The sequence below is a fragment of the Clostridioides sp. GD02367 genome, from assembly GCF_045900275.1.
GTDB lineage: Bacteria > Bacillota > Clostridia > Peptostreptococcales > Peptostreptococcaceae > Clostridioides > Clostridioides difficile_A.
In genome coordinates, this window is record NZ_JBJODK010000015.1 from 1 (window position 1) to 111,101 (window position 111,101).

Genomic DNA, 111,101 nt, shown 5'->3' on the forward strand with positions numbered 1-111,101 from the left:
AACCAATTTTTTCTACTTTCGTAACTTTCACACTTAGGTTTATTTCAGCCTTATGTTTTAGTTTGGTTAGCTTTAGGGGTTTCCAGCAATTCAGGTAGTATTGGATAGGTTCTATCCTATCTCTACATATAAGTTTCCCTATATGCTGACTATTTTAGCTATTAACTCACGACTAAAGTTACAAGTGTGCGTAGCTATTTTTTAATCAATTAGATTTCCTGCTTTAATATATTTTTTGTTCATTTTAAAGTGCTCCCCCTTTTTAAGTATAATGTATTATTTATTTATTATTTTTAATATTCTAATAATTAATTTTACCACTATACTCATCCTATTTCAAATCTAAGTGAATTAAATACAAGTTAAATGATGATGTACAATATAAAAAAATATTAAAAAGCTCCTTTATATTAAATTTAAAAATAAGACGAAATAATCAAAGATTATCCCATCTTATTTCTATTTAATATATAGCAAATATATATCAATCTAAAGAAATGCAATTAATAATATCATCTAATTTGCAACAAAAAATAACTTATCGTGTATATTTACATCTCCATTTATTAGCTCAGCTTCATATAATGTCTTTTTAAGTTTCTTATCGAATACCTGAAATTTTACTGGTTTCGTTCCAATTACATCAAAAACCTCTTTACTTCCCTTTCTTCCTCCTGATAGAGTATCTTTTATGCTTGAAATAGAATATATCTTATCATCTAATAACTTAACTTTCCTAATTCCAGATGATGTATCACTATAATCTACTTTAAAATCAAGTATCTCATAATCCTCTAGCTTAATATCATTTGAGTTGATATCATAAACAAGATTGATTACAAAATTACTCCTATCTGTAGCTATAAGATTTAACTTATTGTTCTTAACAATATAATCTAACTTCGTTTTGCTTAATAAACCCATTTCTTTTGAATTGGCATTTTTTTCTTGATTTAGATTATCCATAAATTTATTACTAATATTAAAAGTATCATCTTCTATATCATATATAATAAGGTTAGAATAATTATCATGCCCTTCAATATCTCCGTTTGTACTCTTATTACTTACCATTTCCAAATAGATTTTGCTTCCTATAGAAAATTTAATTTCATGTATATTTTGTTTATAGTTATTATGTAAGTTTAAATCAAATCTATTTAATAATTTATAAGACTTATCTTTTATATCTATCTTTAATATGCAAATATTATTGACTTTAGAGCCTGAAAGATTAGTTTCACTAACTACCATATATAAGTTTCCTTTATATATTTTATTAAACACAGTTTGCCAACTATTTTTTTTAAAATCAGATTGTTTTAAACTAATATCAAAACTTTCTTCTACACCATTTTTTAAATTTTTATTTGAAATCTTTATACAATCATTTAAATTATTATTCTCTTGTCCCAAAGTAGGCTTAATATAGGTATATGCTTCTCCTATATTTAAATCATCTTTATATACAAATTCATATCCTTTATTATTAATAAAATCACTGTATTTTTTATCGATATTCAAATAATCATTTCCAATTCTTGATTTAGGACTTGTATCATTTTTTATTCCATTCTTACTTACAATTACCTCTTCATAAGAAAATTTATTTATATTAGGTGTATATACTAAACTTACTTTTCCTATATCTTTTATATTACCATTTAAAGTATTTACAGATAGTTTGTCCTTATTAAAATAACTCAATATTGAAGTCATTATAATCATCAATAAACACACTATTATAAGACATATTGTATATTTTCCTATATTTTTTTCTTTCATAATACACCCCCTAAAAATCAATCTTCTGTTTCAAAAGTTTATTGGATATAAAACTACATATAAATATGTTTATACTTGAATACAGGATAATAAATATATTACTATATTCATAAGGTATAACAAATTCCACAGAGATTATAAATACTAAAATCTCCAAAACTAAAAACATGAAACTTATTAAAGTTCTTAGTTTATAAATAGATTTATTTATAAGAATTGATGTAAACACTACAGACACAAATCCTATCAGTAAAAATATATACTCCACAAATAGTATTTTAAAACTATATGGAAGTAACATTTTTAACTTATATATTGTATCTTGCACAAAACCGTAGCTTGCAATATTTCCAAGCATATAATTAGGTAATAATTTATTTAAAACAAATAAAATTATTGTAAATATTATTGTGTAACTATACACTAGAAATAATATATTTAATAACTTAGATGTATAAATATTAATTCTATTTTTGGGAAGCATTATAAGTGTATATATAGATTTACTTTTACCATCAAAATCCCTATACCAAATAAAAAAAGCATAGCAAATACATGCAATTATACCAAACATAAACCATGCTTCTGTAGAACTCATTATATTTCTAAAGCTTGAGAAACCTGTAAAATTTATTGTTTCTATTGTATTTCCTACTTTCGTTAATTGCTCATCTTTAACTGCATTTTCTATTATATAATTATAGTCATTTAAATTCTTTACTATATTTAAAATTACAAAAGAACAGCAACAAATAATTATAAGTATATAATTTTTTATATTTCTTTTTAATTCAAATTCGAATAATTTCATTAAATCTTTCATTAATTCACCTACTTTATTTCAAATTCTAAATTACTATTTGAAGTGTTAAACTGTAATTTTCCTTCGTATACTATTTCCTTAGAGTTTTTATTTATTATATACAACATAAATTTATCATCCCAAGGTAACACAGGGTCTAGTTTTGATGTATATACAATGATTTTATTTGAGTCAATTTCAACATTTTTAATACCTCTTTTTTCTTTGTCCTCTAAAACATACTTATCTTCATCCATGCTGTTATCAAGCACATTATAGGTAAATAAACTTAACTTTGTGCCTGGACTGTCATCATAATCATTTGACATTACCATATATAATTTATTATCTTTTAGACTTGCTTTTACTAAATTATTCATTCTATCATCAGTTTTTAATTCTATTATTTTATCTTTATTTTCTTCAACATTATACTCAAGTAAATGCTCAAGTAAAGTAATTTCAGAGTTACTATTACCATCCATATCTGCCTTTAATACTTCTATTAAAATATACATTTTATCTTGTCCTTTACTAGCATAACCTACACGAATAGTATCAACATCTGAGTATTTTTCAAAAAAATAATTACTTAAATTTATACTTTTTACCGTCTGTATTTTTTTATTTTTTGGGTTAATTTTTATTATATCTATGGTGCTTAAGCCTTTTTTATTGATTTCTGACGAATCGCCTATCGCACCATAAAATACAGACACATATAAGTCTTTTTTATATCTTTTTGATGATAGTACCTTTGTATAATAATCATCAGTACTTTTATCTACCTTATATTTTGTTCTTTTAAAATTATTCATATCTAATTTTTCATATTCAATGTCTTTATCACTTCCTTCAGATGCAAATACTCCTTTATCCAAATCTTCTTTTTTCTCATCTATAACAAAATTTATATCTTTTGAATTATCATTCATTTCAAAACCAACATGAGTAATTAAATCGGAACCACTAGATACATCAATTAAATTATTTATATTCTCACTCTCTTTTTGTGGTTTTACTAATTCAGTCTTTTTAATTTTATTACCTCCATTTATTGTATAATATGAATTTATATATCCATTAAAATCATATCCAAACTTTATGTTTATATAGTCTAATTCATCTGGGTCACCTTTTATAGTTTTTATCTTCAAATTGTCTTCATTATTTAATAAACCTATACTAAAATATATTACTAAGGTCAAAAATATAATAAGTATAGGTGCTTTAGATTTTAATTTCATACCGCCCCTCCTAAAGAGATACTTTCTTTTTAATTAGTAAATAAGATATTCCATTTAGAATAAACATTATAATTAAAAAACTTAGCACACCAGCTACTAAAGTATTAAATTGTGTTCCAATGAACACATAATATTTCCTAAATAAATTGATTATATTTATATATACTGTTGAAAAATATAGACCTATTAGAACTACAAAAGTAACTAAAAGCACATAAAACTTATTTATATAAGAAAATATAAATAATATGCAACAATTTACAAGAGAAATGGCTATAAGTAATAAAAATACATAAATCACCATGAAAGATATAAAATCAACAGGTATACTCCTCAAAGTTGAATAATATAAATCTTGCGCAAAAGGCACCTTTATTATTGGCACATTTTTAAAGATAAAATTAAATATACACTTACATACAAACAATGTCGCTATCTGACTTATCAAAAAACCATATATCATTGTTATCAAAGCAATTGACTTAGATATGCAAATCTTAAACTTATTCTGAGGTAGCATCATAAGAGTGTAAATACTTTGATTTTTGGAAAAAAACTCTCTTTTCCACATAAAAACATAGTATACAAACATTCCCAACATCCCAAAGAGTAGAATATGTTGGATAAATCTAATATTACTAAGTATCCCTATTCCATAAAATATACCACCAAAATTCTCTACTGCTAAGTTTAGAATAAATTTAGAATTCTTAAGTTTATTCATTTCATATAAATTTAAACTAAGCGTAATTAATGAAAAAAATGATATATAAGCTATGTAAAATTTATTACTTCTTCTTAAATCTACATTTATTAGATATAGAAGTTTATTCATTCTTATATACCTCCCTCATCTTATCTAATATAGATTTACCTTCTATTTCTCTTAATTCCTCTGCATTAAATGAAGTTATAACATTACCTTCATCAAGAATTACAACCTCATCAACTAAACTTTCTATTTCTACTATTTCATGAGTAGTAATGATAATAGCCTGATTTTCCTCCATATATTGTGCTATTACTCCTATAAATTCTTCCCTCTTAAATAAATCAATTCCTGTAAATGGTTCATCAAGTAGTATATATTCTGGGTCTTGGCAAAATCCAAGAATTAATTTTACTCTTGCAATATTTCCTTTTGATAAATTATCTATTATTTCATCTTCATCTAATTTGAATATGTTCATCATTTCTTTTGACTTCTCTTTATTCCATTTTGGATAAAAAATCTCCATAAATTCAAAGGTTTCTTTTATTGTCGTATTACTAAAGTGAGATTCTACATCTGGAACAAATGCTAATTTATTATATATCTTTTCATTTATTTTTTCTCCATCTATACGAATCTCTCCACTATCAATATTTATAAGACCTGCTATTGCTTTTAACATTGTTGATTTACCAACACCATTTATCCCAAGTAATGCAGTTATTTTACCTTTTTCTATATTGAAACTTACATTCTTTAAAGCATCTATCTTTCTTATTTTAAGACCTTGCATCCTTTTATATGTTTTACTGACATTTTTTACTTCTATCATAATTAGTACCCTCCATATTTAATATGCTTGTACAATAAATTTTTTTAATTAAGTTTTATAATTGTTAAAAGACTAGTATTCTTCTTCTATTATCTTTAAAACTTCCTCTTTAGTAACCTTTATTGCTTTCATATTTTCTATAAAAATAGATAAAGATTCATTTATCAACTCTAATTTTAAGTTTTTTAGTATATCTTCATCAACTGTTACACTACTTTGATAGTTTTTAAAAGTATTTATTATATTCATATCACCCATCTCCTTATATGCTCTTTGAACAGTATTTAGATTTACTTTTAGATTAAGTGCCATTTCTCTTCTCGATGGTATCGTCTCTCCTGGTCTCAAAGCTCCAATTACTATTTGTCTTTTTATATATTTTATTATCTGCAAATAAATGGGTGTTGTATTATCTAGTTCAAAATTCATGCTTCCTCCTATTCTAGTGTATTAATACGTTAGTACACTTGCTTTAAAAAAATACACCTTTAGCTCGTATTTTATTTAATATTCTATTAAGTGTATTATACGATTAATACACTTAGTTTGTAAACACCTTTTTATAATTTACATTTTATTTTAATTTATTAAGACATTAAAAGTAAAGCTTGAATTATAACTTTACAAAATGGAGCATCAAATGAGAGGATATATATTTTATGTTATGTTAGACTTGAAAACAAGTGAATGAGATAAGATTATATGTTATCAATCATTTAAAAGTTTTATATGTATTAACAATTAAAAATCTAATAAGAATATTGGTATATATTAGGAGGTAAACAAATGAGTTATAAAATTGAAATTAAAAATATTGAACCAGTCACAGTAGCTACTATGCGTTATAATGGCCCTATGACTGAAGCAACAAAATACTTTCCAAATGTATTTAAATCTATAAAAGGAAAATCTAATGGAGCTCCTTTCTTTTGCTACTATAATGTTGACCAAAAAACTGGTATTGGAGAAATGGAACTATGTGTTCCGACTTCAGAAACTCCAAATCGTATTGGTGTAACCATAAAAGAATTTCCTAAAACAAAAGCTTTGTTTTTTACTCACATAGGAGCCTATAGTAATTTGCCAAAAACGTATGAAATGATATTTAAATATATTCATGAAAATAATATAGAAATACAAACTCCTTGGAGAGAAGTATTCATTAAAGGACCAGGTATGCTGATAAAAGGAAATCCAGATAAATATATTACAGAAATCATATTTCCACTTAAAGAGGAGGAATAACATATGCTAGCGATTAAAATAGACAATTTAGTAAAAGAGTATAAAAATGGTGTAAAAGCTTTAAATGGTCTAAGTTTTAATGTAAATGCTGGAGAGATTTTTTCTTTACTTGGTCCTAATGGAGCTGGTAAATCTTCTCTTATCAACATTTTGACCACCTTTTATAAACCTACATCTGGAAATGTAACAGTCTTTGGAAAAGATTTAGTAGATAATCCTTCTTGGATACGTACTCAAATTGCTTGTGTAGCACAACAAGTCTCTATTGATGAACACCTGTCTCTTATGGAAAATATGGTATTTCAAAGCAAGATGTATAAAGTAGAACCACAAATTGCAAAACAAAGAATAGAATCTTTAATTGATAAATTTGAGTTATCTAACTACTTAAAATATCCCACTTCATCATATTCTGGTGGAGTAAAGCGTAGATTAGATATAGCTATGAATATGGTATCATCTCCTAAGATTCTATTTCTGGATGAACCAACTGTTGGTATGGATGTAGACTCAAGAAAAGCTATGTGGGATATGTTATTAAAAATTAGAGATGAATATGGCACAACTATATTTCTAACTACTCATTATCTTGAAGAAGCTGAACAATTGAGTGATAGCATTTGTATTATGAAAAATGGAAAAGATTTGGCACATGGAACGCCATCCAGTTTACGTAGTTACATTAGACAAAATATACTGCGTATAGTTTTTCATGATATAAAAGATATAAAAAAATATAAAGATGAAATTAAAAATACTGGATTGGTCAAGTTTATGAGTATAAGAGAAAATTCTATTTTTATAAGTGTACAGGATAGTAGAGTTGCTTTTACTTCAATAAATAAGTGGCTTTTAGAACATGACATAAAATTTGATGCAATAGAAATTGTAGAACCAAGTCTTGAAGATGTTTTTTTAGCATTAACAAGTTCTAAAAAAGGCTTAAAGGAGGAATGGAAATGTTAAATATCTTATGGCGTAGTATGAAATGGCGTTTTAAAAATCCAATATCATTTATAGTTACTATATTACAACCTTTTCTTTGGCTTGTACTTTATAGCTCTATTGCAAATCAAACTATGAATAATATGAATATTAGTAATTATACCGCTTTTATACTACCAGGTATTATTATACTAGTTGTATTTTCCTCATGTAGTAGTGGTGGTATCATCAACTTCATAATGAAGAACAGTGGAAGTTTCTATAGGGTTTTGATTGCACCGATTAGTAGATATTCAATTGTTTTTGGTCAATTACTAGAAGCTATCTTAGTTTCTTTCTTAGAAGTGACTATTTTATGTGTAGTAAGTATATTCTTCTCAGTAAAGATAGAATCTGGTATTGGAGGAATTATGCTTATGATAGTACTAATATTTATGACTGCATTTTTTTTATCAAGTCTAGCATATTCTATAAGTCTATTGTTACCAAATGAAATAATTTATGAAACAATTATGACTGCAATTGTACTTCCTATTTTCTTTTTAAGCTCAGCTCTTTTCCCTATAGAAAACTTATCTGGAGGATTAAAAATAGCCGTTATGCTCAATCCATTTACTCATGTTATTAATGCTTTACGTAGTTTAATATTTGGTCAGAATATTCTTATTGGAGATATATTACCTGTTATTCTACTATTCTTAATATTATGCTGTGCAAGTTTCTCACTTGCTATGTGGAGGCTAAAAAAGGAAATGGTAAGTTAATTTACTAATCTATAATAAAAAGTGAACTCTATTATATAGAGTTCACTTTAGATGCTTTATTTTAATATTTCTAAAACTGAATTTAACACAGCGTGTCCATTACAAGTTCCATAGTTCACCATATCTATTACAGATACTGGAGCTCTATCTCCTACTATAGATTTTACATCATCAAATATAAATCTAAGCTGTGGTCCAAGAAGTAAAATATCAAAATTATCAAGTTCTGATTTTATATTTCCCTCTCCAATTGCCCATATTCTACAATCTATATTTCTTTTTTTTGCATCTTTCTCCATTTTATTTACCAATAGAGTAGAAGACATACCTCCAACACATACTAACAATATCCTAATCATTCATAACTCCTTTTAATCAAATCTACATATATCTTGATTAAAAAGTATATGTAGAAAAGTTTATCATTTATAACTTTTTAAATTTCACTCTTAAATTATATCAAATTTTTCCATTTTTTACACTATTAGAACTAATTTTATATTTTTAATGTCCATTTTTCCACTTCTTTAGATATATCCTTAGCCTTTAATATTGCAGAGATTATAGCATATCCATCACTGTCTAAGCTCTTAAGTTTATCTACATTGTCTAGTTTTATGCCTCCAATTAGTACAAATGGTATATCTACCTTTTCTTTAATTTCTTTGACAGTTTCAAATGAAGCTGATTTTGCATCCAATTTAGTAGATGTTGTAAATATAGACCCTATACCTAAATAATCCGCTCCATCATTTTTTGCACATATAGCTTCTTCTAAAGTTCTTGCTGATACTCCTAGTATCTTATCATCTCCTATAAGCTTTCTAACTTCTCTCGCATCAATATCACTTTGACCTACATGTACTCCATCTGCATCACAGATAAGTGCTATGTCAACTCTGTCATTTATTATAAACTTAACTCCATATCTTTTAGTTATTTCTCTAAGTTTCATAGCTTTTTTTAAAAACTCTCTCCCAGGAGTATTTTTTTCTCTAAGTTGTACGGTTGTGATTCCAGAAGCTATTGCATCTTCGATACACTTATAGAAATCTCTACCTTCAAGCATTTCAGAATCAGTTACTAAATATAATTTTAAGTCTTTTTTTAAGTTTTCTTTATCTATCATTTTAAGTCTCCTCTTAAAGCCTTATTCGTTTAAAAATTCAATATTAGAATTTTTGCTTAAAGTATCTATATTCATTTTATAAATAGTGTTCATAAGATTTTCTTTAAATGTTCCTATTGGTGGATTGTCTAAATTTGCCAACTCTCCACTTAAAGACATCGTAAGAACACCCATTGTAGCTGCTTCTAATGTATTCTCAGTAACAGCCATAAAACTCGCAATTAAACTAGCAGTCATACATCCCGTTCCTGTAATGCCTTTTAATTTATCAGTTCCATTGTTTATTTTATATGTACATTTACCATTTGTTATTATATCTATTTTTCCAGTTGCTACTACGATACATTCAAGTTTTTCAGAAACTTTTCTTATTATATCAGTGGAGTCTTCTTCTTCATCAAATGAATCTACACCTTTTCCCCTTACATCAAAACCACCTATAAACTTTATTTCTGCCATATTACCCTTAACTACATTAAATTTGACTTCATTCAAGAGTTTGCTTGTAAGTTCTGCCCTAGCTTTACTTGCAAATACTCCAACTGGGTCTAATATAACAGGTTTATTGTACTTATTTGCCGCTTTTCCTGCTAATAAAAATAAATCTAACATATTTGAATTCATTGTTCCTATATTTATTACTACAGAGTTCGCTATACTCACCATTTCTTCTACTTCTTCATATGAAAAACTCATAAGAGGACTTGCTCCTATGGCTAAGGTTACATTAGCACAATCATTTATGGTTACATTATTAGTGTAATGAATTACCAGTGGATTTGATTCTTTTACATCTTCAATTAAATTATACATAGTCTACCTCCAACAATTTTTTATTATTCAAATTTATAAAAATGATGCACTGGCCCTACTCCATGACCTATATCAAAACTATTTTTTATTGCCTCTGTTATATAGATTTTGCCTAAATTTACTGCTTCTGTTATTTCATAACCTAAAGCTAAATAAGAGGTTATTGCAGAAGATAATGTACATCCTGTTCCATGTGTATTTTTTTTATCAATTCTTTCACTTTTATAAACTTTAAACATATTTTTACCAACTAAAATATCAACTGCTTCTCCATCTAAATGTCCTCCTTTCATAAGGACAAACTTAGGACCAAGCTTTAGTATTTCTTTTCCTACTCTATTCATATCATCTATATTATTTATTTTTATTCCTGTGATTTCTTCTGCCTCTGGGATGTTTGGTGTAATTATGTATGCAAGTGGCATCAAGTATTTAATTAAATTTTCTTTTGCTTCTGGCTTTAATAAATAATATCCACTTTTAGATATCATTACTGGGTCTACTACCAAATATTTTGGATTGTATTTCTTTATATTTTCAACTATTTCAAGTATAATCTCAGGACTTGAAACCATTCCTATTTTTACAGCTTTTGGAGGTATATCTTCAAATACTGCCTCTATCTGTTTTTTTATTATGTCCTTACTTAAATCTTCTACTGCAAGAACCCCTTGAGTGTTTTGTGCTGTTATAGCTGTTATTACACTCATACCATAAGTACCAATTGCACTAAAAGTCTTCAAATCAGCTTGAATTCCAGCTCCTCCAGATGAATCTGACCCAGCTATTGTAAGTGTTGGTATTTTATAATTACTCATTTATTCCCTCCTAAAGTTTAATTTAAATAACTTAATTAAAAAAGCTATACCTACAATAGGTATAGCTTAGAAATCGCATATATAGTAAATAATATACACTTAAGTTTTATACTAAGCTTTCCTACGCTGGTATTATCCAGATCAGGTGTAAGGGTCGGTATACCTCTCAGCTCTTGGCTCCCCTAGCTACTTTAATTTATTATATTTATAACTTCATTATAGTACAATAGTATTTATTGTCAAGTTTTTACATAATATACACTTATTATAATATTAATGTTTACATTAATTGTTCTATTTCTTTTCCAACAAGATAAGCATCTTTATTATTAATTGAATCTATAAACGTTTCTGGATTTTTTATTATATATAATTTTTTATTTCTAGTTAATTTCTTTATATAACATTCCAATTTCATTGCATTACTTTTCGTGTTGGTTACAAAATAAACTTCTAGTTTTTTAAATCCTTTTGCTCTTGTATATTTTGAATTAATTCCCGACTTATGTTCATTCATTCTTCTGATTATATTACTGGTATATCCAGTATATAGAGAGTCATCTTTACATCTTATAATATATGTAAAATACATTTCAAATCACATCCTTATTAAATATATAAACATTATATTATAAAATTGATGAAATGGCATGTATTTTGCATATGCAATCTTCTTAGGACTAATTTTATCTAATACATGTGTATAAAATCTATTCTATATAAGTCTAACGCTAAATTTTGACATAATAATAACGTATTTATTTTTGTAACAAAAAATTCACAAATTATAAAAAATAAAATTTTCAAAAAAATTATAATTTTCAAAAAAATAAATTGACACATATAAAAAAATTATGATACCCTAATAAAAAGGGGGCAATGATTATGGAAAACAATTTAATTATAGCTAAAAGCAATAATACTAAATTAACTCAAAAGGAATTAATTAAAGTTAATCTACAGATAGGTGTAGATTTTACACTTTTGTCAAAATCACTTAAAGCCTTTTACAAAAAAGAAAAAGATTTTTATTGCATTGCTCTTGCGCCATGCAATGTATCTAATGAAAAAGCAAATAGAAAAATAAGTATCTCTGATATGATAAAAGAAATTAACACTTTAATCGAAAGTATAACTGATAAAAATGAACTTTTAAGTGAAGAACTCTTCAGCAAAAATTTATCAGAATTTTATGACGAATCTTTAGATGACATTTATATAGAATTAAAACAAGCATATTTATACATTAAAAAGAATACAGATGTTCTTAGTATAGAAGACTGTATTGAATATGTATTTGATGTTGATATAAGTAATGAGACAAAACTAAAAGAAAATCCTTTGATTGATTTTAATTCACTTTCTTTAGTATTTTGGAGTGGTGAAACAAAAAATATTTTACATCAAATGAATATTTTAGATTTAGAAAATATCCACTCTTATACTATAGAAAACAGTACAAACATAACTATATATGAAAATGATACTCTTCAATCTGAATTTGGTGAAAAAGATGAAGATATAAAAGAAAATAACCTAGGTATAATTGAACAAATGCTTATACTTCCAAACGATTTAGACTATGATAAAGATGAAGTCGAAAATATGAAAAATAGGCTTGCAAATATAAATATTAAGTATTTGCAAACACTTAAAGAAAAGGATATAAAAATAAAATTGATAAATTCAAACTTAACTGATGAGCCAGAATTTAAAGATTTAAAACATCAATTACCACCATGCTGGGTAAGATCAGGTAAAACTTGGAAAGATGTGCCTGGTATATATAGAAACAATTCTATAGTAGTTAAAATAGGCTACAGTAATCCTAGTTATGCAAATGTACATTCAGCTAAAAATTTAGAATTACATGAGACTGCACATGCTATAGATAAAAATGTTTTAAACAAAAAATCGAGTTCAGAGGAATTTATGGAAATATTTGCTCAAGAAAGATATAAACTTTACGACCCAAAACAAGTTGCACATGCCTACATTAGTAAGTTTATAGAAGAATTTTTTGCAGAATCATTTGTACACTACTATCTCGATGATGTTTCAAGAAATACTTTAAAAGAAAATTGTCCTTTAACATATGATTTTCTTGAACAGCTTGAATTAGAATATTAAATACTCTAACTTCCAATAATACATTTAACTATATTCTCTTTATCAATAATAACACAATGATACAATTTATATTTTTAATAAAGTGCTATCATTAAAAGATTCTTATTATTTATGTTATAATATTTATGGTGGCTATGTTTTAAAATAGTTTATGTGACTCATAATTTAAATAAATAATAGAAAAAGGATGAAGAGCTATGAAGTTGAATAGAAATGATAGTTGTTGGTGTGGAAGTACTAAAAAATATAAAAAATGCCATATGGATATGGATAATAAAATAGATTCATTTGCAAGGTTAGGTCATATTGTGCCAACCCATGACATTATAAAAAATCCAACGCAAATTGAAGAAATAAAAAAAAGTGCAGTAATAAATACAAAAATTTTAGATTATATTTCAGATAAAATTGAAATTGGAATGTCTACAGAAGATATAAATAAATTAGTCCATGACTTTACACTACAAAATGGAGCTATCCCTGCTCCTTTAGACTATAATGGATTTCCTAAGAGTGTATGTACATCTATAAACAATGAAGTTTGTCATGGTATTCCTAGTAAAGATATTATTTTAAAAGATGGAGATATTATCAATGTAGATGTTTCTACTATTTTTAATGGATACTACTCAGATGCTTCAAGAATGTTTATGATAGGAAATGTTAAAGAAAATGCAAGAAAATTAGTAGAGGTCACTAAAGAATGTGTTCAAAAAGGTCTTGAGGCTACTAAACCCTGGGGATTCTTGGGTGATATAGGTGATGCTATTAACTCCTATGCTCAAGAAAATGGATACTCTGTTGTCAGAGAAATTGGTGGCCATGGAGTTGGATTAAGCTTCCATGAAGACCCATTTGTAAGTTATGTATCTAAAAAAGGAACTGAAATGTTATTAGTTCCTGGAATGATATTTACAATAGAGCCAATGGTAAATGAGGGTACTCATGAAATTTTTGTTGATGAAGAAAATAATTGGACTATCTATACAGAAGATGGTAAATTATCTGCTCAATGGGAATGTATGATTTTAATTACAGAAACAGGATTTGAAATTTTAACCCAATAAAAGAAAAATGCCTATAAAAATCGAAAATTCAATTTTTATAGGCATTTATTTTATTAATGCACATCTATTGCATCAACTGGACAGCTTTCTCTAGCTTCTTTTGCTGATTCTTCAGCATCACTTGGTATTTCATCAACTATAACATGTGATTTACCATCATCATTCATATCAAATACTTCTGGACATATTGATGGACATAATCCACAACCTATACAAGTATCTTGATTAACATCTGCTTTCATAATAAAATCCTCCTAAACGCTACAAATTTAAAATCTTATTTGTCAAAGATTTATGAACCAAAACTTTAACATTTAGTTCTTTTTTATTATGTCCTCAGATTTGAAAAAAATACCTTTTAAAATAATTTTCATAAAATTTATTTTATAGTCATATCAAATCTATATATAATACACATTATCTAACTCATCATACTCATAGGACACTTCTTTTTTATTCTTTTTTACAGGTTCTAAATTTCTTATTTTTACTATTTTTGCAGGTATTCCAACAACGGTTGCTCCATTAGGTACATCCTTGACAACAACTGAATTTGCGCCAATTTTTGAATTAGAACCAACATTTAAAGGTCCTAGTATTTTTGTTCCAGCTCCAATCAATACATCATCACCAACAGTTGGATGTCTCTTTCCAGTATCCTTTCCTGTGCCTCCTAAAGTAGCTCCTTGATATATTGTTACTCTGTTACCTACTTCTGCTGTTTCTCCAATTACAACACCCATTCCATGGTCTATTAATATACCTTCTCCCATTTTAGCTCCAGGATGTATTTCTATACCAGTCATAAATCTGGATATCTGAGATATTAATCTTGCTGTAAAAAGCATCTTTTTCTTATAAAGAGCATGAGCCATCCTATGCATTATCATTGCATGTACTGATGGATAAAGTAAAAAGACTTCTACTTTAGATCTAGCTGCTGGGTCATTTTTCATTATATATTCAATATCTTTATTTATTTTCTTAAACAAAGTATTCACTCCCTAAAATAAAATTTTTAAAATAGTCCCATGGACATATACTTATCTACTCCATCTGGAGCTACTGTTACTATCTTTTTATCTGGATATTTTTTCGCCATTTCCATAGCACCAAATATATTAGCTCCAGAAGATATACCTACCAGAATTCCCTCTTTTGCTGCAAGTAATTTAACTGTGTCAAATGCATCTTCATCATCTACTAATATTACTTCATCAACTACACTGGAATCATAATTTTCAGGAACAAAATTAGCTCCTATTCCTTGTATTTTATGAGGTCCAGTTTTGTTTTCTGATATAGCTGGAGATTTTTTTGGTTCAAGCGCGATTATTTTTATATTTGGATTTTGCTCCTTTAAATATCTCGCAGTTCCTATTAAAGTACCCCCAGTTCCAACTCCACATACAAATATATCTAAATATTTAACATCATTCATAATTTCAACTGCTGTTGTTTTATAATGTGCGTTTGGATTATCTTTATTTTCAAATTGCTTTAAACTCTTATAGTTTGGATTTTCTCTTAAAAGCTCATTTGCTTTTTCTATGGAACCTGCCATACCAGCTTTTCCATCTGTAAGTACCAAGTTTGCTCCATAAGCCTTCATCAAATCTCGTCTCTCAACACTCATAGTCTCAGGCATTACTATTACTACTTCATATCCTTTTAATTTTCCTATCATAGATAATGCAATACCAGTATTTCCACTAGTTGCTTCTACTAATACATCTCCTTTTTTTAATTCTCCTCTTTTCTCTAATCCTTCTAGCATTTCATACACTGCTCTATCTTTTATACTTCCTGCTGGATTTACTTTTTCTAATTTTACATATATGTTAGAACACCCGTTAGTACATCCTAAATTGTTCAACCTTACTACAGGTGTGTTTCCTATCAACTCTAATGCGTTATTATATAACATACTACTTCCTCCTATATGTCTAAATCTATTATCAAATTGATAACGATAAATATATTATAGTATTATCATTTTGATAATGCAACCTTTTTTTGGATTTTATACTTACAATCGTTTTATTCCAAATATTAGTAATGTTCAAACAAAAAAAGTGAAAATCATTATCGATTTTCACCTTTTAAATATAAAGCTTTAAACTAAGCCATACGCAGTACTTTGCTATAGAACCTCTACAAAATACTATATAAGACCTAATATCTTTGCAATCTCTACATTAACCTTTAACACATTTACCCTATCTTCACCTAATACTCCAAAAAGTTTTTTAGAAGTATTATCATCTACAATTTTTTGTAATTTACTCTCTGATATTCCTGATGCTTTTGCTACAGCAGGTATCTGAACTTTTGCAGAAGCTGGACTTACATTAGGGTCAAGTCCTGAACCTGATGCTGTAAGCAAGTCTGTTGGTATATCCTCTTTTTTAATAGTTGGATTATCCTTTAAAAATTTTTCTATATCTTTTTGTACTCTATCATGAAGTTCTGGATTTGTTGCTCCATAGTTAAAAGAACCTGATGAAACACCTCCATAAGATGTATTTCCATCTTTATCTGGTATTAAATCTTCTTTTGTATAAGTATTATAGTTTATTGATGATACTCTTCCCTTAAAGAACCTTGCATCTGTAAAGTTTTGACCAATAAGTTCTGAACCTACTTTTACACCATTTACTTCTATCATACTTCCATTAGCTTTATCTCTAAATGCAACTTGACTTACACCTGTTAAAGCAAGTGGATATACAAGTCCACAAACAACTAACAATACAAGACTTACAAGCAATGCTGGTTTTAATGTTTTCATTTTTATATCCTCCATTTATTAACCTAAATTAAGAACCATTACTAAAGGTGTAATTAATAAATCAATTAATTTTATTCCTAAAAATGGTACTATAACCCCACCAAGACCAAATATAATCATGTTTCTCATTAACATAGCTTGTGACTTCATAGGTCTATATTTTACACCTTTCATTGCAAGAGGTATTAAACAAGGGATTATTATAGCATTAAATATTAAAGCTGATAATATCGCACTAAATGATGTAGAAAGTTTCATTATATTTAATATCTCCATCTGAGGTATCGCAAGAGTAAATATAGCTGGTATAATTGCAAAATATTTTGCAACATCATTTGCTATACTAAAAGTTGTCAAAGCTCCACGAGTTATCAAAAGTTGTTTTCCTATTTCAACAACTTCTAATATCTTAGTTGGGTCTGAATCTAAATCTACCATATTTGCTGCTTCTTTTGCAGATGTTGTACCACTGTTCATAGCAAGACCTACATCCGCCTGAGCAAGTGCAGGAGCATCATTTGTTCCATCACCTGTCATAGCTACTATTTTACCTTCTAATTGTTCTTTCTTTATAGCATCTATTTTATCTTCTGGTTTACATTCTGCAATAAATCCATCTACTCCAGCTTCTCTTGCAATTGTAGCTGCTGTCAAGGGATTATCCCCTGTGCACATTATTGTCTTTATTCCTATCTCACGAAGTCTAGCAAACCTTTCTACAAGCCCTGATTTTACAGTATCCTTTAAGTAGATAATCCCATATATCTCATTATCCACACACACTACTAAAGGTGTTCCTCCTAATTTAGCCACTCTGTTTACATTTTCTTCTAAATCTTCTGGTACTACCCCACCAGATTCTTTTACTCGTTTTATTATACTATCATAAGCACCTTTTCTTATAGCTCTACCATCAGCTAAATTAATTCCACTCATTCTAGTCTGTGCAGAAAACTCTATGAATTCAGCTTCAGCTGCCTCTTTTGTTTTACCTGTTGAACCTAATTTCACACCTAAATCAACTATAGACTTTCCTTCTGGTGTATCATCTTTTAATGAACACATAACAGAATAATTTATTAAATCTTTTGAATCTGCATTTCCAACTACTATAAATTCTGACGCAAGTCTATTTCCATAAGTAATGGTACCTGTCTTATCTAAAATCATAGTATCAACATCACCACAAGCTTCTACTGCTTTTCCTGACATTGCAATTACATTGAATCTAGTTACTCTATCCATACCTGCAATACCAATGGCTGACAATAGGCCCCCTATAGTAGTTGGTATTAAGCAAACCAAAAGTGCTACCATAGTAGAAATTGGAATCTTTACACCTGCATAATTTGCCATTGGATAAAGAGAGATTAAAACAACCATAAATATAAGTGTTAACCCTACTAACAAGGTATTTAAGGCAATCTCATTTGGTGTTTTTTGTCTTGAAGCACCTTCCACAAGAGCTATCATTTTATCTAAGAACGATTCTCCTGGTTTTGTTGTTATTTTTATTTTTAACCAGTCACTTACAACTGTAGTACCTCCTGTAACAGAAGCAAAATCTCCACCAGATTCCCTCATAACAGGTGCGGATTCTCCAGTTATTGCTGATTCATCCACAGAAGCTATTCCTTCTATAACTTCTCCATCATTTGGAATAACTTCTCCTGCATTTACCAAAACAATATCGCCAAGTTTTAATTCACTTGCACTTATCATTTTTTCATTTCCTAGCTTATCGAAAACCCTTGCTACTGTGTCTTTTCTAGTTTTCTTCAATGTATCTGCTTGGGCTTTTCCTCTACCTTCAGCTACAGCTTCAGCAAAATTCGCAAAAAGAACTGTTATAAATAATATTATTGTTACAATCCCATTATATGCTCTTAAATTATTACCTTCATCACCAAACAAGCTAGGTATTATTGTAAGTATCAATGTTACTATAAATCCAATCTCTACAACAAACATAACTGGATTTTTCATCATATATTTAGGATTTAACTTTTTAAAAGCTTCTATAATGGAAGTTTTGAATATATCTTTTGTAATAAACTTTGTTTTTTTAGTTTCCATAAAACTTTACTCCCTCCCAATTTTTTAGTGCCATAACACTAGATGCTCTGAAATAGGTCCAAGCGCTAAGGCTGGGAAAAATGTTAAAGCACCAACAATTAAAACAACCAGTACTAAAATTATTGTAAATGTGAAATTATCTGTTCTAAGTGTTCCTATACTTTCACTTACAGCTTTTTTAGATGCCAATAAACTTGATATCGCAAGTAGTATTATAATAGATACATATCTTCCAAAGAACATAACTATGCCTGTTGTTATATTCCAAAACATAGTATTATCTCCTAGACCTTCAAATCCTGAACCATTATTAGCTGCTGAAGATGCAAATTCATATAATACTTGTGATAATCCATGGAATCCAGGATTTGAAATTCCTTCAAGCCCTGCTGGTACTGCAACTGAAAGACCAGAAAACATAAGTATCAAAAGTGGATGTAGTATAATAAGTAAAGCAATAAGCTTCATTTCTTTTCCTTCTATTTTCTTAGTCAAAAATTCTGGAGTTCTTCCTACCATCAATCCACATAAAAATACTGCTATTATAGCGTACATCAACATATTCATAAGACCTACACCTTTACCACCAAACACGACATTTAACATCATATTCAAAAGTGGTACTAAACCTCCTAAAGGAGTTAAGGTATCATGCATATTATTAACTGTACCTGTTGTAAACGAAGTAGTTACTGTTGTAAATAATGCAGACTGTGCTATACCAAATCTAACTTCCTTACCTTCCATACTTCCCATACTTTGACTAAGTCCTAATTGTGATAAAATAGGATTTCCTGCACTCTCTGCTTTAAAACAAACTACTAGACCTATTAAAAATATGATTGACATTGCACCAAACACAACCCAACCTTGTTTTTTATTCTTTATCATATGCCCAAATGCAACAACACAAGCTCCTGGTAATATCATCATAGACAACATTTCCACTATATTTGATATAATAGTTGGATTTTCAAATGGGTGTGATGAATTTGAACCAAAGAATCCACCACCATTTGTTCCTAAATGTTTGATTGATTCAAGAGCTGCTACAGGCCCTCTAGCTATATCTTGAAGCTTTCCTTCTATAGTAGTCACTGTTTCTGTTCCAGCAAAAGTTTGTGGTACTCCTTGTGTAACTAATATAATTCCAACAATTAAAGCTCCTGGTAAAAGTACTCTTGTTGTTATTCTAATTAAATCTACATAAAAATTTCCCAATGTTTTCTTTTTGCCAACCAAACCTCTTACAAATGCCATAGCTGCTGAATATCCTGTTGCTGCTGATGTAAACATCATGTATATTATCACTGTCATCTGACTAAAATATGAAAGACCTGATTCACCTGAATAATGTTGAAGGTTTGTATTTGTCATAAAACTTATTATTGTATTAAATGATAAACCTTGTTCCATACCTTTAATTCCACTTGGATTAAAGATGTGCATACTTTGAGTTCTAAGTATGATATATCCTATAAATACCATAGCTGCATTTGTAAATACTAAAGCTAAGGCATACTGTTTCCAGTTCATTTCTTTTTTCTTATCTATACTACATACCTTATATATACAATTGTCTACTTTATCAAATAGTCTATCTCCAAATGTTTTTTGATTAGTAGCTATATGGTATAAATACTTGCCCATAGGTATTACTAAAATCATAAAAATCGCTAACACTATTACTATCTGCACCATAAAAATTGTTCCCCCCAATTCAGCTTACTTATTAGCCTTATACTGTTTAAAATTTTTCAGGATTAATAAGCGCATACACCAAATATATTATTAACATTATAATTACAACTGCCAGAAACCACATAGGTAATCCCTCCATACATTACATTATTTTTTTTCTGTTTGTTTCCCACACCAGTCAGCAAGCAACTTCATGGAAATAAATCCTATGAGTAACAATGCTATCATAACTATATCCAACATTTTAACTCCTCCATTTACTTTAATTTCTTTTACAAATTTTAGTTTTGTATTGCTACTTCATTTATCTTATCATTTTAGGTATAAAGATAGGATTAAGAAACATCTGTTACTGATTAGTATTTCATAAATATAAAATTGAGTTTTTAAAATATGCATCTAGCAACCGTATTCCTAGCAATTTCAATACAATTTCTTATCCTAAATTTATAAAAATCTCGATTAAGAAATACCTACTACAAATATATAAACGCAAAAAAAGATGGCAAATTTGCCATCTTTAATAAAAGCTAATGTTATTTAATTTATATTAACATTCTGGAACTATGTCATTACTTATATCCATATCTAAACTTTTGCCATGATAATAAATAAAATCAATTACTTTACCACTAATTGTAACAGCAATCAAAGAATAAAATATATCAAATGCTGATAGATAAAATAATGATAACAACAATACAATAACATCTGTTGCTAAATAAACTTGCCCTATGTTCAAAGATGTAGTCTTAGAAATTACTAATGCTAAAGCATCGTCTCCTCCTGATGCACAACCTGCTTTTACTACTATCCCTACACCAGTTCCAACAGTTACACCTGCCAAAACAGTTGATAAAAGCATATTTTGTGATTGTGGTACCAGAGGTCCTATAGCTTCAAATAAATCATATAACACTGAAAAAGTTATAGAAGCTACTATTGAATATATAAGGAATTTTTTACCGAAAAATTTATATCCTACTAAAAGTAGTAAACCATCTATTACAACATTTGCTATTGCTGGCTGTATATTGAATAAATTTTTTAGCAGTAGTAAAATACCTAACACTCCACCTTCTGTTATGTTGTTTAAATAATAAAAATTGTAAACTCCAAATGCCAATATTGCTGAACCTAAAAATATAAGTCCAATCCTTTCTAAAAATAACCGCCTGGCCATACATATCCCTTCCTTTTTCTTAATTTATATATATTATATACAAAAGAAATGGCTTTGTATACCGCACTTTTCGAATCTTTAATTATACAAAATTTTTATGTTTTTTTCAACAATTTTTTTATGTTTTTTTATGTTTTTTTCAACCCATCTATATAACACAGTCATTCCAACACCTCAGACGTTTTCCTTTTTTACAAAAGTTTATATTAATTTGACTTATAATTTAGTATAATTAAGTCTTTGTTTATATTAATTTTTTATTTGTTTAGAAATACTATCCAACAATCTATAACTAAGTCCACAAAAAAAGAGTTACTTTAGAAACTATATAAAGTAACTCTACAAATTTTATTTACTATCTTTTACCACTCACCTTTAAATTCTGAAATGTTATCCTTGTTAACTTCAACTTGCTTAATTTGTGTAACAGGTTCTACTTTTTCACCTTTTAAAATCTTAGATGCTTTTTCTACAACTAATGCTCCTTCTTCCACTGCAGACATATATGTTGTTCCATCTATTAATCCATCAGTTATAGCTTTTAATCCATCTTTACTTCCACCCAAACCTATAACTTTAACTTTATCTTTAAGACCAGCATCCTTTAAGGCTTGTCCTGCTCCTGTAGCAGAGTTATCGTCTTGGCATATTATAACATTAAAATCAGTTTTCTTTTGAATTAAGTCTTCTGTTACTTTTAAAGCTTGTTCTTTTTCCCAATTTGAAGTTTGATTATAAATTATTTGTATATTGCTATCTTTTAATTCTTTTTCAAGACCTTTTTTTCTTAATACTTGTGGAGTAGTCCCTGGAACACCTTCTATTAACACAGCTTTTCCACCAGCTTCTCCTAACAAGTTTTTAGCAATTTTACCTGTTAAAGCTCCTGTCTCTTCCTCATTTTGTCCTATATATGTAACTAAACCTTTGAATTCTCCTGTTGGGTTACTTCCTATAGAATTTGTAAATGCTATTATAGGAACCTCTGAATCATTAGCAGCTTTAACTATTCTCTCGCTCACAGCAGAATCAACTCCACACAATGCAATCATATCTACACCTTTAGCCATAAAATCTTCAGCTTGTGACAATTGTTTACTAGCATCCCATTGAGCATCTGCATATTCTACATTTACACCTAATTCTTTAGATTTTGCATCTATACCTTGTTTAGTTGCTACAAAGTAACCCGTTGAACCTGGTAGTAATACTGCTATTTTCTTTTCTCCATTTTTTTCTTTGTCACCACCATTTGAACAACCAACCAAACCAAATATCATAACAAGTGATAGCAACAATGCTAAATGTTTCATTAATTTTTTCATAAAAAAATCCCTCCTTATTTTTTATCTTGAAGCAAGCTTCTTCTTGCTATAAGAATCAAATCCAACTGCTGCTAAAATTATTAATCCTTTAAATATGTATTGGAAATATACATCTATTCCAAGAAGGTTAAAACTGTTGTTTATAACACTCATAAGTAACACACCTATAACAGTTTTAAGTACAGAGCCAGAGCCTCCTGCTACTGACGTACCTCCTATTACTACAGATGCAATTGCATCCATATCATACCCTTCGCCTGCAATTGCAGTTGCAGTCCCAAGTCTTCCAGTTAGTACAATACCAGCTATCCCTGCAAGTATAGCATTAATAATAAATACTTTTATCTTATGAGAGTCTACATTTATACCATTAAGTTTACTTGCTTCTTGATTTCCCCCTACAGAATAAACATATCTACCAAACTTAGTTTTATTAAGTACAATAAATGAAACTAACACTACTATAAAGAAAATTACTACTGGTATTGGTATATTAAACAAGTATCCATTTCCAATGTAATCAAGTATTGGTATATTTTCAGTAATTGGATATCCTCCTGTAAGCATCAATAGTAATCCTCTTACAATAGTGACCATAGCCATAGTGGCTATTAACGATGGTACATTTATCTTGGCAACTACTATCCCATTGATTAATCCTATTACTGCACAAATTGCTATACCTAAAAACATAGATACAAGCAAGTTAGTTCCACCAGTTGCAAATTTCATTGTTATAGCACCTGCAAGAGCTGCTACTGCTCCAACTGATATATCAAAGTTGCCAGATATTATAACAAAAGTCATACCTGCTGAAATTATTCCAATTATAGAAGATTGTCGTAAAAGATTAAGTATATTTTGCTTACCTAAAAATGATGGAGTTGCAATGCTTATGGCTATACATAAAGCAAAAAAACCTAGCAATACTCCATAATCTCTTAAATTCAATTTCTCAAAAGTCTTTTTCATCTCAGTCCTCCATTTTAATTTTTTATACATTAAATATACTGTTCATTATGTCTTGAACCTTTATATTTTCATTTTTTAAATCATCTACAATAGAACCTTCTCTAGTTACTAAAATTCTATCACTTACTCTTATTACTTCTTCTAAATCAGAAGATATAAATATTACTCCTATTCCTTTACTTGAAAATTCCTTTATTGTATTAAAAATATCTTCTTTCGCAGCAATATCTATTCCTTTTGTCGGTTCATCATATATTATTAAATCTAAATCTTTGTCTAGCCATTTAGAAACTACTACTTTTTGTTGGTTTCCACCACTAAGTTCCTTTACCTCTTGTTTTACATCACTAATTTTTATTCCTAGTTCTTTAACTCCTTTTTTAGAAAATTCAATTTCTCTATTTCTATCTATAAACAATAGTTTCTTAAATTTATCAATTTGTACTGATGCTGAATTAGTATATATAGCCTGCTCTAAAATTAACCCCAGATTTTTTCTATCTTCAGGAATCAATCCTATTTTATTCTTTATAGCAATTTTAGGAGATGTTATATCTACTTTTTTACCATTAATAAATATATCTCCACTATCTTTATTCTCTATCCCAAATATCAAATTTATTATTTCAGTTCTTCTTGAACCTACAAGACCTGCAAGACCTACAACTTCACCTCTATAAACTTTAAATGAAACATCTTTTATTTTATTAGACCAACTTATATTCTCAACTTCTAGTACTGGGGGTTCTTCATACTTTGCAAATGTATAATCCTTTTTCTCAATAAGTTTGTGATTATCATCACCTGTCATAAGTTGAGTTATTTTTAATTTATTTAAATCTTTTACATCATAAGTTCCAATCATAACTCCATTTTTCATTATACTTGTACTATCACATACCTTAAACACTTCCTCTAATATATGAGAAATATAAACTATAGTTTTACCTTTAGATTTTAATCTGTTTATTATTTTAAACAATCCTTCTTTTTCATTATTAGTAAGTGATGTTGTTGGCTCATCCATTATGATAATTTCAGAATTACATGAAACTGCTTTCATTATCTCAACCATTTGTTGATTTGCTATGCTCAAATTGGACACTACTATATGTGGGTCTATATTAAAATCAAAATCTTCACAAATCTTCATATATTCTTCTAGCATATCTTTCTTATTTAAAAACACAATTCCCTTTAAAGTTTCTCTACCAAGAAAAACGTTTTCTATAACTGTAAGTGTTGGTATTAAACTTAATTCTTGATAAATTATACTAATACCATTTTCTTTAGAATGATGTGGATTTTTAAACATAATTTCTTTACCCTTTAGGATTACTTTACCTTTAGTTTGAGCATGAACTCCTCCTAAAATTTTAATAAGTGTAGATTTTCCTGCACCATTAGCTCCCAAAAGAGCTCTTACTTCTCCCTTTTCTAATTCGAAATCTATACCATTTAAAACATCTACTTTTCCAAAACTTTTAAATATTTGTTGCATTTCCAATATTTTACTCACTATATCACCCCACTAATTCCTAAACCATTTTATAATTTCATCAATATTTTCTTTTGGTGCTGATAACAAGTCCCAAGATAAAACATATCCTTTTACTGCTGTCTTATTTATATTTAAAATATTTTCACTTATACATTTAGGTGTAACAGGAGCTATAATTTCTTTTTTATTAATTTCAATGCCTACATATATATCTTTAGTAAGATTTTTTGTCATAAAATTTATTTCTTCTAGTACAAATTTTATGGGATATACATCCCCTTCATACTCTGTAATCCCTAAAATATCTAAGAATTTTTGTTTTACAATCTCTTTATTTTCCTGTACAGATTCATCAATAAGTTTTTCAAATTCAAATGGTAAACCTGCTGGAGCTTTTGTAATTCTATACATCATCGGTTTTATAAAATCAGCTACCTCTTGTAGCCTTTCTAAATCTTGACCTGTAAAGTAAGAAATAAAGGGAGAAAAAGTATCTATGCCTATTTTCAATCCTTTATCTTTAAAATAACTACTTATATCTACTAATGCATTGTATATACTTTGATTTTTTATTTCGAAAAAATTTTCCCATATTTTATTTTTAAATTTGTATTTTCCATTAATGTATTCTGTTATGCCAAATGGAGTATCTTTATTACTTATCACTTTGTTAGATACATTATTCATTTCTATTATTAATGACTTTTTATCTATATTATTTTTTTCATATATATTTAAACAATCTTTACAAAAACAATTAAAAACACCATTTAACTTATTCGAAAAAGAAGCATACCTTATCTTATCTAGAAAAATTCCATCAAATTCAATTTCACTAAAATAAGTACTATATATTTTCTTTACATTTTCTATATTTTCCTTATTATTTGGACAATAAAATTCAAAGTTCTCATCTTCTTGTAAAGTATATCCCTTAACTTCTTTTCCAGTATAATCAATTAGTAAATTACTTTTTTCAAGCAATCCTATTTCCGAAAAGCATGGTAACCAAAGATATAATTCAACACTATATTTATTTAACAATTTTTTAGTTTTTATATATAACTCTTTATCTACATTCCAACCCATGATAACCTTTTCTATATCAATATATTCCATCAATTCTAATAGCTTACATTTTATATCATTAAATTTTATTTCTTTATTTTTAAATCCACCTGTAAAAATTTGTACTATCACTTTTTTTCTATCCATGTTTGACCCTCCTATCAGCTAATGCCATAGCAAGTCTTATACCTCCATATACAGGCTGATTTTCTTGAAGTATAAAGTTTAATTTTTTATCTATGTTTTCTGCTTTTAAATTATTCATTAACATTTGAGCATATATAGTTCTGTTTAATGTTCCACCAGACAAGACTATATTTATTTCATTTTTATCCTTTTTCATTGAATTATAGATTTTACTTAATATTACTTGAGCTAATTTAGATAATTCAATTGATGACTCTCTTAATATTTCAATAGCTAATTTATCTCCTTGTTCAGCGCAATCAATCACTAATGAAGCTAAATTTGCTATTTCAACATTGTTATTTATTTCAGTAATCATATATGTAAGTTTTTCAAAGCTATCTGCATTAAAGAAATATAAGACACAATTAAATAAATCACTATACTCATGACACTCATCACAATAAAGTAAGACCTTCTTTAATAATTTTCTTCCTATATCATATCCAGAGCCCAAATCACTAAAATTATATCCCCATCCACCAACTCTATATATTTCTCCATCTTCTCTAATTCCTAATACAATCGAACCTGTCCCAGCTACAATTACTAAACCAGGAGTATCAGTTTGTGCATAAAAGGCTAACACTGCATCATTTACTAGATACATTTTTTCTTTATTAAGTCCAATTTTTAATATTTCATCCATTATAATTTTATAATCATTAGGAGAATCACATCCTGATATCCCAAATACAGTGTACTCAATATCATCATAATTAATATGCAAATCTTTTAATATTTTCTCAAACCCATTATTAATATTTTCATATGTTTTTTGTATTCCAACTGACTTGTAATTAGTTGAACCAGTAGTGTACTCTTTAAGTATGTTTCCATCTAAATCACTTACACAAAATTTTGTCTTTGTTCCTCCTCCATCTATTGAAATCAAATATCTCACATTAATATCCTCCTTTTTTATTAGACAAGGAATATTGATAGTCAGTTTCTTTTAAACACATACTAATTACTCCATTTATACTTCCTTCTCTCAGTGACTCTACTTTTATTAATTTAGGGAAATTTTCTTCTCCCACACTCTTACTTACATCTTTCTCTATAAATTCCATATCAGCCTCAGTTAATATACTGCATTGTATAATCATAGCTTGTGGATTTAAGACACATACAAGAGTTCTTACAAAATTTGATATTATTGATAAGACTTCTTTTTTAAAATTATTATCCTTGCTCTCCAAATATCTTTTTCTTAAACTTAAAATATAATCTTCAATATTTAAGTTTTCATAATTATACTTATTAAACTCCATATTTAAATAACTTAATTCTCCAGCAAAATTTGTGGAACCTAAATATAACTCGCCATTTATAACTATCCCTGAACCAATACCATCTTCTAAATACATAAGAGCCATATTTTTATATTCATCTTTATACTGTTTTTGGTAAATTCCAATAGTAGTAATATTTGTATCATTTTCTATAAATACTTTAGTATTGTATTTACTCTTTATTAAAGTCTCTAGGTTTATACCTTCCCAACTTTTTATAGTTGGTATATTCTTAACCACACCATTTTTTACAACTCCTGGAACTCCAATCCCAATAGCTCTTATACTGTTTTCTCTTACCTTTTCTATTAAAGTATCTATAACAAAAAAAGTATCTTGGTTAACGTTTTCATAGGTATCCATTCTTATGTCAAATTCCTCTTGATAAGTTATATCCCCTAATAAATTTGCAACTACTCCTATACAGCTATTTCTATAATAATATAAAGCTATTATGTGTTCCAAATTTGCATTTATTTCAAATAATTGTGCTCTTCTTCCTCCAGTAGACTCACTTAATCCACTTACTTTTACCTCATTTTTTAAGGCTAATTGTTCTACAATTTTATTAACTGTAGCTAAACTCAATTCAGTAATACTTGAAATTTCTGGCTTCGTTATAGGACCTTCATTTTTTATAATGTTTTTTATTAAATCTTCATTTACTTTTTTTATCGTTTGTGGCTTTCCAACTATATTTTTCATAAACAACACCTTACTTTATAAACTTTATTTATTAAGTTTAGTATAATATCTTCAATACAAATTTGTCAATAAATTTTCAATAAAAAAGCCATTTCAATATAATCTAAAATTATTATGAAATGACGTTTCTATTGAAATAGCTGATTTAAAAACAAGTCTTTTAAAATCTATTTTTTAAACCTAACTTCAGCTGCCTTTGCATGAGCATACAGTCCCTCTTCTTTTGCTAACTTTTCTGCAACAGGAGCTAACGCTTTTATAGCCTTTTCATTCAATATCTGCTTTGTACAAGTTTTTATAAATGTACCAACCCAAACACCACCTGTGTATCTTGATGCTTTAAGTGTTGGTAATGTATGATTTGTACCTGAAACATAGTCACCAAATACTTCTGCAGAAAGATTTCCAATAAATAGAGAACCATAGTTAATTAATTTATCACAAATCTCATCATACTTCTCTACTGCAACTTCTAAATGTTCTGGTGCATAAAAATTACTTATTTTAATAGCTTCCTCAATATCATCAACTAAAATTATCTCTCCATTATTCTCCCATGAACTAGATGCTATATCTTTTGTTGGCAAATCTTCTAACATAATTTTTATATTTTTCTCAACTTCATTTGCTATTTCTAAGCTATTTGTCAATAATATACCTCTTGCATTTAAATCATGCTCACATTGTGCTAATAAATCAGCTGCAATATAAACTGGATTTGAAGTTTCATCAGCTATTATAAGAACTTCACTTGGACCAGCTACAAAATCAATTCCCACTTGACCATAACACTGTCTTTTAGCTTCAGTTACAAATTTATTTCCTGGTCCTACAATTATGTCAACTGGATTAATCTTTTCTGTACCATATGTAAATGCTGCTATAGCTTGGACACCTCCAGTTGCATATATTTCATCAGCCCCTGCTATGTCCATAGCTACCAACGTTTTAGGATTTATATCTTCAGTATTTTTCATAGTTGGCGAACATGCTACTATTCTTTTTACACCTGCAACTTTTGCAGGTATTATAAGCATAAGTGCTGTTGAAAATAATGGATATTGCCCACCTGGAACATATGCAAGGCATGATTCTATTGGAATATTAGTTTGACCTAAGATTACACCTGGATAAATTTCTTTTTCAAAAGAATTTTCAAAACTTGATTTTTGAGCTTTAGCAAATTCTCTTATATTTTCAGCAGCAATCTTCAGATTATTTATAAATTCATTATCTACATGTTTATAAGCTTCTTTTATCTCTTCTTTAGTAATTCTAAATTCATATCTTGTATTTTTATCAAACTTATCATTGTATTTTCTAAGTGCAACATCCTTATTTCTTCTTATATCTTCTATTATAGAACTTACTTGCTCTCTTAAAACCTTTTCATCTACCTTTTCTTTTGTGCTTGATGTTTTGATGCTTTTCATTTTTTACCTCCTAGTTTTACAATATTATTCTCATTTAAGATACATCAATAAATAAAAACTCCCACCCTCTATTAAAAGCTAGAGGATAGGAGTCTAATCATATTGTACTCACCTCACTAACTGAGCACTATTTGTCTAATAACTATACTTATATTTCTTCTAATCATTAATTTTTTTCTGAATTTTCTCTTTATTATACATAATATGATATATTTTAACTATTGATTTGTCAATGAAATTCTTTTATTTTCTACCACAGTTACAGTTAGGTTTATGGCATTTATGGCAACAATTGTTGTTTCCACCATTATTTCCATTTCTTCTAGCTTCACATTCCATACCTTTATCAAATAATCTAGCAGCTTCTGCTAAATATTCTATTCCTCTATAATTGAACTCAGAATATTCATCCCAGTATTTTTCTGCTTTTTCCCATAATTTTCTAGCTTCACATTCATATGCTAATGCTTCTTTTTTTCTTTCTGCAGATTCGCAGAATGCTTCTCTAGCTTCTCTTTCTCTTATTTCAGCTTCTCTTCTAAATCTTTCACAGTTTCTAGGTCTATTTTCTTCTTGATTTGAACATCCACAGTTTGAACCTCTTCTTTCTCTATCTTCATCGTATGCTGCTCTTTCATATTCTTCTCCATCATTTTGGAACCATTTAGCTGTAGCTTCTCCTCTTTCATACCAATCTTCTGGATAACCACCATTTGCATATTTTTTATTTTCCATATAACATATCTCTCCTTTTAATTTTAATTTTTTATGAGATGTTTTGTTTTATCTCATAGTATATAGTATTAAAATTATCAAAATATGTTACATATAAACTTATTTTTTCCCTTTTTTAACTTATTTTCAACATTTTATTCATTTTTTCGCAATATCCCTTATCTTTTATTAGACATAAACTGTTATTTATTTCATACTCAGAATCAGCATAAACCATAATAGCAAGCTCATCATCATCATTTAAAACATCATAATTTACTAAGCAATTCTCAACTATATTCAATATTTCATCTTTATTACATTTTTTAAATCTAAGAAGTGCTCCACATTTTTCTCTAACTATCTTATTAACCTGTATTTTATCTTTAGTAAAAGAATCTATACTTGAAACTCTATTATCTATTATATCAATCACATCTGAATAAACTGCACTTCCTGTTGCTAGACTTCCAGCTCCCTTACCTACAAAAGAAACTTCTCCTACTGAATCGCCATTTACTATAACAGCATTAAATTCATTGTCTATTCTAGCGAGTATATTATCTTTTTCTACTAGGACAGGTCTAACAAAAGCACTTACTTTATCATTTTCATACTTACTTTGACCAATTAATTTTATCTTACAATTTAATTTTTTTGCATATTCAATATCTTTTTCATCTATATCTGTAATTCCCTCTAAATATACATCTTTCCAATACACTCTATTATCATAAGCTAGAGTTGATAATATTGATAGTTTTCTAGCAGCATCATATCCTAATACATCTGACTCTGGATTGGCTTCAGCAAAACCTAATTCCTGAGCTTGCTTTAACGCCATATCATAAGATAAATTCTCGTCATACATTTTAGATAATATAAAGTTAGTAGTTCCATTTAAAATAGCATTTATACTATCTATGTTATTTCCTTCTAATGACTCTATTATTGGTTTTAATACTGGTATCCCTCCAGCAACTGAAGCTTCAAATTTTATACTTACCTTATTTTCACTTGCTAATTTTGCAAGCTCATCTCCACATTCAGCTAGCAAATCTTTATTTGCTGTAACAACATGAATTTTATTATTTAAAGCTTTTTTAATATAAGATAATGTTGGTTCTAAACCACCCATAACTTCTACAAGTATATCTATATCTTTTTCAAATATATCATCTATATTATTAGTTATTATATTAGAGTATTTTTTACCTTTATGTTTTTCTAGATTGTTAACTAAAATTCCAACTATTTCTATATTTCTTTTTTCTTTATTATTATCTATTATATCTATAAGTCCACTTCCTACAGTTCCATATCCTAGTACTCCAATTTTCACTTTATTCTCCATTTTATTATCCTCCTAAAATTTATAATTTTCCGATTTTTTTTTATTTTCAATCTTTTATTGCAATAAAAATAGACTCATCCCTAGATAAAGGGACGAGTCTATGCTCGCGGTTCCACCCAATTTGATTTCATCATTTATTGATAAAATCCACTTTATACTTTAACGCAGTTAACGGTTAATCTTACTAAAACCTTTCAAGGTAACTTCAGACCACAGCTCCTAGGTAGTTTTCAATTTTTCAAACTTAGAAAGTCTTTCAGCCTTTGAACTTTCCTCTCTGATAGTCGAACTAAATCTACTCTTCCTATTCATCGCTTTTATATTTTTTATGATTATTATAATTACTATTTATATTTTTAAATAACAAAAAACTCCCATCCTTATAACATAAGGACGAGAGTATTATTCCCGCGGTTCCACCTAACTTAATTTTCATATATTATGAAAACTCACTTTACACTTTAACGCAGTTAACGACTATTCTTACTAAAATCTATTAATATAGATAACTTCAGAAAGTAGCTCCTAGGTAGTTTTCAATCTCTCTAATTTAAAAAGTCTTTCAGCCGATGGACTCTTCTCTCTGGCAATCGAATTAGATTTACTCTTCCTATTCATCGCTTTTTATTTATTATGTTGTAATTTATTTTAAACCCTTCTAAAACAATTGTCAATAGTTTTTTAAAATTTTATCTATTTACACTTAAATTATAAATCCGAAAATTCTATTTCTAATTTTTTACTTAGTTCATCGCTAACTTCTCTTTTATAATTGCATTTTTCAGTATTATTTTCTCTTCTAATTGGCAATGAAACAATAAATTCACTTCCAATCCCAAGTTGACTCTTTAAACATATACTTCCATCATGTAATTCAACTAAAGATTTCACTAATGAAAGGCCAATTCCACTTCCTTTAACCCTATAAGAAAGTTCATTATCAATTTGTTCAAATCTATTAAATATCTTATCTATTTTTTCTTTTGGTATACCTATTCCACTGTCAGATATTTTCATTTTAAACATATCATCTTTCACACATAGAAATATATTTATCTCTCCATTTTCTTTATTATACTTAATTCCATTAGAAAGCAAATTTAATATTATTCTTTCCAATTTTTCTGAATCAAATAACATAGTAAATTCTTCTATTTCTGTATCAAATGTAAGTTGTATGTTATTTTGACTTGCGAAATCAGCTACAGACATACATATATCCTCTATAAATGAAATTATATCGGATTCTTCTGGTTTGAAATCTAAATATCCTGACTGCATTTTTGTAAAGTCTATAAAATTATTAACCAATCTTAATATTCTATTTCCATTCTGTTTTATCATACCTAGATTTCTTTTTAAAGTATCATTTGATTCTATTAAATCTGCTTCTTTTCTTTCTATTAATTGTAATGAAGACGAGATTAAATTTATGGGGGTTCTAAGTTCATGAGACAAATTTGCAAAGAACTCCATTTTGTTTTTATCCATTTCTTCTTCTAATTTTTTTCTTCTGCTTATATCTCTTGCTGTTCCAATTATTCCAATAACACTTCCATAACTATCAAAAAATGGTCTTTTTGTAATCTCAATACACTTATTTTCATTGTTCATACTTATATTTGATTCGAATGTAACCACCTTTTTATTTTCAACTACATCTTTATCACTTTTAAGTATCATATCTATTAAAGATTCTTCTGTTGATATTTTATAACTATTCTTTCCTAATAATTCTTCTTTATTCATACAAGCTAAATTTAAAAAACCTGAATTAAATCCAATGTAATTTCCATACACATCTTTATAAAACATATTCTCTGGAATTGAATGTTCAATCATCTTCATTAAGTTTTTTGAATTATAGTTTTTGTTACTATTTCCACTATATATTATATTATCTATTATTCCTATAGTTCCCAAAAGTTCATCTTCATCATACAAAAAATATTTTTCAACCATGAAGAATGTTTCTTTGTATTCAAATAGATTTTGTAAAAATCTTTTTTTACTCGATACACCTTCTATATAATCATTCCTAAATAATTTTCCGGTGCTTTCTCCCCATACTTCTACATCATTCTTCCCAAATATATCTTTTGTTGTTTTAATATTATTATTTAATATTGGAACTAAATTTTCGCTACAATCTATGTATATGCCTTCTTCATCTTTTATATAGGCTATTTTTTCTTTTTTATTAAAAGAATCGATTACTTGTCTGTAATCAAATACAATCTTGCAAAAATACAAAATTATATGTGATTCTCCTATTATTTGTTTTTTTATGTTTATCCAATTTTTGAGTGTTGGTATATATCTTTTTACACAGTTTACATTATCTGAAAATAACTCATTAAAATATTTCTTGGCTTTAAATACAGGTAATAAATCTAATATATTTTCGTCACAAAGTCCTTCTTCTAATTTTAATATTTTCCCCATACCTTTACTTATATATTCTACTCGATACTCTATATTTTCTTGTTCCTTTATAACTTTACAATATAAAAAAGGAACAGGTATATTTTTTATAAAATTTACATATTTATTATGGGTATCCATATCCTAACCACTACCTCTCAATGTTATTTACAATAGTACTCTTTAAGTAATTATATGACAATTTTCTATTAATTATAACATATTTTATAAGATTTTCTTGTAAATAAATTTAATTTTATGTAATTTATTATTTGTTTATAATTATTTGTGTCGCTTTTTTCTCATCAGTTATTATGTGTGTTATGTATCCAGTCTTCAATGCACCTGTTATTGCACTTACACTAGAATCTGAACATATGGCTATAACCTTTTTTGCTTTTTTTAATTTTTCAAGAGGTATTTGTATAACATAGTCATTATCACTTTTAATTATTTCCCCATACTTATTAAAATAATAAGATAAAAATGAACCTACTGCCTTCTCTTTTGTAAGCTTTTTCCCAAATCTAATTGCAGTAGCTTGGTCTGGTACCTGTGGGTAATTATCTATGGATAAAATTATTGTGTCAATATTATCCCATTTTTTCTCCATACTTTGATAATTTTCAGTTTTCAAATATATATCTCTTTCTTCACTACTAGTTGGGAATGCAGGCGCATATAAAAATACAGGACTAAATCCTGTACTATTTGAAAATACAGATATTAACTCATTAGGATGATATCCTTTGTTTGGTATATTTGCCATCCCAACTAATGGATATACCTCTCCTTTAAAAATACAATTATCATCACTCTTTTGCATTTCTTCCATTATATTACCTATAATATAACCCCACCCTATTCCTACATTACTGACCTTATTTAATTCTTCTTTTATATACTTTATTCCATGACTTAGTATAGTTTGTTGAGTTATATATTCAGTTTTAGCTTCTGGAACTATTAACCCGCCTTTAATACTAAAAATATCTTTTATTTGATTCATCAATAAATCATTACTAGAAAACAATTCTCTAATTTCTATTTTTACTATTCCAATCTCTTTTGCTCTATTTAACATCTTACTTACTAAGGGTCTTGATACACCTAAGATTTTTGCAATTTCTGCTTGAGTTTTATTTTCTTCATAATACATTTTTGATACTTCTACCAATTTCAACATTTCATTATCAATAGTCATATTTTCATCCTTTCAAAGTTGATTATAAATTAAAATTATATCATTAAATAAATTTTGTCAAGTTGTATTAATAATAAAAAAAGTCTAGAAAAATCCTAGACTTTTTAGCTTAAATATCAACATTCTTGCATTAATTCAATTATAAAACCACCATTAATTATAAATGCACATTTCAAGTTATCTCCTACATTAAAAGGTTCTACAATTACTTCATTCTCACTCAAGTATTTATCCATATTTTTTACTTTATATGCAACATGAGGATTCTTTTGCATTATTTCTGGAAGTGGACTTCCTTCAACAAATCTCAAGTATTCATATTTAAACTCTGTATATTTTGGGTCTGTTATATAAACCTTTAATTCTTCATTAAATTCCTCATGTTCTTGTGGTTTGTCTGTTATAACACCTATATGTACAAATTCCATAAATTTACCTCCAATATATTGAAATTTATGTATTATATTGATATTTATATACTTAACTTAGTATATATTACTTATACTCCTTCTTTAATTCTTCAAATAACTTATATGCTTGTTCTGGTGTATTGTTCTCGTGAACAATAGCTTTTATTGCTTTTATCATTGCTTTTGGACTTTCTGATTGGAATACATTTCTTCCCATATCAACACCTGCTGCACCTTCGTTTATAGCTCTATAAGCCATCTCTAATGCTTCTTTTTCTGGGACTTTTTTTCCTCCTGCTATAACTATAGGTACTGGACAAGCAGCTGTTATTTTCTCAAAATCTTCACAATAATAACTCTTTACTATACTTGCTCCAAACTCAGCTAGCATTCTAGTAGCTAATAAGAAATATTTTGCTGTTCTTTCCATTTCTTTACCTACTGCAACAACACCCAAAACAGGTATAGAATATCTATTTCCCATATCTATTGTTTTAACTAAATTTTCTATAGCTTTACATTCGCCTTCAGCACCCATAAATGTCTGTATAGCTAGACAAGATGCATTCATTCTTATAGCATCTTCTATATCAACTCCAATTACTTCCCTACTCATATCTTCTCTAAGAACTGAACTTCCTGCTGAACATCTAAGTGCTATAGCCTTATCCTGAATTGGACTTATACATGTTCTCAAAGCTCCTCTTGTAGCCATAAGACAGTCTGCATCTTCTATAAGGTCAGGTATTGAAAGGTCTAATCTCTCTAACCCTTGAGTAGGACCCATGATATACCCATGGTCAAAGGCTAACATAAGTGATTTTCCTGTTTTAGGATTGAATATTTTTGACAATCTATTTTTCATTCCCCAATCCACATTATCCATTCCTTTTAAATAAAAGCTTTGTTCTGGAGGTTTTATACCTACTCCGTAATCTTTTGGTAGTATTATTCCATCTTTATCTGCCATTTTTTATCTCCCTTTAATTCAATCTAATTTTTTTTAAAGTAAGGTGTATTACATGGTGAATTGAAATATCTTAACAATTCCTCATTCATTCTAGCTATAAATAGTTGGAATCCAGCTGTTTCTTGAGTAGTTAAAAGCTCTCCAACATGATTTGAAAGTACTTCTATATTTTTTTCTTGCAATATTTTATGACATTTTCTATACACTATTAGCATTTCCATCAAAGTAGTAGCTCCTGAGCCATTAACTATTAACATTACTTTTTCCCCATCTTTAATGTCTAAATCTTTAATCAAAGCTTGTGTCATTATTTCAGCAGTTTCATCAGCAGACTTCATTTCCATACGTCCACCTCCACCTTCTCCATGTTGCCCCATTCCTATTTCCATCTCATTTTCTCCAAGCTCAGAAATAACCATTCCTGTAGAAGGATGAGTAGCTCCCTTACATGCAACAGCTATAGTCGCCATATTATCAGCAAATTTTTGTGCTATTTCTGCAACTTCATCTAAAGATTTTCCTTCTTTAGCAGCTCCTGCAGCTATTTTATATAAAGGTATACAACCAACCAAACCTCTTCTATCATCACTATTTTCTCTTGGTGCATTTGCTATATCTTCTTGAGTAACAACTTTTTTAACATTAAGTCCTTCTTTTTTAACTTGTTTCATAACAAGATTTCCTGTCAACATATCTCCTGCATGATTAAGGACTACAAACAGTACACCTTTGCCTCTGTCAGCCATTTTTATAGCTTCTAAACAAGAATTTGGACCTGGGGCTGCAAATACATCTCCAACTACAGCTATATCGACCATTCCATCACCAACAAATCCACTCAATGCTGGTTCATGACCTGCTCCACCTAGAGTGACTATTGTTACTCTTTCTGCTTCTTCTAATTTTTTATTTATTACTAAATTGGAATCTGTAACTCTCAGTAGGTCTGAATTTGCAAGTTCTAAACCTTCTAAAACTTCTCTAGTTAAATCTTCTGACTGGTTAATAAATTTTTTCATTGGCATGATAAATTCCCCCTATTAAACTTGTTATATTTATTATTTAATTTGTTAATCTAATTTATAATGCGTTATATAAACCTTTAAACATCAGTGATATAGAAACAGCACCTGGGTCCATATGTCCTAGACTTCTTTCTCCTATACTTTTTGCTCGTCCAAATTTTGCTATGTAAGTTTTAGTATTCTCAGCACCTTCTACTGCTTTTTCATAAGCTAATCTAAAGATATCTACTATGTCATTACTCTGTACATTATAAATAGCATCTATGGCTGGATATAATGCATCTACCAAAGTTTTTTGACCTATTTTAGCAGTAGAAATAAGAGATAAATTTTCTCTTGCTTCATTAAACATACCTTTTATTTCTTCTATTTCAAGTTCATCTTTATCATCTATTCCTTCAGCCATTCCCTCAAATATAGTCCCCCATAAAGGTCCTGCTGAACCACCATTTACATTCATACATAAAGTACTTAAATCTTCATTGATTGATTTTATGCTATCATTTTTATTTTCTTCTAATGCTCTTTTTTTCATACAATCTGCTATTCTATCTATAGTAACCCCATGGTCACCATCTCCAACTACACTATCTAATTCACATAAATATATCTTATTTTCTTTTAATATTTCCGCCGCACTTATCAACATTTTTTTCCATGTAGTAGTTGATAACATTGAACCATCTCCTTATTAATATCTTGATTCAATATTATCATATGTAATAACAAATGTAAATTATTTTTAGAAAACGTTTTTACAAAATTTACATTTGTTATATTAAATAATGTTTCTTTTTTTAAAGTTTACTTTAAACTTTCATTTCTTATCTTTCTAAAATACAGTCTTGAATTTACTTCATAGCCTATAACAATAGACCAACTGCTAAAATACATCCATGTCATAAGTACAATTATTTCAGCTATACTTCCATAGATTACTTCATAGTTAGCATAATAATTTGTATAATAAGAGTACAAAAATGACACTAAGAACCAAGAAAATGTAGCAAAAATAGCACCTGGTGCAGATTCTTTAAGAGTCAACTTTTTATTTGGTGTATATTTATACAAAGCTGTAAATATAACTATTATTGTTAAAATACCTACAGAGTATCTTAAAATATCCCATATCCTTATAAATATCTTATCTAATCCTATAAAATTAAAAATAAAATAACCTATTTTCTCTCCATAAACCAGAAATATCATAGATAAAAAAATTAACACTAAAAGCATAATTGTAAATAAAAATGATATAGATAGGATTTTAAAAAAAGACCTAGTTTCTTTAACTTTATACGCTCTATTCATCCCTTTAATAAGAGCTTTTACTGCTCTTGAAAATGTCCACATAGTAAGTCCAAAACTAACAGCTAAAAAATTTAAACTTCTATTATCTATTGCAGAAACTATAATTGAAGATAATACATCAAAAGCACTTTCTGGCATCATATTTCTAAAAAGTTCTATATATTTATTTAAATGAAGAACTGGTATATATGCTATAGAACTTATAGTAAATATTAAAAAAGGAAATATAGACAGCATCAAGAAAAAAGATACTTCTGCTGACTTTGAACTTAATTCACTGTAATTAGATTTTGCAACTATATATTCAATCAATTTTTTATCTATCCCAAACATAAATATCCCCTTTTCTCTCAAATTAATTTCATTATACAATATTAATTATACTCAGATTCATACCATAATATAATTATTTAAGTAAAAATAACATAAATAAAAGCTGAAAATAACAATTCTACTAACATTTCTATATTCTAATCAATGAAAGTAAATTATAATTTTCAGCTAAATAAATATTATCATAAAACTATCTTATAAGATAGTTAAACATCTTTTATTTTAATTTTTCAACCATAATATCTATATATTCTTTTAGACCACTTAGTTTTTCATCTGCTTCAACCTCACTAGCTCCTTTTACAGCTATGTAGAATTTAAGTTTTGGCTCTGTTCCAGATGGTCGTATTGCTACCCAAGATTCATCTTCCAAGAAGTATTTTAAAACGTCAGACTTAGGAAGATTATCTATACCTTTTTTATAATCTTTTTTATCCACTACTTTGATATCATTTATATAATCAATTTGATTTTCTCTAAAGTAAGATATTATTTCTTTTATCTTTTCTACTCCTTCTATACCCTTTAAAGTCAAAGATATAGTCTGCTCTTTAAAAAATCCATATTTCTTATAAAGTTCTATTAGACCCTCATATAAACTCATACCTTTTGAATAGTAAAATGCTGCCATTTCAGATATTAATAATGAAGAAACTACTCCATCTTTATCTCTCGCATGAGTACCAACTAAATAACCATAACTTTCTTCATATCCAAATACATAATTTCTGTCTTTATTTTGTTCAAATAGTTTTATTTTCTCACCAATAAACTTAAAACCTGTAAGAACATTTAACACATCAACATTATTGGCTTTGGCTATATCTGCTCCAAACTCTGATGTAACTATAGTTTTTATCATTGTAGAATTTTCTTTTAATTTATTATTTTCTTTTAAACCTTCTATTATATAATGTGTCAACATACCACCGATTTGATTACCTGTAAGTAGAGCATACTCTCCTGTGGTAGTTTTTACAGCTACACCCACTCTATCGCAGTCTGGGTCAGTTGCTATTACAAGGTCTGCTCCTTTTTCTTTTGCAAGTAATATTCCTCTATTTAAAGCTTTTTTCTCTTCTGGATTTGGATAATCAAGACCTGCAAAATTTGGGTCTGGATTTTCTTCTTCTGGAACTACAATTATATTTTCAAATCCAACTTCTTTTAATGCTCTTCTTATTGGTATATTACCTGTTCCACAAAGAGGTGTATAAACTATTTTAAAAGTTTTACCTACATTTTTAACTAGGTCTGTTCTTATAATTTGACTCTTTACTGCTTCTATAAATTCAGTATCCTGTGATTCATCCAATAAAATAACTAAATGTTTATTATCTTCACTTAAAGTTGGTATTATACTGTAATCATGTATACTATTTACTTTCTCAGTTATTGCATTTGCTATATCTGGCATAACTTGTGCCCCATCTTCCCAGTATACCTTATATCCATTATATTCAGGAGGATTATGACTGGCTGTTATAACTATACCCGCTATTGCATTTAGATTTCTAACTGCAAAAGATAATTCTGGAGTGGTTCTTAAACTATCAAATATATATGCTTTTATACCACATGCTGCCAAAGTATTTGCAGACTCTATACAGAATTCTCTAGACTTGTGTCTATTATCATGAGCTATCACTACTCCTCTATTTTTTTCTTCAGCTGTCGTATTTTCTAATATATAGTTAGCCAATCCAAAAGTAGCTCTTCTAACTGTATATTTGTTTATTCTATTTGTACCTGCTTCGATTATACCCCTAAGACCAGCAGTACCAAATTCTAAGTCCTTATAAAATCTATCTTCTATTTCTTTTTCATTACCTTTTATCTTATCTAATTCTATCTTTGTATCTTCATCAAAATATGAACTTTTTACCCACTCTTCATAAGTTTTCCTATAATCCATAATAAAATCCTCCCTATCTTATGTATTTATTATAATTGTATAAACAAATATCTTTTATATAATTATACTTCTTCTGTATATTTATTAACTGAGCTAATAAATATATCTGCCATTATTCTATGACCTTCTTTTGTTGGATGTAATCCATCAAAATACAAGTTTTTATATCCTTTTTGTTCCATGCACTTATTATATCTCGAATAAAAATCTACAAACTCAGTATTAAATGTTACACTAAACTTTTTTACCCAACAATTATATAATTCTAACTTTTTGGATACTAGATTAAAATCAGTAAAACGACTCCAATCTTCTCTAACATTTGGAATATCTGGTTTCAATGGTATACCTATTATAGGTATGATATTTTTTGAATATGCTTGATGCACCATAGCCATTATATTAGAATTAATAACTTCATTTCCTGCTCCAACAATCAAATCATTGGTACCACCCATTATAAAAACTATATCAGGAGAATTTTTTACAACATCTTCATTAAATCTAACTAACATACCACTTGTTGTATCACCATTTATACCCTTATTTATTATTTCTAATCGAGTCTCTTTATTCACAATGTTTGTCCATGAATTACTTCGTGATACTCCAAACCCATATGTTAAACTGTCTCCTAAGCAGACTATTTTCATCTTATCCCCCCTTAGATATATTTTTATGTTTCAAGAATAATCTAACAGTTTAGTTAATTCATATTTTATACTTTTTTATCTTTCAAGTAAAGTTATTATAGTTACTAATTTAATGTAGATATATATCTATACTCTTTCTTCCCCAATTTGATGCACTTCCTTCACTATTCATAAAAATATCTATTCTGTTACCTTTAATTGCACCTCCACAATCTTCTGCTACAAAAGTCATACCCAATTTAGGTATATATACTTTTGTTCCATATGGTATTATACTAGGGTCGACTGCAATAACACCCCATCTTGGAGTCGTTCCAGTCGATGTTATTGTATCTCCTGCATATGCAGTAGCAACCACTTTCATATGTTTTCCACCTCTTATATTTGCTCCTCTTGATGCAATCAATACTTTTTCTTTAGTTCCATATTTTATAATTTTTGTAGTTGGCTCCTTAGATATTAATTCTTTTGATAAGATTTTTTTGACTAACTTTCCATCATGGTAAGTTAATTTATAGACTAGTTTTTTTTCTCCTTCTTTTCCTTCTTGATAGACCTTAGATTTTCCTTTTAATAAATTACTATCATTCACATGCTTTGTCTCAAATGGAATCTTTTCAATTTCTTCTTTTTGATTATTAGTTACTTTTACAACTTTTATTTGCATATCATCTTTTAATTCTGTATCTAAACTTGGATTAATTTTATCTTCAGAATTACACTTAATACCCTGTTCATCCAAGAGTTCTTCAACTGTTTTTTTAAATGAAGAGACTTTTTGCTCTTGACCTTTAACTATTAAACTTATATCTTCTTTATTTAATATAGAATAAATACTTACCAAACTCAGCAAAATTGATACACTCAATAAAGATGATATTATTATCCTCTTTTCTCTTTTCTCCATAATAATCTCCTTCCCTATTCAAACTTCAAATTAGTATTATTCATTACAGATTTAATCTTATATTATATATGTATATTATAGCTTTCAAAATTTATGTAACTTTTTTGTAACTTCTAAAATCATTAAAATCATTTTTAGACAGTTTAAAAGCCATCACACATACTATTTTTAAATAATCAGTGATTAATATAATAATTTGAAATAATATCATAAACAATTTATCTTTCATCCTAAAAAAGATGGACATAGAGGAAACAAAACGGAAAGATGATACACAGATTAAAACACATTGTATACCAATATTGACTATGATAAAATGAATTCATATGCAGATTAGAAATTTTTATGATTGGGAGGAACAAAATGAAATTTGAACGTTTAAGAACCAGTAAAGATAGATTATACTATAAAGCTATGGAATTATATAAAACTAGTTTCCCATTTCATGAGCAGAGAAAGTCTTCTTTGCAATCAGAAATTATGGGAAATGAAGAATATCAATTCAATTTAATTTATGATAAAGACAAGTTTGTTGGCATAATTTTGTGTTGGGAAACAGAAAGCTTTATTTATGTAGAGCATTTTTGTATTTTTCCAGAAATGCGTAATAATATGTATGGGCAAAGAACATTGGAACTTCTAAATAAAAGAGGAAAAACTGTTATTCTAGAAATTGACCCTCCTATTGATGATATTTCAATCAAACGTAAGGCTTTCTATGAGAGAGTAAAATATAAGGCAAATGATTATGAACATATTCATCCACCATACCAAGATAAATTTAGTGGTCATAATCTAGTTGTAATGTCTTATCCAGAAATTCTATCTAAAATAGAATATGATAAGTTTAATCAATACTTAGGGAACCATGTAATGAATTTCTAGATACAGTCCCTCTCTATTGAACTTTGCAAAATATCATAATAATTATATAAAGCAGTTGATTCACTATAATTAGCTGCTTTTTTAATATTAATTAATGTTATAAAATAAAAGATTCCTTTTTCTTGAACAAAAGAATTATTCCATAAATTGGACTATACTATGAAATTCTTTTCTATTTTCGCACAATAAAGGAGATAATTCAAATTTTTATGTTGAAACATCTCCCTTTAACTTAAGTAATCTTTAAGTCTTATATTAAATTTTTATTTATTATTTATCTTTTAACAATTTCTCTAATTCCAAAAGATTTTCAATTACAGACTCAAAAATTGGCTCGTCTCTAAGTTCATTATAACTATCATCACTAAACACAATTAACAGATTCGTATATACATTAAAAGTATAGGAATTTTTAGATTTTACTTTATCAAAAAATCTCATTTGGCTAACATCCAAATTTTCATGTATGGGATATTTCTCTAATATTTCTTTTAAACTATATAAAGCTTCTTTAGCCTCTTCTTTCATATTAAAAAATAAAAACGTTAAAGATAATTCCATATAATCCATATATATATTAAAAAATGCACCTTTATCTTCACTAAGTATTTTTTTTATTTCTAAAGAAAAGTTTGCATACCCTAGTAACTTATCTTTTATATATTCCATTTCTTTCTCTATTACTTTTTTATTAGAATCTCCATCCTCCAATTTTTGCTTTAATTCCTTATATTGATATTTGTATATATTAATTATTCCTTTACAATCCATACTTACATTGAATACATTAGTGAACAATTTATTTTGAAGCAATATTTCTGCTTCTTCCAACCTATTTTGATTTAAATATATCATAGCTAAATTGACACTTGTATCTCCTATTGGTTCATGTATCATACTTAAGTACAACTCTGCCTTTTTATAATCTTCCAACATATAATATGCATTTGATAATATAATGAGTGCTGTTTCTTTAATTTGAATATCATCTGTATTTCTTACTATATCTTCAAGAATATTTGTTGTTTCTTTTACTTTGTTGTTCAACTCATTCTTACCAAATTTATATGAATACATCTGGTACAGTGAGCATATCTTTAATTTTAATAAATAACATTTAGGATACTTATCTATGTACATATTAGAAAGTTTTTTCACAGATTCTAAGTCTTCTTTACATTCTTCTTTTGGTTCTTCTGTTGATAAATCAATTTCAATCCCAGCAAAAATTGCTTCTAATTCTTGATAAATTTTCATTACTTCTTCTTCACTTAAATCAATCTTATAATTCATAAGCTTATCAATAGATACATTAAAAAAATCTGCTAATAGTGGTAATAATTCTATATCAGGATAAGAATTTCCACTTTCCCATTTTGATACTGCTGGTGTTGAAACCCCTATAAATTTTGCCAATTGCTCTTGAGTCAGATTTCTTTCTTTCCTAAGAGTTTGTATGACTTTACCTATTTTAATTTGCATATATACCTCCCTAGTACATCTGTTGTAATTTAAGTATATAAAAAAAGTATTTACTAGTAAATCGAGGCAAAGTTAATAAAATGTTCATAATTTAACCATTGGTTATATTTTAGTCTAAAATTTTCTTTCATTGACTTAAAGTAGATTCCACATCTAATGATAATAATACATGCTATTAATAATCTATTTGTAATCACACTTATTTATACTATAAGTGACATTATCATAAAGAGCACATTTAATATAAATAAATCATTTATAGAGCTAATACTATAAGACTAATATTACATTATATACATTTCTTTATTACAATCTGTCTATTTTATTATTTAGCCAACAGATTATGTCCTCAAATACTTCTTCCTTATTTATCTCATTTAATAATTCATGTCTTCCATCTTTGTAAAGCTTACAAGATACATCTTTTACCCCTAAATTTATATATCTGTCCCTCAGTCTTAATACTCCCTTTCCATTTTTTCCTATAGGGTCTTTATCACCAGATATTATATAAATAGGAATATCAAGAGGTATTTTTTTTAGATTTTGCTTATCCTCAATTTCTTTTAATCCTTGAATCAAATCATAAAAAAAACCACAACTACACACTACTCCACAAAATGGGTCATTTATATATTTCTCAACTTGTTCTCTATCTCTACTCAGCCAATCAAATTTAGAGTTTTTATTTCTTTTTATGATTTCTCCACCAAATATCAAATCATTTATTTTATTACTTCTTGAATTTCTTCCATGTTTTTTAATTTCATGATTAATTATCATATGGGCAAAATTTAAGATAATCCCTTGTTTTCCATTTGAACCGCATAGTATAAGACCAGACAAATTATCATGGTAATCCATTATGTATCTTTGACTTGCAAACGAACCCATACTATGTCCAAATAAATAAATTGGTAAATTCCCATTTTCCTTTTTTATAATATTTGTTAAAGTGTGCATATCTTCTACAAGACATCTAAATCCTTCTTTTTCAGCTAAATGACCAACATTTTCTATTGTCTTAGCAGTCTTTCCATGACCTCTATGGTCGTTAATATATACTATATAGCCATTTTTAGTAAGTCCTTTAGCAAAAGGCTCATACCTTTGTGCTGTTTCAGCCATTCCATGTGAAATTTGGATAACAGCTTTTGGATTGTTTATATTTTTATCTTCCCATTTGTATGTATATATATCTAAATCTTCCTCTCCTTTGAAAGTAAAGTTTGTACACTTCATAATTATCCCTCCAGATTGATTTTATTCAGTATATTAACTTATATATTATATTACAAGTATTTTCAAGTCAAAATCTTTCTATATACTTTATGATTTACTAACCATTGATACAAATGACTATACAAAGTTATATAATAATTTAACAACTTAAATCTTAATATAAAAAATAATACCTAGATATACTTGGACATCATATTGACATTAGAATCAATTCATGATATTCTGTTTTCGTTAAAATACAATCCAAAGATAAAGGAGATATTTCATGGATTATTCAAATGAATTAAAAGAACTCTTTCTAATGAATCAAACTTATGCTACTCTCTTTACCCTTACAAACAAAATACAAATAGAAGGAGATAAATATTTTGGTATACTTACTTCAAGACAGTATATGACTATTTTATCTATTCTCCATTTACCAGAAGAAGAAACAACATTAAATAATATCGCAAGAAAAATGGGTACAAGTAAACAAAACATAAACAGACTAGTTTCTAATCTTGAAAAAAGTGGATATGTTAAAGTAGTTCCAAGTCCTCATGATAAAAGAGCTATTAATGTTAAAATTACAGACTTAGGAAGAGAAGTTATGATAACATGTAGTAAAATTGGAATAAATTTTATGGCTGATGTGTTTCATGAATTTAGTAAAGATGAACTGGAAACTTTATGGAGTTTACTAAAAAAAATGTACCGTTTTAATGGTGAAGAACAAGATGGATTTGAAGAAGATGCTAATTTTATGGAAGATGAAGAACTAGATAAAATCAAAGCTGAACTACTTGAAGAGTTTTCAAGAAGAAGAAATGAGATAAACAAAACTTACTAATATTATAATATTTATAAAGGTATATAAATTTAAAATTAATTTTTAAAAAATAAAAATTTTAATTTCTCAATACTACTAACAAAATGATTAAAGTGATATTTGTTAGTTATAAGAAAAGAACTCTATATTAAGTATAAATATAGAGTTCTTTTCTTGTAGTTATTGTACTCTTAAAAGCATATCATTTAGTTTTTGTAAATCATTAAATGGTTGGCTACAGCTATTGTTTTGACACACATAATAAGTAGTCTTATTATTCTTTAATTTATAATCCTTTAAAAAATCTATCTTGGCATTTTCTTCATTGTATTTCTTTACTAAAAAAGTTGCATTTGGTATAAAATTTTTACTTATTAATTCTTTAAATCCAATCAAATCAGAGTCTTCTTTTAAAATACATATAATTTCTTTGGTAGGATAAAGTTCATACATCAATGAAAGCATATAGAAACTATACCCAGTTGGAGAATTTTTTACATTATCTACATATAGTTTTAATTGTTTATATGATAGTTCTTCAAGTTTATTATCACCAGTAGTCTTTGCAAGTCTTATAAGATTGTATAATTGAACAGAATTTCCTGATGGAATAGCACCATCATACAAATCTTTTGGTCTTGCTATTAAATTTTCACTATCCTTACCATATATATAGAATCCACTTTTTTCATAATCCCAGAAAAGATCAATACAGCTTTCATTTAAATTCAACGCCTTTTCTAAATATCTCATGTCAAATGTTGAATCATAAAGCTCTATATATGCCCATATTAAAAAAGCATAATCATCTAAATAAGCTAAATAAGCAGAACTTCCTTCTCTATATCTAGCTAACAATCTACCTGACTCATTTACAAGATTGTCATTTATAAAATCAAGGCATTTATTTGAATACTCTAAGTACACATCATTTTTTAGTGTATTATAAGCCTTTGCCAAAGCTACTATCATCAATGCATTCCATGAAGTAAGTATCTTATCATCTTTATGCAAAGATGTTCTTTCTTTTCTATATTCAAATACCTTTTTACTAAGATTAGCTATTTTTTCATTATATCTATCATATTCTTTGTTTTTTATAAGATTTGGGATATTTTTACCCTCAAAATTTCCACCATTAGTTATATCAAAATAATCATTAAAAAACTTTCCATCTTCTTCACCCAGTACATCAATTATTTCAAGAGGATTAAATGTATAAAATTTTCCTTCTTCACCTTCACTATCAGCATCCTGTGCTGAATAAAAACCCCCTTCTTTATCTTGCATCTCTTTAATTACATAATCTATAGTCTTTATAGCAATTTCTTTATATAATTCTCTTTTTGTTATTTTATATGCATCTAAATACGCTATTGTAAGCATGGCATTGTCATATAACATTTTCTCAAAATGAGGTGCTAACCATTTTTTATCAGTTGAATATCTTGAAAAACCAAATCCAATATGGTCAAACAAACCTCCTCTATACATTCCATCTAAAGTTTTTTCCACCATTTTTAATACATCTTCATCTTTTTCTATACTATAGTATTTCATCAAAAACATAAGGTTTTGAGGACTTGGAAATTTAGGTGCATTTCCAAAACCACCATACTTTTCATCATAGATAGCCTTAAATATCCTAACAGATGACTTTAACATCTCTTTTGATAACTCGCCATCTGTATTTTTCACTCCAAAATCATCTTTAAGAGCTTCTATTATTTCATCTCCAGATTTTATAAGTATATCTTTGTTTGTATTCCATTTATCAGATACACTTTCTAATAAATCTATAACACCAGGTCTATTATATCTTGAATACTTTGGGAAATATGTTCCTGCAAAAAAAGGTTTCTTATCTGGTGTCATTATTATAGTCATTGGCCATCCGCCACTGCCTGTCATAGCTTGACAAACTGTCATATATACACTATCTATATCAGGTCTTTCTTCTTTATCTACTTTTATTGCTATAAAGTTTTTGTTCATTATTTCAGCAACTTCTTTATCTTCAAAAGATTCTTTTTCCATAACATGACACCAATGACATGTTGAATACCCTACACTTAAAAATATTGGTTTATCTTCTTCTTTTGCTTTTCTAAAAGCTTCATCATTCCAACTATACCAATTTATAGGATTGTACGCATGCTGTAAAAGATATGGAGATTTTTCATTTATTAGATTATTAGGTTTTTTATTATTTTCCACAATACCACCTCATTATTGTTTTATTATATGTTTTGCAATAAAAAAATAGATATACACTTATATTAAGTGTATACCCATCTTAACTACATATATTTAGATTTTTATCTACTTAATTCTTCTAGGCAAATAATTTTTTATATATTTACTAAAACAAAACAACATGAAAAATATCAAATTATTTTTTTAAAGGTTTTTCAAAAGAAGGAGGATTAATATCTATTTTAGTATCATGATTTGGTCCTGGAGTTGATAAGTCAAAATATAACTTTGAATCTTCTGTAACCCCAAAATCTCTGTTTGAACCTGTATCTTTGACTTTATTTAAAGCATCTCTAAATAAAGCATTATGTGCTTCTTCTCTGTTAAGTAAAAAATCTATTGTTTCTTTTACATGTTTATCATCAATCTGTCTATATAAGTGTTCATAAACTACCTTGGCTCTTTGTTCTGAAGCTATATTTGAAAGTAAATCAGCTACTAAATCACCTGTAACTGTAACATAATCAGCAGTCCATGGAGCTCCTGATGAGTTTATTAATACTGGTGATAATCCAGTTAATACATGAGTCTCTATTTCACCTGTATCAACTGCATTATAATCAACATCATGACCATTTAATAAATTTATAGTTTGAGCAACCATTTCCATATGACTAAGCTCTTCTGCTGCTATATCAAGAAATAAATCTTTTATTTGAGGGTCTTTTATTCTAAAACTTTGAGCCAAATATTGCATTGCTGCCTTTAATTCTCCATTTCCTCCTCCTAATTGTTCTTGCATCAAAACAGCATATTGAGGATTTGGTCTTTCTACTTTTACTTCTTTTAATAACGCTTTATCATGTTTAAACATATGAATACCTCCGTAAATTATTATTCAAATTTATTATTTGCTTAAAATACAATCTTATTCTAAGTTCTATAATTAAGATTTAATAAATACTTAGTTATACATTGAGTAATTTATTTACAAAGACAAAAAATCTACACCTAAATAAAAAACTGAACATCAATAAAGTTTCAATAAAAAACTTTATCAATATTCAGTATAAATCTTAGTTACATATTAAATTTTCTAATGCATCATTAGGAGCTACAATAGGATAAACATCATAATCCTTATCTATATCACATTGCAAAAACACAGGTTTATTAAAATCTATCATATCTAAAACTTTCTCTAACCCTTCCATATCAGATACCTTATATCCATCAATATTATAGGCATTTACAAGCTTAACATAGTCTACATTTTCATCAATATCAGTTTGAGAGTATCTTTGATTAGAAAATAATTTCTGCCATTGTCTTACCATCCCTAGTGTTCTATTATTAAGCAATAAAATAAGTATAGGTACATTATAGTTTGAAACTGTAGCTAGTTCATTACAATTCATTCTAAAACTTCCATCACCAGTAACCAAAACTACATTTTTATCTACATTACCAACTTTAGTTCCTATAGCTGCACCTAAACCAAAGCCCATTGTTCCTAGTCCTGCTGATGTTATAAAGCTTTTATTACCTTTAAAATCCCAGTATTTAGCAGCCCACATTTGATGCTGACCAACATCAGTTACCACTACAGTAGGATTATCTAATTTTTCATACTTCTCATTTATTTTTCTAAGTATATTTTGTGGATGAAATTCACCTTCTTGTACACCCTCACTCTTTCTAAAAGTCTTTATTTCTTCTTTCCAGTGACTATTATTCTTACTATCCACTTTCTCTAGTAGTAAGCTAAGAATAAATTTCACATCTCCAACTAGAGATACATTTGATTTTATGTTTTTACTTATTTCAGATGGGTCTATGTCTATGTGTATTACTTTTGCATTTTTAGCAAATTCAGAACTTTTACTTATTACTCTATCACTAAATCTTGCACCTATAGCTATAACCAAATCTGAATTAGAAAGAGCTAAATTACTTTCTCTACTTCCATGCATTCCAACCATACCAAGAGATAACTCATTTTTTCTATCTATATTACCAAGTCCCATAAGTGTATTTAATACAGGTGTATCTATTTTGGATGCAAATCTTTCAAGAATTTCCTCACTATCTGAAGACTTAACACCTCCACCAGCATATATTATAGGTCTTTTAGAATCTTTTATTATATCTATTGCATCACTTAAAAGTTTAATATTTATTTCATCCTCTAAATCAAAATCATTCTTATAATCCATATAATCATCTATTTGGCATGAATCATAATCCTCATCGTTAAAATCCATTTCTGCCAAAAATAAATCCTTTGGTACATCTACAAGTACAGGCCCTTTTCTTCCTGAATTTGCAACCTTAAAAGCTTCCTTTATTGTAGGAATCAATTCTTTGGTACTTCTAACTAGATAATTATGTTTTGTCATAGACAAGGTCGCTCCTGTTATATCAATTTCTTGAAAAGAATCTTTACCTAATAAACTTGTTGGTACTTGCCCTGAAATCACAACCATAGGAGACGAATCCATAAAAGCTGTTGCTATTCCAGTTATAGCATTTGTTGCCCCTGGACCAGATGTTGTAAAGCAAACCCCCACTGTGTTAGTACTTCTTGCATACCCATCTGATGCATGAACTAAACCTTGTTCATGAGATGTCCTTATATGTTTGAAATCATCTTGATAATCATATAGAGCATCATAAAGAGGTATCACTGCTCCACCAGGATATCCAAATACTGTGTCAACTCCCTCTTTCTTCAAGCATTCTAAAATTACTTTTGCTCCATTCATACGCACTACCATGCACCACTCTTTCCCTCAAACTAATCCATTTAATATATTTATTTTAAGAATGACATCATACTTCTTAGATTTCTTCCAACTTCTGCTATTTCTGTAGCATATTCTGCTTCTCTAGTTTTAAGGAAGTTTTCACGACCTTCTTCATTCTCTTTAATCCATGCCTTCGCAAATTTTCCATTTTGTATATCTTCTAAAACTTCTTGCATACCTTGCTTTGCTACATCAGTTATTACTCTTTTACCAGATACATAATCTCCATATTCTGCTGTATCACTTATGCTATATCTCATTCTTTCAAATCCACCTTCATATATAAGGTCAACTATTAGTTTCATTTCATGTAGACATTCAAAATATGCTACTTCTTTTTGATATCCTGCATCTACAAGTGTTTTATATCCTAATTTTATAAGTTCACTTATTCCACCACAAAGTACTGACTGTTCTCCAAATAAATCTGTTTCTGTTTCTTCTTTAAAAGTAGTTTCTAAAACTCCTGCTCTTGTTGCTCCAATACCTTTTGCATATGCTAAAACTGTCTCTGTAGCTTTTTTAGTGTAGTCCTGATATACCGCAAATAGTGCAGGAACTCCACTTCCTTTTGTAAATACATTTCTAACTAGGTGACCAGGTCCTTTAGGAGCTACCATTACAACATCAACAAATTCTGGTGGTTGTACTTGGTTATAATGTATATTGAATCCATGTGCAAATGCTAATGTCTGACCTTCTTTTAAGTTATCCCTTACACTCTCTTCATAAACTTTCTTTTGCTTTTCATCTGGCATTAGTAACATTGTCAAATCACTTTCTCTTGTCGCTTCTGCTACACTTTTAACTTCAAATCCATCTTCTCTTGCTTTTTGTGCTGATTTACTTCCATCATAAAGTCCTACTACTACATCTACACCATTATCTCTAAGATTTTGTGCATGTGCATGTCCTTGGCTCCCATAACCTAAAACTGCAACCTTTTTATTTTTTAAAACCTCTAAATTTACATCATTTTCATAATACATCTTTGCCATCTTTATTTCCTCCCAATACTTTCTCTCATTTTTATGATATTTATTTTTATTAGAAATTTATACTCATTATCATTGATTTTATGCTACTTAACAGATTATATTTCTAAATTTAAATGATTTCAAAATTATATTTTTAGAATTTTCAGTTTTTATAAATTGCGGAAAACTAATAAATTCAATGATATTTGTATTTTCATTCTAAGATTTTTCTAATTTAATATTTATCTTTAGTTTTTCATTTTAACATAAATAGATTTATCATTAGCTTCTATTTTTATAAAACACATTTAATTAATGTCTTACTTTCTCAACAGTTATTTCTCTTATATCATGTAGCTTCTTCATATGATTTAAAACACAATCTAGAGATGTTTTTTCTTCATTTACTATTAGTTTTATTCCTGAATTATTCATGTTATCTACAGTCATACTTATTGATTGTATATCAACTTCTCTCCTTCTAAGAGTCATAGCCACTCTTAAAAAAGAATCTATCCCTTGGTTTAATTTAGCATATACAGTATTTTCCATAAAAATTCCTCCTTATTTTTATTATTTTTTATTAATTTTATATGGATTGAACTTTTTATATTGCTTAAAATAAAAAAACTTTCATCTTTATAAGCAATATAAATATTACTTATAAGGACGAAAGTTATATTCCGCGGTACCACCTTATTTGTAGATATAAAAATACATCTACCCCTCTTTTTTCAGGTCGGGTAATTGATTACCTTAACCTTAGCCATGTAACGTTGGCAGACGTTTGTACTTACTAAAAATATTCAGTACAAAAGCTCCAGAGTGATAATTATACTACTGTTAACACCAATTCTCAGCAACATTGGTTCTCTGTGGATAACACCATTAGCATCATTGTCTCTGTCATCGCTTTTAATTTTTTTAATTTTATATTTTCTATCTGTTTTGTTGTTAATATAGATTATATTCTCTATCTTTTATAATGTCAACGACTTTTTTTAAAATTTTCAGATTATTTATTTTTTTCACAATAATATGTTTTCTATATTCTAAATACAACTTTTGGAATAAGCGTTTTCATATTATTATTTTATATCCATTTATTTTTAGCCAATTTTCTTTTTCTCTATAATCTGGCATAATAGATTTTACCAAATCATAAAATTTTTTAGAATGATTCATATGTATTAAATGACTAAATTCATGTATTATTATATAATCAATTACATCTAATCTTGCCATAGATATTTTTGAATTTATATAAATATTTTTTTGAGATGTGCAACTTCCCCATCTCTTTTTTTGCTCTTTTACCTTAACACTTTTTGGAATCAATTGCTTCATTATTTCACAAGTTGATTTAAGAAAATCTATTCTCTCTAAAACTATTCTTTGGCTTTCTATTTTATACCATTCCTTCAAAGATGTTCTAATGAAGTCTTTACTGGTATCATTTGTTTGAATAATTATTTGAGATTCATCAAGATTTATTGTACAGTTACTTTTTGAGACACAATCATCTAACATTTCTTTTATAACTAAATAGTATTCTTTACCTAAATAAAGAAATTTCTCGCCATTTATAAACATTCTTTGTCTGTATGATTCTTCTCTGTTCTTATATTTTTCAGACTTTTTAAGTATCCAGTCTCCCTTTTCAATTATTATGTCTTTTATTATTTTTTTAGAGATTTTAGGAGGACTTGTTACAATTATTTTACCAAATGAGTCTATTTTTATAGAAATATTTTTTCTATCTTTATATAACAAAATCACCTTTATCTCATTACCTCTAAAAGTTACATTTAAAATGTCAGTGTCTTTACTTACTGTATTCATCAGTTTCTTTTTTCCTTATTTGCTCTACAATTTATAAGTTCAGCAGCTATACATACAGCTATTTCAGCTGGTGTCTGAGCATCCAATTTTATACCTATTGGAGCATGAACTTTTTCAAGTTCTTCCTTTTTGAAACCTTTTTTCATAAGTTTTTCATATGTTAGCCCAATCTTGGTTCTACTTCCAATCATACCAATATACCCAGAATTTCTTTTAAGAGCCCATTCTAAAGCACTTGAATCATATAAGTGCCCCCTTGTTAAAATAATTATATAACTATTTTCATCAATTGAAAAATCTGGTATATCTTCAAAAGAATCTAAAACTACTACTTCTGAATCTGGAAATCTTTCAGAGTTGGCAAATTCTTCTCTATCATCTATTACTACTGTTCTAAATTCTAAAAGGGATAATATTACAGCCACATTTCTTGAGATATGACCTGCCCCAAATATATACGCTTTACTTGTATTCTCTTTTAAACTTCTATTAAATCTTTCTATATTACTCTCTAATTCACTGTCAATAAAATCTATTTGTATCTCTCCATTGCCACCACATATCATTCCAAGTTTTGCTACATCAGATTTATTTAAAGTAAATTTATACAACATTGATTTTCTATCTCTTATGACATTAAGTGCATGTTTTATACATGTAGCTTCTACACTTCCTCCACCTACTGAACCAAATATTTTACCATCATTTTTTACAATCATCATGGCTCCAGTTTCACGTGGTGTTGAACCTGAGTGAGAGGTTATAGTAGCAAATGCAAAATCCTCCTTATTTTCTATTAACTGTATAGCTTGTTCATATATATTCATATAATTCTCCTTACCAAGTCTATCTAAAAATCTTCTATATATCTATCTTAGGTTTTTTATCACCTTATTTGGCATTACAAACTCCACTGCTCCCATATAACCAGGTGCTACTTCATATTCATCAAAACTAATTACAAGGTTTCCACTTTTATTAATATAAAAATCTTGATACTTATTTATAGATTCGAAATCCTTTACTGGTGAATCTTTTCCTTGGTCAATAAAATAGGATTTTGTATTATCCTTTTTAATCTGATTTCTCATCTGCTCTTTTATATTATCACTTATAGCTCTTATATATCTACTATCTTTAAAAAATATTGGCAAATTTAATAGTATTTCTCTATTTTTATCAATAGTATAGTGCTTTTTAGTTACAGTTGAAGAAGCTTCTATCTCTTCTTTTTTCATTTCTATGGATAAAAAGTCCTTAGAATTGTTTTTAACATTATAACTTGCATTTAAATATCTATGACCTTTATTATTTTCTTTTTTCATTTCATTTTTAAATTGATTGTAAAGTTTTTTCCCATCTTGCAAAAACTCATTATTTAATTTATTCTCTAAATCTTTATCTTTTAAACCCTCTATTTTGGGAATACTAATTTTCACTTCATAATTACCTTGCTTAAAATTGAGATTCTTAGCATTTACAACCTTTATTGTATTATTGTTTAGAGTCTCATTAGAAGAACTTGCAAATATAGGTTTTATATTTACTAATGATATTAATAAACATATTGAAACTATAGCAATTTTAAATATAGATTTTTTAAGTTTTTTACATGTATTCATGTTGACCTCCTTAATGTATTTATATATAAACTACTATTCAATTTACAAATCTTTTATTACTTTATATGGTATTACAAATTCTACTGCTCCCATATAACCAGGTGCTACTTCATATTCATCAAAACTGATTACAAGATTTCCATCTTTATTAATATAAAAATCTTGATATTTGTTGATAGTTTTAAAATCTTCAGCAGATAAATCTTTTTCTTGGTCTATAAAATATGATTTTGTATTGTCCTTTTTCATCTTCTCTCTCATCTGTTCTTTTATATTGTCACTAATAACTTTTATATATTTATCATCCTTAAAAAGCATAGGTAAAGTCAAAACTATTTGTCTTTTCTTATCAACATTATAATGTATTTTACTAACATAAGATGATGCTTCTATCTCATTTTTTGTCATTTCTATTGAGAGGAAATCTTTAGAATTATTTTTAACACTATAACTCAAACTTAAAGACTTATGTCCTTTATTCTTTGATAATTCTATCTTTTCCATTCTCTGTTGAAATTCATCATAAAGCCTTTTTCCATCTTCCATAAAGCTACTGTTTAAACGCTTTTCTAAGTTTTTATCTTTTAAACCTTGTATCTTAGGAATATCAATCTTAGCTTCATAATTTTCACTCTTTAAGCTATAATTTTTTATAGTTATTACTTCTACTATTCCTCCAATTATAGGTATCTTAGAGAAATTATCTGCAAATACAGGACTTATATTTACTAATACTGTAAACATACAAGCAAAAGCTATTGCAACTTTAAATCTTAATCTATTTACTTTCTTATTTTTCTCATAATATATATTTTCTATTTTCTCATGATTTATTATAGTATCTAGTTTCTTTGGTATTGGAATTTTATGATACTCCTCTTTTAACTTATCTAACCTTTCTTTGCTCGTCATTCTTTTTATCCCTACTCTTCAATTTTTAATTTTAGTTTTTTTAAAGCAGTATATAGCCTAGTTTTAACAGTATTCACATTTTCATCCAATATTATTGCCACTTCTTCAATCTTTAAATCTTCAAAAAATCTTAATATTATAATAGATTTATACTCAATAGGTAATTCTTCTAAAGCTCTTTTTAAATCTAAATCAGTATATTTATCACATTCTCCAGTTTCATCTATATGGTCAATATCTGTCATGTTATTATATTTACGGTTTTTCCTAATAAAATCTATACTAGTTCTAACTAAAATTTTATAAAACCATGTCTTTATATAATTTACTTCTTTAATATTTTCCACTGAATATAGAGCCTTATACATGGCTTCTTGAACCACATCTAAGGCATCTTCTTCATTCTTTGTATAACTATATGCAATTCTATAAAAAGAGTCTTTATTATCGATAATGTATTTCTCAACCTTCGTTCTCTTTAAACTCTTAAACATTCCTGTAAAATCTCCCTCCGATTACAGGCTAGGATTGAGTCTTTAGAGATTCTATCTGTCTATTTTTGCATCTTCATTCAATTTCTTTATATGCTCAATATACTTTTCATTTAAAATAGATTCTCTTATTAAACTCTGACACTCATTAAAACTTTTTTGTCTTTCTCTTTTATCAGTAACTTTGACTATATGATATCCATAACTAGTTTCAAATACATTTGAAACTTCATTTTTCTTTAATTTGAACACTTCTTTTGTAAACTCAGCATTTTTATCTTCTTTTGTGAAATATCCTAGCTGTCCTCCGTTTTTTCCAGTTGCTTTGTCATCTGAATATTTTTTAGCCAATTCTTCAAAACTTTCTCCATTTTTGATTTTAGTTAATATGTTATCTGCCTTTTTCTTTAAAGCTTCTTTCTTATCTTTGCTTACTTCCTTTTTGTTTTTATCTAAAGTTGATATAAGTATCTGAGAAGCATTTACTTCTTCTACATTAAAATCTTTTTTATGTTTCGTATAATAGGATTCCATATCCACATCACTTACATTTATTCTATCTTCAAAGGCTTTCTTATTTTTATCTATGGCTAAATCTTTAGATATTTCTTGTTTTAAGTATGCTTTATCAACACCTGCTTTGTCCATTTTTTCTTTGTAACTCGTATTCAAATTCATATTATCTTCTAGTTCTTGATACTTTGAGTCTACTTCGCTTTTAGTTGGAGTTAATCCTTTATCCTTAGCCTCTTGATATAAAAGTTCATTATCCACCATAAACGATATTATAACATTTTCTAATTTATTTCTACCTTTTTTATCCAAAGTTTTTTCCAATTCATCTAAAGATTGCCCATTTATATAACTATTAGTAGCAGATAAAACTGCTTTTGTTTTTTGATATTGCTCTTTTGTAATTTCCACATCATTTACTTTTGCCAAACTTTTGTTGCAACCAACCATCATTAAAGATAGTATTCCGACCATTCCTATATAAAGTTTTTTATTCAATATATCTACACCTCACTCATTTTTATTCTCAATTTCTAAAATATCAATTAATGCTCTTATATTTTAACTACTCTAAATTACGCAACCAATAATTTTTTGGTATCTGATTTTGATCCACTGCTGCAAATTCATAACCTTCATCTGATAAGAATTTTAAAACTGAATCTAAAGCTTCTGCACTTTGTTTTTTCTCATGCATTAAAACTACAAGTTGGTCTTTATCCTCACCTTTTCTATTCTTAACATGATTTTTCACATTTTGTAAGATTTGAGCAGAATTAGATCTCCAGTCCTCTGTATCCAAATCCCAGTCCCAAATCTTGTATCCAGCATCAACTAAAGCTTGATAAGAAGCTTGTGGTGTATATGGTTTACTTCCATAAGGTATTCTTATTACTTTTGAATGTTTACCAGTTATTTTGTAAAAAGTTTGGTCATTTGTATCAAATTCCTCTTTTGCTGATGTACTAGTAACATAAAGCTTATGAATATCATGTGATACACTATGGAAACCTCCTGTGTTCCCACTTTTAATTATATTTTTAACTTGTTGTGGATATTCCTTCATATTGCCATCTATCATAAAAAAAGTTGCTTTAACATTATATTTATTTAGAGTTTTTATCATCTGGTCGGTAAATTTAGATGGACCATCATCTATAGTTATGTATGCTACTTTTCCAGAACTCTTACTTGGCCCTTTGCTAATTTCCGTTGTTGTATTAGATACTATATCTGTAATAGTAGAACTTGACAATTTTGTATTTCTACTAATTTCGTCTTCTTTAACATTTAAAGAGCTAACTCGTATACCAACTATTATAAAAGCTAGACATACTACAATAGCACTTAAAAGTACATATAATTTCTTTCTATTTATTTTTTTCTTTTTATTTCTCATCGTTCGACCTCCAATATTGCTATATTTTTACATTTATATTTTTGTAGTATTTTATACCCAAAATTTACACTACATATATATAGACGTTGAACTTCGACAAAAAGTTTTGCTTAATTTTTAAAATTTGTTATTTTGATGATTATTATGCTGTATAATTTATGTATAATTGTATAGAATGTTGAAAATTGAGTATTATATAGTGTTTTTTACAATTAATTCTAGTTAAAATGTCATTTCTAATTTTTAAAATTTATAAATTGTTTTTTATAAATTAGAAATATTAAACAAGAAATAAGTACTAAAACAATGATATTGCACATTTTTCATGTATACATTATGTATTTATGTTAACTAATATTTTTATCAAATAAAAATTACTAACTTTATTCATAAATCATTATATTAATTAGGTAATTTTTTCTTATTAACACAATATTATGTTATTTATAATAGAAAGATTTAATTTTCAAAATGTTATATATATCTTCTACTATACAGATATACTTTAATTTGATTATTTTAAAAAAATACTTATAAACAAAATACATCAGAATAAACAATTATTTAGATTTTCAATTTTATTTCCAAAAAATCAAAAATAAAATCCCAATCTATCTATAAATAGATTGGGATTTTATTTTTAACATAATTATAAAGTATTTATAAGCTACTTAGATTCTCTTTTTGTCCCTCTAGTCATATAAGCATACACTGGTAAGCCTATAGCTGTTATTATAAGGCCTCCTATAGATATCATAGTAGTTTTCATACCTGCAAAACATAATTGATTAACTACAACAAATATACCACTTGCTATAGCTATTATTGGAACTATTGGATATAATGGCACTTTATACTCTCTTGGCATATCTGGATGAGTTTTTCTAAGTTTCATTACTCCTATAAATGTTAATACATAAAATATCCAAGTCGCAAATACTGCTAAATCAGTTAATAAGTTAAATTGACCTGATAAAGCATATATAGATGCAATAACAGATACTAATGTTATAGCATTTGCTGGAACTTGAGCAGAATTTAATTTAGAAAAAGTACCATACTTTGGTAAAGTCTTATCTGTAGCTAAAGTATATGCAACTCTTGAACCAGTTAATAAGAATCCATTTAATGCTCCGAATACTGAAATTAATATACCTACAGATATTATTTTCCCACCAATTGAACCAAATATAACTTCAGCAACTGCTGATGCAGGAGAAGCATAATTTGCTAATTCATTAGCTGGTAATACCCAAAGGTATGCTAAGTTTATTATAAAGTAAACAGCCATAACGACTGATAATCCACCTATTATAGCTTTTGGAAGGTCTTTTCCAGGATTTTTCATTTCTCCAGCTAAAGTACCAACATTCATCCAACCATCAAATGCAAATAGTATAGCAATTAAAACCTGACCTAATACACTACCTAGACTTAATCCCTCACCAACCATAGGTGTAAGTATTGGATTATCTCCACCACCTTTAATAAATCCAACAATCATTATCAAAATAAGTGGTATTAATTTACATATTGTAGAAACTGTCTGTATAGCTCCTCCAGTTTTTGAACCAAGCATATTCAATCCTGCAACTATTACTATAATTCCAATAGCTATTGGAAGTAATAATGATGGGCTACCAATTAAAGCTGAAGCTTGCTCTCCAAATATAACACCCAACGCAGCCATCATACCAGGATAGAATAGTACAATTTGCATCCATCCAGTTAAAAATCCTAATTTCTCTCCATAAATTTCTTTTATATATACCATCATTCCACCAGTTTTTGGTATCGCTACTGATACCTCTGCAGCTGTAAGACCAGCTGTTATAGTTATGATTCCAGCTATTAACCATGCTAATATACCAAGACCTGGAGCTCCTCCAGTCAATGTATAAACTGCTTGTGGTTTAAAGAATACACCAGCTCCTATAACGGAACCAACAACAGTAGATAATGCTGCTGACACGCCAAGTGTCTTTTTTAGTTCGTTACTTCCCATTTTCTTCCTCCTACTTAAACTTATTTAATTTCATAGTTATATAAGCATATATTATGCCAATATTATAGAAAAATAGTTTTTATTATTTATTAAAATAAAATAATCTCTACTAAACGTTTGTAATCTTTTACTTTTATGATAGCTTAAAGCTTTAAAAAAATTATAAAAATTAAAAATCCAAATCTAATAATATTTCTTAAAAGTACATGTATTTTTTATATTGTATAATATACATTGTATATTTATAACAAGTAAAATAGATTATACTTATTAAGTTGAAATCGTTTTAAATTTCTTGCAATAAAATTTCACCATTTCTCAAAAACATTTTATTTGTATTTCTGTAATTTCCTATTTTATATGTCTTTTATAAATAGTATGACTTTTACTTGTTTTATAGTCTATTTTATAATAATAAATAATTTGACAATTTATTATAACCCAACTTAAACCAGAAATCAAAACTAATATTTTATTTTTTAATAAAAAAATGAAATATTAGTTTTGAAAACGTTTTTTAATTGTTTATATTTAACTCTATTTTTTTATAAAACCACTATTTTTATTACTATTTTTTAATATAAAATTTATTTTCATATTATTTCACTTAAATATAATTAGATGATTTTATTTTTTCTAAAATAAGTAATGAAATATAATTATTTTATTAAGAAATTATATATATAATAAATTGCACCAAGAAATTTACAGACTATTCTACAAATTAAAAATAAAGAATAAGAAAATATACCGCTTTTTATAAAAAGCGGTATATTTTCTTATTCTTTATCAATCTATCTTATTTTATTTTCTTCTGTTAAGTAACTCTTTCTTTATTTCATCAATTTTAACGTCCTTTTCTATCATTAAGACTAATGTATGATATACTAAATCGCTAATTTCATAAATAAGTTCACTCTTATCTGTATTCTTTGACGCTATAATTACCTCACTACTTTCTTCACCAACTTTTTTAAGAATTTTATCTATACCTTTATCAAAAAGATAATTAGTATATGAGCCTTCAATAGGATTATTTTTTCTTTCATTTATTAAATCATATAGTTCTTTCAATATACTTTTTTCTACTTCAAATCCCATTTTATCAGTATCATCAAACAAATCTCTATAAAAACAAGAATAGTTTCCTGTATGACAAGCTACACCAGTTTGCTCAACTAAAAGTAATATAGTATCTACATCACAATCATAAGACATCTTAACAACTTTCTGAGTATTTCCAGACATCTCACCTTTAATCCAAAGTTCTTGTCTACTTCTGCTAAAATAACAAGCTACTTTATCTTTTAATGTTTTCTTTATAGCCTCCTCATTCATATATGCCAACATTAGCACATCTTTACTCACTACATCTTGAGCAACAACAGGAACTAGACCCTTATCATCAAATTTTACACCTTTTATAAAGTCTTCTGTTTCCTCACTGTATACATTGCTACATTTATTTTCCATCTTTTCAACCCCCTATTAGATATCTTGCTTATAATCTTACTTCTACACCCATGTTTTTTAAATATTTCTTCAAATCATTTATTTTTATTTCTCCAAAATGAAATACAGATGCTGCTAAAATTCCATCCACATTAGATTCTTTTACAGCCTCATAGAAATCTTCCATTTTACCAGCACCACCTGATGCTATAACAGGTACATTCACTAAAGAAGTTATTTTTGATAACAATTCTATGTCATATCCATTTTTCATTCCATCTTCATCCATACTATTTACAACGATTTCCCCTGCTCCAAGCTCTACACCCTTAACAGCCCACTCAATTGCATCAAGACTAGTCTTTTCTCTACCACCTTTTACATATACACTCCATGAACCTTCTTCATTTTTCTTTGCATCTATTGATAAAACAACACATTGCGCTCCAAATTTTAATGATGCTTCCCTTATTAATTCAGGATTTTTGACTGCTGATGAATTTATAGAAACTTTATCAGCACCTTTTCTTAAAATATCAGTAAAATCTTCTAACTTATTTACGCCTCCACCAACACAGAATGGTATATTTATATTTTCTGCAACCTTTGTTACAAATTCTAAGGATGTCTTTCTGTCTTCGTTTGATGCAGTTATGTCATAAAATACAAGTTCATCTGCTCCACAATCACTATAAAACTTCCCAAGTACCTCTGGACTGTCAACATCCACTATGTCTTTGAATTTCTTACCTTTTACAACTCTTCCATTCCTTACATCTAGACATGGTATTATTCTTCTAGTAAGCATATTTGTTGTGCCTCCTTAAAGTCTATCTTTTTGTCATATAGTGCCTTACCTATTATAGCACCATATAGATTCATATCTTTCAATCTTCTAACATCATCTATAGAGGTTACTCCTCCTGAAGCAATGACATTTAGTGATGTTTCATTTGATATTTTTTCATATATATCAAAATTTGGACCTTGTAACATTCCATCTTTTGATATATCTGTATAAACAATGGTTTGCACACCTATTTTTCCAAGTTGTTTACACAATGTTAGAGAATCCACATTACTTACAACTTCCCAACCTCTAACTGCTACCTTTCCATCTTTAGCATCTATAGAGACTACTATTTTATCTTTATATTCGTTGACTAATTCTTCAACCAAATTTAAATTTTCAATAGCTATACTACCTAGGATTACTCTAGTAACACCAGCTTTTATTAAACTTTGGACTTTTTCCTTATCTCTAACTCCTCCGCCTACTTGAATAGGTATATCTATATTGTTTGCTATCTTTTCAATTGTTTCTGTATTTACACCAAATTCACTTCTAGCTCCGTTTAAATCTACTATATGTATATATTCTGCGCCTTCATCTTTCCATTTGTTTGCTACTTCTAATGGATTATCATAATATACATTTACTTTATCAAAATCTCCTTGAGTAAGTCTGACACACTTGTTATCCTTTACATCTATTGCTGGAAATATTATCATTTTATCATCTCCCCATATGCTTTTAATATATTTAAACCTACTTCTCCACTTTTTTCCGGATGAAATTGTATACCATATACATTATTTTTTCTAACGATAGCAGGAATTTTCTTTTCATACTCTGAAAATGCAATAAGTTCTTCATTTGATGAATTTGCATAATATGAGTGAACAAAGTATACATAGTCATCTTCCTTAATATATTTAAGTATATCATCTTCTTTATTAAATTTTAGATTATTCCATCCCATATGTGGCACTTTTAAACTTATATCTAATTTATCAATACTGCCTTTTATAAGTCCTAATCCTTCATATTCTCCATACTCATAACTTTTCTCATAAAGTAATTGCATACCTAAACATATACCTATCAGAAATTTTCCTTTTGAAGCATGTTCTCTTAATATTGGTATCAATCCTAGTTCATCTAAAGCATTTATAGAATCTCTAAAAGCCCCAACACCTGGAAGTATAAGCGAATTTGCTTTCTTAATTTCATTTATATCACTAGAAATTTTAGTTTCTATTCCAGCTTTTTTAAAACCTCTAGATACAGAATCTATATTTCCAAGACCATAGTCTACTATTATATTCATTCTACAAAACCCCCTTTGAAGATGCTATCTCATTGGAAATTATTTCACTTCCTTCTTTTAAAGCTCTTGCAAAAGCTTTAAATATGCTTTCTATTTTATGATGGTCATTTTCTCCATATAAAAGATTAATATGTAATGTTACTCTAGATTCATTTACAAAAGCTCTGAAAAATTCTTTAAAACACTGCGTACTCATATTACCAAGCATTTGAGTATCAAATTTAGCATTAAATACAAGATATGGTCTATTACTTATATCTATTGCTACCATTGATAGAGATTCGTCCATAGGTATATAGATAGTAGAATATCTTCTTATTCCTTTTTTATCACCTAAAGCATTTTTAAATGCTTCCCCTATAGCTATACCAATATCTTCAACACTATGATGGTCATCTACATATATATCACCTTTACAAAGCACCTTTAAATCAAACTTGCCATGAAATGCCATCAATGTAAGCATATGGTCTAAAAATCCTATTCCAGTATCTATTTCAGCTTTACCAGAACCATCAATATTTAGTTCTACTGAAATTTGTGTTTCAAAAGTATTTCTTTCTATACTCCAAATTCTCATACCTATTTCTCCTTTTTCAAAATATCTCTTATAGCATCCATAAATATGGTATTCTCTTCTTTATCACCAATCGTAACTCTATAATAATTTTTTAACTTACCACTAAATTCCCTTATTAGCACCCCTCTATCAATAAGTTTTTGTGATAGATTTTCAATTTCAGAATAGAACAATATAAAATTTGCTTGTGATTTATATGCCTTAATTCCTATATCAATCATTTCTTTATATAAAACTTCTCTTTCTTCTTTTACTTCATTTATATAAGCTTTCACTATATCTTTATTTCTAAGAGCTCTTGTAGCAATAAAATCTGATAATGAATTTAAATTATATGGAGGTCTTACCTTTTCAACAGAGTCTATTAAACTACTATTAGATAACATATATCCTGTTCTTATTCCAGCCAATCCAAATGCCTTTGATAAAGTTCTAAGAACTATTAGATTTTCATACTTAAAAACATCACTCAACATACTTTCTTCTCCAAAATCCATGTATGCTTCATCCAAAACTACTAAACTGTCAGTTGAATCTAAGAGTTTTATTACATCTTCCCTCTTTAGTATTGTTCCAGTTGGATTATTTGGATTACATACAATTACTATTTTAGGATTGTTTTCTTTTACTTTTTCAATTACATTATCTATGTTTATAACTAAATTTTCGTCACTTTCAACACCTATAAACTTAGAGCCATTTATTTGACTATATATAGAATACATGCTGAAACTTGGAGAGAAACTTAATATCACTTCATCTTTATCTACAAAAGTATGTATTATCAAATCAATTATTTCACTTGAACCATTTCCTACTAAAAGATTTTTCTTACTTACTCCAGAAATATTTATATAATCTATTATAGACTCTTTCAATTCACTATAAGAATCTTCAGGATATAAATTTAAGTCTATATCACTATCAGAAATCTCTTTAATAAGATGCTTAAACAACTTCTTACTTCCTTCATTTGCATCAAGTTTTACTTTGCAATTCACATGGTTTGGTTCATATCCCTTTAATTCTCTTATACTTTCTTTTTCTCTCAATTTAAACTCCCCCTTCTTAATTGTATTTTAGTTATCTAGTTCTTCAAATAAACGAATTATATTTTGAATTTGTTCATATTTAAATCTATAACTAGCTCTATTTGATATAATTCTAGCACTTATATCACATATATCTTCCAATATTTCAAGACCATTTGCTTTAAGTGTATTACCTGTCTCAACTATGTCTACAATTACATCTGATAATCCTACTATTGGAGCTAATTCTACAGAACCATTTAATTTTATTATTTCAATTTTTTGACCTTTCTCCTTAAAATATTTTTTAGCTATATTTGGATACTTTGTAGCTACTTTTAAATATTCATCTTCTCTATATATACTGTCGCCCTTTAATCCTGCTACAGCAAATTTACACTTCCCAAAACCTAAATCATATATTTCATATACATCTGTTTCATTCTCTAAAATAGTATCTTTTCCTGCTATACCAAGGTCTGCTACTCCTTTTTCAACATATGTAACTACATCTGATGGCTTGACATGTATATATATTATTTTATTTTCTTCATCTTTAAAGATTAACTTTCTTGTATCTGTGTCTATACTGTCCCCTAGACCCATTTTTTTAAATTTTTTAAACGATTCTCCTTCTATTCTTCCTTTTGCTAGTGCTATAGTCAAATAATCCAAAATAACCCCTCCTTTTAAATCCTATTTATATACATATTTCATTAACTCATCAACACTTAATGTAAACCCAATAGCGGGTATTTCTTTTCCATATTCTTTAGTTAGAGAATCATATCTTCCACCACTCAAAATCTCTTTATACGAGTTTGGATAATAACCTCTAAACATAACACCTTCATAATAATCAAGCATTGTAATCATTGATAAATCAAATCTAGCCTTATCTAAGAAATTACACTCTTCAATTAAGTTATTTATTTGCTTTAATTCTTCAAGTGCTTGTTTCATCTTATCATTACAATAGAAATTTTTTGACTTTTCAATAACATCACATAAATTTCCTTGTAAACTTAAAATATTTGATAATAATTCCTTTACTTCATTTTTAATTTTTAACTCTTCAATATATAGTTTTAATTCATGAGTATTTTTCGTATACAATAAATTTTTAATTTGATTTTCACAATTCTTATTTAAATTTAATTCTTCTAGTAGACCATTAATATACTTGCTACTTCCAACTTCTAATATAAACTTATTGTTATATTTCTCAAGTATCTTAAGAGCTAGTTTTACTACTTCTCTATCTGCTTCTACAGAAGATTCTCCTAGACATTCACAACCTATCTGTCTTATCTCTTTTATTCCAACTGTATTTTTATTTTTATATATTGATGAATTATAAAAAAGTTTAAGCTTTAAACCATCTTCCCATCTTGGAACAAGACTTTTTATTATACTTGTAGTTATATCAGCTCTAAGTACCATTACTTTTCCATTTACAACCTTTACCATCGATTCTTCTGGAATTTTATTATTAATACTCGTAAACTCATCGTATTCTTCAAATAATTGTGGCTCTATTTGAAAATATTCTTCATCTAAAAAAAGTTTATCTATTTCTCTTTTTAATTTATATCTTTTTTTAGAATAAATAACTTCATCTTCAATCCTTAAAAACTTCATATTATCACCCTTTTCATTAAAATTGCTCTTCCCTTTGTAAATTTAAAATAATAAAAAGCCATATAGGCTTTATACCTATATGGCTATAATTTTCTCTTAAAATTACTTCCCATCATAGATACAAGACCAATTGCACTAAAAACAGGGCTTGTGTCTATGAATTAATTTCATATTACAATCCCTTTAATCTATGATGATGGTGATGATTTAATTTTGTATTTAATTTTACTATATCTAATCTCACCATGATAATTTCCTCCCAAGTAATTTTTATTAATATTCTAAATTTACAGTTTTTTGTTACTATTAATAATAATATACTTTTCAAAAATTGGCAATAGTTATTTGTAAAATTGAATAAAATATTTTATATAGACTTTTTATTTGTACAATTATAAATTTAATCTTTACCTAATTTGGAAATTTTATGTATAAAAAATGAAATTTCGGGAAAAATTGTAATAATTTAAAAAAACTTATTAAAATATAGTATAATAAGTATATCTTAATGTAAAGGGATGATTTTATGTATAAATATGATGACTATGTGAATTTAACAAATGATTTAGATTTACCTGTAGAAATTAGAAATAAATGTGTTAGAATTGTTAGTGTTTCAGAGAATTTAGAGGACATAATTATAGTACATAAATTCAAACTATATGTCGTAAATGAGAAGTACATTAAAGGAATTATGGAATAGGCATTTTGAATGTACTATTTTTATCAAAATTTATTATAAATAAAATTTAATATTTATAATAAGGAACTGTCTTATTGTAGAAAATACAATATATATAAGACAGTTCCATTTTATTTATTGTAGAATTTTAGTATCAATCAAACCTTTTAAATTATAAAACATACAACAAAACAGCTAAAAAATGAAATAAAGAACCTATCATAATAAAAATATGAAAGATTTCATGAAAACCAAATTCAGGACTTATATTAGGCTTTTTAATAATATAAATAATCGCACCTATAGAATAAGATATTCCCTCCATAATCAATAACTTGAGGCAATCTTTAGGTATTGAATTGAATGCATTTATATCAAAGACAATTGCCCAACCCATAAGTAAGTATATACTTGTAGACAACCATCTAGGAGCATCCATCCAAAAGATTTTTATTATTATACCAATAAAGGCTACTATCCATATTGCTGTAACAAATATTATGCCTTCCTTTTTTTCCATAAAACTTAGACATATTGGTGTATAGGAACCAGCAATTAATACATAAATCATTGCATGGTCAACTTTTCTAAAAAACAATTCTTGCTCTGGTGTTCCTTTTAAAAAATGATAATATGAGCTTGCACTATATAGAGCAATTAGTGACAACCCAAATATCGATACAGATACTATCATCAAAAGAGAGGTCTCTTGCAATGATACAGATTGAAAAACTAAAATTATAGTTGCTAAAAGAGATAAACAAGCTCCTATAAAGTGAGTTAAGCTACTTATCGGGTCTCTACCCTTCAAAAAAAATTGATACATTTTGTCCTCCTACAATTATGTATTTTAAAAATCAAATTTATCGATATAGTTTTCATTACTATATTATATATTTAATTATACCACTTTATATTCTTTTTACAAGACTCAATATTGTTTTATTTTCTAATTTATTGTATTATATATATTATGGAGGTAGCATATGATGAATAATGAACTTAATACTATAATACTAGAAACGCTAGATAATGCTGATATAACTTCAAATGATATTCCCTCTATTGATTTATACATGGACCAAATTATTTCTTTAATTGACAATAAGCTTTCTGCTAATAAGAGATTTGAGAGTGACAAAATTCTTACTAAAACTATGATAAACAATTACAGTAAAGAGGGATTAATCAAACCTATTAAGGGGAAAAAGTATACTAAAGAACAAATTTTACAAATGATAATTATTTATTCTATGAAAAATACACTTACAATACAAGAAATTAAAAGAATCTTACATGGTGTGTATGAAAAAGATGATTTCAATGAAGATGACTTAGTTAGTTGTTATGAAAAATTTATGTCTATAAAAGAAAATCAAAGAAAGAATATACCAAACTTTATAGATTCTAATTTTGAAGATGTAACAATAACTCCAGAAAATAAAGATGATTTACTGATAGCCTTATTGAGTTTGACTTCAATGGCTGACCAATTAAAAAATATTTCCGAAAAATTAGTAGATACCTATTTCCCAGATATTTCTAAAAAATAATTTCAATAAAGTAAGACTGAAAATAAATATTAAAATACAATATTACTTAAATCGCTCTTAATTGTATACAATATAATTTTCAGTCTAAATATTAATACTTTCTATTTTTAATTCTTTCTAATAATCTCCATGTTAAGGTTCTACAAATTTAATTTTATCCTATTTAAGTTTTGACAATGTGAACAATTTAAATTAACTTGGATTTGTTTATACCCTATGAAAACGGCTTGTTTTAATATACCAGTGCCATCATCTATCATAACTACATTGTCTTTTATCTCTACACAGAAATTATTTTCTTGATTACACCAATAACAATCATACTTTTCATTACTTTTTTCTTCTCGCATGATTTTCGCCTCCTTCAATATAAGTTTCTACATTAAAAGAGGTTTTTCCTTTATATTTTTAATAAAATATTATAATTAGAACTTCATAGAATCTATTATACCTTCTATCTTTTCAGATGCTTTCTCTATTGCACTTTGTCTTTCTTCTTCACTAGTTCCAGTTCCATCTACTAATAATTCATCAAATTTCTTAATTCCTATAAATTTCATTATACTTTCCACATAATTTAATCCTTTATTCATAACTGGTTTCAATACCCATGGTATGTGTCCACCTGAAGATTGTATATATACCATACTTCTATCAATATCGTTTAAAATTCCTTGTGGCTTATCATTACCTTCAAATGATATAGTTTTTCCATCTTGAATTATACAGTCTATATATTCTTTAAGTGGTGCTGGAAAAGATAAGCTCCACATAGGTGCCGCTATTACGTATACACTTGCACTCACAAATTGGTCACAAAGGCTTCTAATCTTTGTAATCTCTTTTCTATCCTTATCATCCAACTTCTTAGCATCTTCTTCATTAACTATGCAATTTCTCTTTTCAAAGTACTGATATTCAAGTCTTGGTATATGCTCTTTATAAAGGTCTATTTCTTCAACCTCAAAATCCTTGTTTTCTTCCATAAATTTATTTATAAATTTTCTTGCTACAGTTTTGCTTGAAGATAAGTCTTCAGGTTTTGAATTTACATTTATATATAATAATTTTTTCTTCATAAGCTCACTCCTAAGATTATTTTTATATTATTATTTCACAAATATAACCATTCTATTCTGTTGCCAAATCATAAAATAAATAAAGATACAAATTTTAAATAATCTTAAAAGTAAAAACAATAAAATATTATGTGTATTAATTACAGAAAATATTAAAGATATAATAAAAAATAGATATTCTAGCCTAAATAATGCTTATAATTTTAATAAAAATGGTATAGTGTTAAAACACTATACCATTACAATTATTTAAATATTTTTTAATATTTTTTCTTCCATTTTGCGCTTCTACCTCTTGCAACAACCTCTATCTTATCTTGTTTTCTTAGATTGTTAAAAACTCTATTTATTGTAGGTTCTGGAATATCAGGACATAAATCTCTTATATCTTCTTTTGTAAAATATCCAAGAGTAGAATTTATTATTTTTTCTATTCTACTAGTTTTGGTTTGTCTTTTCTTATCAGATATATTTAAACTATCATCCAACTTCTCATATGCAGTCAATATTGTTTCTAAAAAGTACTCAATCCATGCATTCATATCTGCTTTCTCACTACCTATAGACGATTTCAAATAATTTAAATTACTGTAATACTCATATGAACTATCATCAAATATTTTTCCTAAACTTATATATCTTCCAACTTCATATCCATTTTTATTTAGCAACAATAGGATAAGTACTCTCGCCATTTTTATATTACCTTCTTTGAATGGATGTATCAATATGAAATCTAACACAAATGCAGAAATTAATATTAATATATCAATTTCATCTTCCTCCATCAATGTATTATAAGCTTCACATATTTCTTCTACAGCTTTTTCCACCTTATTTACACCTGAATCAATACTTATGAATTCACCACATTTTAAATTGTGTTCAATAAAATCATTATCTGATTTGTAGCTTCCTCCTCTAGTAGATGAAAATTTATATAAGTATCCATGAAGCTCAAGAATTGTTTGTGAACTTATTGGAATACTTTCATAAGCACTATTAATAGTTTTTACTACATCTCTGTATTCAACAATGCTCAATTCTTCTCTACTTCTAGGTGTAACTTCATTACTTATTAATTTCTCTAAATTAAAATTACTACTATCTCTTTGATTTCCAATGTATGTAGATTCAGAACAATCTACTAAAGATTTTTTTTCTAATCTTTCTAAAATTTCTTTTGGTTGTTTTTTGTAAAGCAGTTGTCTACCCTTATACTCATTTATCTTAGACAACATTCTTGCTACATTCATGTTTACATACATATTTTTTAATTTGCTTTTCTTTGTAAATTCCATAAAATCACTCCATAATTAGAATTTCTCTTATCCTTGACAGCGGTTTTATTTTATCATATAATTGTATTTTTTGCAATTTCTTGCTCAATTATCTGAATTTATATTTCTTATTCAGTTGTTATCTCATTTAGTTTTTCACTTTCATTTAATCTTTCACTCTTAGGAGTATATCTTTTTAACTCTCTAAATACGACTACACCTGTAATTACTGTAGCTATAAAGTCAGACACTGGTTGAGCTGTCCATACACCCTGTAAACCTAGGAATGTAGGAAGAATTAGTACTGCTGGTATCAATAAAATTACTTGTCTTAAAAGACTTAATAACATTGCCATTTTGGCTTTTCCTATAGATTGTATAAAGTTTGTTCCTGTAACTGATAAGCCCACAATTGGCAACATAAGTAGATATATTCTTAAACCATCAACAGATATACTCATAAGCTCAGGGTCTTTATTAAATATTCCTATAATCGCCTCTGGGAAAACCATGACTACTACCATACCCATACATAAAATTATAGTAGCTACTACTAATGAACCTAAATATGCTTTTTTAACCCTATCGTATTTTTCAGCTCCATAATTGAAACCTATAATAGGTTGCGCTCCTTGATTTATTCCAAAGATAGGCATTAAAAATACCATTGCGATAGAAGAAATTGTAGCCATAGCACCTATAGCTAAATCTCCACCATGAGTTTTAAGTGCAATATTTGATATGACTTGAACCAAACTTGCTGCAAGTTGCATTGCAAATGGAGACATACCTATTGCAAATACTGCTTTTATTAGTTTCTTATCTAATTTTAGATTAGATTTACTAAATCTTAAGTTTGATTTTCCACTTATATAATATCCTATAGTTAAAACAGCTGTAAGAGCTTGAGAAGTTACTGTAGCAATTGCAGCCCCTTGTATTCCCAAATTGAATCCAAATATTAATATCCAGTCTAAAACTATATTAGTTAAACATCCTATTATCATTATTCCTGCTGAAATTTTAGGGCTACCATCAGCTCTTATTGAGTGGTTTAAAGAAAAGGAAAGAAGATTTACTACTGTACCTAATAATATAATATTTATATATGATTTTGCATATATAAGGGTATTTTCACTTGCTCCAAATAATGTAAGTATCTTATTTGCAAATAAGATTCCAAGTATCATTATAATAATTCCTGTTATTACAGATAATGTCATTGCATTTCCTATAAGTTTTCTTGCCTCTTCTACTTTACCTTGCCCAAGTTTTATTGATATAGTAGTAGTTGTTCCTATACCTATCAACATACCAAATGCAAGTATTATTGTCATTATCGGCATTGTGACACCAAGACCTGTTATTGCAAGTGGCCCAACTCCTGGTATATTTCCAATAAAGATTCTATCTACTACATTATATAAACTATTTACCAACATACCTATTATCGCTGGTATAGAATATTTAAGTAGTAATTTGCTAATTCGTTCTGTTCCTAATAATTGTTGATTTTCCATCAAGTCTCCTCCTTCTTCTAATATTCAATTTTCCACATATTACAAGGGAGGTGCAAATGCCCTCCCTTAATATTAACTACTTTTTAAATATTAATTTTATATATCTATTATATACCACTTTAATCAAAAAACCAAACTTTTCTAATATAAAAATTTTTTAACAGATAAAAATAAAGTGTATATATAGATGAGAGCACTAGTAATATACCCAGATTTTCTAAGTTAAAACTACTATTTAATATATTATTTAAAAAGAATAGAGAAAGTATGGTGTTTGCAATTGCTATAAAATATGGTATGAAAAATAATGTACCTATCTCTATACTAACAATCTTATTCATAGTTTTAAAAGATAGACCTATTTTTGATAAGTTTTTGTATTTAACTTTATCATATGGCTCATCTGTATATAATCTAAAATATAAAAAACTTAAAACACCCATAAAAAGTATCACACCTATAAAAATACCCATAAATTGTAGAATTTTACTTTGTTGTAATTCCACTAAATACATGTCTGGTAAAGTTAAAAAGTATGACCTATTATATTCTCTATCCAAATTAAAGTGCTTTTCTTTTAGATTTTCAGTTATATTAGCACTAGTTTGCCAGTTATTATAATCAAATCCATAAAAACTCAGTTTTGAAAATTCATTTTCTATATCATTATATAAACTATCATTTATAATTATAATTTTATTGAACATTCCAGTAGGAAAAATTATATTATTTGATGATGCTTTTATTTTTATATTTATTCTTTTTATATTATAATTTTTTACTTGTTTTAGAGACTTTATGTGTTCTTGTGAATTACTACCAGGAATTAATATACCTTCATCTTTTTTGAGATTCACCTCATCTAATTTTAATTGTTTCGACAATGCATTATAATTTTTTACACTTAATATCGCATCTCTATTATGTTTAAGTATAGGGAAACTCAGCTCTTTATAATCATATCTTTTAATTGTCTTTCTAATTTGTTGCAATTCTTCATATTCTTTCTCATTATTATCTTCTGAGAAATATGAGTAAACCATTGGGAAGTTGTTTTTAGAAGATTCTCCTTGAGAACTTACAAGTGATGAAGTTGTTGTAAATGCTACTAAAGTAGCTGATAAAAGTATTGTCATTAAAAACAGCAACCTTGTATTATCTTTTAATTTATACATTAGATTACTTATAAGTAACATATTCACTTTTCTTTTATAAAACTTTTCTTTATTTTTTAAATACTTTAATATTAAAATTATAAATTGAGAAAAAAGTAAAAATGTACCCAAAATGATTAATAACGTTATTGTATACATACCTCCATTTATTTTTAACTTGTTACCAAATAGTATCATAGCATATCCTATTATAAGACATACTATACAAATTACTCCAAGCAACTTTGAAGTCTTTATATCTTTTTTAGGCTTTCTTGTTCCTACTAAAAGCTCTAAAACATTATTCTTATTCAATAACTTTAAGCTTAATGGTCCTGTTATTAAAAACAAAATTGTAAAACATATGACTGTCATCAGTATTGCTTTTAATGGAAAATAAATTGCTGTTAAGTTTATATAAAATAACTTACTTAAATACAATAAAAACAATTTAGAGACTGATAGACCAAGTAATATTCCCAGTATTATTGCTAAGGAACCTATTATCAAGTTCTCAATTAATATCAATCTTTTTAATTGTCTATTGCTCATTCCAATTATTATCAATATTCCAAAATCTTTTAATCTATATTTTAAGAAATTTCCTAAAGAATACAATATAAAAAGCAAGCTAAACCCTAGTATTATTAATTCGGAAACCATAAGAGCCATAAACGCAGTAGAGCCATTTTGGATTCCTGAATCTGCTATGATTGGATGAAACATAGATACAGCAAAGACAAAAAATATCATTATAGAAAAAACTGAACTTAAAAAATATGCTAAATATGCACTAAAGTTCCTAACTATATTATTATAAGCAAACCTTCTAAAGCTCACTATCTTGCACCTCCTATCTGAGACAATACAGATAGTATTTCATCATAAAAAGAATTACTGCTTCCAGATTTTTTTATTTCTGTATATACACACCCATCCTTTATAAAAATCACTCTATCTGAGTAACTTGCACTATATGCTTCATGAGTTACCATAAGTGTAGTTACATTTTGTTCTTTATTTATCTTAGTAAATAATCTTAGAACATCATCAGTAGATTTTGAATCAAGATTTCCAGTTGGTTCGTCTGCAAGTAGTAGTGATGGTCTATTTATAATTGCCCTGGCAATAGCACATCTTTGAGCCTGACCTCCTGAAATTTCATAGATTCTCCTATCTAAAAGATTATCAATACCTAAAAATTTAGCTACGTTTATGGTTTGTCTATTCATATCTTTAACATTCGCACCATCTAATGTAAGTGGTAACATGATATTTTCTTCAACAGTTAGAGTATCAATTAAGTTAAAATCTTGAAATACAAAACCAAGTTGTTTTCTTCTAAATTCAGCAAGCTTTTCTCCTTCTAATTCACTTATGTCACATCCATCTAATATAACTTTCCCTTCATTCTGTTTGTCAACTGTAGATATTATATTTAAAAGAGTAGATTTACCACTTCCAGATGGTCCCATAATAGCTACGAACTCTCCTTTTTCTATATTTATACTAACTTTATCCAAGGCTTTAAATGGAACTTTCCCACAATATGTTTTTGATATATTTTTAATACTTAATATGTTCATTTTATATTCTCCATAACTTTTTTATTTTTACTACAATACTATATTATCGTGAACATACTACTTTAACCATAAAAATACCCTAACAATTAACTTACATATTTGTAAGCCAATTAAATTAGGGCATTAAATAATCTAACTAATTATTGATTACTATTAAATTTAAAATTTAAACGTTTTTCAAATTCATCTAACACCATAGGTTTAGCAAATAAGTATCCTTGAACTTTATCACAACCTATTTCTTTTAAGAATTCCACTTGTTCATAAGTTTCTACACCTTCACAGATTACTTTAATATTAATAGCTTTTGCCATTTCTACTATCTTGGAAATAATAATTTTACCACGTTTTGTATCTGTTGTCTCAATTAAAAATCCTCTATCCAATTTTAAAACATCAAAAGGAAGGTCTTTTAATAAATTTAAAGATGAATACCCTGAACCAAAGTCATCCATTGATATAATAAAACCTATTTCTTTAAGCTTTTTCATTATGTTAATCAATATATCTAAATTGTCAAATACAACACTTTCAGTTAGTTCAAGTTCAATAAACTTAGGAGAGATGTTGTACTTATTTATCAAATCAGTGATATTTTCTATAAAATTATCTCTGTATAAATGAACTCTAGACATATTCACTGAGATTGGTACAGGAGTATATCCTTCATTTATCCATTTGTTAATCGTCTTACAAACCTCTTCAAATACAAACATGTCAACATTTACAATGAAACCATTCTTTTCAAATAAAGGTATAAAGTCTATAGGTGAAATAAATCCCATTTCTGGGCTATCCCATCTTATCAGAGCTTCTGCTCCCTCAATTTCATTTCCATCATTTAGACTATATTTAGGCTGATAATACACTATAAATTCATCTTTTTCTAAAGCTTTATTCATATTATCTTCCAATCGTTTTTCATTATACAGTCGATTTCTTGTCTCTTCATTAAAAAATGAATATGAGTGTTCGTATTTTTCTTTTTTAGTTTTTGCTGCAATATTTGCTCTGTCAATTAACAGGTCAATCTTTTGAGCATCATCTTTTTCAGTGATTTTATATATTCCACTTGATATAACAATTTTATATTTAGATGAATTATTAGTACTTAAGTTACAAATTTCATTATTTATTTTAGACAATCTACTTAAAAGTTCATCTTCAGTACTGCAAAAAACCAATAGTATAAAATGGTCATTATCCATCCTAGCACAAAGCTCAAATTTATTCATATTATTATTTAAAACATGTGCAATATGAATTAATATCTTATTTCCCTCAGAATAACCAAACATCTCATTTATATATTTAAATTTATTTACATCTAACTGCACCAAGTAGAAATCATCTCGATAGTAATTTTTTAAAATATATATAGAATCTTTTCTAAATTTTTCCTTGTTTTTTATTCCACTTAAAGAATCATAATAAGCCAACTTTTTAAGTTGGTCTATTAACTTAGCATTACTTAATTTCCACAATATCATAAATATTAATATATAGAAATATAATTTTATTATAAAATTAATTATTAGGCTTTTAAAATTTTCAAATATATCACATTTTGATATTAAAGTCCAATTAGTATCCTTAATATTTGTATATTTTACATTATATAATCTCCAGTTATTCCAATATAAAAAACTACTTTTTTGTTTTTCATTTATATTTTTTAAAATTTCATCTTTAGTACTTCCTATGATATTCCCTTCTAAACTCAAAGTATTACTTTTATTATTGATAGAGTTTTTATCCGATTCAGAAATAAGAGTATAATCTTTATCTATCATTAGAAATTTAATAGAATCCTCAAAGTTACTTCTACTCACTATCTTATTTACATTTTGAAAATAAAAAGACGCAAAAATGGTTCCTGTTACCTCATTGTTTTTTACAATAGGCATATATATAATAAACACTTTATCACCTGTAACATTACTAGTCTCAATGTCTGAAACTACTACTTGCTTAGTTTTAATTGCTTTCTTAAAACCAACCTTATTTTTTATTGAACCAACTTTTTCCCTATATGTACTTGAAACATTTCCTTCTGTATCTGTTATACCAATCATAAAAAGATTATATTCTTTTTGATATGGTCTTAATAATTTTCCTTTTTCAATTAGAGATATCTCACTATTAGAAAATCTATCATCTTGACTAAGAGCTTTTAATAAGGAAGTGTTTGTTTTTAAATAGTCCTCAAGCTCTCTTTTAGATGCCTCAAGCATATTTTCAGAAGTAACCTTCATAGAATTACTTGCACATATAATTGTGCTTGTGAAATCAATCAAGACTAATAACATTAATAAAATTAATATGTGTTTAAAAATTAGTCCATCAAATACTTTTTCTTTTCTTCTCATATTAAAACACCATTAATTATATAATTTATTTTTTTGTTATCTAATGTTAGATTTAGCAAATTTAATTTTGTTATCAACACATTATTACCTCCTTATAAAACCTTTATTGTATACCATTTTATCACAATTATGTCTAATTATGGTAGAATAGTGTCAAATATTACGACAATAACAATTGTACAATTAAAAAATACCAAGCCAGAAATTATATTCTAGCTTGGTATTTTTAATTTACAAATTAAGCATTAACTTTTGCTTTTAAGTATTCATCTATTGAGGCTGCTGCTGTTTTACCAGCTCCCATTGCAGATATTACTGTTGCTGCTCCAGTAACAGCATCTCCACCTGCAAATACTCCTTCTTTAGAAGTTTGTCCATTTTCATCTGTTATTAGACATCTTCTCTTATTTATATCAAGACTCTTTGTCGTAGAAGATATTAATGGATTTGGACTTGTTCCAAGTGACATTATAACTGTATCTACATCAAGTACAAATTCAGAACCTTCTATTTCTATAGGTCTTCTTCTTCCAGAATCATCTGGTTCTCCTAATTCCATTCTTATACAAACCATACCTTTAACATATCCATTTTCATCTACTAAAATTTCTTTAGGATTTGTCAATGTATTAAATATAATACCTTCTTCTTTTGCATGGTGTACTTCTTCAGCTCTTGCTGGAAGCTCTTTTTCACTTCTTCTATAAACTATATATGATTCTGAACCTAATCTTAATGCAGTTCTAGCAGCGTCCATAGCAACATTTCCACCACCAACTACAGCAACTTTTTTACCAGAACTAATAGGTGTGTCATAATCATCTCTGTAAGCTTTCATTAAGTTTACTCTAGTTAAGAATTCATTTGCAGAAAATACCCCATTTGCATTCTCTCCTGGTATATTCATAAACATTGGAAGACCTGCTCCTGAACCTATGAATATAGCTTCAAATCCTTCATCTTCTATAAGCTCATCTACTGTTATTGTCTTACCAACAATTACATTAGTTTCTATTTTTACACCTAATTTTCTTATATTATCTATTTCAGGTTGAACAACAGCTTGTTTTGGAAGTCTAAATTCAGGTATACCATAAGTTAAAACTCCACCTGGCTCATGCATTGCTTCAAAGATTGTTACATCATAACCTTTTTTGGCTAAATCACCAGCACAAGCTAGTCCTGCTGGACCACTTCCTATTACTGCTACTTTTTGATTTTTCTTAGGCTCTGTATCAGATAAATTTATATCATTTTCTTTTGACCAATCTGCTACAAATCTTTCTAGTTTACCTATTGATACTGCATCTGATTTTATTCCAAGTATACATACACCTTCACATTGACTTTCTTGTGGGCATACTCTACCACAAACAGCTGGTAATGAACTACTCTTAGCTATTACTTTAGCAGCACCTTCTATATCATCTTCTTTAACTTTTGTTATAAATCCTGGAATATCTATTCCTACTGGACATCCACCTACACATTTTGGTTTTTTACAAGCCAAACATCTATTAGCTTCTGCCATAGCTTCTTCTTTATTGTATCCTAAACACACTTCATCAAAATTTTTTGCTCTTACAGCAGGTTCTTGTTCTCTAACTGGTACTTTTACTTTTTTAGCATCCATTATTTGTTACCTCCACATCCACACTTACTATGATGATGACTATCGCCTTCTTCAAGTTTTAGCATAGCTCTTCCTTCTTGAGTCTTGTACATAGATTGTCTTCTCATTGCTTGGTCAAAGTCAACTAAATGTCCGTCAAATTCTGGACCATCTACACATGCAAACTTAGTTTCATCTCCAACACTAACTCTACAACCACCACACATACCTGTTCCATCAATCATTATTGTATTTAAACTTACTATAGTAGGTATATTTAACTCTTTAGTTAATTGGCACATAAATTTCATCATTATCATTGGTCCAATTACGATTGCTTGGTCATATTTTTTGCCTTGATTATCAACTAAATCTTTTAATAAGTCTGTAACTCTTCCATTAAATCCATATGTACCATCATCTGTTGATACGTATACGTTTTTAGCTACTTCTCTCATATCATCTTCTAATATTATTAATTCTTTAGTTCTTGCACCAATTATTACATCTACATCTAATCCATTCTCTTTAAACCATTTAACTTGTGGATACACTGGAGCAGAACCAACTCCACCAGCTACAAATAATATTTTTTTATTTTTTAATTCTTCTATATCTTCATGTATAAATTCACTTGCTTGTCCTAATGGTCCTACAAAGTCCATTACAAAATCGTTTTCTTCAAACATTGCTAATTTTTTAGTTGAAGCACCAACTGTCTGGAATACAATAGTTACTGTTCCTTTTTCTCTATCATAGTCAGCTATTGTTAGAGGAATTCTTTCTCCCTTTTCGTCATTCTTAATTATTATAAATTGACCAGGTTGAGAAGATTTTGCAACTCTAGGCGCCTCTATTTCCATCAAATAAATACTATCTGTTAATTGTCTCTTACTAACTATTCTATTACTCATCTCGCTATTCTCCATTCTAACAAATATATTTTTCCCACTCTAAATTTAATTAAAAACATAAACACACAAAACTATAACTTATTATAATATAATATTAGTTCTTGATTAATTGTTTTGTATTGGACATCCCCCCTATAAAATAATTATAACTGCCCAAACTACAAATAGTTGATATTAACAAATTTCTTTTAATTGCCAATAAACACTAAGTCTATATCATATGTCTAATTTGTTATAGATTTAACCTAATACACACTTAAAGTATACTATATTATGCCAAATTTGTAACAAAAATTTTATAAATACATAATAAAATTTTTTTATTCAATTATTTATTTAATAAATTAACTTAGGTTTTCATAATAACACTAATTTCTTTAAAAACTAAACGTGTGTAAGGCTTTAATCTATTGCAATACCAGCTTTCATATTATTTAAAATACACCCTTATTTTATTATATATCTAAAATTTTCAATATTCATTAATTATTTGAATTTTTATATAAAATTTTTACAATTTCTAAAGATTTATTTACTTATGTAATAAATTATAATAATATTAATTTATAAAGTTAATAATTAATATAGATTAAAATAAAAATAATATAAGCATAGGAGGTACATTCTTTGAAAAACATTATTTCTGCAAAAGAACTTATATCAAAGCTAGAACAAAATGATAATCTAGTCATTATAGATTGTAGATTTGACCTTATTAATAGAACTTATGGTATTGATTCTTATAAAAAAGGACACATAAAAGGTAGCTTCATCTTAGATATAGACAAGGATTTATCGTCTCCTACAAAAGAACATGGTGGTAAAAATCCTTTACAAGACCCTTTCATATTAAAAGAAAAGTTAGAAAAAATGGGCGTTGATAACGATACTACAATTGTAACTTATGATGATGGAGATTTAAATGGAGCTTGTAGATTATTTTTCCAATTAAAACATTTAGGTCTTAAAAAGGTCTATGTACTAGATGGAGGAATAACTTCTTTCGTAAACGAAGGCGGAGAACTAGAAGAAAAAATAAATATTCCAAATTGCACAGGTAAAGAAATTAAACCAAATATAAATGATGATTTAGTTGTGCCAATGGAATATGTTAAATCTAAATTATATAAAAAAGATACTGTAATCATAGATTGTCGTGCCAACGAAAGATATCAAGGTCTAGTTGAGCCTGCTTATTCAAAAGCTGGTCATATACCTAGTGCTAAGAATTATTTTTGTAAGGATTTAATAAAAAGTAATTTTGAAAATGGTTCACTTAAAGACATGGAATTTTTAAAAGATTTCTTCAAAGATTTAAATACTTATGATGAAGTAATTTTATCTTGTGGTTCAGGAATATCTGCTTGTGTCAATAGTCTTGCTCTTAGAGAGCTTGACATCCCTCATAAGATTTATGTTGGTAGCTTTAGCGACTGGATTAGCTATGATGACAATGAAATTAAGACTGGTCAAGAATAAAACTAATAACATATAAAATCAGTCTATAATATCTTAAATATTATAAAATATCATAAAGGCGTTAGTCATTTAGACTTTCGCCTTTAATTGGTATTTCATATACATTTTTAAATTCATCATATATACATTTTAATAATATTAATAAACTGCAACATGACCATCACATCTTGATTCTGTTGCACAGATATAACTTTCTTGTTCTGTTTTGAATATTATTTGACCTCTTCCCATATCAACACTATCATTAATTACTTTTATTTCATGCCCTTTTTCAATTAATGAATCTATTATGTGTTTTGGCATATCTGATTCAACTTCTATTTTCTTGCCTTCTATCCATTGCCATCTTGGAGCATCTAGTGCCTCTTGAGGATTTAGACCAAAATCTATCATGTTTGTTAGTACTTGAACATGTCCTTGTGGTTGCATAAATGCACCCATTACACCAAATGGTCCTATTGCTTTATCTTCTTTGCCTAAAAATCCAGGTATTATAGTATGGTAAGGTTTTTTAAATGGTTTTACTACGTTATGATGTTTAGGGTCTAAGTTAAAATTATTCCCTCTACTATGTAATGCAATCCCAGTGTTTGGTATCACAATTCCAGAACCAAAGTTTATATAGTTACTTTGTATATATGAAACCATATTTCCATCTTTATCAGCAGTACAAAGATACACTGTACCACCACAGTATGGCTCTCCTTCACTTGGATATAGAGCCTTTTTGTTATCGATTAATGAACTTCTTTTTTTGGCATACTCTTGATTTAATAAATCTTGAACCTTCACCTTCATGTGTTCTATATCAGTTACATAAGTTTTAGAATCTGCAAAAGCTAATTTTAAACTTTCTATAATCTTATGTATATCTTCCACATTTTCTATGTTTCCTTCTATATCTAATTCTTTTAATATATTAAGCGCCATTAAAACTGTTATCCCATGTCCATTTGGTGGAATTTCAAATATTTTATATCCTTTATATTCTGTGCTTATAGGCTCTACCCATGTTGGATAAAAACGCTCTAAATCACTTTTTCTTATAGCTCCATCAAATTTTCTAGAATATTCATCTATTTTATCAGCAAGTCTTCCTCTATAAAAGCTTTCAGATTGAGTATCTGCTATTTCTTCTAATGTATTTGCATGTTCTTCACATATAAATATATCTCCAGCTTCTGGAGCTTTGCCTTTTTTAGAAAATGTATCAAACCATGGTTTGAATTCTTCCCCAACAAGTTCTTTTTCATATAATTCATATGATTTTTTCCACACTTTAGCCACATTAGGAGATACTACATAACCTTCTCTCGCATAGTTTATTGCTGGAGATAAACATTCCCTTAAACTAAGCTTGCCATACTTTTTATTTAATTCTGCCCAAGCTGCAGGTATTCCAGGTACAGTTACTGCTCCAAATCCATACTTAGGCATTTCCTCAAGATTACCATAATTATTTAATTCCATCTTTTCTGGAGCAAAACCACTAGAGTTTAGAGCATGCAATCGTTTTTCTTCTTCTATCCAAACAAGAGCATATGCATCTCCACCAATCCCATTGCTTGTTGGTTCTACCACTGCTAATGTAGCAGCTGTTGCAACTGCTGCATCTATAGCATTTCCACCTTTTTTTAATATTTCAAGCCCAGCTTGAGATGCCAGTGGTGTTGATGTTGCAACTGCTCCATTTTTAGCATATACGACATTTCTTATTGATGAATATTTATGTTGATAAGCGTTAAACTTCATAAACTTCAACTCCTTGTCATTTTTTATTTGATGTTTTTCCTAAATTTATTATATAACATCAGGTAACACAACTGATATAAAATATATACTTTTTCCAAATCTTAATTTTTTCATCTTAATATATCCCCTAAGATTTTATACCTTAGCTTAAAACAACTTAATTTATTCTATTATCATATTTTGAGCATATTTTAAGGTTAAAAAATAATATATAAAGTATCCTATATAATAAATGACTAGAGTTATGATAATTGGAGTAATTAATGACCTAGGTATAAACTTTCGTGCAATTGACATTGCAAATAGATTATGAACTGTACCTACGACTAATGGAAGTAAAAATACAACTTTTAATTGTTTTGATATTATTTTCTCAATATCTTTGTTGTTTGCTCCAAGTTTTATTAATATAATGTATCTTTCTTTATCATCATATATACTTGATAGTTGCTTAAACAAAATTATGCTACCTGTACATAAAAGAAATACTACAGATAAAAATATACCTATAAATAACATAAGACCACTTAATTTTATCAAATTATTATAGTTCTCATTCCTTGATGTAAAATTAAAAGGATAAGTAAATTTCATATTTTTATTCACTATATTTTTCAATTTTAAAGTTAAATCAAGTCCTTTCTTTTCGTTATCTATGTCAATTAATCTTATTAGTCTAGAGCTTCTGTCTGACTTTAACTGATTAAAAATTTTATCTTTTACTACAACTAAATCGAATGTAGATTGTGAATTTATTTCTGGTTCTAAAATATTTTCTTGTACTTTAAGAAGATTTGTACCATATTCTTTTTCTCCTTTAATGTATAGCTTTATTTCTTTAGTATTAAAATTTTCTAAAAATATTTTCTTATATGAATCAGAAACATAATACGCATATTCATTCGAGGATAAATCTTTATAACCTACATTCTGATACTGTCTTAATTTTTTAAAATCACTTTCTTTAATTAAGTCCACAGATATTCTATCTTTTCTTTGATTAGTTGCATTTTTATAATACATTTCAAAGATTATATTTTTGTCTATGAGCTCTATTGTTTTATCAAAGATTACCTTATTATTTTTTTTATATTTATATAACAAATCGTCAATTTCTTTATTTACATGATTATTTTCTGCATTTACAGTATAACTGTATTTGTAATTTTCACTTATATTTCTATCTATATCATAATAAAGTGATATGGTAAATCCTAGCATGGTTACACTTGTAGCTATTAATATTGATATTATAGCCAGTATCCTACTATTGCTCTTCAATTTAAATCCAAGTTCAGAAAAAGCAATTAGATTTCTTCCTTTATAATAAAATTTTTTTTTCTTCCTAACAGCGTCAATGATTATAGACATAACTGATGAGAAGAATAAAAAAGTTCCTGGTATTATTGTAATTAATATAAAAATTGAAAGCATAATATTCTCAGCAATAAAATAACTAATTGACATAAGATAAGAAATTGTTATTAGTAAAATACCAAGTATTCCTTTTAACCTTATACATTTTTTAGTTGTATGCTTTTCTGGCAATTTATTAAATAATTCTACAACCCTTTTATTTCTGATTATCATAGTATTTCTTATTCCAATAGCTATGAATATTATTAAAAATACAACTAGTGTTTGAACTAAAGCCTTTGCACTTAAATTCATCTTTACTACTATCATTTCATTCATTAACTTTACAAGTATCATAGTCATAAGCTTTGAAAATAACAAACCTAAAAATATTCCTATTAATATTGCAAGTATCCCCATCAAAAAAGTCTCATATAAAAATACTCTTCCTATCTGACTTTTCCTCATTCCAAGTAAACTATAAGTACCCACCTCTCGTCTACGTCTATTAAAAAAAAATGAGTTCGAATAATATATAAATAAGAAAACAAATATAATTATTACAATCGAACTTGTGTTAATACTTATCCTGGTTTTATTTCCAAGTGAGTTTAAAGCTTCATTATACTCTATAGATTTAAAACTGAAAAATACAAACACGCTAAATACAATTGAAATAAAATACATTAAATAGTTAAAAAAACTATTTTTTACATTTTGCATTGCAATTCTAAATAAACTCATTTTTATTAACTCCTCCAATTAAGGAAACTGTATTTACTATTTTATTATAGAATTCTCTAGTACTTTCCCCTTTAACAATTTCTGTAAATATTATTCCATCCTTTATAAAGAGTATCCTATCACAAAAACTTGCACATGTAGCATCGTGAGTTACCATTAATATCGTTCTATTATTATTTTTATTTAAGTTCAGTAGACAATTCAATAAATTCCTAGCAGATTTGGAATCTAATGCTCCTGTGGGTTCATCTGCAAGTATTAATGATGGTTTTGTTGCTATTGCCCTACAGACAGCTCCTCTTTGTTTCTGCCCTCCTGAAACTTCACTAGGATATTTATCTAATATTGATTCTATATCTAATTCTTTTGATATTTCTTGTATTCTATTTTCTATATTTGATACGCTTTCATTTTTTAAAGAAAGGGGCAGAATTATGTTTTCTTTTATTGTAAGAGTCTCTAGAAGATTAGAATCTTGAAACACAAATCCGAGATTATCACGTCTAAAATCTGCTAATTCATTTTGATTCATTTTAACAATATTCTTTCTATTTATATAAACCTCTCCTGATGAAGGTAAATCTATCGTAGAAATGATATTTAAAAGAGTTGATTTACCTGCACCAGATGAACCCATAATACCAACAAATTCTCCTTTATAAACCTTAAAACTTATTCCTCTTAGAGCTTCAAATTTTGAACCTCTTCTCCCATATTCTTTTTTTACATTTTCAACAGATAATACTTCTTCCATAGTTAAATAATCACCTCTCCTCATAATTAGTTATTTATTAATTCTCACAAATATATTATATATATTAAAATAGCTTTTAAACATTTAATTACATTAATTTAAAGTTACATTTATGTAAGTATTTATTCTATTTCTTCATTTTTATTGTAATTATGTTTAAAATATAATTTATCAAGTAAAATATAGTTATATTAATATAATTATTTTAGATTATAAGGTAGAAATATTTTAATTTATCAAGTAAAATAAGGTTATGTTAATATAACTATTTTGAATTAGGAGGTAAGAATGTTTAAAATAATGGTAATTGAAGATGATGTTTCATTAAAGAATATCATAGCAGAATGTCTTTCTAAATGGGGACATGATGTGTATCAAATAGAAAATCTTGAAAACATCATAGAAGAATTTAAAAACTATGAACCACAATTAGTTTTATTGGATATAAATCTTCCATTTTATGATGGTTTTCATTGGTGCAATGAAATAAGAAAAATTTCAAAAGTTCCTATAATCTTTATTTCTTCAAGAAACTCCAACATGGATGTAATAATGGGTGTAAATCTGGGAGCAGATGATTATATACAAAAACCATTTTCTATAGATGTTTTAGTAGCTAAAGTTAATGCACTCTTAAGAAGAACTTATAATTTTGTTGAGAATAATTCAAATCAAATTGTTCATAATGGTGTTATCTTAGATTTATCAACTGCGACCATAAAATATGAAGACAATATTGTTGAATTAACCAAAAACGAAATTAAGATTCTTCATGAGCTTATGAAATATAAGGGGCAAATAGTTAGCAGAAATAAACTTATGAAAAAATTATGGGATAATGATTGGTTTGTAGATGATAATACATTAACTGTAAATGTAAACCGAATACGAGTAAAATTAAATGAAATTGGGTTGGAAGATTTTATAGATACAAAACGAGGATTAGGTTATATAATCAATTAAAACAACTCTAAGTAGGTGAATTTATGAGCTTTAAAGATTTTCTCAAAGACAAACTCGGATTTTTGATATACAATTTTACTTTCTTAATTTTTACAATAGCAGTTATTCTTTTTTCCCCTGTAGAGATTTTTTTAACTGACACTATTTTATATATATTAATTATAAATGTCGTATTTTTATTGTTATATCTACTAATTAGCTACATAAAAAAGAATAAATTTTTAAATAACATAAAAAATGATATAGCTCAGATTAATAGCCATGATATAGAATTAATTAAATGTAAAAATGAAGAAAAAATATATTTGAACACCATTAAAAATTATCAATATAAGTGTAATAAAATAATAAACAATAATGTTAAGAAGTTTGAAGAAAATAAAGAGATTATGAGTATGTGGATACACGATATAAAGATGCCTATCGCAATAATAAAACTTACGCTTGAGCAGAATGAGGATTTAATTGATGAAAAAATTTCTAATGATATAGATAATGAAATATTTAGAATTGAAAATTCTGTTGAAAAAATTTTATATTTATCCAAACTTGAAGATTTTCATAAAGATTTTTTGATTCAAGAAGTGAACATTGAAAAAATTATTAGAGATATTATAAGAAAATATTCAAAATATTTTATTTCAAAAAAAATAATTTTAGGCTTAAATAATTTGAATTTTAAAGTTTTATCAGACGAGAAATGGCTCTACTTCATATTCGAGCAATTATTGAGTAATTCCCTAAAATATTCCTCATTAGGAGATAATATATCTATCTATTGCAAAACAACCAAAAATTATTTACAATTAAGAGTGGAAGATACTGGTTGTGGTATAAAAAAGGAAGATTTAAATCGAATATTCAATAAGGGATTTACAGGTAATAATGGAAGGAATAACGCTAAATCTACAGGACTTGGGCTTTATTTAGCAAAGGAACTTTGTGATAAACTTGGCCATAAAATTGATGTAGATTCAGAGTACAATCAATATACAAAATTTACTATTACATTCAAATGCGATTTATAGTATCTTAATATTGATAGTTTATTTCTATTTAACTTATATTCAACAGGCTTCTTAATAATGATTCTATATGTACATCCCAGTATATAATAAATAGTTTTTATAAAAAGGAGGAAGACATGTCTTTTCTAAAAAAATTTAAAAAGAAAAAATTTAGAAATAGCAGCTTCAAAAGTAACAACTTTAGAAGTAGTAGTTTTGGAAGTAGTGGCTTCAAAGCTAAAAATAAAGGTTTTAAAAACAATCCCTTTAAAAATAAAAGATTCAAAATTTATGCAGGAATAGTAATAATCATACTTCTAATTTTAGGGGTACTTGCTTACAATGATGCAAAAAACACTAAATTACAAGCTAATGAAAACTTTATAGAAACATATACTGTTCCTGAAAATGAGAAAATATTTATAAATGGTATGGTTGTTCCTAAACAGACTAAAGACTTTAATATTTCTGGAGATTATGAACTAAGTGCTGTTAATGTTACAAACGGTCAAAAAGTAAATCAAGGAGACCTTCTTTTTACTGCTAAAAATCCAACTATAATAGCAGAAATAGATAGTTTAAAATCACAACTTAGCCAATACAAAAAACAGAAAATATCACTTTCTGATATTACTGAAAATAGAGATGCTATAGCTTCTATAAATGCTCAGATAACTGCTTTAAACTCTCAAATAGCTTCTTTAGATAAGAAAGCATATGATAGTGTCACTGCTCCTTTTGATGGCACTGTATACTTAAATGACCAAACTGGAAATCCAGAACAACCAGCTTCATTTATGACTATTCAAGGTCTAGAGTTTTATATGAAAGGACAAGCAAGTGAGCAAGATTTACCTAAAATGAAAATTGACCAAATGGTTAATATATTAGTTTTCTCAACTGACCAAAAACTTACTGGTAGAATAAGTTTTATATCTGATAAGCCATCTACTCCAAATACTGAGATGGGAGCTCAACAGAATACTCTATCTTATTATGATATAAACATAGCATTTGATAATCAAGAAGGATTAGTAAATGGATTCCATCTTCAAGCATCACTTGAAGTAGCTAGTTCAAGCTTTAAAATACCAGCATCTTGTGTGCTTAAAGACAAAAAACACTCATATGTATTTAAGAATTTAGATGGTATATTGAAAAAACAAATTGTAGATGTAGCAAGTCAAAATGATGATTTTGCTGTAGTTAGAGGCGGTCTTGAGCAAGGCGATATAGTAATAAAACACCCTACTAAAGAAATGAAAGAAGGAAACCCAGTTCAAGGCGATGGCGTAACTGCAGGTTCTAATAATGGAGATGCTACTCCAAATAAAAAAGTAAAAGAAGTTACTATGGATGTGAATTAATTTACATATGTTAATAAAATTAGAAAATATTCAAAAGTATTATAAAGTAGGGAAAGATGAATTACATGTTTTAAAATCCTTAAACTTAGAAATTGATTCTGGAGAATTTGTAATGATAATGGGTAAATCTGGTAGTGGTAAAACTACTTTACTTAATATCTTAGGTTTTCTTGATGTATTTGATGAAGGAAGATATATATTTGATGGAACAGATGTAACTAATTTGAGTGAAAATGAACGTTCTGTTTTTAGAAATATTAATATTGGATTTGTTTTTCAACAATTTAATTTAATAGAAACTTTAAATGTATATCAAAATGTAGAGTTACCTCTAATCTACAATAAGGCGCTAAAAAAATCTGAAAGAGAAGAAATTGTTGAAGATAAATTAAAATCTGTTGGACTTTTGGATAAACTTAAACAAAAGCCTCTTCAGTTATCTGGTGGTCAGCAACAACGTGTAGCTATTGCACGCTGTCTGGCAAATGACCCTCAAATAATCTTTGCTGATGAACCAACAGGAGCGTTAGATAGCGAAACCAGCAAAGAAATTATGGAACTTTTGACAAAACTTAATGAACAAGGTAAGACTATAATAATGGTTACACATGATCAAGATTTAACTAAGTATGCAACTAAGGTCATACGACTTAAAGATGGTGTGTTTACTTCGGAGGTGTAATCATGAGCTTATTAAAAAATTCTTTGGCTAACTTAAAAGGACACAAACTTCGTGTCTTTGTAGCTTTACTTTGGATTATAATAGGAATAACTTCAGTAATACTTGTTAGTTCTATAGGTAATGGGTTTCAGAAAGAAATTAAAAAATCTGTAAACAATGTAAACCCTAATAAAACTACTATTTCGTTTGAATCTGCTGATAACACAGGCCTTACTGATGATATGAGTATATTTTTAAAACCATTTAATGCAAAAGACTTAGAAGAATTATCATTTGTTGAGGGTGTAGAAAGAATAGCTCCATCAAGAGATGGGTTTAATCTTGATTCAACTTATTCTTCACAAGCATTTTTTGATAAAAAGAGTACTTATGTTGATGTAGGACCAGTAAAAAAGGATTCTAAAATAAATTTAGTTTGTGGTAGAGATTTTTCTTTAGATGATGAAAAAAGAAAAGTAATTTTACTTACATTACAAAGTACAAGTGAAATTTTTGAAAACCCAGAAGATGCTTTAGGTAATGGTATCAATATAAATGGAACTATATTTGAAATAATTGGAGTACTAGATGATTCTCAGCAAAATCAAAATATGGGATTCTTTGGTGGTTATCAAGATATGCAGTTTACTACTTCTCTTATACCTAAAAAGGCTTTTGACAGTTTAATGAGTCAAAATTCTTATTCAAATGAAATCTATCAGTTAGATTTAGTGTCTTCTAATGGGTATAATGTGAATGAAGTTGCAAACAATGTTATAGCTAAACTATATGAGATGCATCCTGGTATCAATGGTTCTTATACTACACCAGACCCAACTGAACAGACAGCTTATCTTGAAAGCATTAATTCTAATGTAAACAAATATGTATCTATAATAACTGTAGTTGCAATGTTTGTTGGTGGTATTGGTGTAATGAATATAATGTATGTTTCTGTTATGGAAAGACAAAGAGAAATTGGTATAAGACGTGCTATTGGTGCAAAACCTAGGTCTATATTATTTCAGTTTTTAGTTGAGGCTGTATTTATAACAGTATGTGGTGGAATTTTAGGAACTATAGTTGGATTTATTGCTACTAATTATGTTTCTAAATACATTGGATTTGAAGCAATTCCTAGTTTAAATAGCTTATTTTACGCTATTGTAGCTACTATATTAACTGGGGTTGTGTTTGGTTTAATCCCAGCCTTTAAAGCCTCTAAACTAGACCCTATAAAGGCAATTTATAAGTAGACACTGTCTAAATTTATAATTTTTAGATTTACTTATATAAAACAGATTTAATATATAACGCACTATTATATATGATAGATTAAGAATTTAATCTTCTTCAAATATAGTAGTGCGTTCTTTAGTTTCTAGTCTATTATTTTTATTATAAAATCTGTTTTATTGTCACAGTAAGCATTAACATCATATCTATAAAGTTTTGCTAGTTTTTTCTTTAAGTTAGAATACTCTTTAACCTTATCTGGATTTAACCTTAAATAATCTCTAAATTTAATATGTTCTAAATATCCTTTTCCATTTTTAGGACATACATATAAATTATGTTCCATAAAGTCAGTTGTCTCATATAAAAAAGCTTCTCTTCCTTCTATATCTAAATTCCCAAGATGTCTATACCCTAATTTCTTTAATTTACTTATAACATCATTTAAGTAATTGTAGTTTTCAATTACTATATCAACATCCAATCTTGGCTTTGCAGAAAGCCCCTCAACAGAAGTACTACCAACATGCTCTATTTTTAAAATTGAATCTCCTAATACCTTTTCTAGTGTAGATTTTAACTTTTCAAACTCATACTTCCAATTTGGATTATATTCTACTACTTCAACAATCTTTGTAGTTAATCCAGTTACTTCTAGTTGATAGATATCATGTTTCATTACTTTTCCTTTGTAAATCTTATCATACTCTGATGTTTTTTTCATACCTAGTCTTTTTGCTACATTTATAGATGCTGTATTTTCAGGTCTTATATCTGCTACTATAGTATCTGCACTTAGATTTTTAATAGCATAATCTATACAAGCAATTGCACCTTCAGTAGCATATCCCTGGTTCCAATATTCTTTTTTTATTATATATCCTATTCCTAATCCTATGTCCTGCTTTATAAGACCTATCTGTCCAACTACATCTTCTCTTTCCTTATCTATAGCAATAAAGTATCCATATCCATCATTATCGTATCTTTGTATATTTCTATCAATCCATTCTAAAACTTCTTCATCAGAGAAAGCATGTTCCCAAGCATACATTACCTCTATATCTTGTAAAATCTTACTTATTTCCTCAAGGTCATTATGATTCATCTTCCTAATATATAATCTTTTACTTTCAATCATTGTATTCACCGCCTTTAAAAGATACTGCTAAGTTAAGCGTTATATACAATCTCTCCATTACATATTGTATAATTAACCTTGCCATATAAAGTCTTACCTTTAAATGGTGAGTTATCAGCTTTAGACACAAAGCTTTCAACTGTCCATTCTTCTTCAGGATTAAATATAACAATATCTGCTATTGCACCTTCTTCTATAAAACCAGCATTTAAATTGTATAATTTTGCAGGGTTTGTAGACATTTTTTCGATTAATTGCATCATACTAAGATGGTTTTTATGAACTAAGTTTGTTATTCCAAGAGATAAAGAAGTCTCTAACCCAATAATTCCACTTGGAGCTTTTATGAATTCTCTGTCTTTTTCTTCTTTACTATGAGGTGCATGGTCTGTTGCTATTATCTCAATAGTACCATCATTTAATCCCTCTATAATCTTATCTCTATCCCACTTACTTCTTAAAGGTGGATTCATTTTTGCATTTGTTCCAAACTCTAATACATCTTCTTCAGTCAATGTAAAGTGGTGTGGTGAAGCTTCTGCAACTACATTTGCACCAAGGTATTTTGCAAATCTAACCATATCAACAGATACTCCAGAACTTATATGTTGTATATCAATCTTCGCACCAGTTTTTAGTGCCAGCATACAATCCCTAGCTACCATAACATCTTCTGCCACACTTGATGCGCCCTTTAATCCTATCTCTGAAGCTATTTTTCCTGCGTTCACACCTGGATTTCCAACTAAAGAAGGGTCTTCTTCATGAAAACTAAGTGGTACATCCAATTCTTTTGCTTTAATCATAGCTTCCATAATTAGATTGCTATCCATTAGAGGTAAACCATCATCAGTAAACCCAGGTACACCAGCTTTTTTAAGATTTTCCATATCAACCAATTCTTTACCTTCAAAACATTTAGTTATAGCAGCTGCTTGTAAAACATTTATACATGCACTTTTTGACTTTTCCTTAATATAATTAAAAGTATCTTCATTATCTACAATAGGATTAGTATTTGCCATGCATATAACAGTTGTAAATCCTCCTCTAGCAGCAGCTTTAGCTCCACTTTCTATATCTTCTTTATATGTAAATCCTGGGTCTCTAAAGTGAACATGTACATCTACTAGACCTGGCGCAATTATATTACCACTAGCATCTATTACCTTTTCATACTCATCACTTTCATCAAATTTACCTATTTTATAAATTTTATTTTCTTTTATAATTAAATCAATTTTCTCATCTTTTTGACTCTTAGGGTCTATCACTCTACCATTTTTAATTAAAATCATCTTATTTCTCCTTTATACTTTTCATTTATATAGACTCATATAATATTATACATTATTTTACATACTTAAATACAAAATTACGTTTGACATCAATAGCCTTTTTAGGACAAAGTTCATGGCAACAGTAACATCGTATACATTTACTTAAGTCTATAATGGCTCCCTTAGTTCCCATTTCTATAGTACTTGCAGGGCAAGCTTCTTTACATTTTCCACATTTTATACAATCTTGGAATCTAACCACAGGTTTTGGTGTTATAAGTTTTGAAATAGGCTCATTTAAAAATTTTGGTAGTTTTACAGAAAATAATCTTAAGTCTTTACTTACATTTGGAACCTTATAGTCTTTTATAATTAAATCATCTATATCTTCTCCTACAATCTCAATATCTGAAAAATCTGCTTCTATATAACCTCTTTTTATAGCACCTCTAATTGTAGCAACTCTATTTGGAAGTAAGCTTATAATCTTACATGCAACTACATCTATAGCATATGGATTTTGTGATGCTAATAATACACCTATTTCTCGAGTGGTTCCAGCTGAGGGACCATCACCTTCCATACCTACTATTCCATCCATAATTGTCAATGTCGGTTTCACATAATCACAAATATCCAAAAGCACATTTTCGCAAAATAATTCTTCTGTAGGAAATCTATAATGTATTTCTGCTTTTTTCAATCCAGCTATACATCCATACATATTTTTTGTACCACCAGTAAAAGTTGCCATCATATGTGTCTTTAATTTGCAAAGATTTATTACATAGTCTGCATCTACTATTGGTTTAATAATATCCATATATTTTAAAACATGTGCTTTTTCACTATGTATCTTAACATCTGAAACATCATAATTTAACTTAATACCCAAATCATTTGCTACCTCTTCAATTCCAGATGCCTTATATATACTTTTAAGAGAACTTTGATTATATGGACCACCTGGGCTATCTGCTATTGTAATATCACAATCTAACTCTAAAAGCTTTTCACATACAACTCTCACAACCATAGGATGTGTAGTTGTAGCTTCTTCAGGTCTTTTCTTCATCAATAAATTTGGTTTTACGAGTACTTTACTTCCTTTTTTAACAAATTTATCAATTCCTCCAATATCATCTAAATTTTTTTCAATAGAACACCTCACATCTTCATAATTGTAAGTTTTGCAACTCCTAACAGATACTGATTTCATATTATTTCCACCTTTTTATCACAACAGTTTATTTTTATAATTTAAAAAAGGAGAAACCAAAGTTTCTCCTTTTAATCTATATTTTTAATTATTATTTTCCAAAATGTCTGTTTAATAATCCTAAGAATGCTTTACCATGTCTAGCTTCATCTTTACACATTTCATGTACTGTATCATGTATAGCATCTAATCCTAATTCTTTAGCTCTCTTAGCTAATTTTAATTTTCCATCAGTTGCACCATACTCAGCGTCAACTCTAACTCTTAAGTTTTCTTTTGTATCTGCAACTACAACTTCTCCAAGAAGTTCTGCAAATTTAGCAGCATGCTCAGCTTCTTCAAAAGCTATTCTCTTATAAGCTTCTGCTACTTCTGGATAACCTTCTCTATCAGCTTGTCTACTCATTGCTAAGTACATTCCTACCTCTGTACATTCACCAGTAAAGTTAGCTCTTAATCCTTCGATTATTTCTGCATCTACACCTTGAGCTACTCCTATTCTATGTTCGTCAGCCCAAACCATTTCGCCTTTCATTTCTTCGAATTTATCAGCTCCAACTTTACATACTGGACATTGTGCTGGTGCAGCATCTCCTTCATGTATATATCCACATACTGTACAAACAAATTTTTTCATAATTAATTTCCTCCCAATTTTATATAATTAAATTTTTATTTTTAAGTTTAATAACTTGCTACAAGAATATATATACCCCCGGCTTTGTAGTTTAAACACTAAAAATAAAATTTATTTCCTAATTAATTTTATCACTTTGAAACACCAGTATCAACCAAGTTTTGATGTCAAATTTCTACATAATACATAGTTTATTTGATTAATTAGGAAATAACTGTCTTATTAAATACTTTCTAATGAAGACTCTTTTGAATCTTTAAGTTTCACTTTTTTGCTCTTTAAAAAAGATAATTTAGTTTCTGCTGTTATGATTGCAACAAATATTAATATACTACCAATAACCAATTTTGCTGTAATAAGTTCCTTTAGAATTATTATAGAAAATATAGTACCAAATACAGCTTCTGTAGATAATATTATAGCTGTTCTAGTTCCATCAACTCTTTTTTGACATATAGTTTGGAACAAAAATCCTATTGTAGTACTAAATATAGCTAGATATATAGTTCCCATATATCCAGATAATTCAGCTTCCATTTTCAATTGCCCTGCAAATGTCTGAACTACTAAAGACATTAAAAATGCTACAGTAAATTGAACAGCTGTTAATGCCATTGGGTTATTATCTTTTGCAAACTCACTTGTAAAGAATATGTGAAATGCAAATCCAAATGAACATATAAGTGTTAGTAAATCTCCAAAATTGATAGAAAAATCTGCTTCTAAAGAAAGTATTCCAATCCCTACAAGAGCTACTAAACTACTTATTATCCCTATCTTATCAAGTTTTCTTTTATAAATTATAAATCCTATGAATGGAACTATTACAACATTTGCTGCTGTTATAAAAGCATTCTTAGATGGTGTAGTGTACATAAGTCCAATGGTTTGTACTGTGAAAGCCAAGAATAAAAATATTCCTAAAAGTCCTCCTGCCTTTAACAATTTTTTTCCCATACTAGCACGAATCTGTTTAAAAAACAGTAAGTTCATAATTACGGCTGCTAAGAAGAATCTTAAAGTTATGATTTGTAGAGGTGTAAGCCCACCGTCTAATGCAAATTGGGTTGCTACAAAGCCACTTCCCCATATAATTGCTATAAATATTAGTCCTATTTCTCCAAAGTATTTTTTCAATAAAGCTCCCTCCTTTTTATTTTTTTGCAAAATTATAAACCCCCTAAACAGCAAGAGAGTTTTTCTATAAGCATTACTATAAAAATATAGTAAATTTTTTCAGTATTTTAAATCCAGATTTATATCTATCATGAGCTCAGATTTATATCCACTATTTAACAGTAATATATTAATCATTTTTTGTAAACACCTTTTTAATAAATTTTTATTTTTTTTACTTATACTAAATTTTTTTATAGATAACTTCAGTATATTATATATTCATATTATGCAAATAATGTCAAATAAGTTACACTTTGGTTATCTTAGTTACAACTTTGTCGGTTTACTTTTTCTACTTTCTTCGATATAATTATAATATATTTTTGATACAATTCGACAAAAGGGGGAATGCTGTACTTATGGTAAAAAGAAGAAAAAAGAAAACTATTACACTTACTATAATTGTTGTAATAGTTATTGGTATTTTTTCTATGGCATGGGCGGATATGTCTAGAAAAAAAGAAATTAAAGAAACTCAAGAAAGACTTAAAGCTGAAAGGCTGGAAAAAGAAAGAATCGAAAAAGAAAAAAACGAACCTATTATTGGTGCAAAAAAAGAAGCTACAAAAGAATATGGATATGATGCAAAATTAGTTTGGGATAAACTTAGCAAATACGACTATTCAAACAATGGAGAAAAGATAGTCTTTCTTACATTTGATGATGGACCATCTACTACAAATACTCCACAAGTCCTAGATATCTTAAAAAAACATAGTGTTAGGGGAACTTTCTTTATTAAAGGTGATTCACTTGAAAGAAATGGTGCTAATGAAATTTTAAAAAGAACATTTGATGAAGGAAATGCAATAGCTCATCACTCTTACACTCACGACTATAAAAAACTATATCCTGGCAGAAGCCTAAATCTTGATACATTCGTAAATGAACTTAACAAAACTGATGAAGCTATGAAAAAAGTTTTAGGAAAGAATTTCTCATCAAATGTGGTTAGATGCCCAGGTGGATATATGTCTTGGAAGAATATGGAGCCTCTAGGTAACTACTTAAAAGAGAAAAATATGGCATCAATTGATTGGAATGCTTTAAATGCTGATGCAGAAGGTAAAAAGAAAAATGCTCAAGAGTTATTTGAACATGCAAAAAAATCTTCTGAAGGTAAAGAAATGGTTGTTCTTTTAATGCATGATACTTATGGAAAACAAGAAACAGTAAATGCGTTAGACCAAATTATAACATATTTTAAAGACAATGGTTATCAATTTAAGATTTTAATATAATAAAAAAGGGGTTGTCTCAAAATAGAGACATCCCTTTTATTTTAATCTATTTTACTAGTTCAATTTTTACAAATTTTTTCTTTCCTATTTGAACAACTAATTCACTTTCTTTAACAATGTCACTTAAGTCCTCTACTTTTTCACTATTTACCTTTACTCCACCTTGAGAAGCTAATCTTCTAACTTCACTCTTGCTCTTAACAATCTCATTAGCAACTAATACTTCAATTAAATCAAATCCTTCTTCCTTAACTTGAATTGTTTGTATATCTTCAGGTATTTGACCTTTTTGGAATACAGACTTAAATCTTTCTTCAGCTTCTTTAGCAGATTCTTCTCCATGATATAATGTAACTATTTCTCTCGCTAAGTTCATTTTTATATCTCTTGGATTTACTGAACCGTCTTTTAACTGAGATTCTATTTTATTAACTTCATCAGGATGAACATCAGTTACTAAATTATAGTATTTAATTATAAGTTCATCAGGAATTTCCATAGATTTCTGGTACATTATTCCTGCTTCTTCATCTATCCCAATATAGTTACCTAAACTCTTACTCATTTTTTCTTTTCCATCTAATCCTTCTATTAAAGGCATCATTATTACTATTTGAGACTCCATACCAAACTCTCTTTGTAATGATCTTCCCATCAATAAGTTAAATCTTTGGTCAGTTCCACCAAGCTCTATATCAGCTTCTAACGCTATAGAATCATATGCTTGCATTAATGGATAGAAGAATTCATGTACTGATATTGGCATTTGCCCTTCATATCTCTTCTTGAAATCTTCTCTTTCTAACATTCTTGCAACAGTAATAGTTGCTGCTAATTTTATTACATCTTCAAAATTTAATTTAGCTAACCACTCACTATTAAATCTTACAATAGTTTTTTCTTTATCTAAAACTTTGAAAATCTGTTCTTCATAAGTTTTCGCATTTGCAAGAACTTGTTCTGTTGTTAAAGCCTTTCTAGCCTTAGATTTTCCAGTTGGGTCTCCAATTTTACCTGTAAAGTCTCCAATTATTATTACTATTTGGTGACCTAAATCTTGTAGTTGCTTCATCTTTCTAAGAACTACTGTATGCCCTAAATGTATATCTGGAGCACTTGGGTCTAGACCCAATTTTACTATCATAGGTTTTCCTTCTTTTTCTGATTTAATAAGCTTTTCTCTTAACTCTTTTTCATCTATTAAATCGTCTACACCTTTCATAATTATTCGTATTTGCTCGTCTATCGATTTCATTTTTCATTCCTCCTAAAATATTTATATAATCTTTAATTTTTATTTTTATAATAAAAAAAGCTTTCATCCTATTAAAAGGACGAAAGCATTGCTTACGTGTTACCACCTTAGTTCATCAATATCTCACGATATTAATCTCTTAGAGTATAATTATATATACCCAAGTACTATAACGTGTACTACTCCGATATCTCTTAATGGTTGTTATCTTTCAGAGATAGTGCTCTGAGATGTATTCAAACTAAATCAATTTATTCCATTTCACCAAACTGGAACTCTCTGTTAAATAAAACTTAGCTCTACTTCTTCTCTTCATAGCATTTATATATTCAGATTATTTCATCAATTACAAGAATTTTTTCTTAACTTACTCATAATATATTATTATTTTTACATTTTGTCAACCTTTTTTATTATTATATACATGTTTTTTTACATTATACTATCTTTTTATATTTTTTACCAATATCTAAAATTTATTTTTCAATTAAGATATTAATTTGTTTATTGACAATATTAGTCTGATTCAATCTTATATTTATTTTCTTATTTAAAAACGCATTTACTATTATTAAACCAACCATAGTCACATTAAACATAAAAAATAATAATAAAATTATTATTAAAAAAGAAATTCTAGCATATAATAATTTTCTAAATTTAGATATTATAAAATTTTGCAACGACATGCATGAATCTCTAACTATAAAATAAACACATAAGTAAGCAATTGATATTAAGATTGTTTTTAAATAAACAAAATCAACTTTAATATTTAATAACTTTAAAATTTTAAAAATCACTAAATAAGAAACACATATGTAAAAAACTTTCTTAGAACAACATAAAAATTGATTTAGACTTCTAAAGTTTTTAAATATCAAATATTTTTTTAAAGAATTTGAACCTAATATATGCAATTTATGTCCTAAAATCAAACTTAAAAAATATATACAAAAGACCATCCCAAATGGAAACAATGCTATCATCAAATAATAAATAATATTTGCATATCCATTAAAATAAATTAATTTACTATATTCCTGAAATTCTTTCATAAAACTATAACCTATTAATGCTGAAGCATATATATCAATAAAAACCATTACAACTATTCCAAATATTGAACCATATACTAAATCATCCATCACCATTGTAGGTTTATTTATAAAATAACCACACATTATACCAAGTAATACACTCTGACTTGCCCAAATAGCAGTTCCGAGATTTCCAAGTACTAGAGAAATTATTAAAAGTGATGTAACTCCAGATAAAACAGTGTACTTTAAATCACATTTTAAGCATATTATACAAAAAAATATTGGTACTATAAAATCTAGATAAATAGCATATCCAAATCCAGTACCCACAGCTATAATTGTCACTACTATAAATAAAGATGACAATAAAGCAGCTTCAGTTAATTTTTTAGTAGTATTCAAAACAAGTCCTCCATAAATCATAAATTTTCTAATTAAAACTTTATTTTTAATATAGTATATCACTTTTTTAAAATATTTTTAATAAATATAAATTTTAATGAAAGTATCTATATTAGAAATGATATAATATATCTTAATATTCAGTTTTTTAAGACACTAGGAGGTAGTTACTATGTTTAAAATTAAACACTTTAATGATTTAAATTTAGATGAGTTTTATGAAATAGCAAAATCAAGATATGAAGTATTTGCTTGTGAGCAAAAAATATTTTCATTAAACGATTATGATGATATAGATAAAAACTCTTATCACATATTTTTAAAAGAAGATGGATTGATTTGCGCTTATGCTAGAATAATACCTAGAGAATATAGCTCTTATGATGATGTTTCTATTGGTAGAGTTTTGGTTCTCTCTAGTCATAGAAAAAATGGGTTAGCAAAACAAATGATGGATTGTGCTATAGACTTTATAAAGATTAATTTACATGAAAACAATATAACTTTATCAGCACAAGCTTATGTAAAGAATCTTTATTTATCTTGTGGTTTTAAAGAAATATCAGAAGTGTATGACGAAGCTGGCATTGAACACATTAAAATGAGATTACAGTGTTGACAAGCTAATATTGTTAATATATAATTTAAGTATAAATAATATATTGAATTGATATTTAGGTATTTGAAAATACCTTATATGGAGTCAGAAGGCTTTTTGCTTTCTGGCTTTTTTTATTACTAAGATTCAATAATTATATAGATTCAAAATGTTAATTTTTATTCTATATTCTACTTTCCCCAAAAGTAAGAATTATACCCAACTTTGTGATAGGCATCTTGCCTATCTTTTTTTTGTGAAAGTAACAAGGTAATAATATAATGCATAGTTTAAAATAAGAAGATTAGCTCAGGCTAAATTTCATGCATGGAGGTGCTACTATGAAAAACCTTAACGACATTCAAGTGAAAAAAACTGTTAAAGTTGAAGATATATTGTCCAGTGGTAATTTAAGAGAAAGAATGTTAGCGCTTGGTCTTACTAGAGGAGCTGTTATAGATGTAGTTAGAAAAGGTCCAAAAAACAATTTAACTGTCTACAAAATCAGAGGTAGTAAGATAGCTCTACGACAAGAAGAAAGTAGCTTAATATTAGTTTCTGACATTTAAAATTTTCTAGCGGGAGGATATTAATATGGGTTTGACACACAACTCAACCAAAATGAGTTCTTTAAAAGACATGTTTGATATAGATAACAAAGAAGACCAGTTTGTAATTGCATTGGCTGGTAATCCAAATACAGGTAAAAGTACTGTATTTAATCATCTTACAGGGCTTAGACAACATACTGGAAATTGGCCAGGAAAGACTGTAGCTACAGCTCGAGGTAATTTTAAATATAAAAATGCTGAGTATGCATTAATCGATTTGCCAGGAACATATTCTCTATTTGCCTTGTCACAAGAAGAAATTGTGGCTCGCGATTTTATATGTTTTGGTAATCCAGATGCAGTAATAGTAGTATGTGATGCTACATGTCTTGAAAGAAATTTAAATTTGGTGTTTCAAGTGATGGAACTTACAGATAAAGTTATTTTATGTATAAATTTAATAGATGAAGCTAGGAAAAAAGGAATTACTATAAATACAGAACTCCTAGAGGAATCTCTTGGCATTCCAGTTGTTTTAACTGCTGCAAGAAGTGGTTCTGGTATGGATGAACTATTAGATACTTTAAATGATGTGTCTTTTGATAAATATAAGTTCAATAATAAACCTGTAAAATATAGTGAAAATATAGAAGATATGGTAAAATCAATTCAGCCAGAATTGGATAACATCATGCCAAATATAAATTCTAGATGGTTAGGTCTTAGACTTATTGATGGTGATGAAAGTATTTTTGAATCTATGAGCAACTATATAGATAAAGATTCAATAGATGCTATTAATGAAGTAAAGAAAAAAGTTCCAAATGATATAAATAAACAGAAAATCAGAGATGAATTTACTAAGATTAACTATGATTATGCTAAAAAATTAAGTGAGGAATGTTCTTCTAACATTCCTAAAAAATCAACTGATAGAGAAGAAAAAGTAGATAAAATATTAACATCCAAAGTATTTGGGCTTCCAATAATGCTTTTATTATTAGGTACTATATTGTGGATTACTATAGAAGGTGCTAACTATCCATCCACTTTACTGTCTAATTTGCTACTTGGATTTGAGCCAAGTATTTCAAGCGTGTTAAATAGTATTAACTGTCCATCATGGTTAAATGATATGTTGGTTTTAGGATTGTATAGAACCTTAGCATGGGTAATTTCTGTAATGTTACCTCCTATGGCAATATTCTTCCCATTATTTACCTTGCTTGAGGATTTTGGATATTTGCCAAGAGTTGCATTTAACTTAGATCACCTATTTAAAAAAGCTTGTGCACATGGTAAACAGTGTTTGACTATGTGTATGGGATTTGGATGTAATGCAGCTGGAGTCATTGGTTGTAGAATAATTGACTCTCCAAGGGAAAGACTTATAGCTATACTTACGAATAACTTTGTACCTTGTAATGGTCGTTTTCCTACTCTAATAGCTATATCTACAATATTTTTTAGCTCAGTTATAACTAGCTCTTTTGTATCAAGTATAGCAACTGCATTTTGTATAACTTTATTGATAATTTTAGGTGTTTTAATAACATTGTTAGTTTCTTATACTCTTTCTAAGACATTATTAAAAGGAGTTCCTTCAACTTTTACATTGGAACTTCCCCCTTATAGAGTTCCTCAAATAGGAAGAACTTTATATACTTCCATAATAGATAGAACAATATTTGTTTTAGGAAGAGCTGTAATGGTAGCCATACCTGCTGGTGTAATAACTTGGATATTTGCAAATATCTATATAGGAGATTTAAGCATATTATCACATGTTGCAAATTTTTTGGACCCTTTAGCTAAAGTAATTGGTCTTGATGGTTTTATATTGATGGCTTTTATTCTTGGTTTCCCAGCAAATGAGATAGTTATACCTATACTTCTGATGGCTTACCTAGCAACTGGTTCTATGATAGAATTAGATAGCTTTAGTGCTTTAGGTCAAGTTCTTAGAGAACATGGATGGACTTATTTGACAGCTTTAAATGTTATGCTGTTCAGTTTACTACACTGGCCTTGTGCAACAACACTTTTAACAATAAAAAGAGAAACTGGAAGTCTAAAATGGACTGCCTTAGGATTCTTAATGCCTACTGTACTTGCTTTTGTTGTTTGTTTTTTAACAACTACAATTTACAATTTATTCATATAATTAGTATTTACTGACATTAAATGTACCTTATAGATACTGTTTAAACCTTTATATACTATTATAAAATATAGAGATATACTCAATACTAAGTATAATTACTTAATGTTTGAATATATCTCTTTTTGATTCTTATCTAGATACTTGGATTGAAATCTCAGTCATATAATTATCTTCATTACTTTCACAAAAGAAATCGAGTATACTCTCCTCATATGAATTTCCAACAATTTTATATTCATTCTCATATATATATTTTTTCAACTTCTCATAAGATTTATATGAGTCTTCATATTTTCCAATATGCTTTATACATGCATATATTCCCTCTGGTTTTATATATAACTTTTTTTCTTTTATTTTTTTATCTATTTTCAAATAGAAACTTGCTATGCTTAAGTAGTCTCCATTTTTTATATTCTCATTACTTACCATTGCTCCTAACTCATATCCTTGATACAAATTTTTTGATTTACAGTAATTAGTGAAATCTATTAATTCCATCATGAAATCGCCATTACTTATACTAGTCAAGTCACTTGATAAGACTAAGTATTCCTCAAATCTTTTAGACATATAAATTTCTTCACTATTCATTTTAGAAATTCCTTCAACTGTTGTATTTATTCTGTTTTGTATCTTTGAACTTATTTTTCTTAATTTTTTTATTTTTTCTCTTATATTTTTTTCTTCTTCTTTAAGCATTTTCACGCAAAGTTGAGGACTTCTATTTTGTATATATTCTTTTATTTCCTCTAGACTCATTCCTATTTCCCTTAATGATTGTAATATGTCTAATGTATCATATTGATAAATCGAATAATATCTATAATTATTTTTGTCTTTATATTCTGGAGAAAAAATCCCCATTTTATCGTAAAAAATTAATGTCTGTTTAGATATTCCACACAACTTTGCAAATTCTCCTGTGGTAAAATACTGTTTTTCCAAGGGTTATACACTCCTTTTCGTTTTGTTGTCTATATAGTTACTATATTCTTTATTATTGGCTAAATCAAGCAATTCTTATTTATTTTTTATCATCTTAAATGATGAATTATCAAACACTTTACTAAATTTTTAATTATACACTTTATTGCTCACTAAAAAAGGTAGCAACTATTTATAGATTCTACCTTTTTGATTAGTATCAATTGTCTATTTTTAAAATATCTAAAATCTCACTTGCTGTTTGTGGCTTTCCAAAAAAATATCCTTGTATGTAATCTGGTTGCATTTGTTTAACTAAATCATACTCTTCTCTTGTTTCCACTCCCTCTAAACAAACTTTTATTTCTACATCGTGACAAATTGCAACAATAAAATGTATAAATGTAGCATCAAACTTACTTTTTAATATATCTTTAACAAAGACTCTATCAATCTTCACTATATCTATTGGTGCAAATTTTAAAACTTCTAATGATGAATATCCTGTACCAAAATCATCCATAGCAATACGAATGCCTAATTCTTGTAAAACTTTAAACTTATATTGTAAAATACTCATATTCTGCACTGTATGGCTTTCAGTTAATTCTAAAACAAGATTTTTATAAGGAAAATTTTCTTCATCTATAATTTTTATTATATCTTCAATAAATGTATCCTCTAATATTTGAACAGCTGAAATATTTACACTCACTGTAAAAAATGGATAATCAACAATCCATTCTCCACAAGTACGTAATGCCATCCGAAGTACCCATGCTCCTACAGTATTTATCATATCATTTTCTTCTAAAATTGGAATAAATTCTAAAGGAGAAATTGCTTTACCTTCACTATTAGTCCATCTTAAAAGTACTTCTACACCTATTATATTATGGCTTTGTGTATCTACTTGTGGCTGAAATCTAAGACTAAATCCCCTAAAATTATCATTGATTGATGCTTTCAACTCCCACATCATTGCTACAGAGTACATTTTATTTTTTAATATTTTTTCAGAGAAAAAAACAATTCTATTCTTACCATGATCTTTAGCATACTGTAAAGAATAGCTAGCATATTTACTAAGTTCTTTTACTGTATCCCCATGTTTTGGATATATAACACACCCAGCAGAAATTGTTATATTTAATCCATATTTTCTCCATAGGTGAAGATGTATAATTAAATTTTGTATTTGCTCATATAAAAGTTGAATCTCTTTTTCCTCAACATTATCAACGAGAATTCCCAGTTCATCACCATCAAGTTTATAAAGTTCAGCATTACCTGGTAAAATAGATTGTATAGATTGTGCTAAAGTTTTTATTATATTATCTCCAAAATCTCTATCATACATCTCATTAACATTTTTAAAATCGTCGATATTCAATAATACTATACATAATTTTTCAATCATCGGATTTGAAAGTTTATCTTCAAACACACTCATAAATTCATAGTAATTCAACAGTTGTGTTAATGGGTCAATCTTATTTTGTTTCCCTAACTGTGTCATTATTCCTGCAAAAATACTTGGTTCTCCAAACTCATCACGCATTAATTGTCCTCTACATCTTAACCAAATATATTCTCCACTGCGATTTTTAGCCCGGAATTCAACTGAATGATAATCCATATTATTTTTACCTATTTCCATATTTGACTTATAAAAACGGTCCCAGTCTTCTGGATGTACAATGCTCTTCCAGTAAATAATTGGACTTTCTACAATTTCTCCTGGCAAATCAAATAATTCAACTTGTGATGGTGAATATCGAAATACTCCTGTTTTCATATTACAAATATATATATATTCATCTGTACCTCTAATCAAAGCATCATAAAGTAATGTAGAATCATAATCAAATTTACTTCTTAAGGCATTAAAATCTTCAAGATAATCTCTTTCTTCTTTATTATTTGATATTTGATAAAATTCTTCAACTTTACCTTGCTCATTTAAGCTTTTGGAATTTGTAATATCTATAGATTGGTGTATATGAACAACTGTACCATCTTGCCATGAAATTAGACTATCATAATTTTCAAAAACTTGATTTAACTTATTACATTTTTCATACCACTTTATTAATGTTCCTTTTTTATTATTCTTTAACAGCTCTAAGACTTTACAAAAACTACATGGGGCATTTTTTTCAGTATATAATACCTCCCAACAAACTTTTCCTTCTGGAGCTGAAATATTATATTCTTTTTTCATATTTTCATTCATGAAAATAATTTTATCAGTATGAATATCTGTAATATATATATTAATCTGTAGCTGATTTAATATAACCTCAAGATTATGTTTGTTCATATACTTACCTCCTTCATCATTGCTATTATTTATAACCACATTCCTAGAATTATTTTTATTACAGAGGATTTATTTGTCATTTATATATACATTAAATATACAATTTAATAAAAAAACTTATTACTTCATATTTTAGATTATAGTTGATAAAAAAAAATACATCAATATCATATTATCAATTTGAACAAGATTATTGTATATAATGCTTATCAGCCTTATATTAAATTTTACTGCTGTATTTATCTTTATAAAATTAGATATAAGAAATAAACTGTATATTTTTTATTACTTTAAAATTTAAGATAATAAAAAATAATATTAATAATATA

Annotated in this window: 102 protein-coding genes, 1 riboswitch and 4 other annotated features; of the genes, 19 read left to right on the forward strand and 83 right to left on the reverse strand. The window is 27.6% G+C overall.

Annotation, left to right across the window (positions count from 1 at the left end):
• Positions 1-516 precede the first annotated feature (516 nt).
• The 6 genes from Q3223_RS16405 to Q3223_RS16430 form a co-directional block, all read right to left on the reverse strand.
• Positions 517-1,785 carry a hypothetical protein gene (locus Q3223_RS16405; RefSeq protein WP_407812212.1) on the reverse strand — a complete coding sequence of 423 codons (1,269 nt, stop codon included), beginning with the start codon at positions 1,783-1,785 and terminating at the stop codon, positions 517-519.
• Between the two features lie 10 nt (positions 1,786-1,795).
• Positions 1,796-2,608 (reverse strand): hypothetical protein, encoded by an 813-nt coding sequence (locus tag Q3223_RS16410; RefSeq protein WP_219673482.1) that lies wholly within the window; start codon positions 2,606-2,608, stop codon positions 1,796-1,798.
• Positions 2,609-2,616: 8 nt separating this feature from the next.
• On the reverse strand, positions 2,617-3,834 hold the full coding sequence (locus tag Q3223_RS16415) for a hypothetical protein (RefSeq protein ID WP_407812213.1): 1,218 nt from the start codon (positions 3,832-3,834) through the stop codon (positions 2,617-2,619).
• Between the two features lie 10 nt (positions 3,835-3,844).
• A complete protein-coding gene (locus Q3223_RS16420; protein ID WP_054270093.1) occupies positions 3,845-4,669 on the reverse strand; it encodes a hypothetical protein in 825 nt (274 codons plus the stop codon).
• Entirely contained in the window at positions 4,662-5,378 is a 717-nt protein-coding gene (locus Q3223_RS16425; RefSeq protein WP_054270092.1) for an ABC transporter ATP-binding protein, read from the reverse strand. The genes Q3223_RS16420 and Q3223_RS16425 overlap by 8 nt, the downstream gene beginning before the upstream one ends.
• Before the next feature lie 72 nt (positions 5,379-5,450).
• Positions 5,451-5,807, reverse strand: a complete 357-nt coding sequence (locus Q3223_RS16430) for a GntR family transcriptional regulator (protein ID WP_054270091.1) — start codon at positions 5,805-5,807, stop codon at positions 5,451-5,453.
• Positions 5,808-6,164: 357 nt separating this feature from the next.
• Between Q3223_RS16430 and Q3223_RS16435 the strand changes: the two genes are divergently transcribed.
• Genes Q3223_RS16435 through Q3223_RS16445 form a run of 3 tightly spaced genes read left to right on the forward strand, consistent with a single transcriptional unit; the run spans position 6,165 to position 8,332 of the window.
• The gene (locus tag Q3223_RS16435; protein ID WP_054270090.1) at positions 6,165-6,623 is read left to right on the forward strand and encodes a GyrI-like domain-containing protein; all 459 of its coding nucleotides are present in this window, start codon (positions 6,165-6,167) and stop codon (positions 6,621-6,623) included.
• Between the two features lie 3 nt (positions 6,624-6,626).
• Positions 6,627-7,589: an ABC transporter ATP-binding protein gene (locus Q3223_RS16440; RefSeq protein ID WP_074179041.1), complete on the forward strand. Its 963-nt coding sequence runs from the start codon at positions 6,627-6,629 to the stop codon at positions 7,587-7,589.
• On the forward strand, positions 7,583-8,332 hold the full coding sequence (locus Q3223_RS16445; protein ID WP_207644665.1) for an ABC transporter permease: 750 nt from the start codon (positions 7,583-7,585) through the stop codon (positions 8,330-8,332). Before Q3223_RS16440 ends, Q3223_RS16445 begins: the two co-directional genes overlap by 7 nt.
• Positions 8,333-8,388: 56 nt before the next feature.
• Here the strand turns inward: Q3223_RS16445 and Q3223_RS16450 are convergent, their stop codons facing one another.
• The 5 genes from Q3223_RS16450 to Q3223_RS16470 form a co-directional block, all read right to left on the reverse strand.
• Positions 8,389-8,691, reverse strand: coding sequence for a PTS sugar transporter subunit IIB (locus tag Q3223_RS16450; RefSeq protein WP_407812214.1), 303 nt, complete (start codon positions 8,689-8,691; stop codon positions 8,389-8,391).
• Between the two features lie 137 nt (positions 8,692-8,828).
• The gene (gene thiE / locus Q3223_RS16455; protein WP_407812215.1) at positions 8,829-9,461 is read right to left on the reverse strand and encodes a thiamine phosphate synthase; all 633 of its coding nucleotides are present in this window, start codon (positions 9,459-9,461) and stop codon (positions 8,829-8,831) included.
• 21 nt (positions 9,462-9,482) lie between these two features.
• Positions 9,483-10,274: a hydroxyethylthiazole kinase gene (gene thiM / locus Q3223_RS16460; RefSeq protein ID WP_407812216.1), complete on the reverse strand. Its 792-nt coding sequence runs from the start codon at positions 10,272-10,274 to the stop codon at positions 9,483-9,485.
• Positions 10,275-10,297: 23 nt separating this feature from the next.
• Positions 10,298-11,092 carry a bifunctional hydroxymethylpyrimidine kinase/phosphomethylpyrimidine kinase gene (gene thiD, locus Q3223_RS16465; protein ID WP_054270084.1) on the reverse strand — a complete coding sequence of 265 codons (795 nt, stop codon included), beginning with the start codon at positions 11,090-11,092 and terminating at the stop codon, positions 10,298-10,300.
• A gap of 101 nt (positions 11,093-11,193) precedes the next feature.
• Positions 11,194-11,286: riboswitch (TPP riboswitch) on the reverse strand.
• 86 nt (positions 11,287-11,372) lie between these two features.
• Positions 11,373-11,684 (reverse strand): GIY-YIG nuclease family protein, encoded by a 312-nt coding sequence (locus Q3223_RS16470; RefSeq protein ID WP_074179037.1) that lies wholly within the window; start codon positions 11,682-11,684, stop codon positions 11,373-11,375.
• 293 nt (positions 11,685-11,977) lie between these two features.
• On the opposite strand from Q3223_RS16470, the gene Q3223_RS16475 reads away from it, so the two are divergent.
• Positions 11,978-13,222, forward strand: coding sequence for an anthrax toxin lethal factor-related metalloendopeptidase (locus tag Q3223_RS16475; RefSeq protein ID WP_407812217.1), 1,245 nt, complete (start codon positions 11,978-11,980; stop codon positions 13,220-13,222).
• Positions 13,223-13,419: 197 nt separating this feature from the next.
• A complete protein-coding gene (locus tag Q3223_RS16480; RefSeq protein WP_054270081.1) occupies positions 13,420-14,289 on the forward strand; it encodes a methionyl aminopeptidase in 870 nt (289 codons plus the stop codon).
• Between the two features lie 53 nt (positions 14,290-14,342).
• Here Q3223_RS16480 and Q3223_RS16485 read toward each other — a convergent pair whose 3' ends face one another.
• The 27 genes from Q3223_RS16485 to Q3223_RS16615 form a co-directional block, all read right to left on the reverse strand.
• A complete protein-coding gene (locus tag Q3223_RS16485; protein WP_021384372.1) occupies positions 14,343-14,531 on the reverse strand; it encodes a ferredoxin in 189 nt (62 codons plus the stop codon).
• Positions 14,532-14,690: 159 nt separating this feature from the next.
• The gene (epsC, locus tag Q3223_RS16490) at positions 14,691-15,281 is read right to left on the reverse strand and encodes a serine O-acetyltransferase EpsC (protein WP_074179035.1); all 591 of its coding nucleotides are present in this window, start codon (positions 15,279-15,281) and stop codon (positions 14,691-14,693) included.
• Between the two features lie 26 nt (positions 15,282-15,307).
• Entirely contained in the window at positions 15,308-16,216 is a 909-nt protein-coding gene (gene cysK / locus Q3223_RS16495) for a cysteine synthase A (RefSeq protein WP_407812218.1), read from the reverse strand.
• Positions 16,217-16,453: 237 nt separating this feature from the next.
• Positions 16,454-17,080 carry a K(+)-transporting ATPase subunit C gene (locus tag Q3223_RS16500; protein WP_054276552.1) on the reverse strand — a complete coding sequence of 209 codons (627 nt, stop codon included), beginning with the start codon at positions 17,078-17,080 and terminating at the stop codon, positions 16,454-16,456.
• Between the two features lie 18 nt (positions 17,081-17,098).
• The gene (gene kdpB / locus Q3223_RS16505) at positions 17,099-19,156 is read right to left on the reverse strand and encodes a potassium-transporting ATPase subunit KdpB (protein WP_407812219.1); all 2,058 of its coding nucleotides are present in this window, start codon (positions 19,154-19,156) and stop codon (positions 17,099-17,101) included.
• Between the two features lie 24 nt (positions 19,157-19,180).
• Positions 19,181-20,857, reverse strand: a complete 1,677-nt coding sequence (gene kdpA / locus Q3223_RS16510) for a potassium-transporting ATPase subunit KdpA (RefSeq protein ID WP_054270077.1) — start codon at positions 20,855-20,857, stop codon at positions 19,181-19,183.
• Between the two features lie 46 nt (positions 20,858-20,903).
• Positions 20,904-20,996: a K(+)-transporting ATPase subunit F gene (kdpF, locus tag Q3223_RS16515; RefSeq protein WP_071585680.1), complete on the reverse strand. Its 93-nt coding sequence runs from the start codon at positions 20,994-20,996 to the stop codon at positions 20,904-20,906.
• 411 nt (positions 20,997-21,407) lie between these two features.
• Positions 21,408-22,040: a YitT family protein gene (locus Q3223_RS16520; protein ID WP_021384339.1), complete on the reverse strand. Its 633-nt coding sequence runs from the start codon at positions 22,038-22,040 to the stop codon at positions 21,408-21,410.
• A gap of 362 nt (positions 22,041-22,402) precedes the next feature.
• Complete coding sequence (locus Q3223_RS16525; protein ID WP_223195520.1) at positions 22,403-23,365, reverse strand: sugar ABC transporter substrate-binding protein; 963 nt, start codon at positions 23,363-23,365, stop codon at positions 22,403-22,405.
• 21 nt (positions 23,366-23,386) lie between these two features.
• Positions 23,387-24,337, reverse strand: coding sequence for an ABC transporter permease (locus Q3223_RS16530; protein ID WP_407812220.1), 951 nt, complete (start codon positions 24,335-24,337; stop codon positions 23,387-23,389).
• Between the two features lie 22 nt (positions 24,338-24,359).
• A complete protein-coding gene (locus tag Q3223_RS16535) occupies positions 24,360-25,856 on the reverse strand; it encodes a sugar ABC transporter ATP-binding protein (RefSeq protein WP_243193029.1) in 1,497 nt (498 codons plus the stop codon).
• A gap of 12 nt (positions 25,857-25,868) precedes the next feature.
• Positions 25,869-27,053, reverse strand: a complete 1,185-nt coding sequence (locus Q3223_RS16540) for a hypothetical protein (protein ID WP_407812221.1) — start codon at positions 27,051-27,053, stop codon at positions 25,869-25,871.
• On the reverse strand, positions 27,046-27,996 hold the full coding sequence (locus Q3223_RS16545; protein WP_054270072.1) for an N-acetylglucosamine kinase: 951 nt from the start codon (positions 27,994-27,996) through the stop codon (positions 27,046-27,048). The genes Q3223_RS16540 and Q3223_RS16545 overlap by 8 nt, the downstream gene beginning before the upstream one ends.
• Position 27,997: 1 nt before the next feature.
• Positions 27,998-29,092: an ROK family protein gene (locus Q3223_RS16550; protein ID WP_074179029.1), complete on the reverse strand. Its 1,095-nt coding sequence runs from the start codon at positions 29,090-29,092 to the stop codon at positions 27,998-28,000.
• A gap of 167 nt (positions 29,093-29,259) precedes the next feature.
• Positions 29,260-30,525 (reverse strand): histidinol dehydrogenase, encoded by a 1,266-nt coding sequence (hisD, locus tag Q3223_RS16555; protein ID WP_054270070.1) that lies wholly within the window; start codon positions 30,523-30,525, stop codon positions 29,260-29,262.
• Positions 30,526-30,768: 243 nt separating this feature from the next.
• On the reverse strand, positions 30,769-31,260 hold the full coding sequence (cdeM, locus tag Q3223_RS16560; protein WP_054270069.1) for an exosporium morphogenetic protein CdeM: 492 nt from the start codon (positions 31,258-31,260) through the stop codon (positions 30,769-30,771).
• A 115-nt stretch (positions 31,261-31,375) separates the two neighbouring features.
• Positions 31,376-32,593 carry a homoserine dehydrogenase gene (locus tag Q3223_RS16565; RefSeq protein ID WP_054270068.1) on the reverse strand — a complete coding sequence of 406 codons (1,218 nt, stop codon included), beginning with the start codon at positions 32,591-32,593 and terminating at the stop codon, positions 31,376-31,378.
• A gap of 85 nt (positions 32,594-32,678) precedes the next feature.
• Positions 32,679-32,914 (reverse strand) — a binding site (T-box leader).
• 65 nt (positions 32,915-32,979) lie between these two features.
• Positions 32,980-33,220 (reverse strand) — a binding site (T-box leader).
• An 81-nt stretch (positions 33,221-33,301) separates the two neighbouring features.
• Positions 33,302-35,158: a PAS domain-containing sensor histidine kinase gene (locus Q3223_RS16570; RefSeq protein ID WP_054270067.1), complete on the reverse strand. Its 1,857-nt coding sequence runs from the start codon at positions 35,156-35,158 to the stop codon at positions 33,302-33,304.
• Positions 35,159-35,285: 127 nt separating this feature from the next.
• Positions 35,286-36,221, reverse strand: coding sequence for a sugar-binding transcriptional regulator (locus Q3223_RS16575; RefSeq protein WP_054276542.1), 936 nt, complete (start codon positions 36,219-36,221; stop codon positions 35,286-35,288).
• A gap of 116 nt (positions 36,222-36,337) precedes the next feature.
• The gene (locus Q3223_RS16580; RefSeq protein WP_054270065.1) at positions 36,338-36,649 is read right to left on the reverse strand and encodes a hypothetical protein; all 312 of its coding nucleotides are present in this window, start codon (positions 36,647-36,649) and stop codon (positions 36,338-36,340) included.
• A 67-nt stretch (positions 36,650-36,716) separates the two neighbouring features.
• Positions 36,717-37,601: a 3-hydroxy-5-phosphonooxypentane-2,4-dione thiolase gene (lsrF, locus tag Q3223_RS16585; protein WP_054270064.1), complete on the reverse strand. Its 885-nt coding sequence runs from the start codon at positions 37,599-37,601 to the stop codon at positions 36,717-36,719.
• Positions 37,602-37,624: 23 nt separating this feature from the next.
• The gene (locus Q3223_RS16590) at positions 37,625-38,626 is read right to left on the reverse strand and encodes a dihydroxyacetone kinase subunit DhaK (protein ID WP_167640462.1); all 1,002 of its coding nucleotides are present in this window, start codon (positions 38,624-38,626) and stop codon (positions 37,625-37,627) included.
• Between the two features lie 55 nt (positions 38,627-38,681).
• Positions 38,682-39,302: a dihydroxyacetone kinase subunit DhaL gene (gene dhaL / locus Q3223_RS16595; RefSeq protein WP_054270062.1), complete on the reverse strand. Its 621-nt coding sequence runs from the start codon at positions 39,300-39,302 to the stop codon at positions 38,682-38,684.
• 128 nt (positions 39,303-39,430) lie between these two features.
• The gene (locus Q3223_RS16600) at positions 39,431-40,270 is read right to left on the reverse strand and encodes a YihY/virulence factor BrkB family protein (RefSeq protein ID WP_054270061.1); all 840 of its coding nucleotides are present in this window, start codon (positions 40,268-40,270) and stop codon (positions 39,431-39,433) included.
• Positions 40,271-40,487: 217 nt separating this feature from the next.
• A complete protein-coding gene (locus Q3223_RS16605; protein WP_054276540.1) occupies positions 40,488-42,185 on the reverse strand; it encodes a phospho-sugar mutase in 1,698 nt (565 codons plus the stop codon).
• 62 nt (positions 42,186-42,247) lie between these two features.
• Entirely contained in the window at positions 42,248-42,838 is a 591-nt protein-coding gene (locus Q3223_RS16610) for an SGNH/GDSL hydrolase family protein (protein ID WP_054270059.1), read from the reverse strand.
• A 109-nt stretch (positions 42,839-42,947) separates the two neighbouring features.
• Complete coding sequence (locus Q3223_RS16615; protein ID WP_074179024.1) at positions 42,948-43,745, reverse strand: 3D domain-containing protein; 798 nt, start codon at positions 43,743-43,745, stop codon at positions 42,948-42,950.
• Positions 43,746-44,108: 363 nt separating this feature from the next.
• On the opposite strand from Q3223_RS16615, the gene Q3223_RS16620 reads away from it, so the two are divergent.
• A complete protein-coding gene (locus Q3223_RS16620) occupies positions 44,109-44,630 on the forward strand; it encodes an N-acetyltransferase (RefSeq protein WP_407812222.1) in 522 nt (173 codons plus the stop codon).
• A 270-nt stretch (positions 44,631-44,900) separates the two neighbouring features.
• Here Q3223_RS16620 and Q3223_RS16625 read toward each other — a convergent pair whose 3' ends face one another.
• Together Q3223_RS16625 and Q3223_RS16630 are read right to left on the reverse strand one after the other, a co-directional pair.
• Entirely contained in the window at positions 44,901-46,112 is a 1,212-nt protein-coding gene (locus Q3223_RS16625) for a helix-turn-helix transcriptional regulator (protein ID WP_284181865.1), read from the reverse strand.
• Positions 46,113-46,418: 306 nt separating this feature from the next.
• Entirely contained in the window at positions 46,419-47,354 is a 936-nt protein-coding gene (locus Q3223_RS16630; RefSeq protein WP_219673497.1) for an alpha/beta hydrolase, read from the reverse strand.
• A gap of 265 nt (positions 47,355-47,619) precedes the next feature.
• Between Q3223_RS16630 and Q3223_RS16635 the strand changes: the two genes are divergently transcribed.
• Complete coding sequence (locus Q3223_RS16635; RefSeq protein ID WP_407812223.1) at positions 47,620-48,186, forward strand: MarR family winged helix-turn-helix transcriptional regulator; 567 nt, start codon at positions 47,620-47,622, stop codon at positions 48,184-48,186.
• Between the two features lie 159 nt (positions 48,187-48,345).
• Here the strand turns inward: Q3223_RS16635 and Q3223_RS16640 are convergent, their stop codons facing one another.
• The 21 genes from Q3223_RS16640 to Q3223_RS16740 form a co-directional block, all read right to left on the reverse strand.
• Positions 48,346-50,382: a thioredoxin domain-containing protein gene (locus Q3223_RS16640; protein WP_219673498.1), complete on the reverse strand. Its 2,037-nt coding sequence runs from the start codon at positions 50,380-50,382 to the stop codon at positions 48,346-48,348.
• Positions 50,383-50,557: 175 nt separating this feature from the next.
• The gene (locus tag Q3223_RS16645; RefSeq protein ID WP_054270052.1) at positions 50,558-51,235 is read right to left on the reverse strand and encodes a manganese catalase family protein; all 678 of its coding nucleotides are present in this window, start codon (positions 51,233-51,235) and stop codon (positions 50,558-50,560) included.
• Positions 51,236-51,437: 202 nt separating this feature from the next.
• A complete protein-coding gene (ilvB, locus tag Q3223_RS16650) occupies positions 51,438-53,126 on the reverse strand; it encodes a biosynthetic-type acetolactate synthase large subunit (protein ID WP_167640881.1) in 1,689 nt (562 codons plus the stop codon).
• A 50-nt stretch (positions 53,127-53,176) separates the two neighbouring features.
• Positions 53,177-54,223 carry a ketol-acid reductoisomerase gene (ilvC, locus tag Q3223_RS16655; protein ID WP_407812235.1) on the reverse strand — a complete coding sequence of 349 codons (1,047 nt, stop codon included), beginning with the start codon at positions 54,221-54,223 and terminating at the stop codon, positions 53,177-53,179.
• 234 nt (positions 54,224-54,457) lie between these two features.
• Positions 54,458-54,697: an ACT domain-containing protein gene (locus Q3223_RS16660; RefSeq protein WP_021384344.1), complete on the reverse strand. Its 240-nt coding sequence runs from the start codon at positions 54,695-54,697 to the stop codon at positions 54,458-54,460.
• Positions 54,698-54,807: 110 nt separating this feature from the next.
• Positions 54,808-55,064: a binding site (T-box leader), on the reverse strand.
• A 161-nt stretch (positions 55,065-55,225) separates the two neighbouring features.
• Positions 55,226-55,987 (reverse strand): M48 family metallopeptidase, encoded by a 762-nt coding sequence (locus Q3223_RS16665; RefSeq protein WP_407812224.1) that lies wholly within the window; start codon positions 55,985-55,987, stop codon positions 55,226-55,228.
• A complete protein-coding gene (locus Q3223_RS16670; RefSeq protein ID WP_407812225.1) occupies positions 55,987-56,814 on the reverse strand; it encodes an XdhC family protein in 828 nt (275 codons plus the stop codon). Before Q3223_RS16670 ends, Q3223_RS16665 begins: the two co-directional genes overlap by 1 nt.
• 42 nt (positions 56,815-56,856) lie before the next feature.
• Positions 56,857-57,609, reverse strand: coding sequence for a DUF3298 and DUF4163 domain-containing protein (locus Q3223_RS16675; RefSeq protein WP_243193042.1), 753 nt, complete (start codon positions 57,607-57,609; stop codon positions 56,857-56,859).
• A 42-nt stretch (positions 57,610-57,651) separates the two neighbouring features.
• On the reverse strand, positions 57,652-58,521 hold the full coding sequence (locus Q3223_RS16680; protein WP_243193044.1) for an anti-sigma-V factor rsiV: 870 nt from the start codon (positions 58,519-58,521) through the stop codon (positions 57,652-57,654).
• An 11-nt stretch (positions 58,522-58,532) separates the two neighbouring features.
• Positions 58,533-59,015, reverse strand: a complete 483-nt coding sequence (locus Q3223_RS16685; protein WP_021384362.1) for an RNA polymerase sigma factor — start codon at positions 59,013-59,015, stop codon at positions 58,533-58,535.
• A gap of 51 nt (positions 59,016-59,066) precedes the next feature.
• A complete protein-coding gene (locus Q3223_RS16690) occupies positions 59,067-60,023 on the reverse strand; it encodes a peptidylprolyl isomerase (protein ID WP_054270046.1) in 957 nt (318 codons plus the stop codon).
• A gap of 67 nt (positions 60,024-60,090) precedes the next feature.
• Positions 60,091-60,924 carry a polysaccharide deacetylase family protein gene (locus Q3223_RS16695; protein ID WP_054270045.1) on the reverse strand — a complete coding sequence of 278 codons (834 nt, stop codon included), beginning with the start codon at positions 60,922-60,924 and terminating at the stop codon, positions 60,091-60,093.
• A gap of 667 nt (positions 60,925-61,591) precedes the next feature.
• Positions 61,592-62,929, reverse strand: a complete 1,338-nt coding sequence (locus Q3223_RS16700) for an APC family permease (RefSeq protein WP_074179012.1) — start codon at positions 62,927-62,929, stop codon at positions 61,592-61,594.
• Positions 62,930-63,733: 804 nt separating this feature from the next.
• Positions 63,734-64,402 carry a bifunctional phosphoribosyl-AMP cyclohydrolase/phosphoribosyl-ATP diphosphatase HisIE gene (gene hisIE / locus Q3223_RS16705; protein WP_284181859.1) on the reverse strand — a complete coding sequence of 223 codons (669 nt, stop codon included), beginning with the start codon at positions 64,400-64,402 and terminating at the stop codon, positions 63,734-63,736.
• Positions 64,403-64,430: 28 nt separating this feature from the next.
• Entirely contained in the window at positions 64,431-65,189 is a 759-nt protein-coding gene (gene hisF / locus Q3223_RS16710) for an imidazole glycerol phosphate synthase subunit HisF (RefSeq protein WP_054270042.1), read from the reverse strand.
• Positions 65,171-65,893, reverse strand: a complete 723-nt coding sequence (gene hisA / locus Q3223_RS16715; protein ID WP_284181858.1) for a 1-(5-phosphoribosyl)-5-[(5-phosphoribosylamino)methylideneamino]imidazole-4-carboxamide isomerase — start codon at positions 65,891-65,893, stop codon at positions 65,171-65,173. The genes hisF and hisA overlap by 19 nt, the downstream gene beginning before the upstream one ends.
• Entirely contained in the window at positions 65,890-66,492 is a 603-nt protein-coding gene (gene hisH / locus Q3223_RS16720; protein ID WP_054276528.1) for an imidazole glycerol phosphate synthase subunit HisH, read from the reverse strand. The genes hisA and hisH overlap by 4 nt, the downstream gene beginning before the upstream one ends.
• 1 nt (position 66,493) lies before the next feature.
• On the reverse strand, positions 66,494-67,078 hold the full coding sequence (gene hisB, locus Q3223_RS16725; protein WP_407812236.1) for an imidazoleglycerol-phosphate dehydratase HisB: 585 nt from the start codon (positions 67,076-67,078) through the stop codon (positions 66,494-66,496).
• Entirely contained in the window at positions 67,075-68,124 is a 1,050-nt protein-coding gene (gene hisC / locus Q3223_RS16730) for a histidinol-phosphate transaminase (RefSeq protein ID WP_054270038.1), read from the reverse strand. Before hisC ends, hisB begins: the two co-directional genes overlap by 4 nt.
• 27 nt (positions 68,125-68,151) lie before the next feature.
• Positions 68,152-68,778 carry an ATP phosphoribosyltransferase gene (hisG, locus tag Q3223_RS16735; protein WP_021384322.1) on the reverse strand — a complete coding sequence of 209 codons (627 nt, stop codon included), beginning with the start codon at positions 68,776-68,778 and terminating at the stop codon, positions 68,152-68,154.
• 21 nt (positions 68,779-68,799) lie between these two features.
• Positions 68,800-69,744 carry an ATP phosphoribosyltransferase regulatory subunit gene (locus tag Q3223_RS16740; RefSeq protein ID WP_054270037.1) on the reverse strand — a complete coding sequence of 315 codons (945 nt, stop codon included), beginning with the start codon at positions 69,742-69,744 and terminating at the stop codon, positions 68,800-68,802.
• Between the two features lie 526 nt (positions 69,745-70,270).
• Between Q3223_RS16740 and Q3223_RS16745 the strand changes: the two genes are divergently transcribed.
• On the forward strand, positions 70,271-70,447 hold the full coding sequence (locus tag Q3223_RS16745) for a hypothetical protein (protein ID WP_003420092.1): 177 nt from the start codon (positions 70,271-70,273) through the stop codon (positions 70,445-70,447).
• A gap of 151 nt (positions 70,448-70,598) precedes the next feature.
• Here Q3223_RS16745 and Q3223_RS16750 read toward each other — a convergent pair whose 3' ends face one another.
• Positions 70,599-71,252: a hemolysin III family protein gene (locus tag Q3223_RS16750; RefSeq protein WP_054270036.1), complete on the reverse strand. Its 654-nt coding sequence runs from the start codon at positions 71,250-71,252 to the stop codon at positions 70,599-70,601.
• A 160-nt stretch (positions 71,253-71,412) separates the two neighbouring features.
• Between Q3223_RS16750 and Q3223_RS16755 the strand changes: the two genes are divergently transcribed.
• Positions 71,413-71,979: a DUF1836 domain-containing protein gene (locus tag Q3223_RS16755; RefSeq protein ID WP_065388383.1), complete on the forward strand. Its 567-nt coding sequence runs from the start codon at positions 71,413-71,415 to the stop codon at positions 71,977-71,979.
• Positions 71,980-72,119: 140 nt separating this feature from the next.
• Here Q3223_RS16755 and Q3223_RS16760 read toward each other — a convergent pair whose 3' ends face one another.
• The 9 genes from Q3223_RS16760 to Q3223_RS16800 form a co-directional block, all read right to left on the reverse strand.
• The gene (locus Q3223_RS16760) at positions 72,120-72,329 is read right to left on the reverse strand and encodes a hypothetical protein (RefSeq protein WP_021384315.1); all 210 of its coding nucleotides are present in this window, start codon (positions 72,327-72,329) and stop codon (positions 72,120-72,122) included.
• Positions 72,330-72,404: 75 nt separating this feature from the next.
• Entirely contained in the window at positions 72,405-73,058 is a 654-nt protein-coding gene (locus Q3223_RS16765) for an FMN-dependent NADH-azoreductase (RefSeq protein ID WP_054270035.1), read from the reverse strand.
• Between the two features lie 260 nt (positions 73,059-73,318).
• A complete protein-coding gene (locus tag Q3223_RS16770) occupies positions 73,319-74,359 on the reverse strand; it encodes a Fic family protein (RefSeq protein WP_054270034.1) in 1,041 nt (346 codons plus the stop codon).
• Positions 74,360-74,466: 107 nt separating this feature from the next.
• Entirely contained in the window at positions 74,467-75,858 is a 1,392-nt protein-coding gene (locus Q3223_RS16775; protein ID WP_054270033.1) for an MATE family efflux transporter, read from the reverse strand.
• A 119-nt stretch (positions 75,859-75,977) separates the two neighbouring features.
• Positions 75,978-77,852 (reverse strand): FtsX-like permease family protein, encoded by a 1,875-nt coding sequence (locus Q3223_RS16780; protein WP_407812226.1) that lies wholly within the window; start codon positions 77,850-77,852, stop codon positions 75,978-75,980.
• Positions 77,852-78,598, reverse strand: coding sequence for an ABC transporter ATP-binding protein (locus Q3223_RS16785; protein WP_054270031.1), 747 nt, complete (start codon positions 78,596-78,598; stop codon positions 77,852-77,854). The genes Q3223_RS16780 and Q3223_RS16785 overlap by 1 nt, the downstream gene beginning before the upstream one ends.
• A gap of 140 nt (positions 78,599-78,738) precedes the next feature.
• Entirely contained in the window at positions 78,739-80,967 is a 2,229-nt protein-coding gene (locus Q3223_RS16790; RefSeq protein ID WP_407812227.1) for an EAL domain-containing protein, read from the reverse strand.
• 238 nt (positions 80,968-81,205) lie between these two features.
• On the reverse strand, positions 81,206-82,600 hold the full coding sequence (gene gltA, locus Q3223_RS16795; protein ID WP_054270029.1) for an NADPH-dependent glutamate synthase: 1,395 nt from the start codon (positions 82,598-82,600) through the stop codon (positions 81,206-81,208).
• Positions 82,600-83,493, reverse strand: coding sequence for a sulfide/dihydroorotate dehydrogenase-like FAD/NAD-binding protein (locus Q3223_RS16800; RefSeq protein WP_407812228.1), 894 nt, complete (start codon positions 83,491-83,493; stop codon positions 82,600-82,602). Before Q3223_RS16800 ends, gltA begins: the two co-directional genes overlap by 1 nt.
• A gap of 627 nt (positions 83,494-84,120) precedes the next feature.
• Here Q3223_RS16800 and Q3223_RS16805 point away from each other — a divergent pair.
• Complete coding sequence (locus Q3223_RS16805; RefSeq protein ID WP_054270027.1) at positions 84,121-84,972, forward strand: sulfurtransferase; 852 nt, start codon at positions 84,121-84,123, stop codon at positions 84,970-84,972.
• A gap of 138 nt (positions 84,973-85,110) precedes the next feature.
• On the opposite strand, the gene ggt is transcribed toward Q3223_RS16805, so the two are convergent.
• The 3 genes from ggt to Q3223_RS16820 all read right to left on the reverse strand — a co-directional run bounded on the left by ggt (position 85,111) and on the right by Q3223_RS16820 (position 89,578).
• Positions 85,111-86,724 (reverse strand): gamma-glutamyltransferase, encoded by a 1,614-nt coding sequence (gene ggt / locus Q3223_RS16810; protein ID WP_407812229.1) that lies wholly within the window; start codon positions 86,722-86,724, stop codon positions 85,111-85,113.
• Between the two features lie 162 nt (positions 86,725-86,886).
• The gene (locus Q3223_RS16815; protein WP_407812230.1) at positions 86,887-88,824 is read right to left on the reverse strand and encodes an ABC transporter permease; all 1,938 of its coding nucleotides are present in this window, start codon (positions 88,822-88,824) and stop codon (positions 86,887-86,889) included.
• Complete coding sequence (locus Q3223_RS16820; RefSeq protein WP_243193059.1) at positions 88,811-89,578, reverse strand: ABC transporter ATP-binding protein; 768 nt, start codon at positions 89,576-89,578, stop codon at positions 88,811-88,813. The genes Q3223_RS16815 and Q3223_RS16820 overlap by 14 nt, the downstream gene beginning before the upstream one ends.
• 288 nt (positions 89,579-89,866) lie before the next feature.
• Here Q3223_RS16820 and Q3223_RS16825 point away from each other — a divergent pair, with 288 nt between their 5' ends.
• The 5 genes from Q3223_RS16825 to Q3223_RS16845 all read left to right on the forward strand — a co-directional run bounded on the left by Q3223_RS16825 (position 89,867) and on the right by Q3223_RS16845 (position 94,832).
• On the forward strand, positions 89,867-90,541 hold the full coding sequence (locus Q3223_RS16825) for a response regulator transcription factor (RefSeq protein WP_054270023.1): 675 nt from the start codon (positions 89,867-89,869) through the stop codon (positions 90,539-90,541).
• A gap of 23 nt (positions 90,542-90,564) precedes the next feature.
• Positions 90,565-91,569 carry a HAMP domain-containing histidine kinase gene (locus Q3223_RS16830; protein WP_243193061.1) on the forward strand — a complete coding sequence of 335 codons (1,005 nt, stop codon included), beginning with the start codon at positions 90,565-90,567 and terminating at the stop codon, positions 91,567-91,569.
• 116 nt (positions 91,570-91,685) lie between these two features.
• Entirely contained in the window at positions 91,686-92,915 is a 1,230-nt protein-coding gene (locus Q3223_RS16835; RefSeq protein WP_407812232.1) for an efflux RND transporter periplasmic adaptor subunit, read from the forward strand.
• 7 nt (positions 92,916-92,922) lie between these two features.
• Positions 92,923-93,597: an ABC transporter ATP-binding protein gene (locus Q3223_RS16840; RefSeq protein WP_054270020.1), complete on the forward strand. Its 675-nt coding sequence runs from the start codon at positions 92,923-92,925 to the stop codon at positions 93,595-93,597.
• 2 nt (positions 93,598-93,599) lie between these two features.
• On the forward strand, positions 93,600-94,832 hold the full coding sequence (locus Q3223_RS16845; protein ID WP_223195564.1) for an ABC transporter permease: 1,233 nt from the start codon (positions 93,600-93,602) through the stop codon (positions 94,830-94,832).
• A 125-nt stretch (positions 94,833-94,957) separates the two neighbouring features.
• Here the strand turns inward: Q3223_RS16845 and Q3223_RS16850 are convergent, their stop codons facing one another.
• The 5 genes from Q3223_RS16850 to Q3223_RS16870 form a co-directional block, all read right to left on the reverse strand.
• On the reverse strand, positions 94,958-95,953 hold the full coding sequence (locus Q3223_RS16850) for a GNAT family N-acetyltransferase (protein WP_207644664.1): 996 nt from the start codon (positions 95,951-95,953) through the stop codon (positions 94,958-94,960).
• A 32-nt stretch (positions 95,954-95,985) separates the two neighbouring features.
• Complete coding sequence (locus Q3223_RS16855) at positions 95,986-97,251, reverse strand: dihydroorotase (protein ID WP_223195563.1); 1,266 nt, start codon at positions 97,249-97,251, stop codon at positions 95,986-95,988.
• Between the two features lie 52 nt (positions 97,252-97,303).
• The gene (locus tag Q3223_RS16860) at positions 97,304-98,452 is read right to left on the reverse strand and encodes a DUF362 domain-containing protein (protein ID WP_219673508.1); all 1,149 of its coding nucleotides are present in this window, start codon (positions 98,450-98,452) and stop codon (positions 97,304-97,306) included.
• Between the two features lie 91 nt (positions 98,453-98,543).
• Positions 98,544-99,089, reverse strand: a complete 546-nt coding sequence (locus Q3223_RS16865; protein WP_009889371.1) for an NADH peroxidase — start codon at positions 99,087-99,089, stop codon at positions 98,544-98,546.
• Between the two features lie 222 nt (positions 99,090-99,311).
• Positions 99,312-100,256 (reverse strand): DMT family transporter, encoded by a 945-nt coding sequence (locus Q3223_RS16870; protein WP_167640859.1) that lies wholly within the window; start codon positions 100,254-100,256, stop codon positions 99,312-99,314.
• Positions 100,257-100,627: 371 nt separating this feature from the next.
• Here Q3223_RS16870 and Q3223_RS16875 point away from each other — a divergent pair, with 371 nt between their 5' ends.
• Positions 100,628-101,509, forward strand: a complete 882-nt coding sequence (locus Q3223_RS16875) for a polysaccharide deacetylase family protein (protein ID WP_054270014.1) — start codon at positions 100,628-100,630, stop codon at positions 101,507-101,509.
• A gap of 46 nt (positions 101,510-101,555) precedes the next feature.
• On the opposite strand, the gene tyrS is transcribed toward Q3223_RS16875, so the two are convergent.
• Together tyrS and Q3223_RS16885 are read right to left on the reverse strand one after the other, a co-directional pair.
• Positions 101,556-102,764, reverse strand: coding sequence for a tyrosine--tRNA ligase (tyrS, locus tag Q3223_RS16880; protein WP_054276514.1), 1,209 nt, complete (start codon positions 102,762-102,764; stop codon positions 101,556-101,558).
• Between the two features lie 72 nt (positions 102,765-102,836).
• Positions 102,837-103,089, reverse strand: a binding site (T-box leader).
• A gap of 151 nt (positions 103,090-103,240) precedes the next feature.
• Entirely contained in the window at positions 103,241-104,209 is a 969-nt protein-coding gene (locus tag Q3223_RS16885) for a DUF2232 domain-containing protein (protein ID WP_407812233.1), read from the reverse strand.
• Between the two features lie 172 nt (positions 104,210-104,381).
• On the opposite strand from Q3223_RS16885, the gene Q3223_RS16890 reads away from it, so the two are divergent.
• The 3 genes from Q3223_RS16890 (at position 104,382) to feoB (ending at position 107,522) form a co-directional block, all read left to right on the forward strand.
• Positions 104,382-104,828, forward strand: coding sequence for a GNAT family N-acetyltransferase (locus tag Q3223_RS16890; RefSeq protein WP_054270011.1), 447 nt, complete (start codon positions 104,382-104,384; stop codon positions 104,826-104,828).
• Between the two features lie 320 nt (positions 104,829-105,148).
• Positions 105,149-105,376 carry a FeoA family protein gene (locus Q3223_RS16895; RefSeq protein ID WP_003420037.1) on the forward strand — a complete coding sequence of 76 codons (228 nt, stop codon included), beginning with the start codon at positions 105,149-105,151 and terminating at the stop codon, positions 105,374-105,376.
• 25 nt (positions 105,377-105,401) lie between these two features.
• A complete protein-coding gene (gene feoB, locus Q3223_RS16900; RefSeq protein ID WP_054270010.1) occupies positions 105,402-107,522 on the forward strand; it encodes a ferrous iron transport protein B in 2,121 nt (706 codons plus the stop codon).
• 129 nt (positions 107,523-107,651) lie between these two features.
• Here feoB and Q3223_RS16905 read toward each other — a convergent pair whose 3' ends face one another.
• Both Q3223_RS16905 and Q3223_RS16910 read right to left on the reverse strand, forming a co-directional pair.
• Positions 107,652-108,470: a MerR family transcriptional regulator gene (locus Q3223_RS16905; protein WP_074179003.1), complete on the reverse strand. Its 819-nt coding sequence runs from the start codon at positions 108,468-108,470 to the stop codon at positions 107,652-107,654.
• A 199-nt stretch (positions 108,471-108,669) separates the two neighbouring features.
• Positions 108,670-110,772 (reverse strand): EAL domain-containing protein, encoded by a 2,103-nt coding sequence (locus Q3223_RS16910; RefSeq protein WP_407812234.1) that lies wholly within the window; start codon positions 110,770-110,772, stop codon positions 108,670-108,672.
• Positions 110,773-111,101 lie beyond the last annotated feature (329 nt).

What these genes read in the sequence shown, in the direction of transcription:
- Q3223_RS16590 (WP_167640462.1), bottom strand. Translation starts at nt 38,626, where the DNA reads ATGCCAATGAAAAAATTTATTAACCAGTCAGAAGATTTAACTAGAGAA.
- Q3223_RS16660 (WP_021384344.1), bottom strand. Translation starts at nt 54,697, where the DNA reads ATGGAAAATACTGTATATGCTAAATTAAACCAAGGGATAGATTCTTTT.
- hisIE (WP_284181859.1), bottom strand. Translation starts at nt 64,402, where the DNA reads ATGGAAAATAAATGTAGCAATGTATACAGTGAGGAAACAGAAGACTTT.
- Q3223_RS16620 (WP_407812222.1), top strand. Translation starts at nt 44,109, where the DNA reads ATGAAATTTGAACGTTTAAGAACCAGTAAAGATAGATTATACTATAAA.
- Q3223_RS16835 (WP_407812232.1), top strand. Translation starts at nt 91,686, where the DNA reads ATGTCTTTTCTAAAAAAATTTAAAAAGAAAAAATTTAGAAATAGCAGC.
- Q3223_RS16540 (WP_407812221.1), bottom strand. Translation starts at nt 27,053, where the DNA reads ATGGATAGAAAAAAAGTGATAGTACAAATTTTTACAGGTGGATTTAAA.
- cysK (WP_407812218.1), bottom strand. Translation starts at nt 16,216, where the DNA reads ATGTTATATAATAACGCATTAGAGTTGATAGGAAACACACCTGTAGTA.
- Q3223_RS16480 (WP_054270081.1), top strand. Translation starts at nt 13,420, where the DNA reads ATGAAGTTGAATAGAAATGATAGTTGTTGGTGTGGAAGTACTAAAAAA.
- lsrF (WP_054270064.1), bottom strand. Translation starts at nt 37,601, where the DNA reads ATGGCAGATAAAGATGGAATAATACTACCAAAAGATTACGGAGTAGGT.
- Q3223_RS16785 (WP_054270031.1), bottom strand. Translation starts at nt 78,598, where the DNA reads ATGAACATATTAAGTATTAAAAATATATCAAAAACATATTGTGGGAAA.
- gltA (WP_054270029.1), bottom strand. Translation starts at nt 82,600, where the DNA reads ATGGATGCTAAAAAAGTAAAAGTACCAGTTAGAGAACAAGAACCTGCT.
- kdpF (WP_071585680.1), bottom strand. Translation starts at nt 20,996, where the DNA reads ATGGAGGGATTACCTATGTGGTTTCTGGCAGTTGTAATTATAATGTTA.
- Q3223_RS16855 (WP_223195563.1), bottom strand. Translation starts at nt 97,251, where the DNA reads ATGATTTTAATTAAAAATGGTAGAGTGATAGACCCTAAGAGTCAAAAA.
- Q3223_RS16800 (WP_407812228.1), bottom strand. Translation starts at nt 83,493, where the DNA reads ATGAGTAATAGAATAGTTAGTAAGAGACAATTAACAGATAGTATTTAT.
- Q3223_RS16745 (WP_003420092.1), top strand. Translation starts at nt 70,271, where the DNA reads ATGTATAAATATGATGACTATGTGAATTTAACAAATGATTTAGATTTA.
- Q3223_RS16600 (WP_054270061.1), bottom strand. Translation starts at nt 40,270, where the DNA reads ATGTTTGGGATAGATAAAAAATTGATTGAATATATAGTTGCAAAATCT.
- Q3223_RS16450 (WP_407812214.1), bottom strand. Translation starts at nt 8,691, where the DNA reads ATGATTAGGATATTGTTAGTATGTGTTGGAGGTATGTCTTCTACTCTA.
- Q3223_RS16645 (WP_054270052.1), bottom strand. Translation starts at nt 51,235, where the DNA reads ATGTTTAAACATGATAAAGCGTTATTAAAAGAAGTAAAAGTAGAAAGA.
- Q3223_RS16610 (WP_054270059.1), bottom strand. Translation starts at nt 42,838, where the DNA reads ATGAAAATAGTCTGCTTAGGAGACAGTTTAACATATGGGTTTGGAGTA.
- Q3223_RS16815 (WP_407812230.1), bottom strand. Translation starts at nt 88,824, where the DNA reads ATGAGTTTATTTAGAATTGCAATGCAAAATGTAAAAAATAGTTTTTTT.
- Q3223_RS16665 (WP_407812224.1), bottom strand. Translation starts at nt 55,987, where the DNA reads ATGAATACAGTAAGTAAAGACACTGACATTTTAAATGTAACTTTTAGA.
- kdpA (WP_054270077.1), bottom strand. Translation starts at nt 20,857, where the DNA reads ATGGTGCAGATAGTAATAGTGTTAGCGATTTTTATGATTTTAGTAATA.
- Q3223_RS16865 (WP_009889371.1), bottom strand. Translation starts at nt 99,089, where the DNA reads ATGAAAAAATTTGTTTGTACAGTATGTGGATATATACATGAAGGAGAT.
- thiM (WP_407812216.1), bottom strand. Translation starts at nt 10,274, where the DNA reads ATGTATAATTTAATTGAAGATGTAAAAGAATCAAATCCACTGGTAATT.
- dhaL (WP_054270062.1), bottom strand. Translation starts at nt 39,302, where the DNA reads ATGTTATCAACTACTACATGGAAAAAAATGTTGATAAGTGCGGCGGAA.
- Q3223_RS16425 (WP_054270092.1), bottom strand. Translation starts at nt 5,378, where the DNA reads ATGATAGAAGTAAAAAATGTCAGTAAAACATATAAAAGGATGCAAGGT.
- Q3223_RS16765 (WP_054270035.1), bottom strand. Translation starts at nt 73,058, where the DNA reads ATGAAGAAAAAATTATTATATATAAATGTAAATTCAAAACCTGAAGAC.
- Q3223_RS16755 (WP_065388383.1), top strand. Translation starts at nt 71,413, where the DNA reads ATGATGAATAATGAACTTAATACTATAATACTAGAAACGCTAGATAAT.
- Q3223_RS16890 (WP_054270011.1), top strand. Translation starts at nt 104,382, where the DNA reads ATGTTTAAAATTAAACACTTTAATGATTTAAATTTAGATGAGTTTTAT.
- thiE (WP_407812215.1), bottom strand. Translation starts at nt 9,461, where the DNA reads ATGATAGATAAAGAAAACTTAAAAAAAGACTTAAAATTATATTTAGTA.
- thiD (WP_054270084.1), bottom strand. Translation starts at nt 11,092, where the DNA reads ATGAGTAATTATAAAATACCAACACTTACAATAGCTGGGTCAGATTCA.
- Q3223_RS16670 (WP_407812225.1), bottom strand. Translation starts at nt 56,814, where the DNA reads ATGAATATATATGAACAAGCTATACAGTTAATAGAAAATAAGGAGGAT.
- ilvB (WP_167640881.1), bottom strand. Translation starts at nt 53,126, where the DNA reads ATGAATGGAGCAAAAGTAATTTTAGAATGCTTGAAGAAAGAGGGAGTT.
- Q3223_RS16775 (WP_054270033.1), bottom strand. Translation starts at nt 75,858, where the DNA reads ATGGAAAATCAACAATTATTAGGAACAGAACGAATTAGCAAATTACTA.
- Q3223_RS16895 (WP_003420037.1), top strand. Translation starts at nt 105,149, where the DNA reads ATGAAAAACCTTAACGACATTCAAGTGAAAAAAACTGTTAAAGTTGAA.
- Q3223_RS16530 (WP_407812220.1), bottom strand. Translation starts at nt 24,337, where the DNA reads ATGAAAAAGACTTTTGAGAAATTGAATTTAAGAGATTATGGAGTATTG.
- Q3223_RS16440 (WP_074179041.1), top strand. Translation starts at nt 6,627, where the DNA reads ATGCTAGCGATTAAAATAGACAATTTAGTAAAAGAGTATAAAAATGGT.
- cdeM (WP_054270069.1), bottom strand. Translation starts at nt 31,260, where the DNA reads ATGGAAAATAAAAAATATGCAAATGGTGGTTATCCAGAAGATTGGTAT.
- Q3223_RS16825 (WP_054270023.1), top strand. Translation starts at nt 89,867, where the DNA reads ATGTTTAAAATAATGGTAATTGAAGATGATGTTTCATTAAAGAATATC.
- Q3223_RS16770 (WP_054270034.1), bottom strand. Translation starts at nt 74,359, where the DNA reads ATGGAATTTACAAAGAAAAGCAAATTAAAAAATATGTATGTAAACATG.
- feoB (WP_054270010.1), top strand. Translation starts at nt 105,402, where the DNA reads ATGGGTTTGACACACAACTCAACCAAAATGAGTTCTTTAAAAGACATG.
- Q3223_RS16485 (WP_021384372.1), bottom strand. Translation starts at nt 14,531, where the DNA reads ATGAAAGCAGATGTTAATCAAGATACTTGTATAGGTTGTGGATTATGT.
- Q3223_RS16435 (WP_054270090.1), top strand. Translation starts at nt 6,165, where the DNA reads ATGAGTTATAAAATTGAAATTAAAAATATTGAACCAGTCACAGTAGCT.
- Q3223_RS16680 (WP_243193044.1), bottom strand. Translation starts at nt 58,521, where the DNA reads ATGACGAGCAAAGAAAGGTTAGATAAGTTAAAAGAGGAGTATCATAAA.
- hisH (WP_054276528.1), bottom strand. Translation starts at nt 66,492, where the DNA reads ATGAATATAATAGTAGACTATGGTCTTGGAAATATAGATTCTGTATCT.
- Q3223_RS16740 (WP_054270037.1), bottom strand. Translation starts at nt 69,744, where the DNA reads ATGAAGTTTTTAAGGATTGAAGATGAAGTTATTTATTCTAAAAAAAGA.
- Q3223_RS16860 (WP_219673508.1), bottom strand. Translation starts at nt 98,452, where the DNA reads ATGAAATCAGTATCTGTTAGGAGTTGCAAAACTTACAATTATGAAGAT.
- Q3223_RS16550 (WP_074179029.1), bottom strand. Translation starts at nt 29,092, where the DNA reads ATGAAAAATATAGTTGGAAAGCCACAAACGATAAAAAAAGTAAATGAA.
- Q3223_RS16470 (WP_074179037.1), bottom strand. Translation starts at nt 11,684, where the DNA reads ATGTATTTTACATATATTATAAGATGTAAAGATGACTCTCTATATACT.
- Q3223_RS16605 (WP_054276540.1), bottom strand. Translation starts at nt 42,185, where the DNA reads ATGGATTATAGGAAAACTTATGAAGAGTGGGTAAAAAGTTCATATTTT.
- Q3223_RS16410 (WP_219673482.1), bottom strand. Translation starts at nt 2,608, where the DNA reads ATGAAAGATTTAATGAAATTATTCGAATTTGAATTAAAAAGAAATATA.
- hisA (WP_284181858.1), bottom strand. Translation starts at nt 65,893, where the DNA reads ATGATAATATTTCCAGCAATAGATGTAAAGGATAACAAGTGTGTCAGA.
- hisF (WP_054270042.1), bottom strand. Translation starts at nt 65,189, where the DNA reads ATGCTTACTAGAAGAATAATACCATGTCTAGATGTAAGGAATGGAAGA.
- Q3223_RS16615 (WP_074179024.1), bottom strand. Translation starts at nt 43,745, where the DNA reads ATGGAGAAAAGAGAAAAGAGGATAATAATATCATCTTTATTGAGTGTA.
- Q3223_RS16875 (WP_054270014.1), top strand. Translation starts at nt 100,628, where the DNA reads ATGGTAAAAAGAAGAAAAAAGAAAACTATTACACTTACTATAATTGTT.
- Q3223_RS16520 (WP_021384339.1), bottom strand. Translation starts at nt 22,040, where the DNA reads ATGGCCAGGCGGTTATTTTTAGAAAGGATTGGACTTATATTTTTAGGT.
- Q3223_RS16570 (WP_054270067.1), bottom strand. Translation starts at nt 35,158, where the DNA reads ATGGATACCCATAATAAATATGTAAATTTTATAAAAAATATACCTGTT.
- Q3223_RS16625 (WP_284181865.1), bottom strand. Translation starts at nt 46,112, where the DNA reads ATGCAAATTAAAATAGGTAAAGTCATACAAACTCTTAGGAAAGAAAGA.
- Q3223_RS16850 (WP_207644664.1), bottom strand. Translation starts at nt 95,953, where the DNA reads ATGATTGAAAGTAAAAGATTATATATTAGGAAGATGAATCATAATGAC.
- Q3223_RS16695 (WP_054270045.1), bottom strand. Translation starts at nt 60,924, where the DNA reads ATGAGAAATAAAAAGAAAAAAATAAATAGAAAGAAATTATATGTACTT.
- Q3223_RS16840 (WP_054270020.1), top strand. Translation starts at nt 92,923, where the DNA reads ATGTTAATAAAATTAGAAAATATTCAAAAGTATTATAAAGTAGGGAAA.
- hisD (WP_054270070.1), bottom strand. Translation starts at nt 30,525, where the DNA reads ATGAAAAGCATCAAAACATCAAGCACAAAAGAAAAGGTAGATGAAAAG.
- Q3223_RS16910 (WP_407812234.1), bottom strand. Translation starts at nt 110,772, where the DNA reads ATGAACAAACATAATCTTGAGGTTATATTAAATCAGCTACAGATTAAT.
- ggt (WP_407812229.1), bottom strand. Translation starts at nt 86,724, where the DNA reads ATGAAGTTTAACGCTTATCAACATAAATATTCATCAATAAGAAATGTC.
- Q3223_RS16630 (WP_219673497.1), bottom strand. Translation starts at nt 47,354, where the DNA reads ATGAAGTGTACAAACTTTACTTTCAAAGGAGAGGAAGATTTAGATATA.
- Q3223_RS16430 (WP_054270091.1), bottom strand. Translation starts at nt 5,807, where the DNA reads ATGAATTTTGAACTAGATAATACAACACCCATTTATTTGCAGATAATA.
- tyrS (WP_054276514.1), bottom strand. Translation starts at nt 102,764, where the DNA reads ATGAAATCGATAGACGAGCAAATACGAATAATTATGAAAGGTGTAGAC.
- Q3223_RS16820 (WP_243193059.1), bottom strand. Translation starts at nt 89,578, where the DNA reads ATGGAAGAAGTATTATCTGTTGAAAATGTAAAAAAAGAATATGGGAGA.
- Q3223_RS16565 (WP_054270068.1), bottom strand. Translation starts at nt 32,593, where the DNA reads ATGGAGAATAAAGTGAAAATTGGAGTACTAGGATATGGAACTGTAGGA.
- Q3223_RS16575 (WP_054276542.1), bottom strand. Translation starts at nt 36,221, where the DNA reads ATGACTATTGATAATGAAATGTTGAAATTGGTAGAAGTATCAAAAATG.
- Q3223_RS16475 (WP_407812217.1), top strand. Translation starts at nt 11,978, where the DNA reads ATGGAAAACAATTTAATTATAGCTAAAAGCAATAATACTAAATTAACT.
- Q3223_RS16525 (WP_223195520.1), bottom strand. Translation starts at nt 23,365, where the DNA reads ATGAAAAAATTAATGAAACATTTAGCATTGTTGCTATCACTTGTTATG.
- Q3223_RS16845 (WP_223195564.1), top strand. Translation starts at nt 93,600, where the DNA reads ATGAGCTTATTAAAAAATTCTTTGGCTAACTTAAAAGGACACAAACTT.
- Q3223_RS16750 (WP_054270036.1), bottom strand. Translation starts at nt 71,252, where the DNA reads ATGTATCAATTTTTTTTGAAGGGTAGAGACCCGATAAGTAGCTTAACT.
- Q3223_RS16500 (WP_054276552.1), bottom strand. Translation starts at nt 17,080, where the DNA reads ATGAAAACATTAAAACCAGCATTGCTTGTAAGTCTTGTATTGTTAGTT.
- Q3223_RS16700 (WP_074179012.1), bottom strand. Translation starts at nt 62,929, where the DNA reads ATGGGAAGTAACGAACTAAAAAAGACACTTGGCGTGTCAGCAGCATTA.
- Q3223_RS16685 (WP_021384362.1), bottom strand. Translation starts at nt 59,015, where the DNA reads ATGTTTAAGAGTTTAAAGAGAACGAAGGTTGAGAAATACATTATCGAT.
- Q3223_RS16760 (WP_021384315.1), bottom strand. Translation starts at nt 72,329, where the DNA reads ATGCGAGAAGAAAAAAGTAATGAAAAGTATGATTGTTATTGGTGTAAT.
- Q3223_RS16415 (WP_407812213.1), bottom strand. Translation starts at nt 3,834, where the DNA reads ATGAAATTAAAATCTAAAGCACCTATACTTATTATATTTTTGACCTTA.
- Q3223_RS16405 (WP_407812212.1), bottom strand. Translation starts at nt 1,785, where the DNA reads ATGAAAGAAAAAAATATAGGAAAATATACAATATGTCTTATAATAGTG.
- kdpB (WP_407812219.1), bottom strand. Translation starts at nt 19,156, where the DNA reads ATGGAAACTAAAAAAACAAAGTTTATTACAAAAGATATATTCAAAACT.
- Q3223_RS16445 (WP_207644665.1), top strand. Translation starts at nt 7,583, where the DNA reads ATGTTAAATATCTTATGGCGTAGTATGAAATGGCGTTTTAAAAATCCA.
- Q3223_RS16675 (WP_243193042.1), bottom strand. Translation starts at nt 57,609, where the DNA reads ATGAATACATGTAAAAAACTTAAAAAATCTATATTTAAAATTGCTATA.
- Q3223_RS16420 (WP_054270093.1), bottom strand. Translation starts at nt 4,669, where the DNA reads ATGAATAAACTTCTATATCTAATAAATGTAGATTTAAGAAGAAGTAAT.
- Q3223_RS16635 (WP_407812223.1), top strand. Translation starts at nt 47,620, where the DNA reads ATGGATTATTCAAATGAATTAAAAGAACTCTTTCTAATGAATCAAACT.
- Q3223_RS16830 (WP_243193061.1), top strand. Translation starts at nt 90,565, where the DNA reads ATGAGCTTTAAAGATTTTCTCAAAGACAAACTCGGATTTTTGATATAC.
- Q3223_RS16580 (WP_054270065.1), bottom strand. Translation starts at nt 36,649, where the DNA reads ATGGAATTTGTACATATAGGTGTTATAACAGACAAACCACAAGAACAT.
- Q3223_RS16790 (WP_407812227.1), bottom strand. Translation starts at nt 80,967, where the DNA reads ATGAGAAGAAAAGAAAAAGTATTTGATGGACTAATTTTTAAACACATA.